The 114,821-nt window shown below is 54.4% G+C and carries 111 protein-coding genes (2 of these 111 only partly in view); 32 read left to right on the forward strand and 79 right to left on the reverse strand.

Annotated features, from left to right (window positions below; all coding sequences use genetic code 11):
- The 3 genes from kdgA to zwf form a co-directional block, all read right to left on the reverse strand.
- Positions 1–355, reverse strand: partial view of a bifunctional 4-hydroxy-2-oxoglutarate aldolase/2-dehydro-3-deoxy-phosphogluconate aldolase gene (gene kdgA, locus E2L00_RS04915; protein WP_167607856.1) — the 5' portion only. The gene continues 287 nt to the left of window position 1, outside the view; 355 of the gene's 642 nt are visible here — the first part of the coding sequence; its start codon is at positions 353–355; its stop codon lies beyond the left edge, outside the window.
- Positions 356–417: 62 nt separating this feature from the next.
- Positions 418–2,229, reverse strand: a complete 1,812-nt coding sequence (gene edd / locus E2L00_RS04920) for a phosphogluconate dehydratase (RefSeq protein ID WP_167607859.1) — start codon at positions 2,227–2,229, stop codon at positions 418–420.
- A 241-nt stretch (positions 2,230–2,470) separates the two neighbouring features.
- Positions 2,471–3,946 (reverse strand): glucose-6-phosphate dehydrogenase, encoded by a 1,476-nt coding sequence (zwf, locus tag E2L00_RS04925; protein WP_167607862.1) that lies wholly within the window; start codon positions 3,944–3,946, stop codon positions 2,471–2,473.
- 354 nt (positions 3,947–4,300) lie between these two features.
- Between zwf and E2L00_RS04930 the strand changes: the two genes are divergently transcribed.
- Both E2L00_RS04930 and pyk read left to right on the forward strand, forming a co-directional pair.
- Complete coding sequence (locus E2L00_RS04930; RefSeq protein WP_167609595.1) at positions 4,301–5,170, forward strand: MurR/RpiR family transcriptional regulator; 870 nt, start codon at positions 4,301–4,303, stop codon at positions 5,168–5,170.
- Between the two features lie 130 nt (positions 5,171–5,300).
- Positions 5,301–6,743 (forward strand): pyruvate kinase, encoded by a 1,443-nt coding sequence (gene pyk / locus E2L00_RS04935; RefSeq protein WP_167607865.1) that lies wholly within the window; start codon positions 5,301–5,303, stop codon positions 6,741–6,743.
- Positions 6,744–6,931: 188 nt separating this feature from the next.
- Here pyk and lpxM read toward each other — a convergent pair whose 3' ends face one another.
- From lpxM to znuA, 3 genes are all read right to left on the reverse strand, one after another.
- The gene (gene lpxM, locus E2L00_RS04940) at positions 6,932–7,906 is read right to left on the reverse strand and encodes a lauroyl-Kdo(2)-lipid IV(A) myristoyltransferase (RefSeq protein ID WP_167607868.1); all 975 of its coding nucleotides are present in this window, start codon (positions 7,904–7,906) and stop codon (positions 6,932–6,934) included.
- 131 nt (positions 7,907–8,037) lie between these two features.
- The gene (gene mepM, locus E2L00_RS04945; RefSeq protein WP_167607871.1) at positions 8,038–9,363 is read right to left on the reverse strand and encodes a murein DD-endopeptidase MepM; all 1,326 of its coding nucleotides are present in this window, start codon (positions 9,361–9,363) and stop codon (positions 8,038–8,040) included.
- Between the two features lie 15 nt (positions 9,364–9,378).
- Positions 9,379–10,323 carry a zinc ABC transporter substrate-binding protein ZnuA gene (gene znuA, locus E2L00_RS04950; RefSeq protein WP_167607874.1) on the reverse strand — a complete coding sequence of 315 codons (945 nt, stop codon included), beginning with the start codon at positions 10,321–10,323 and terminating at the stop codon, positions 9,379–9,381.
- 78 nt (positions 10,324–10,401) lie between these two features.
- Between znuA and znuC the strand changes: the two genes are divergently transcribed.
- Positions 10,402–11,157 (forward strand): zinc ABC transporter ATP-binding protein ZnuC, encoded by a 756-nt coding sequence (gene znuC, locus E2L00_RS04955; protein WP_167607877.1) that lies wholly within the window; start codon positions 10,402–10,404, stop codon positions 11,155–11,157.
- Positions 11,154–11,939, forward strand: a complete 786-nt coding sequence (gene znuB, locus E2L00_RS04960) for a zinc ABC transporter permease subunit ZnuB (RefSeq protein ID WP_167607880.1) — start codon at positions 11,154–11,156, stop codon at positions 11,937–11,939. The genes znuC and znuB overlap by 4 nt, the downstream gene beginning before the upstream one ends.
- A 187-nt stretch (positions 11,940–12,126) precedes the next feature.
- On the opposite strand, the gene ruvB is transcribed toward znuB, so the two are convergent.
- The 6 genes from ruvB to aspS all read right to left on the reverse strand — a co-directional run bounded on the left by ruvB (position 12,127) and on the right by aspS (position 17,422).
- Entirely contained in the window at positions 12,127–13,137 is a 1,011-nt protein-coding gene (ruvB, locus tag E2L00_RS04965) for a Holliday junction branch migration DNA helicase RuvB (protein ID WP_167607882.1), read from the reverse strand.
- Positions 13,138–13,158: 21 nt separating this feature from the next.
- Complete coding sequence (gene ruvA, locus E2L00_RS04970; RefSeq protein WP_167607885.1) at positions 13,159–13,770, reverse strand: Holliday junction branch migration protein RuvA; 612 nt, start codon at positions 13,768–13,770, stop codon at positions 13,159–13,161.
- A gap of 146 nt (positions 13,771–13,916) precedes the next feature.
- Complete coding sequence (gene ruvC / locus E2L00_RS04975; protein WP_167607888.1) at positions 13,917–14,438, reverse strand: crossover junction endodeoxyribonuclease RuvC; 522 nt, start codon at positions 14,436–14,438, stop codon at positions 13,917–13,919.
- Positions 14,438–15,181: a YebC/PmpR family DNA-binding transcriptional regulator gene (locus tag E2L00_RS04980; protein WP_167607891.1), complete on the reverse strand. Its 744-nt coding sequence runs from the start codon at positions 15,179–15,181 to the stop codon at positions 14,438–14,440. Before E2L00_RS04980 ends, ruvC begins: the two co-directional genes overlap by 1 nt.
- 23 nt (positions 15,182–15,204) lie before the next feature.
- Complete coding sequence (gene nudB / locus E2L00_RS04985) at positions 15,205–15,648, reverse strand: dihydroneopterin triphosphate diphosphatase (protein ID WP_167607894.1); 444 nt, start codon at positions 15,646–15,648, stop codon at positions 15,205–15,207.
- A 1-nt stretch (position 15,649) separates the two neighbouring features.
- Complete coding sequence (gene aspS / locus E2L00_RS04990; protein ID WP_167607897.1) at positions 15,650–17,422, reverse strand: aspartate--tRNA ligase; 1,773 nt, start codon at positions 17,420–17,422, stop codon at positions 15,650–15,652.
- A gap of 395 nt (positions 17,423–17,817) precedes the next feature.
- On the opposite strand from aspS, the gene E2L00_RS04995 reads away from it, so the two are divergent.
- From E2L00_RS04995 to cmoB, 5 genes are all read left to right on the forward strand, one after another.
- Complete coding sequence (locus tag E2L00_RS04995) at positions 17,818–18,384, forward strand: hydrolase (protein ID WP_167607900.1); 567 nt, start codon at positions 17,818–17,820, stop codon at positions 18,382–18,384.
- Entirely contained in the window at positions 18,381–19,199 is an 819-nt protein-coding gene (locus tag E2L00_RS05000; RefSeq protein ID WP_167607903.1) for a DUF72 domain-containing protein, read from the forward strand. The genes E2L00_RS04995 and E2L00_RS05000 overlap by 4 nt, the downstream gene beginning before the upstream one ends.
- A gap of 72 nt (positions 19,200–19,271) precedes the next feature.
- Entirely contained in the window at positions 19,272–19,667 is a 396-nt protein-coding gene (locus E2L00_RS05005) for an MAPEG family protein (RefSeq protein WP_167607905.1), read from the forward strand.
- 129 nt (positions 19,668–19,796) lie between these two features.
- Entirely contained in the window at positions 19,797–20,540 is a 744-nt protein-coding gene (gene cmoA / locus E2L00_RS05010) for a carboxy-S-adenosyl-L-methionine synthase CmoA (protein ID WP_167607908.1), read from the forward strand.
- Positions 20,537–21,508, forward strand: a complete 972-nt coding sequence (gene cmoB / locus E2L00_RS05015; protein ID WP_167607911.1) for a tRNA 5-methoxyuridine(34)/uridine 5-oxyacetic acid(34) synthase CmoB — start codon at positions 20,537–20,539, stop codon at positions 21,506–21,508. Before cmoA ends, cmoB begins: the two co-directional genes overlap by 4 nt.
- Before the next feature lie 95 nt (positions 21,509–21,603).
- On the opposite strand, the gene cutC is transcribed toward cmoB, so the two are convergent.
- Positions 21,604–22,353, reverse strand: coding sequence for a copper homeostasis protein CutC (gene cutC, locus E2L00_RS05020; protein WP_167607914.1), 750 nt, complete (start codon positions 22,351–22,353; stop codon positions 21,604–21,606).
- A gap of 90 nt (positions 22,354–22,443) precedes the next feature.
- Here cutC and E2L00_RS05025 point away from each other — a divergent pair, with 90 nt between their 5' ends.
- Positions 22,444–23,583, forward strand: a complete 1,140-nt coding sequence (locus tag E2L00_RS05025) for a MalY/PatB family protein (protein WP_167607917.1) — start codon at positions 22,444–22,446, stop codon at positions 23,581–23,583.
- Positions 23,584–23,767: 184 nt separating this feature from the next.
- Here the strand turns inward: E2L00_RS05025 and E2L00_RS05030 are convergent, their stop codons facing one another.
- A complete protein-coding gene (locus E2L00_RS05030) occupies positions 23,768–24,331 on the reverse strand; it encodes a VOC family protein (protein ID WP_167607920.1) in 564 nt (187 codons plus the stop codon).
- A gap of 247 nt (positions 24,332–24,578) precedes the next feature.
- Between E2L00_RS05030 and argS the strand changes: the two genes are divergently transcribed.
- The 3 genes from argS (at position 24,579) to torA (ending at position 30,220) form a co-directional block, all read left to right on the forward strand.
- Positions 24,579–26,312, forward strand: a complete 1,734-nt coding sequence (gene argS / locus E2L00_RS05035) for an arginine--tRNA ligase (RefSeq protein ID WP_167607923.1) — start codon at positions 24,579–24,581, stop codon at positions 26,310–26,312.
- 258 nt (positions 26,313–26,570) lie between these two features.
- Positions 26,571–27,740 carry a NapC/NirT family cytochrome c gene (locus E2L00_RS05040; RefSeq protein WP_167607925.1) on the forward strand — a complete coding sequence of 390 codons (1,170 nt, stop codon included), beginning with the start codon at positions 26,571–26,573 and terminating at the stop codon, positions 27,738–27,740.
- Positions 27,740–30,220, forward strand: a complete 2,481-nt coding sequence (torA, locus tag E2L00_RS05045) for a trimethylamine-N-oxide reductase TorA (RefSeq protein WP_167607927.1) — start codon at positions 27,740–27,742, stop codon at positions 30,218–30,220. Before E2L00_RS05040 ends, torA begins: the two co-directional genes overlap by 1 nt.
- 161 nt (positions 30,221–30,381) lie before the next feature.
- Here torA and bglB read toward each other — a convergent pair whose 3' ends face one another.
- Both bglB and E2L00_RS05055 read right to left on the reverse strand, forming a co-directional pair.
- Positions 30,382–31,521, reverse strand: coding sequence for a beta-galactosidase BglB (gene bglB, locus E2L00_RS05050; protein ID WP_167607930.1), 1,140 nt, complete (start codon positions 31,519–31,521; stop codon positions 30,382–30,384).
- A complete protein-coding gene (locus E2L00_RS05055) occupies positions 31,521–33,110 on the reverse strand; it encodes an MFS transporter (RefSeq protein WP_167607933.1) in 1,590 nt (529 codons plus the stop codon). The genes bglB and E2L00_RS05055 overlap by 1 nt, the downstream gene beginning before the upstream one ends.
- A gap of 92 nt (positions 33,111–33,202) precedes the next feature.
- Between E2L00_RS05055 and E2L00_RS05060 the strand changes: the two genes are divergently transcribed.
- Positions 33,203–33,394 carry a hypothetical protein gene (locus tag E2L00_RS05060; protein ID WP_167607935.1) on the forward strand — a complete coding sequence of 64 codons (192 nt, stop codon included), beginning with the start codon at positions 33,203–33,205 and terminating at the stop codon, positions 33,392–33,394.
- A 21-nt stretch (positions 33,395–33,415) separates the two neighbouring features.
- On the opposite strand, the gene flhE is transcribed toward E2L00_RS05060, so the two are convergent.
- From flhE to flhD, 15 genes are all read right to left on the reverse strand, one after another.
- Entirely contained in the window at positions 33,416–33,808 is a 393-nt protein-coding gene (flhE, locus tag E2L00_RS05065; RefSeq protein ID WP_167607937.1) for a flagellar protein FlhE, read from the reverse strand.
- Positions 33,808–35,886 (reverse strand): flagellar biosynthesis protein FlhA, encoded by a 2,079-nt coding sequence (gene flhA, locus E2L00_RS05070; RefSeq protein ID WP_167607940.1) that lies wholly within the window; start codon positions 35,884–35,886, stop codon positions 33,808–33,810. Before flhA ends, flhE begins: the two co-directional genes overlap by 1 nt.
- Positions 35,879–37,030, reverse strand: a complete 1,152-nt coding sequence (gene flhB, locus E2L00_RS05075; RefSeq protein WP_167607943.1) for a flagellar biosynthesis protein FlhB — start codon at positions 37,028–37,030, stop codon at positions 35,879–35,881. Before flhB ends, flhA begins: the two co-directional genes overlap by 8 nt.
- A 1,038-nt stretch (positions 37,031–38,068) precedes the next feature.
- Entirely contained in the window at positions 38,069–38,716 is a 648-nt protein-coding gene (gene cheZ, locus E2L00_RS05080; protein WP_420808831.1) for a protein phosphatase CheZ, read from the reverse strand.
- 10 nt (positions 38,717–38,726) lie between these two features.
- Positions 38,727–39,116, reverse strand: a complete 390-nt coding sequence (cheY, locus tag E2L00_RS05085) for a chemotaxis response regulator CheY (protein WP_167607946.1) — start codon at positions 39,114–39,116, stop codon at positions 38,727–38,729.
- An 18-nt stretch (positions 39,117–39,134) separates the two neighbouring features.
- A complete protein-coding gene (cheB, locus tag E2L00_RS05090; RefSeq protein ID WP_167607948.1) occupies positions 39,135–40,184 on the reverse strand; it encodes a protein-glutamate methylesterase/protein glutamine deamidase in 1,050 nt (349 codons plus the stop codon).
- Positions 40,181–41,047, reverse strand: a complete 867-nt coding sequence (gene cheR / locus E2L00_RS05095; protein WP_167607951.1) for a protein-glutamate O-methyltransferase CheR — start codon at positions 41,045–41,047, stop codon at positions 40,181–40,183. Before cheR ends, cheB begins: the two co-directional genes overlap by 4 nt.
- 19 nt (positions 41,048–41,066) lie before the next feature.
- Positions 41,067–42,671 (reverse strand): methyl-accepting chemotaxis protein, encoded by a 1,605-nt coding sequence (locus tag E2L00_RS05100; RefSeq protein WP_167607954.1) that lies wholly within the window; start codon positions 42,669–42,671, stop codon positions 41,067–41,069.
- 57 nt (positions 42,672–42,728) lie between these two features.
- Complete coding sequence (gene tar / locus E2L00_RS05105; RefSeq protein WP_167607956.1) at positions 42,729–44,399, reverse strand: methyl-accepting chemotaxis protein II; 1,671 nt, start codon at positions 44,397–44,399, stop codon at positions 42,729–42,731.
- Between the two features lie 257 nt (positions 44,400–44,656).
- A complete protein-coding gene (gene cheW, locus E2L00_RS05110; RefSeq protein WP_167607959.1) occupies positions 44,657–45,160 on the reverse strand; it encodes a chemotaxis protein CheW in 504 nt (167 codons plus the stop codon).
- A gap of 20 nt (positions 45,161–45,180) precedes the next feature.
- Complete coding sequence (gene cheA, locus E2L00_RS05115; protein WP_167609601.1) at positions 45,181–47,190, reverse strand: chemotaxis protein CheA; 2,010 nt, start codon at positions 47,188–47,190, stop codon at positions 45,181–45,183.
- A 10-nt stretch (positions 47,191–47,200) separates the two neighbouring features.
- Positions 47,201–48,133, reverse strand: coding sequence for a flagellar motor protein MotB (gene motB, locus E2L00_RS05120; protein WP_167607961.1), 933 nt, complete (start codon positions 48,131–48,133; stop codon positions 47,201–47,203).
- Complete coding sequence (motA, locus tag E2L00_RS05125; protein WP_167607963.1) at positions 48,130–49,023, reverse strand: flagellar motor stator protein MotA; 894 nt, start codon at positions 49,021–49,023, stop codon at positions 48,130–48,132. Before motA ends, motB begins: the two co-directional genes overlap by 4 nt.
- 129 nt (positions 49,024–49,152) lie before the next feature.
- Positions 49,153–49,731 carry a flagellar transcriptional regulator FlhC gene (gene flhC / locus E2L00_RS05130; RefSeq protein ID WP_167607965.1) on the reverse strand — a complete coding sequence of 193 codons (579 nt, stop codon included), beginning with the start codon at positions 49,729–49,731 and terminating at the stop codon, positions 49,153–49,155.
- 4 nt (positions 49,732–49,735) lie between these two features.
- Positions 49,736–50,086 (reverse strand): flagellar transcriptional regulator FlhD, encoded by a 351-nt coding sequence (gene flhD / locus E2L00_RS05135; protein ID WP_201279313.1) that lies wholly within the window; start codon positions 50,084–50,086, stop codon positions 49,736–49,738.
- A gap of 811 nt (positions 50,087–50,897) precedes the next feature.
- Here flhD and uspC point away from each other — a divergent pair.
- Complete coding sequence (gene uspC, locus E2L00_RS05140; protein WP_167607966.1) at positions 50,898–51,320, forward strand: universal stress protein UspC; 423 nt, start codon at positions 50,898–50,900, stop codon at positions 51,318–51,320.
- An 84-nt stretch (positions 51,321–51,404) separates the two neighbouring features.
- Here the strand turns inward: uspC and otsA are convergent, their stop codons facing one another.
- The 10 genes from otsA to E2L00_RS05190 all read right to left on the reverse strand — a co-directional run bounded on the left by otsA (position 51,405) and on the right by E2L00_RS05190 (position 63,178).
- Positions 51,405–52,829, reverse strand: coding sequence for an alpha,alpha-trehalose-phosphate synthase (gene otsA / locus E2L00_RS05145; RefSeq protein ID WP_167607968.1), 1,425 nt, complete (start codon positions 52,827–52,829; stop codon positions 51,405–51,407).
- On the reverse strand, positions 52,804–53,610 hold the full coding sequence (gene otsB, locus E2L00_RS05150; protein WP_167607970.1) for a trehalose-phosphatase: 807 nt from the start codon (positions 53,608–53,610) through the stop codon (positions 52,804–52,806). Before otsB ends, otsA begins: the two co-directional genes overlap by 26 nt.
- 176 nt (positions 53,611–53,786) lie before the next feature.
- Positions 53,787–54,791, reverse strand: coding sequence for an L-arabinose ABC transporter permease AraH (araH, locus tag E2L00_RS05155; protein WP_167607972.1), 1,005 nt, complete (start codon positions 54,789–54,791; stop codon positions 53,787–53,789).
- Positions 54,792–54,805: 14 nt separating this feature from the next.
- A complete protein-coding gene (gene araG, locus E2L00_RS05160) occupies positions 54,806–56,320 on the reverse strand; it encodes an L-arabinose ABC transporter ATP-binding protein AraG (RefSeq protein WP_167607975.1) in 1,515 nt (504 codons plus the stop codon).
- A gap of 128 nt (positions 56,321–56,448) precedes the next feature.
- The gene (locus tag E2L00_RS05165) at positions 56,449–57,438 is read right to left on the reverse strand and encodes an arabinose ABC transporter substrate-binding protein (protein ID WP_167607977.1); all 990 of its coding nucleotides are present in this window, start codon (positions 57,436–57,438) and stop codon (positions 56,449–56,451) included.
- Positions 57,439–57,712: 274 nt separating this feature from the next.
- Positions 57,713–58,213 carry a cupin domain-containing protein gene (locus E2L00_RS05170; protein ID WP_167607980.1) on the reverse strand — a complete coding sequence of 167 codons (501 nt, stop codon included), beginning with the start codon at positions 58,211–58,213 and terminating at the stop codon, positions 57,713–57,715.
- A gap of 58 nt (positions 58,214–58,271) precedes the next feature.
- On the reverse strand, positions 58,272–58,829 hold the full coding sequence (locus E2L00_RS05175) for a DJ-1 family glyoxalase III (protein ID WP_167607982.1): 558 nt from the start codon (positions 58,827–58,829) through the stop codon (positions 58,272–58,274).
- A 23-nt stretch (positions 58,830–58,852) separates the two neighbouring features.
- Entirely contained in the window at positions 58,853–60,043 is a 1,191-nt protein-coding gene (locus E2L00_RS05180) for a glycoside hydrolase family 88 protein (RefSeq protein ID WP_167607985.1), read from the reverse strand.
- A 13-nt stretch (positions 60,044–60,056) separates the two neighbouring features.
- Positions 60,057–61,337, reverse strand: a complete 1,281-nt coding sequence (locus E2L00_RS05185) for an oligosaccharide MFS transporter (RefSeq protein WP_167607987.1) — start codon at positions 61,335–61,337, stop codon at positions 60,057–60,059.
- Positions 61,334–63,178, reverse strand: a complete 1,845-nt coding sequence (locus E2L00_RS05190) for a DUF2264 domain-containing protein (RefSeq protein ID WP_167607990.1) — start codon at positions 63,176–63,178, stop codon at positions 61,334–61,336. Before E2L00_RS05190 ends, E2L00_RS05185 begins: the two co-directional genes overlap by 4 nt.
- A 227-nt stretch (positions 63,179–63,405) precedes the next feature.
- Between E2L00_RS05190 and E2L00_RS05195 the strand changes: the two genes are divergently transcribed.
- The gene (locus E2L00_RS05195; RefSeq protein WP_167607993.1) at positions 63,406–64,266 is read left to right on the forward strand and encodes an AraC family transcriptional regulator; all 861 of its coding nucleotides are present in this window, start codon (positions 63,406–63,408) and stop codon (positions 64,264–64,266) included.
- Between the two features lie 331 nt (positions 64,267–64,597).
- Here the strand turns inward: E2L00_RS05195 and E2L00_RS05200 are convergent, their stop codons facing one another.
- The 7 genes from E2L00_RS05200 to hinT form a co-directional block, all read right to left on the reverse strand.
- Positions 64,598–65,902 carry an NAD(P)/FAD-dependent oxidoreductase gene (locus E2L00_RS05200; RefSeq protein WP_167607996.1) on the reverse strand — a complete coding sequence of 435 codons (1,305 nt, stop codon included), beginning with the start codon at positions 65,900–65,902 and terminating at the stop codon, positions 64,598–64,600.
- 225 nt (positions 65,903–66,127) lie between these two features.
- Positions 66,128–66,670, reverse strand: coding sequence for an alpha/beta hydrolase YcfP (gene ycfP / locus E2L00_RS05205; protein ID WP_167607998.1), 543 nt, complete (start codon positions 66,668–66,670; stop codon positions 66,128–66,130).
- A 42-nt stretch (positions 66,671–66,712) separates the two neighbouring features.
- Positions 66,713–67,738, reverse strand: coding sequence for a beta-N-acetylhexosaminidase (gene nagZ / locus E2L00_RS05210; RefSeq protein WP_167608001.1), 1,026 nt, complete (start codon positions 67,736–67,738; stop codon positions 66,713–66,715).
- A 12-nt stretch (positions 67,739–67,750) separates the two neighbouring features.
- Complete coding sequence (gene thiK / locus E2L00_RS05215) at positions 67,751–68,584, reverse strand: thiamine kinase (RefSeq protein ID WP_167608002.1); 834 nt, start codon at positions 68,582–68,584, stop codon at positions 67,751–67,753.
- Positions 68,562–69,161: a penicillin-binding protein activator LpoB gene (gene lpoB / locus E2L00_RS05220; RefSeq protein WP_420808838.1), complete on the reverse strand. Its 600-nt coding sequence runs from the start codon at positions 69,159–69,161 to the stop codon at positions 68,562–68,564. The genes thiK and lpoB overlap by 23 nt, the downstream gene beginning before the upstream one ends.
- A gap of 55 nt (positions 69,162–69,216) precedes the next feature.
- Entirely contained in the window at positions 69,217–69,591 is a 375-nt protein-coding gene (locus E2L00_RS05225; RefSeq protein ID WP_167608007.1) for a YcfL family putative periplasmic lipoprotein, read from the reverse strand.
- A 4-nt stretch (positions 69,592–69,595) separates the two neighbouring features.
- Positions 69,596–69,952 carry a purine nucleoside phosphoramidase gene (hinT, locus tag E2L00_RS05230; RefSeq protein ID WP_167608010.1) on the reverse strand — a complete coding sequence of 119 codons (357 nt, stop codon included), beginning with the start codon at positions 69,950–69,952 and terminating at the stop codon, positions 69,596–69,598.
- A gap of 365 nt (positions 69,953–70,317) precedes the next feature.
- On the opposite strand from hinT, the gene fhuE reads away from it, so the two are divergent.
- A complete protein-coding gene (gene fhuE, locus E2L00_RS05235; RefSeq protein WP_167609607.1) occupies positions 70,318–72,510 on the forward strand; it encodes a ferric-rhodotorulic acid/ferric-coprogen receptor FhuE in 2,193 nt (730 codons plus the stop codon).
- A 223-nt stretch (positions 72,511–72,733) separates the two neighbouring features.
- Here fhuE and ptsG read toward each other — a convergent pair whose 3' ends face one another.
- The 14 genes from ptsG to yceD all read right to left on the reverse strand — a co-directional run bounded on the left by ptsG (position 72,734) and on the right by yceD (position 84,993).
- The gene (ptsG, locus tag E2L00_RS05240; protein WP_167608013.1) at positions 72,734–74,167 is read right to left on the reverse strand and encodes a PTS glucose transporter subunit IIBC; all 1,434 of its coding nucleotides are present in this window, start codon (positions 74,165–74,167) and stop codon (positions 72,734–72,736) included.
- 295 nt (positions 74,168–74,462) lie between these two features.
- Positions 74,463–75,260 (reverse strand): metal-dependent hydrolase, encoded by a 798-nt coding sequence (locus E2L00_RS05245; RefSeq protein WP_167608016.1) that lies wholly within the window; start codon positions 75,258–75,260, stop codon positions 74,463–74,465.
- Between the two features lie 10 nt (positions 75,261–75,270).
- Positions 75,271–76,278 (reverse strand): DNA polymerase III subunit delta', encoded by a 1,008-nt coding sequence (gene holB, locus E2L00_RS05250; RefSeq protein WP_167608018.1) that lies wholly within the window; start codon positions 76,276–76,278, stop codon positions 75,271–75,273.
- Positions 76,278–76,916 (reverse strand): dTMP kinase, encoded by a 639-nt coding sequence (gene tmk / locus E2L00_RS05255; RefSeq protein WP_167608021.1) that lies wholly within the window; start codon positions 76,914–76,916, stop codon positions 76,278–76,280. The genes holB and tmk overlap by 1 nt, the downstream gene beginning before the upstream one ends.
- Positions 76,906–77,928, reverse strand: coding sequence for a cell division protein YceG (gene yceG / locus E2L00_RS05260; RefSeq protein ID WP_167608023.1), 1,023 nt, complete (start codon positions 77,926–77,928; stop codon positions 76,906–76,908). The genes tmk and yceG overlap by 11 nt, the downstream gene beginning before the upstream one ends.
- 10 nt (positions 77,929–77,938) lie before the next feature.
- Positions 77,939–78,739 carry an aminodeoxychorismate lyase gene (pabC, locus tag E2L00_RS05265; RefSeq protein WP_167608026.1) on the reverse strand — a complete coding sequence of 267 codons (801 nt, stop codon included), beginning with the start codon at positions 78,737–78,739 and terminating at the stop codon, positions 77,939–77,941.
- Positions 78,740–78,864: 125 nt separating this feature from the next.
- Entirely contained in the window at positions 78,865–80,106 is a 1,242-nt protein-coding gene (gene fabF / locus E2L00_RS05270; protein ID WP_167608029.1) for a beta-ketoacyl-ACP synthase II, read from the reverse strand.
- Positions 80,107–80,192: 86 nt separating this feature from the next.
- The gene (acpP, locus tag E2L00_RS05275) at positions 80,193–80,429 is read right to left on the reverse strand and encodes an acyl carrier protein (RefSeq protein ID WP_167608032.1); all 237 of its coding nucleotides are present in this window, start codon (positions 80,427–80,429) and stop codon (positions 80,193–80,195) included.
- 154 nt (positions 80,430–80,583) lie between these two features.
- Positions 80,584–81,318: a 3-oxoacyl-ACP reductase FabG gene (gene fabG, locus E2L00_RS05280; protein WP_167608034.1), complete on the reverse strand. Its 735-nt coding sequence runs from the start codon at positions 81,316–81,318 to the stop codon at positions 80,584–80,586.
- 13 nt (positions 81,319–81,331) lie between these two features.
- The gene (gene fabD, locus E2L00_RS05285) at positions 81,332–82,261 is read right to left on the reverse strand and encodes an ACP S-malonyltransferase (protein WP_167608037.1); all 930 of its coding nucleotides are present in this window, start codon (positions 82,259–82,261) and stop codon (positions 81,332–81,334) included.
- A 16-nt stretch (positions 82,262–82,277) separates the two neighbouring features.
- Positions 82,278–83,231, reverse strand: a complete 954-nt coding sequence (locus E2L00_RS05290; RefSeq protein WP_167608039.1) for a beta-ketoacyl-ACP synthase III — start codon at positions 83,229–83,231, stop codon at positions 82,278–82,280.
- Between the two features lie 6 nt (positions 83,232–83,237).
- Positions 83,238–84,272, reverse strand: a complete 1,035-nt coding sequence (plsX, locus tag E2L00_RS05295; protein WP_167608042.1) for a phosphate acyltransferase PlsX — start codon at positions 84,270–84,272, stop codon at positions 83,238–83,240.
- A gap of 12 nt (positions 84,273–84,284) precedes the next feature.
- Positions 84,285–84,455: a 50S ribosomal protein L32 gene (gene rpmF / locus E2L00_RS05300; protein WP_013508656.1), complete on the reverse strand. Its 171-nt coding sequence runs from the start codon at positions 84,453–84,455 to the stop codon at positions 84,285–84,287.
- Positions 84,456–84,471: 16 nt separating this feature from the next.
- Entirely contained in the window at positions 84,472–84,993 is a 522-nt protein-coding gene (yceD, locus tag E2L00_RS05305; RefSeq protein WP_167608044.1) for a 23S rRNA accumulation protein YceD, read from the reverse strand.
- A 267-nt stretch (positions 84,994–85,260) separates the two neighbouring features.
- Between yceD and E2L00_RS05310 the strand changes: the two genes are divergently transcribed.
- Positions 85,261–85,845: a Maf family protein gene (locus E2L00_RS05310; RefSeq protein WP_167608046.1), complete on the forward strand. Its 585-nt coding sequence runs from the start codon at positions 85,261–85,263 to the stop codon at positions 85,843–85,845.
- A 30-nt stretch (positions 85,846–85,875) separates the two neighbouring features.
- Here the strand turns inward: E2L00_RS05310 and rluC are convergent, their stop codons facing one another.
- Positions 85,876–86,829 (reverse strand): 23S rRNA pseudouridine(955/2504/2580) synthase RluC, encoded by a 954-nt coding sequence (gene rluC / locus E2L00_RS05315; protein ID WP_167609610.1) that lies wholly within the window; start codon positions 86,827–86,829, stop codon positions 85,876–85,878.
- A 572-nt stretch (positions 86,830–87,401) separates the two neighbouring features.
- Here rluC and rne point away from each other — a divergent pair.
- The gene (gene rne, locus E2L00_RS05320) at positions 87,402–90,677 is read left to right on the forward strand and encodes a ribonuclease E (RefSeq protein ID WP_167608049.1); all 3,276 of its coding nucleotides are present in this window, start codon (positions 87,402–87,404) and stop codon (positions 90,675–90,677) included.
- A gap of 156 nt (positions 90,678–90,833) precedes the next feature.
- Here the strand turns inward: rne and flgL are convergent, their stop codons facing one another.
- The 11 genes from flgL to flgB form a co-directional block, all read right to left on the reverse strand.
- A complete protein-coding gene (gene flgL, locus E2L00_RS05325; RefSeq protein ID WP_167608051.1) occupies positions 90,834–91,796 on the reverse strand; it encodes a flagellar hook-associated protein FlgL in 963 nt (320 codons plus the stop codon).
- A gap of 17 nt (positions 91,797–91,813) precedes the next feature.
- The gene (gene flgK / locus E2L00_RS05330) at positions 91,814–93,475 is read right to left on the reverse strand and encodes a flagellar hook-associated protein FlgK (protein WP_167608054.1); all 1,662 of its coding nucleotides are present in this window, start codon (positions 93,473–93,475) and stop codon (positions 91,814–91,816) included.
- 74 nt (positions 93,476–93,549) lie between these two features.
- Positions 93,550–94,491, reverse strand: coding sequence for a flagellar assembly peptidoglycan hydrolase FlgJ (gene flgJ, locus E2L00_RS05335; RefSeq protein WP_167608057.1), 942 nt, complete (start codon positions 94,489–94,491; stop codon positions 93,550–93,552).
- Positions 94,491–95,585, reverse strand: a complete 1,095-nt coding sequence (locus E2L00_RS05340) for a flagellar basal body P-ring protein FlgI (protein ID WP_167608060.1) — start codon at positions 95,583–95,585, stop codon at positions 94,491–94,493. The genes flgJ and E2L00_RS05340 overlap by 1 nt, the downstream gene beginning before the upstream one ends.
- Positions 95,586–95,597: 12 nt before the next feature.
- Positions 95,598–96,293, reverse strand: coding sequence for a flagellar basal body L-ring protein FlgH (gene flgH / locus E2L00_RS05345; protein ID WP_167608062.1), 696 nt, complete (start codon positions 96,291–96,293; stop codon positions 95,598–95,600).
- Between the two features lie 55 nt (positions 96,294–96,348).
- Positions 96,349–97,131 carry a flagellar basal-body rod protein FlgG gene (flgG, locus tag E2L00_RS05350; protein ID WP_167608065.1) on the reverse strand — a complete coding sequence of 261 codons (783 nt, stop codon included), beginning with the start codon at positions 97,129–97,131 and terminating at the stop codon, positions 96,349–96,351.
- A 31-nt stretch (positions 97,132–97,162) separates the two neighbouring features.
- Positions 97,163–97,918 carry a flagellar basal body rod protein FlgF gene (locus tag E2L00_RS05355; protein ID WP_167608068.1) on the reverse strand — a complete coding sequence of 252 codons (756 nt, stop codon included), beginning with the start codon at positions 97,916–97,918 and terminating at the stop codon, positions 97,163–97,165.
- 20 nt (positions 97,919–97,938) lie between these two features.
- Positions 97,939–99,207, reverse strand: a complete 1,269-nt coding sequence (gene flgE / locus E2L00_RS05360) for a flagellar hook protein FlgE (RefSeq protein WP_167608070.1) — start codon at positions 99,205–99,207, stop codon at positions 97,939–97,941.
- A gap of 26 nt (positions 99,208–99,233) precedes the next feature.
- The gene (gene flgD, locus E2L00_RS05365) at positions 99,234–99,911 is read right to left on the reverse strand and encodes a flagellar hook assembly protein FlgD (protein WP_167608073.1); all 678 of its coding nucleotides are present in this window, start codon (positions 99,909–99,911) and stop codon (positions 99,234–99,236) included.
- Positions 99,912–99,922: 11 nt separating this feature from the next.
- Positions 99,923–100,327, reverse strand: coding sequence for a flagellar basal body rod protein FlgC (gene flgC / locus E2L00_RS05370; protein WP_167608075.1), 405 nt, complete (start codon positions 100,325–100,327; stop codon positions 99,923–99,925).
- A gap of 2 nt (positions 100,328–100,329) precedes the next feature.
- On the reverse strand, positions 100,330–100,743 hold the full coding sequence (gene flgB, locus E2L00_RS05375; RefSeq protein WP_167608078.1) for a flagellar basal body rod protein FlgB: 414 nt from the start codon (positions 100,741–100,743) through the stop codon (positions 100,330–100,332).
- Between the two features lie 152 nt (positions 100,744–100,895).
- Here flgB and flgA point away from each other — a divergent pair, with 152 nt between their 5' ends.
- The 3 genes from flgA to flgN all read left to right on the forward strand — a co-directional run bounded on the left by flgA (position 100,896) and on the right by flgN (position 102,372).
- Positions 100,896–101,555 (forward strand): flagellar basal body P-ring formation chaperone FlgA, encoded by a 660-nt coding sequence (flgA, locus tag E2L00_RS05380; protein WP_167608080.1) that lies wholly within the window; start codon positions 100,896–100,898, stop codon positions 101,553–101,555.
- A 93-nt stretch (positions 101,556–101,648) separates the two neighbouring features.
- A complete protein-coding gene (flgM, locus tag E2L00_RS05385; RefSeq protein ID WP_167608083.1) occupies positions 101,649–101,942 on the forward strand; it encodes a flagellar biosynthesis anti-sigma factor FlgM in 294 nt (97 codons plus the stop codon).
- A gap of 4 nt (positions 101,943–101,946) precedes the next feature.
- Entirely contained in the window at positions 101,947–102,372 is a 426-nt protein-coding gene (flgN, locus tag E2L00_RS05390; RefSeq protein WP_167608086.1) for a flagella biosynthesis chaperone FlgN, read from the forward strand.
- A gap of 157 nt (positions 102,373–102,529) precedes the next feature.
- On the opposite strand, the gene E2L00_RS05395 is transcribed toward flgN, so the two are convergent.
- From E2L00_RS05395 to rimJ, 5 genes are all read right to left on the reverse strand, one after another.
- Positions 102,530–103,015: a cold-shock protein gene (locus E2L00_RS05395; RefSeq protein WP_167608089.1), complete on the reverse strand. Its 486-nt coding sequence runs from the start codon at positions 103,013–103,015 to the stop codon at positions 102,530–102,532.
- A 105-nt stretch (positions 103,016–103,120) separates the two neighbouring features.
- The gene (gene murJ / locus E2L00_RS05400) at positions 103,121–104,656 is read right to left on the reverse strand and encodes a murein biosynthesis integral membrane protein MurJ (protein ID WP_167608092.1); all 1,536 of its coding nucleotides are present in this window, start codon (positions 104,654–104,656) and stop codon (positions 103,121–103,123) included.
- Between the two features lie 397 nt (positions 104,657–105,053).
- Positions 105,054–105,977, reverse strand: coding sequence for a Gfo/Idh/MocA family protein (locus E2L00_RS05405; RefSeq protein ID WP_167608095.1), 924 nt, complete (start codon positions 105,975–105,977; stop codon positions 105,054–105,056).
- A gap of 3 nt (positions 105,978–105,980) precedes the next feature.
- Positions 105,981–106,628 carry a YceH family protein gene (locus E2L00_RS05410; RefSeq protein ID WP_167608096.1) on the reverse strand — a complete coding sequence of 216 codons (648 nt, stop codon included), beginning with the start codon at positions 106,626–106,628 and terminating at the stop codon, positions 105,981–105,983.
- A gap of 9 nt (positions 106,629–106,637) precedes the next feature.
- The gene (rimJ, locus tag E2L00_RS05415) at positions 106,638–107,222 is read right to left on the reverse strand and encodes a ribosomal protein S5-alanine N-acetyltransferase (RefSeq protein WP_167608099.1); all 585 of its coding nucleotides are present in this window, start codon (positions 107,220–107,222) and stop codon (positions 106,638–106,640) included.
- A 233-nt stretch (positions 107,223–107,455) separates the two neighbouring features.
- Here rimJ and mdtH point away from each other — a divergent pair, with 233 nt between their 5' ends.
- From mdtH to E2L00_RS05465, 10 genes are all read left to right on the forward strand, one after another.
- On the forward strand, positions 107,456–108,664 hold the full coding sequence (gene mdtH / locus E2L00_RS05420) for a multidrug efflux MFS transporter MdtH (protein ID WP_167608102.1): 1,209 nt from the start codon (positions 107,456–107,458) through the stop codon (positions 108,662–108,664).
- A gap of 78 nt (positions 108,665–108,742) precedes the next feature.
- Positions 108,743–109,390 (forward strand): glutaredoxin 2, encoded by a 648-nt coding sequence (grxB, locus tag E2L00_RS05425; protein WP_167608105.1) that lies wholly within the window; start codon positions 108,743–108,745, stop codon positions 109,388–109,390.
- A gap of 114 nt (positions 109,391–109,504) precedes the next feature.
- A complete protein-coding gene (locus tag E2L00_RS05430) occupies positions 109,505–110,065 on the forward strand; it encodes a lipoprotein (protein WP_167608107.1) in 561 nt (186 codons plus the stop codon).
- Positions 110,066–110,224: 159 nt separating this feature from the next.
- Positions 110,225–111,271, forward strand: coding sequence for a dihydroorotase (gene pyrC / locus E2L00_RS05435; protein ID WP_167608110.1), 1,047 nt, complete (start codon positions 110,225–110,227; stop codon positions 111,269–111,271).
- A 74-nt stretch (positions 111,272–111,345) separates the two neighbouring features.
- Positions 111,346–111,591, forward strand: coding sequence for a DNA damage-inducible protein I (gene dinI, locus E2L00_RS05440; protein ID WP_167608113.1), 246 nt, complete (start codon positions 111,346–111,348; stop codon positions 111,589–111,591).
- Positions 111,592–111,894: 303 nt separating this feature from the next.
- Positions 111,895–112,149, forward strand: coding sequence for a biofilm formation regulator BssS (bssS, locus tag E2L00_RS05445; protein ID WP_167608116.1), 255 nt, complete (start codon positions 111,895–111,897; stop codon positions 112,147–112,149).
- Positions 112,150–112,279: 130 nt separating this feature from the next.
- Entirely contained in the window at positions 112,280–113,395 is a 1,116-nt protein-coding gene (solA, locus tag E2L00_RS05450) for an N-methyl-L-tryptophan oxidase (RefSeq protein ID WP_167608119.1), read from the forward strand.
- Positions 113,396–113,442: 47 nt separating this feature from the next.
- Positions 113,443–113,559, forward strand: coding sequence for a DUF2770 family protein (locus E2L00_RS05455; protein WP_167608121.1), 117 nt, complete (start codon positions 113,443–113,445; stop codon positions 113,557–113,559).
- A gap of 299 nt (positions 113,560–113,858) precedes the next feature.
- On the forward strand, positions 113,859–114,413 hold the full coding sequence (locus E2L00_RS05460; protein WP_167608124.1) for a cytochrome b: 555 nt from the start codon (positions 113,859–113,861) through the stop codon (positions 114,411–114,413).
- 17 nt (positions 114,414–114,430) lie between these two features.
- Positions 114,431–114,821, forward strand: partial view of a YceI family protein gene (locus E2L00_RS05465; protein WP_167609613.1) — the 5' portion only. 182 nt of this gene lie beyond the right edge of the window; only the first 391 of its 573 coding nucleotides appear in the window; the start codon lies at positions 114,431–114,433; its stop codon lies off the right edge, out of view.

Below are 114,821 nucleotides of genomic sequence, written 5' to 3' on the forward strand. Positions count from 1 at the left end.
AAACGGTGCTGATACCCGGGATTAAGGGAATGCTGCCTTCGGTTGCGGCTTTCAACAGGGGTTCGGTCAGGCCAGGGCTGATAGCAAACTGCGCGCCGGCTTCGGTCACTTCTGCCAGTTGCTGAGGGTTCAGCACGGTGCCTGCGCCAATAATCGCTTCCGGCACTTCTTTGGCGATAGCGCGGATGGCGTCCATGGCGCACGCGGTACGCAGGGTCACTTCCAGCACTCGCACGCCGCCCGCAACCAGCGCTTTCGCCATCGGCACAGCGTGTTCCAGCTTGTTCACTACGATAACAGGAACGACCGGACCCGTTGTCAGGATCTGTTCCGCGGTTGTTTTCCAGTTTTTCATCTGAGAGCCTCTTAAGCCAGCTTTATAATTTGTTACCGCCGCGGCGTTCACCGCAGTGGCGCTTAAAATTTAATGCAGGTCGCGCCCTGTTCCGCGCCTGATAACTGCTCACGCAACGCGCCAAAAAGTTCACGGCCTGTCCCGACGCGCCCGGCGCTCAGGTCAGGATGGAAGGCGGTGCGTTTCTCAAGCTCGGCTTCATCGACCAGTAACGTAAGTTCACCCGTCTGTCCGTTGACGCGAATCATATCGCCATCCTGAACTTTTGCCAGCAGCCCACCGTCGTAAGCTTCCGGCGTGACGTGGATGGCAGAAGGCACTTTACCGGATGCGCCTGACAGGCGTCCATCGGTGACCAGCGCGATTTTGAAACGGCGGTCCAATAATACCCCAAGTGGCGGCATAAGTTTATGTAATTCTGGCATGCCGTTCGCTTTCGGTCCCTGATGGCGTACGACAACGACGCAATCCCGATCGAGCAGACCGGCTTCGAACGCCGGTAGAACGTCGTGCTGGCTTTCAAAAATCACCGCTGGCGCTTCAATAACCTGGTTCTCAACCGGCACGGCAGACGTTTTCATTACCGCCCGGCCCAGGTTGCCGCTCAGCACTTTGGTCCCGCCGTGTTTTGAGAAAGGTTTGTCGAAGCTGGCAATAACGTCGCTATCCAGCGCCGTTTCGGCGCCTTCACGCCATGCAAGCTGGCCATTATCCAGCCACGGCTCCATGGTGTAATGATGCAAACCGAAACCGGCAACGGTGTCCACGTCTTCGTGCAGCAAACCGCCTTTAAGCAGCTCGCGCATCAGCACGGGAACGCCGCCCGCAGCCTGGAAGTGGTTAATGTCTGCCGGACCGTTTGGATAAAGGCGAGCAAGCAGTGGCACCACAGCAGAAAGGTCGGAGAAGTCATCCCAGTTAATGATAATGCCGGCCGCACGCGCCATCGCCACCAGATGCATGGTGTGGTTGGTGGAACCGCCCGTCGCCAGCAGAGCAACGATGCCGTTCACTACCACTTTCTCATCAACCATCTTGCCCAGCGGCATCCACTCGTTACCGTTGCCGGTCAGACGAGTAACCTGTCGTGCCGCGGCGGCCGTCAATTCATGACGCAGCGGCGCATCCGGTTGAATGAAAGAAGAGCCCGGCAGCTGCATGCCCATAAATTCCACCACCATCTGATTGGTGTTGGCAGTGCCGTAGAAAGTGCAGGTGCCCGGCGCATGGTAAGACGCGGCTTCCGCTTCCAGCAGCGCGTTGCGATCCACTTTGCCTTCTGCGTAAAGCTGGCGGATGCGCACTTTTTCTTTGTTGGCCAGACCGCTGGCCATGGGGCCTGACGGGACAAAGACCGCGGGCAGATGACCAAAAGACAGGGCGGCCATAGCCAGGCCCGGGACAATCTTGTCGCATACGCCGAGGTACAGCGCGCCGTCGAACATATTATGAGAAAGGCCAACTGCGGCAGACATGGCGATAACTTCACGGCTCAGCAGGGAGAGCTCCATCCCGTCCTGGCCCTGGGTCACGCCATCGCACATTGCCGGTACGCCACCTGCGACCTGCCCTACTGCACCCACAGAATGCAGCGCCTTGCGGATTTGATCGGGATAGTTCTCGTACGGCTGATGCGCAGAGAGCATATCGTTATAGGAGGTGATCATCGCGATATTGTTACGCAGCATGCTTTTCAGCGCGGCCTTATCTTCCGGCTGGCAGGCGGCAAAACCGTGAGCCAGGTTTCCGCACGCCAGCCCGGAGCGATGCACGGTGTTGCTCTTCGCTTGAGTGATGCGTGCCAGGTAGGCTGCACGGGTGTTTTTCGAGCGCTCAACGATGCGCTGTGTTACGCGTAACAAATTTTGATTCATAAAGGGACCTCATAAAGTGGCTGCCGTCGCAGTGCACAGGAGAAAGAAATCAGCGGTTTTTTATTGCTGAAACAGCCGTTCTCCATGGCATCAGGGCAAAATCGCTTCGGCTAGTGTAAATAAAAAAACCCCGCTGGTGAATCCAGTCAGGGTTTTTAATTACAAAAACTTCCACCATATCTGGGGGAGATCATGTTACCGGTAAAGTCAGATCACCCGCTGGCCGATTTTCGCGCCTTGTTTACTCAAACTCATTCCATGAGCGGCCATCGCGGGTGATCATCGCAACGGAAGAGACCGGTCCCCAGGTTCCCGCCTGGTATGGTTTTGGCGCATCGTTATCCGCAGCCCAGGCTTCGGTGATTGAGTCAACCCATTTCCAGGCTTCTTCCACTTCATCACGACGCACGAACAGCGCCTGAATCCCACGCATGGTTTCAAGCAGCAGGCGCTCGTAGGCGTCCGCCAGGTGGGATTCATTGAAGGTTTCCGAGTAGCTCAAATCCAGCTTGGTCGTTTGCAGGTTGTGTTTATGATCCAGCCCCGGCACCTTATTCAGCACCTGGATATCCACGCCTTCATCCGGCTGCAGGCGGATGGTCAGTTTGTTCTGCGGCAGGTCCTGCCAGGAATCTTTAAACAGATTCAGCGCCGGGCTCTTAAAGTAAACCACGACTTCCGAACATTTGGTCGGCAAACGTTTACCGGTGCGCAGATAGAAAGGTACGCCCGCCCAACGCCAGTTATCGATATCAACACGGATAGCCACAAAGGTTTCGGTGCTGCTCGACTTGTTCGCGCCCTCTTCTTCCAGGTAGCCCGGCACTTTTTTGCCCTGCGCAAAACCGGCGGTGTACTGGCCACGCACGGTTTTCTCACGCACGTTGCTGCGATCGATACGGCGCAGAGATTGCAGAACTTTTACCTTCTCGTCGCGAATGTGGTCTGCGGTAAGATCGGATGGTGGCGACATGGCAATCATGCAAAGGATTTGCAGCAGGTGGTTCTGAATCATGTCGCGCATCTGGCCGGCCTGGTCGAAGTAACCCCAGCGACCTTCAATGCCCACTTCTTCCGCCACGGTAATTTCCACATGGTCGATGGTTTTGTTATCCCAGTTATTAGCAAACAGGGAGTTAGCAAAACGCAGCGCCAGCAGGTTGAGCACCGTCTCTTTACCTAAATAATGGTCGATGCGATAAACCTGGCACTCTTCAAAATACTCGCCAACCTGATCGTTGATCTCCTGAGACGTCGCCAGCGAGGTGCCCAGAGGCTTTTCCATTACCACGCGCGCAGGCTTGGCGTTCAGTTTCGCTTTACCCAAGCCTTTGCAGATGGCGCCGAAGGTGCTTGGCGGCATCGCAAAATAGTTGATGGTGACGCGCTTTTGCTGATCGAGCTTTTTACCAAGCTGGTTAAACGCTGAAGTGTCGTTCACATCCAGATTGCAGAAATCAAGACGGCTGCTCAGTTTGTCCCACAGGCTTTCGTCAATTTTCTCTTTCATGAAGGTTTCGAGCGCTTCGCGTACCACTTTGGTGTACGCCTCTTTGCTCCAGTCAGCGCGGCCAACGCCCAGAATACGGGTCTCTGGATGGATCTGACCCGCTTTTTCCAGTTGATACAGGGATGGCAGCAGTTTCCGACGCGCAAGGTCGCCTTTTGCGCCGAAAATCACCAGGTCACATGCCTGAGCCGTCTGTGTTACCGCCATGTCGTTCTCCTCGTTTCGGGTATCTTGTACCAGGTCGCTCGTGTAATTTAATTACAAAGCAATGTACTGCCGTTTATGAATTAACGTAAACAACCGGAAGTTGTCCGATCGTGCTCAGGGCGGAAATCGCGCGGCAGGCGGGCTGCTTTCCGTCCCTGAGTGAAATTTAATAACTTTTTACCCTTTACCAGGATCTTATCTAAAGTTAGACGCCGATCAAGTAATGAAAAAAAACAACAAATTCAAGCCTGTTTACCTGCCCTTCAGGAAGGAGGCAGGCGTATATTCTTGCTAAAACCCGTCTCGGTTTCTTCGTTTTCAGAAATCGACAAAATCCATGAGTGCCTGTTAACGATGAATATGCTGGAAAAAATCCAGTCTCAGCTGGAACACCTTAGCAAATCAGAGCGTAAAGTCGCAGAAGTGATTCTCGCTATCCCGCAGGACGCTATTCACTCAAGTATCGCTACCCTTGCCCGCAACGCGGACGTTAGCGAGCCCACGGTAAACCGCTTCTGTCGCCGCCTGGAAACCAAAGGCTTCCCCGATTTTAAATTACATTTAGCGCAAAGTCTGGCGAATGGAACGCCTTATGTAAACCGGAATGTTGACGAGGATGACAGCGTTGAATCCTATACCGGTAAAATCTTTGAGTCTGCCATGGCGAGTCTCGACCAGGTGCGACAATCCCTTGATATGGCTGCGGTAAATCGGGCGGTGGATCTTCTTACCCAGGCGAAAAAAATCGCCTTCTTTGGGCTGGGCTCTTCTGCCGCTGTCGCTCACGACGCCATGAACAAATTTTTCCGCTTTAACGTGCCGGTTTTCTATTCTGACGATGTCGTTATGCAACGTATGAGCTGTATGAACTGCGGCGAAGAGGACGTGGTGGTGCTCATTTCGCATACCGGACGCACTAAAAATCTTGTTGAACTGGCGCAACTGGCGCGTGAAAACGACGCCATCGTGCTGGCAATTACCTCCGAAGGGTCGCCCCTTGCGCACGAAGCGACCCTCTCTTTATTACTTGATGTGCCCGAAGATACCGACATTTATATGCCAATGGTGTCGCGCCTGGCACAGTTAACCGTTATTGACGTGCTGGCAACGGGTTTTACTTTGCGTCGCGGCGCGAAATTCAGGGATAACTTGAAGCGGGTCAAAGAAGCGCTCAAGGAATCGCGTTTTGATAAGGGAAGATTCGCTGCGGGCGATAATCGCTAATTTTTAATAACAAAGCTGTAACTTTTCAGATCGTTCGGTTAAGTTGTCCCCTTGCGCGGTGACGCGCCCCTGACTAACCGAGTTTTTTGTTCACGCAACACCAAAGTTGTTTCAGTCAACGGAGTAATACATGTCCAGACGGCTACGTAGAACCAAAATCGTTACCACCTTAGGCCCGGCTACCGATCGCGACAATAATCTGGAAAAGGTTATCGCAGCTGGCGCCAACGTGGTGCGAATGAACTTCTCCCACGGCACCGCAGAAGATCATCAATTGCGTGCGGATAAAGTTCGTGAAATTGCCGCGAAACTGGGCCGCCATGTCGCTATTCTGGGCGATTTGCAGGGGCCTAAAATTCGTGTTTCCACCTTCAAGGAAGGCAAAGTCTTCCTCAGCATCGGCGATAAATTCCTGCTTGATGCCAACCTGGGTAAAGGCGAAGGCGATAAAGAGAGAGTGGGCATCGACTACAAAGGTCTGCCTGCCGACGTCGTGCCCGGCGATATCCTGCTGCTGGATGATGGCCGCGTGCAGTTAAAAGTGCTGGAAGTCCAGGGCATGAAAGTGTTCACCGAAGTTACCGTCGGTGGCCCGCTGTCCAATAACAAAGGGATCAACAAGCTCGGCGGCGGCCTGTCCGCAGAAGCGCTGACCGATAAAGACAAAGCCGACATTATCACCGCGGCGAAAATCGGCGTCGATTATCTGGCCGTCTCCTTCCCACGCTGTGGCGAAGACCTGAACTACGCCCGCCGTCTGGCCCGTGATGCAGGCTGCGATGCCAAAATCGTTGCAAAAGTAGAACGTGCCGAAGCCGTCTGCGATGAAGCGGCAATGGACGACGTTATCCTCGCCTCCGATGTCGTTATGGTCGCCCGCGGTGACCTTGGCGTTGAAATCGGCGATCCAGAACTGGTTGGCATTCAGAAAACCCTTATCCGCCGCGCGCGTAAGCTGAACCGCGCCGTGATCACCGCGACCCAAATGATGGAGTCGATGATTACCAACCCGATGCCAACCCGTGCCGAAGTCATGGACGTGGCAAACGCCGTGCTGGATGGCACCGATGCCGTCATGCTGTCTGCTGAGACCGCGGCTGGCCAGTATCCTGCTGAAACCGTGGCGGCAATGGCGCGCGTTTGTCTGGGCGCTGAAAAAATCCCCAGCATCAACGTTTCCAAACACCGTCTGGACATACAGTTCGATAACGTGGAAGAAGCGATCGCCATGTCTGCGATGTATGCGGCAAACCACCTGAAAGGGGTTACCGCTATTATCACCATGACGGAATCTGGCCGCACCGCGCTAATGACCTCACGCATCAGCTCCGGTCTGCCAATTTTTGCTATGTCACGCCACGAGCGTACGCTGAACCTGACCTCACTGTATCGTGGCGTCACTCCCGTATATTTTGACAGCGCCAGCGACGGCGTAGCCGCTGCAAGCGACGCCGTGAATCTGCTGCGTGACAAAGGCTACCTGGTATCCGGCGATCTGGTGATCGTGACTCAGGGCGATGTAATGAGCACCATCGGCACCACCAACACTACGCGTATCCTTTGCGTTGAATAAAGTAAAAGCGAGCGCATGAAAAAGGGGCCGCAAGGCCCCTGTTGCTGACAAAGAAGGAAAAAGCGCGGTTTATCCTTCTTTGTGGTTATCTGCCGAAAATCAATGCGTTGATTTTATGATGACATCTTTCTGAACTTCTTAAGTTATGAGGTTTGTCAGCAATCTAAAGGGGCCTGAAGGCCCCTTTCTTACTTATAAGGAAACAGCTCTTTGCGACGATAGGGCTCGGTTTCCCCCTCTTTACGCGTTTTCAGCAGCTTCAGTATCCAGGTATATTGCGGCAGGTTCGGGCGGACAAAAATTTCCACCTCTTCATTCATGCGGCGAGCAATCCTGTTGTCGTCGGCATCGACCAGATCGTCCATCGGTGGACGAATAAAAATATCCAGACGGTGAGTTTTCCTGTTGTAAACCGGGAACATCGGCACGATACGGGCGCGACAGACCTTCATCAGGCGGCCAATCGCCGGAAGCGTGGCCTTATAGGTCGCAAAAAAATCCACGAATTCGCTGTGCTCAGCGCCGTGATCCTGATCCGGCAGATAATAGCCCCAGTAGCCCTGCCGCACGGAACTGATAAACGGCTTGATGCCGTCATTTCGCGCATGCATGCGGCCACCAAAACGGCGGCGCACCGTGTTCCATAGGTAATCGAACAGCGCGTTGCCCTGGTTATGGAACATCGCGGCCATCTTTTGCCCGTCAGCGGCCATCAGCATCGCCGGGATATCCACGGCCCAACCGTGCGGTACAAGGAAGATAACGTTCTCGCCACGCGCCTTAAGCTCGTCAACGATCTCTTTCCCGTGCCAGTCAACACGCTGCATAACCTTCTGCGGATCGCGCAAACCCAGCTCTGCCATTAGCACCATCGCCTGCGGGGCGGTGGCAAACATCTCATCAATAATGGCTTCGCGCTCGGCTTCCGACAGCTCAGGGAAACAGTAGAGCAAATTGATCTGTGCACGACGACGAGCGCTTTTCCCGAATCGTCCGGCGATGCGCCCCACTTTCCCTAATAGCGGATCGCGCAGCGACGGCGGCAACATTGCAAGTCCTGCAAAAGCACCAACGCCTGCCCAGGTTCCCCAGTAACGAGGATGCCAGAAAGCTTTCTGAAACTCGGGAATAAATTCGCTATGACTTTTTTTTGCTTTTTCCATGCAGGTTCTCAGTACAGCATCAAATCATTGATGATATGAATTTAGATGTAGTTTAGCGGGGCAAATGCTGGCAGACAAAAGAAAAAGCCGGCGCTCAGGCACCGGCTTTTCATTTATGCGTGTATAAGCAATTAATCAAAGCGCAGCTGCGGCACCACTTCACTTACCTGAGCCAGGTAAGTACGGCGGTCCGCACCGGTCAACCCTTCTGTACGCGGCAGCTTCGCCGTCAGCGGATTTACGGCCTGCTGATTGATCCATACTTCATAGTGCAGATGCGGGCCGGTAGAGCGCCCTGTGTTGCCGGAAAGCGCAATGCGGTCACCGCGTTTCACTTTCTGGCCCGGCTTCACCAGCAGTTTCTTCAGATGCATATAGCGTGTGGTGTAGGTGCGTCCGTGACGGAGGGCAACAATATAGCCCGCCGCACCGCTACGTTTCGCCATCACCACTTCGCCATCACCCACCGCCAGCACCGGCGTTCCCTGCGGCATAGCAAAGTCGACGCCTTTATGCGGCGCAATGCGTCCGGTTACCGGGTTAAGACGACGCGGATTAAAGTTCGAAGAGATGCGGAACTGTTTTACCGTCGGGAAACGCATAAAACCTTTCGCAAGGCCAGACCCGCTGCGATCGTAGAATTTGCCGTCTTCTCCGCGAATCGCGTAGTAATCTTTGCCGCTGCTGCGCAGACGGACGCCGACCAGCTGGCTTTGCTCACGCTTACCGCCCAGCATTTCGCGGGACATCAGGACCGAGAATTCATCGCCTTTCTTCAGCTTACGGAAGTCCATCTGCCACTGCATGGCTTTGATAACCGAGCTGATTTCGGCGCTGGTTAAACCGGCGTCTTTCGCGCTGCTGATAAAGCTTCCGCCAACGGTGCCTTTGAGTACGCTGTTAATCCAGTCGCCCTGCTGCAGTTCACTGCTAAGCTTAAAAGTGTTGCCGGAACGATCATAGGTACGGGTTTCACGACGGGACATTTCCCAGGTCAGACGTTGTAGTTCGCCGTCTGCGGTCAGCGTCCACGAAATCTGCTGGCCGATTTTCAGGTTACGCAGGTCTTTATCAACCGTGGCCAGCTGGCTGATATCACCCATGTCGATGCCGTACTGATTGAGGATGCTGCTAAGCGTATCACCGGTTGAAACGACGTATTCATGGACGCCCGCTTCGCCTGCGGTTTTATCGTCCAGCTCATCCTGCGGAATAGCATCATCGCCTTCGTCAAGCGTCGGCTGGTCGATTGGTTCACTGGCTTCCGGCAGTAAAGAACGGATTTCGCTTTTTTCAAGCTCGATGGTTTTAATGACGGGACTGGCTTCCGGGTGGTAAACATAGGGCCGCCAGACGGCGACCGCTAAAGTAAGAACCGTAAGTGACCCCAGCATAACGCGATGGGGCCGGGACAGGTTGTCAAAAGCCAGGGCGACAGAGCGGGCTATCTGTTGCACGTATTCACTTCCTCGTTAATCTCCTTTCAGGCAGCTCGCATACTGATTCGCAAGCCCGGTCAAAAACTGCATATAGCTGTCTTTACCGAGCGCGACGTCGATTCCCAGCGGATCTAACGTACCTGAGCGGACGTTAGTGCCACGGGCAACGGCGTTAATTACCGCTGGCCTGAACTGTGGCTCAGCAAAAACGCAGACCGCTTTATGCTCAACCAACTGTGTTCTGATTTCATGTAAACGCTGCGCACCGGGCTGGATCTCAGGGTTGACGGTGAAGTGGCCAAGCGGCGTCAATCCATAGTGTTTTTCAAAGTAGCCGTAGGCGTCGTGAAAAACGAAATACCCTTTACCTTTCAGCGGTGCGAGCACGGTACTAACCTGCCTATCGGTGCTGGCTAATTCTGACTCGAATTTTTGCAGGTTGGCGTCAAATTGGGTTCTATTTTCGGGCATAAGTTCCACTAATTTATCGTGGATTGCAACCGCCGACAGGCGCGCTATCTCAGGCGAGAGCCAGAGGTGCATATTGTATTCACCATGATGGTGATCTTCCTCACTCTTTTCAGCGTGATGGTCGTGCCCGTGGTCATCGCCGTCGTCGTCATCGTCACCTTTCATTAATAACGGTTTCACGCCGGCCAGCGCCGCGAGCGACACCTGTTTTTGCTGCGGCAACTGGCTGACAGACTTCTGCATGAATGCTTCCATCTCAGGGCCAACCCAAACCACTAAGTCCGCGTCCTGTAAGCGTTTTACATCGGACGGGCGCAGGGAATAATCATGCTCGGATGCGCCATCAGGCAGCAGAACTTCGGTAGACGTCACGCCATCGGCAATGGCAGACGCAATGAAGCCCAGCGGCTTAATAGAGGCCACGACCGCAGCCTGTGAGGGCATGACAGCGGCGCCCCAAAGCGCGGCGGAAAAACCAGCGAAAAGAAGTGTGTTTTTATGTAACATAATGCGACTTATCATCGTTGTAAGAGTGAGATGTGTGATATTATAACATTCGATAACTTCTGCAACCCTGAAATTGTTATGACAAATTTGGTCACTCTGGAAAATATCTCCGTCTCTTTCGGGCAGCGCCGCGTGCTGTCTGATATATCGCTCGATTTGCAACCGGGACGCATCCTCACTCTTCTGGGCCCAAACGGCGCGGGAAAATCGACCCTGGTTCGTGTAGTGCTGGGGCTGGTAGCACCTGACAGCGGGGTAATCAAGCGCGACAGCAGTTTGCGCATCGGTTACGTACCGCAAAAACTTCACCTTGACGCCACGCTGCCGCTAACGGTAAATCGTTTTATGCGCCTGCGGCCAGGCGTTAAGAAAAACGATATTTTGCCAGCGCTTAAGCGCGTGCAGGCAGCGCATCTTGTTGACGCCCCCATGCAAAAGCTCTCCGGCGGCGAGAACCAACGGGTTTTACTGGCGCGAGCGCTGCTGAATAGCCCGCAGCTGCTGGTCCTTGATGAGCCGACCCAGGGCGTTGACGTCAATGGTCAACTGGCGCTGTACAACCTGATTGACCAGTTACGCCATGAGCTGGAGTGTGCGGTGCTGATGGTGTCCCACGACCTGCATCTGGTGATGGCGAAAACCGACGACGTGCTGTGCCTTAACCATCACATCTGCTGTTCCGGCACGCCGGAAGTCGTCTCCATGCACCCGGAATTTATCTCCATGTTCGGCCAGCGCGGCGCAGAACAGCTGGGAATTTATCGCCACAACCATAACCATCGTCACGATCTTACCGGACGTATTATTTTGCGCAGAGGGAATGGCCAGTCATGATTGAATTGTTGTTGCCCGGCTGGCTTGCCGGGATATTGCTCGCCTGCGCGGCTGGCCCGCTGGGTTCGTTCGTTGTCTGGCGTCGGATGTCCTATTTCGGCGATACGCTGGCCCACGCTTCACTGCTGGGCGTGGCGTTTGGCCTGCTGCTCAATGTGAATCCGTTTTATGCGGTTATCGTCGTCACTCTGCTGCTGGCTATTGGCCTGGTGTGGCTGGAGAAGCGCCCTCATCTGGCGATCGATACGCTACTCGGCATTATGGCGCACAGCGCGCTGTCGCTGGGGCTGGTTGTCGTCAGCCTGATGTCCAACGTGCGGGTGGATTTGATGGCCTATCTGTTTGGCGATCTGCTTTCGGTGACTATGCCGGATATCCTTTCCATCGGGCTGGGCGTCGCCGTTGTGCTTGGCGTGCTGTTATGGCAGTGGCGTAATTTACTGTCGATGACCATTAGCCCGGACCTGGCGCACGTGGACGGCGTAAACCTGCAGCGGGTAAAAATGCTGCTGATGCTGGTAACCGCCCTGACCATTGGCGTCGCCATGAAGTTTGTCGGCGCGCTGATTATCACTTCCTTGTTAATTATTCCGGCGGCAACCGCGAGGCGTTTTGCCCGTACTCCCGAACAGATGGCTGGTTTTGCGGTAATCGTTGGGATGCTGGCAGTAACGGGCGGGCTGACCTTCTCAGCGTTTTATGATACGCCTGCCGGGCCTTCCGTGGTGCTGTGCGCGGCGGTGCTATTTATTCTCAGCATGACGAAGAAACAGGCAGCATAAAAAAGGCGCCCTGGCGCCTTGAGACTGATGACAAAGCTCATAGCTTACGAAGTTCTGAAAAATGTCACCCTAAAATTAACAGCAAAATCAATGCATTGATTTTCGACAAATAACCACAAAGAAGGAAAAAACACGCTTTTTCCTTCTTTGTCAGCAACCTGAAGGCGCCCTGGCGCCTTTTTTATTTCTACGGCATCGCCGGAGGCACAATGCCAAAGTGAGTCCACGCCCTCGGTGTAGCCATACGCCCGCGCGGCGTACGTTGCAGGAAGCCCTGCTGGATCAGGAAAGGTTCAAGCACGTCTTCGATAGTTTCACGCTCTTCGCCAATGGCCGCCGCCAGGTTATCCAGCCCAACCGGGCCGCCGAGAAACTTATCAATCACCGCCAGCAACAGCTTGCGGTCCATATAGTCGAAACCTTCCGTATCCACGTTGAGCATATCCAGCGCCTGCGAGGCTATTTCCGCACTGATGCTGCCGTTGTGGCGGACTTCGGCAAAGTCACGTACGCGACGCAGCAGGCGGTTAGCGATACGCGGCGTTCCGCGCGCGCGTTTTGCTACCTCAAACGCGCCCTCTTCGCTCATCTCAAGCCCAAGCACGGCGGCACTACGCCCGACAATATGCTGCAAATCTGCCACCTGATAAAACTCCAGGCGCTGCACAATGCCGAAACGGTCACGCAATGGCGATGTTAAAGACCCCGCGCGCGTGGTTGCGCCAATCAGGGTGAACGGCGGTAAATCAATTTTAATTGAGCGAGCCGCCGGGCCTTCGCCAATCATGATATCCAGCTGGTAATCTTCCATTGCCGGATAAAGCACCTCTTCAACCACCGGCGAGAGGCGGTGAATTTCATCGATAAACAGCACGTCGTGCGGTTCGAGGTTGGTCAGCATGGCCGCCAGATCCCCCGCCTTTTCCAGCACCGGGCCGGAAGTGGTGCGCAGGTTCACGCCCATCTCATTGGCGACGATATTCGCCAGCGTGGTTTTACCAAGCCCGGGCGGGCCAAAAATTAACAGATGATCGAGCGCATCCCCGCGCAGCTTTGCCGCCTGGATGAAAATCTCCATCTGCGAGCTGACCTGCGGCTGGCCGACATAATCCGCCAGGAAACGCGGGCGGATAGCGCGGTCAATCAGTTCATCCGGGGTAATAGTGTCTGGCGATACCAGACGGTCTGCTTCAATCATCCTTTAACTACCTCAGGGGCTTCAAAGTGCGGCGCGCAGGGCTTCGCGGATCAGGGTTTCGCAATCGGCGCCGCTGCGGCCTACTTTACTCACCATACGGCTGGCTTCCTGAGGTTTATAGCCCAGAGAAACCAGCGCGGCAACTGCTTCCTGCTCTGCATCATCCGCTGCACCCTTATCCGGCGAAGCCAGCACCAGGTCTGCCGCAGGCGTAAAGAGATCGCCATGCATGCCCTTAAAGCGGTCTTTCATCTCAACGATAAGACGCTCGGCGGTCTTCTTACCTACGCCCGGCAGCTTAACCAGAGAGCCGATTTCTTCGCGCTCGACGGCATTCACAAACTGCTGCGCGGACATGCCGGAAAGGATAGCCAGCGCCAGTTTCGGCCCAACGCCGTTGACCTTGATGAGTTCGCGGAACAGAGTGCGTTCCTGCTTATTATTAAAACCGTACAACAACTGGGCGTCTTCACGCACCACGAACTGGGTAAACACTACCGCTTCTTTATTGATTTCCGGCAGTTCGTAGAAACAGGTCATCGGCATATGGACTTCATACCCTACACCGCCCACTTCCATTAATACCAGCGGCGGCTGTTTTTCCAGGATGGTGCCTCTGAGTCGTCCAATCACGTTGCGCTCCTGCGTTTACTCGTCGTATTTCACATTGCAGAGGTGTTGGCTGCAACCTGAACTACCCGGAGTAATTAAATGAATTTTGCGTATCATATAAAAAAGGCTGGATACATATCCAGCCTTATCTTCCTGAGCAGCCCTGGTTATTTTAAGCGTCCCCGCGCCAGATTAAGTCTTGATTCGCTCATCTGCATCGAGTTTTGCGTCACATGGCAGTGCGTGATGGCAATAGCCAGCGCATCCGCCGCATCCGCCTGCGGGTTAGCAGAGAGTTTCAGCAGCGTGCGCACCATGTGCTGCACCTGGCTTTTCTCCGCGCTACCGATACCGACCACCGTCTGTTTAACCTGGCGGGCGGCGTATTCAAACACCGGCAGATCGTGATTAACCGCGGCGACAATCGCCGCGCCTCGCGCCTGGCCGAGCTTGAGTGCAGAATCGGCATTCTTTGCCATAAACACGGATTCGATGGCGAAATAATCCGGCTGGAACTGGGTAATGATTTCGCTCACCCCCGCGTAGATAAGCTTCAGACGCGAGGGCAAGTCGGTCACCTGAGTACGGATGCAGCCACTACCGAGGTAGTTTAGCTGACGCCCCGTCTGGCGGATGACGCCGTAACCTGTGACGCGCGATCCCGGGTCGATACCGAGAATAATCGCCATTACAGGGTTGCCGCCACCTCGTCGGAGATCTCACCGTTGTGATAAACCTCCTGCACGTCATCGCAGTCTTCCAGCATATCGATAAGGCGCATCAGTTTTGGCGCGGTTTCCGCATCCATATCCGCTTTGGTGGAAGGGATCATAGAGATTTCCGCTTCATCCGCTTTCAGACCGGCGGCTTCCAGCGCATCACGCACGGCGCCCATCTCTTCCCAGGCGGTAAACACGTCGATGGCGCCGTCTTCGTATGCAACAACGTCGTCCGCACCGGCTTCCAGAGCGGCTTCCATCACGGTATCTTCATCCTTGCCCGGCGCATAGGAGATAACGCCTTTTTTGGTAAACAGATAGGCTACGGAGCCGTCAGTTCCCAGGTTACCACCGCATTTATTGAACGCATGACGCACTTCCGCCACGGTGCGGTTACGGTTATCGCTCAGGCATTCAACCATAACGGCTGAACCACCAGGGCCGTAACCTTCATAAATGATGGTTTCCATGTTGGTATCTTCATCGCCACCCACGCCACGCGCAATCGCACGGTTTAAGGTGTCGCGCGTCATGTTGTTGGATAACGCTTTATCAATGGCTGCACGCAGACGCGGGTTGGACCCGGCATCGCCGCCGCCCAGACGGGCAGCCGTGACCAGCTCACGGATAATCTTGGTAAAAATTTTACCGCGTTTGGCATCCTGCGCCGCTTTGCGGTGTTTCGTGTTGGCCCACTTACTATGACCTGCCATAACAATCTCCAAAAGCGCCTTTTTCAGGCGGCATCAATTACAAACTCTTCAATCGCCTGCCGGTTGCTCCATGATTTGGTCATGGCCGCCGCTGCTTTAGCGTCGACCCATTTCCAGGCCAGATGTTCCGTAATGGTAATCTGACGCTCATGCGGCAGCGCAAGGCAGAACCATGATTCTGTATTACGCATAATTCCCGGCGCGTAGCGATGACGCAAATGTGCAAAAATTTCAAACTCAACACAACGCTGACAGTCGACTAAGGTCAGCTGCTCGTAAGCAGCATCAACAGCGACCTCTTCCTTTACTTCGCGAAGTGCAGCCTGTAGCGCGCTTTCACCTTCTTCCACGCTGCCGGTAACCGACTGCCAGAAATCCGGATCGTCGCGCCGCTGTAACATCAGCACCCGCCCGGTATCCTGCGCGAAAATCACTACCAGTACCGAGACGGGACGCTTAAAGGCCATCTTATTCTTTCTCAGCCTTTTTAATCACCGCCACGCCCAGCTCGGCCAGCGCCTGCGGATTAGCGAAGCTTGGCGCCTCGGTCATCAGACAGGCCGCTGCGGTAGTTTTCGGGAAGGCGATAACGTCACGGATGTTGTCGGTTCCGGTCAGCAGCATGGTCAGGCGATCCAGGCCAAACGCCAGGCCCGCGTGCGGCGGCGTACCGTATTTCAGCGCGTCTAACAGGAAGCCGAACTTCTCGCGCTGATCTTCTTCGTTAATGCCCAGAATACCGAACACGGTCTGCTGCATCTGGCCGTTGTGGATACGAACGGAACCGCCGCCCACTTCATAACCGTTAATAACCATGTCATAGGCGTTAGCCACGGCAGCTTCCGGGTCGGCAGCCAGCTGTTCAGGCGTCATATCTTTTGGCGCGGTGAACGGGTGGTGCATCGCGGTCAGGCCGCCTTCGCCGTCGTCTTCGAACATTGGGAAATCGATAACCCACAGCGGCGCCCAGGCGCTTTCGTCGGTGATTTTCAGGTCCTTACCAATTTTCAGACGCAGCGCGCCGAGCGCATCAGCAACGACTTTTTTGTTGTCGGCGCCGAAGAAGATCGTGTCGCCATCCTGCGCATCGGTACGGGCCAGAATTTCTTCCACGATTGCTGCGTTCAGGAATTTAGCTACCGGGCTGGTGATGCCTTCGATACCTTTCGCGCGCTCGTTGACTTTGATATAGGCCAGCCCTTTCGCGCCGTAAATCTCAATGAACTTGCCGTAATCGTCAATCTGTTTACGGCTTAACTGTGCGCCACCTGGCACACGCAGCGCGGCTACGCGGCCTTTGGCATCGTTCGCAGGCCCGGAGAAGACTTTGAACTCAACGTCTTTTACCAGATCGGCAACGTCCACCAGCTCCATCGGGTTACGCAGGTCCGGCTTATCGGAACCGTAGCGGCGCTCGGCTTCGGCAAACGTCATCACCGGGAAAACGCCCAGGTCGACATTTTGCACGTCCAGCCACAGCTTGCGCACCAGCTCTTCCATCACTTCACGCACCTGCGGCGCGGACATAAAGGAGGTTTCTACGTCTATCTGGGTAAATTCAGGCTGGCGGTCAGCGCGCAGGTCTTCGTCACGGAAGCACTTAACAATCTGATAGTAGCGGTCAAAGCCGGACATCATCAGCAGCTGTTTAAACAGCTGAGGGGACTGCGGCAGCGCGTAGAATTTGCCTTTATGCACGCGCGAAGGCACCAGGTAGTCGCGCGCGCCTTCCGGCGTGGCTTTGGTGAGCATCGGGGTTTCGATATCAAGGAAACCGTGGTCATCCATAAAGCGACGCACGAAGCTGGTGATTTTGGCGCGGGTCTTCAGGCGGTTTGCCATTTCCGGGCGACGCAGGTCCAGATAGCGGAACTTCAGCCGCGCTTCTTCGGTGTTGACGTGGTTAGAGTCGAGCGGCAGCGATTCTGAACGGTTGATGATGGTCAAATCGGTGGCGAAGACTTCAACGGCGCCGGTAGCCATATCTTTGTTGATGTTTTTCTCATCACGCGGGCGCACGGTGCCGGTGATTTGAATGCAGAACTCATTACGCAGTTCGGAGGCAAGCTGGAACGCGTCCTGACGGTCCGGGTCAAAAAACACCTGCACGATGCCTTCGCGATCGCGCATATCAATAAAGATAAGGCTACCGAGGTCCCGGCGACGGTTGACCCAACCACACAGCGTTACTTGTTGTCCCACATGGGATTGATTGAGCTGCCCGCAATATACTGTACGCATGAGATATCCCTTAAATTAGCCGCGCATGATTAGCACCTGCCAGGCAGGCTCCACATGTGACTATTACTTTTGTCTGTATACCCTATCGCATTCGAGTTGCAGGTAGGCGGCAAGAGAGTGAATCTCAGGAGCTTACCCGGGTAAGTGACTGAGGTTCATGAGTGCAGCCAACACCCCTGCGGCTTGAAGGATGACGGGTATAGCAACTGGATGAAAAAAGGGGGCTATTATACTGGAAATAATGCCCGGCGATAAGCCCGATACGACTAACCGGCGCGTTTCAAAGCGCCTTGTTTCGTCAAAACTCACAAAAATTAACAAAAATAGTAAACTGCGCAAGCCGGGTTCCATCGTAAGGTATTCGCCGCCAACCAATTTTGAATCGGAGTCACCGTATGTCTGAATTAAATCCGTCCCGTACCGCGCTGGTCGTTATCGATTTGCAGGAAGGTATTTTGCCGTTTGCCGGTGGCCCGCATACCGCTCAGGATGTAGTGACGCGCTCCGCTAAGCTTGCGGAAAAATTTCGCGCCAGCGGCTCACCGGTAGTGATGGTTCGCGTGGGCTGGTCAAAAGACTTTGCCGAAGCGCTTAAACAACCAGTAGACTTGCAGCTCCCCGCCCACGCCCTGCCGGATAACTGGTGGCAATATCCAGCCGAGCTTGGCAAGCGCGATAGCGATATTGAAGTCACCAAACGCCAGTGGGGCGCTTTTTACGGCACCGACCTGGAGCTGCAGCTTCGCCGCCGCGGTATCGATACCATTGTGCTGTGCGGTATCTCAACTAACATTGGTGTGGAGTCCACCGCCCGCAACGCGTGGGAGCTGGGGTTCAATCTGGTGATTGTCGAAGATGCCTGCAGCGCGGCCAGCAGGGAGCAACACCAGGGCAGCATGACGCACATTTTCCCGCGTATTGCCCGCGTGCGCAGCACTGAGGAAATCATCTCTGCACTATGATTTACATCGGCCTTCCACAATGGTCGCATCCTAAATGGGTGCGCCTGGGTATCACTTCTCTTGAGGATTACGCCCGCCACTTTAACTGTGTGGAAGGCAATACCACGCTGTATGCGGTGCCCAGGGCAGAAACGGTGCTTAGCTGGCGCGATCGGACCAGCGATGATTTTCGTTTCTGCTTTAAATTCCCGGCAACGATTTCACACAACGCCGCGCTGCGCCAGTGCGGCGATCTCACCGCTGACTTTCTGGCGCGCATGTCCCCGCTTGCCGACCGCATCGGGCAGTACTGGCTGCAGCTTCCCGCCGCGTTCGGGCCAGAAAATTTGCCTGCGCTGTGGAATTTTCTTGATGCCTTACCAAAGGATTTCACCTACGGCGTCGAAGTGCGGCATCCGTCTTTTTTCGATAAAGGTCCTGATGAACAGGCGCTCAACCGCGGCCTGCACGAACGCGGCGTGAATCGCACTATTCTCGACAGCCGCCCGGTTCATAGCGCGATACCAGACAGCGAAGCCATCCGCGAAGCACAGCGCAAAAAGCCGAAGGTGCCCGTTCACGCGCTGGTGACGGCCAGCGATCCGCTGGTTCGTTTTATCGGCAGCAATGACATGAAGCAAAATCAGGCGTTCTTTGACGTGTGGCTGAAAACGCTGCCGAAGTGGGCAGAAAAAACCACGCCCTGGCTTTTTTTGCACACCCCCGATATTGGCCAGGCGCCCGAACTTGTCCATACATTATGGCCCAGTCTGCGGCAGGCTTTCCCGGATTTGGGCAGCGAACCGGCTATCCCGCAGCAGAACTCTCTTTTTTAGGGGTAGCGACAGCCTGCCGTTCGCACTGCTATCATAGAGGCCGTGCTGTAACTATCCCTATAGGATGCAAGTATGGTAAGCGCGCTCTACGCTGTGCTGGGTGCAATGCTGTTGATCAAGTTTTCTTTCGATGTTGTTCGTATGCGTCTGCAATACCGCGTCTCTTATGGCGACGGTGGTTTTACCGAACTCCAGAGCGCTATCCGTATTCACGGCAACGCGGTGGAATATATTCCCGTCGCCCTGCTGCTGTTATTACTGATGGAAATGAACGGGGCTGAAACCTGGATGGTGCACGTCTGCGGCATTCTGCTGATTGCCGGCCGCCTGATGCATTACTACGGTTTTCATCACCGGTTGATCCGCTGGCGTCGCTCCGGCATGAGCGCCACCTGGTGCTCGCTGTTGCTAATGGTGCTGGCTAATCTGTGGTATATGCCGTGGGAGTTGGTTTTCTCGCTGCATTAACGCAAAATACGCGCCTTGAAACGCTGACAAAAAGGGAAAAAGCGTGGTTTTTCCTTCTTTGTAGCTATCTGTCTAAAATCAATAAATTGATTTTCCTTATTCTTTTCTGGTTTGAACGGATTTAACGTTATGTCTGACCGCGATATGCTGTTTTCCGCCCCCATCGCCCAGCTGGGCGACTGGACCTTTGATGAACGCGTGGCCGAAGTATTCCCCGATATGATTCAGCGCTCGGTACCAGGTTATTCCAACATCATTTCGATGATTGGCATGCTGGCCGAGCGTTTTGTTATGCCGGGTAGCCAGGTTTACGATCTGGGCTGCTCGCTGGGTGCGGCAACGCTTTCGGTACGCCGTAATATCCAACATGACGACTGCAAAATTATCGCTGTCGATAACTCGCCGGCTATGGTTGAGCGCTGCCGTCGCCATATCAATGCGTTTAAGGCGCAGACGCCGGTTGAGGTTATTGAAGGCGATATTCGCGATATCGTTATCGAAAACGCCTCGATGGTGGTGCTGAACTTCACCCTGCAATTTCTTGAGCCGCACGACCGCAAGCAGCTGCTGGAGAAAATCTACAAAGGGCTAAACCCGGGCGGCGCGCTGGTGCTGTCAGAGAAATTCAGCTTTGAAGACGGTGAAGTTGGCGAACTGCTGTTCAACATGCATCACGATTTCAAACGCGCCAACGGCTACAGCGAGCTGGAAATCAGCCAGAAGCGCAGCATGCTGGAAAACGTCATGCTCACCGACTCCGTTGAAACCCATAAAAAACGGCTGAAACAAGCCGGTTTTGATCATGCAGAACTGTGGTTCCAGTGCTTTAACTTTGGCTCGTTAGTCGCACTGAAATCAGGAACGTCGTCATGATCGATTTCGGTGATTTTTATCAGCTTATTGCCAAAAGTCCGCTTGCGCCGTGGCTGGAAACTCTGCCTGCGCAAATTGCCACATGGCAGCGCGAAAATCTGCACGGACAGTTCAGACACTGGTACAACACGGTTGAATATCTTCCGGAACTCACGCCGCATCGTCTTGATCTGCTGCACAGCGTCACCGCCGAATCACTGGCGCCGCTGAGCGAAGGGCAGCGCCTGGGTATCGAAAAACTTCTGCGCAACCTGATGCCGTGGCGCAAAGGTCCATACTCGCTTTACGGCGTGGATATCGATACCGAATGGCGTTCCGATTTGAAATGGGATCGCGTGCTGCCGCATATTTCTCCGCTTGCCGGGCGCACCATTCTGGACGTGGGCTGCGGCAGCGGCTATCACCTGTGGCGCATGATTGGCGCAGGCGCGCATCTGGCGGTGGGCATCGACCCGATGCAGCTTTTCGTCTGCCAGTTTGAAGCCGTACGTAAACTGCTCGGCAACGATCGGCGTGCTCACGTTCTGCCGCTGGGTATCGAACAGCTTCCCGAGCTGAATATCTTTGATACCGTGTTTTCGATGGGCGTGCTTTATCATCGCCGCTCGCCGCTGGACCACCTTTATCAGTTAAAAAATCAGTTAGCGAAAGAAGGTGAGCTGGTGCTGGAAACGCTGGTTGTCGAAGGCGATGAAAATACCGTTCTGGTGCCGGGCGAGCGCTATGCGCAGATGCGCAACGTGTATTACATTCCCTCCGCGCTGGCGCTGAAAAACTGGCTGGAAAAATGTGGTTTTGTGGATGTCCGTATTGTCGACCACTGCTACACCACAAGTGAAGAGCAGCGCCGCACCAGCTGGCTTACCACCGAATCGCTGGCCGATTTCCTCGACCCGAACGACAGCACAAAAACTCTCGAAGGTTACCCTGCCCCGCTGCGTGCGGTGCTGGTAGCACGTAAGCCGTAATCTGCGCCATAAAAAAAGCCCCGGTAAGACACCGGGGCCTGGTACAAGCAAACATCACATTGGGCGACATGATGCGCGGTTAAAACTTTTTGCGCTCAGGCTGCCGTTTCTGCGGCAGCCAGCAAGGCTTTCATTGCTGCCACCACGTCGCCATCCACGCAGTAGCGGTTAAACTCATCCGCCTCGGCATCTGCACTCATCGCCACACCCGCTTTGCGGTAGCGCATTTCAGAGGCAACGTTCTGGCCTGCGGAGCTGTGCACCTCGTCAATCTCTTGTTCGACAAACTTTTGCAGGTTGCTCAGGCGCACCCCTGCACCCGCCATAATGATTGGAGCACGGGAATGTTGTTTTAGTTCCCTGAGGAGCGAAAGTCCTGATTCAGCATTCTGCTGCTGGCCGGAAGTGAGGATACGCGCGATACCCAAATCGGTTAACTGCTCCAGAGCCAGCACGGGGTTATGGCACATATCAAAGGCGCGATGGAAAGTAACAGCCATGCCGCGGCTGGCGTCCATCACCTGCTGCATACGCAAAATATCGATATGCCCGTCCTCATCCAGCATACCGATAACCAGCCCGGGATAGCCCAGCTCGCGCACAAAGGCGATATCCTCAAGCATGGTGGCGAACTCCCGCTCGCTATAGTAAAAGTCGCCGCCGCGCGGGCGAATAATCGGGTGTACGGGAATCGAAATTAACTGCTTCACTTTTCGCAGCACGCCCGCTGAAGGCGTTAGTCCTCCCTCTTTAGGCGCCGAGCATAGCTCAATGCGGTCCGCTCCGGCCTGTTCAGCCGTCAGGGCACAATCGATGCCATAACAACATATTTCCAGCTTAGTCATTGATTATTCCTTAAAAATGCTCTGCCTTACGCTTGTGTCACCGGGTGAGAATGATAATCTGAAACGACATTCACAAGGGGGTAATTTATCATGGCATTCAATTTCGACGTAGGGATCGACCGGCGTCACAGCGACAGCGTGAAATGGAATAAATATGGTAACGACGTGCTACCGATGTGGGTTGCTGATATGGACTTCCGCTCGCCACCTTGCATTCTGGATGCCCTCCATCAGCGCGTTGAGCACGGCGTTTTCGGCTATGGCGACAGGCCCCACGAACTGATCGACGTAGTAGTCGAACGCATGTCCAGCCGCTATCAGTGGCAGATAAAACCTGAGTGGATCGTTACTCTTCCGGGTATCGTGGCAGGATTGAATCTCAGCGTCCGGGCCTTTACCGACGTCACTGAAGCGACTATCGCGCCAACGCCTGTCTACCCGCCCTTTAAAAAATCCTCGGCTTCCGCACGGCGTCCACAGCTTAATGCCCCGCTCCGGCTCGACAAGGGCCGCTGGATAATAGATTTACCGTCGCTTGCACCCGCGCTCACCGGCCATGAGAAATTGCTGATGCTGTGTAATCCGCAAAACCCCGGCGGCACGGTTTATCGTCGCGAAGAGCTTGAGCAACAGCTGGCGTTCGCACAGCAGCATGATTTGCTTGTCTGCTCCGATGAAATTCACTGCGATTTGCTGCTCGAACCGGGCGCTAAACATATTCCTTTCGCAACCCTGAGCACGGATGCGGAGCAACGTTCCATCACGCTGATGTCACCGTCCAAAACGTTCAATATTGCCGGACTTGGCGCGTCAATCGCCATTATTCCCAACCCGGAATTGCGCAAGCGGTTTAACCGAACCCGCGAGGGTATTGTACCGGGCGTGGACGTGCTGGCACTAACCGCAGCAACGGCCGCATGGCGTGACGGCGAGCCGTGGTTACAGGAGCTGCTGCCGTATTTACGGCACAACCGTGACAGGCTCGTTGCCGCCGTCAATGGTATACAAGGTCTGGAGATGGCCGCGCCGGCAGCAACCTATCTGGGATGGGTTAATGCGACCCAGCTTGCCGTTGATAACCCAACGCTGTTCTTCCAGAAAGCCGGGCTGGGCTTCTCGCCGGGCGCAGATTTTGGCGCGGCAAAATTTGTGCGGATAAACTTTGGCTGTACTCTGGCGACGCTTGATGAGGCAATCGAACGAATGAAGGCGGCGGTCAGCGCGTTATAGGGGCACATCCCGCCTGACGGGGTTACTGTCTGATGACAGGCTCTCAACCAGCACAGGTTGAACGTAGACCACCGAATAAAAAATAAGGAAAATCAAGTAGTTGATTTTCGGCTGATAACCACAAAGAAGGAAAAACCACGCTTTTTCCTTCTTTGTCAGCAATCTAAAACCCCGCCGGGCGGGGTTATTTCTGCTCGCTGGCCACTATTTCTTCAATGCTCCACGGATGGAATTTGATCGTGACTTTGCCGTCGGTGACCGCAAGCGTAGGGTTCGGTAAACGTTCGCGTTCACCTTTTGGCGAGCTGGTCTTGACGGAAATCCCCGTCTGCCGCAAACCGGCATCAGACAGCAAATCCAGCGCGCGCGCATTCAGCGTTTGCGGGTCGCCCGGCAGCACGATTTCAACATGCTCCCAGCCTTCATGCGGATAGCGTTTCTCACCCGGCCACGGCAGCTCAACAATAGTAAACTTCCAGTGTTCGACGCATACCGGCTCGTCGAGGCGGAACAGGCAAATTGGCCTGTCGTTGATAATATTTTCCGACAGCAGCGTAGCGCATTTTTCAAGCCCGCGACGCCAGCGCTCCGCCGTCGCATTCTGATGGCAGCGCAGCGAAATGTGATCGGCATCAAGCGTTGCTAACTCAAGGTCCAGGCGCGCGGCAAGCTCCGCTAACGCTTTAGTAAAACGCGGGAGATCCGCCGAAATATCATTCAGTTCTGCAATGGTTTGCCAGTTGGCCATGGCGTCGTCCTCTGAGTCGCGAAGGGGCTTAATCTACCTTTTTCCGGCAGCCTCACCAACTCCCCTTGTGCGGTGAAATGAATGAATGGTTATTCACTATACCGTTGATAATAGTTCAGGGCGCGCAGGACAAGGCTTTTGCTGACGAGGGCGGAAAAATAAAGTTATACTTACGCCCTTATTTTATCCCCCACGATACGGCTGCCGTAACGTCATGGCGGCCCAAAGCAAAATGTAAGGTATCCCGGTGAATATTCAGGCTCTTCTCTCAGATAAAGTCAGTCAGGCCATGGTTGCCGCAGGTGCGCCTGCGGATTGCGAGCCGCAGGTTCGTCAGTCAGCCAAAGTCCAGTTCGGCGACTATCAGGCCAACGGCGTGATGTCCGTTGCCAAATCGCTGGGCAAGCCGCCACGACAAGTCGCAGAGTCCGTTATCGCTAATCTGGATCTGACCGGGATCGCCAGTAAAGTTGAAATTGCCGGCCCTGGTTTTATCAATATCTTCCTCGATCCGCAATTCCTGGCAAAAAACGTTGATGCGGCTGTCGCCTCCGAACGTGCAGGCGTGAATACCGTTGCGCCACAAACCATCGTCGTCGATTACTCCGCGCCAAACGTGGCAAAAGAGATGCACGTCGGCCATATCCGCTCGACGATTATCGGCGATGCGGCGGTGCGTACCCTTGAGTTCCTTGGCCATAACGTTATCCGCGCAAACCACGTGGGCGACTGGGGAACACAGTTCGGCATGCTGATTGCGTATCTCGAAAAACAGCAGCAGGAAAACGCCGGTGCAATGGCGCTGGCCGACCTCGAAGAATTCTATCGCGCGGCGAAGAAACACTACGATGAAGACGAAGCCTTTGCGGAACGTGCACGCGGTTACGTGGTGAAGCTGCAGGGCGGCGATGAGTATTGCCGTGAGATGTGGCGCAAGCTGGTCGATATCACCATGGCGCAGAACCAGAAAACCTATGACCGCCTCAACGTCACGCTGACCCGCGACGACGTGATGGGTGAAAGCCTTTATAACCCAATGCTGCCGGGCATTGTGGCGGACCTGAAAGAAAAAGGCCTGGCGGTAGAAAGCGAAGGCGCAACCGTGGTCTTCCTGGACGAGTTTAAGAATAAAGACGGCGAGCCGATGGGCGTTATCATCCAGAAAAAAGACGGCGGCTATCTGTACACCACCACCGACATCGCCTGCGCGAAATACCGCTATGAAAACCTGCACGCCGACCGCGTGCTGTACTTTATCGACTCCCGCCAGCACCAGCATCTGATGCAGGCGTGGACTATCGTGCGTAAAGCGGGCTACGTGCCCGATGCCGTAACGCTGGAACATCAGATGTTCGGCATGATGTTAGGTAAAGACGGCAAGCCGTTTAAAACTCGTTCAGGCGGCACGGTTAAACTGACCGACCTGCTGGACGAAGCAATGGAGCGCGCGCGTAACCTGGTGACGGCGAAAAATCCAGACATGCCTGCCGATGAGCTGGAGGCTCTGGCAAATGCCGTGGGGATTGGTGCGGTCAAATACGCCGATCTGTCTAAAAGCCGCACCACGGACTATATCTTCGACTGGGATAACATGCTGGCTTTCGAAGGCAACACCGCGCCGTACATGCAGTATGCCTACACCCGCGTGCTTTCCGTATTCCGTAAAGCCGATATCGACGAAGCCGAACTGCTGAAAGCGCCAGTCGTTATCACGGAAGATCGCGAAGCACAGCTCGCCGCGCGCCTGCTGCAGTTTGAAGAGACGCTGAACGTGGTTGCCCGCGACGGCACGCCGCACGTGATGTGTTCTTATCTGTACGACGTAGCTGGCCTGTTCTCCGGTTTCTACGAGCATTGCCCTATTCTCACCGCTGACTCTGAACAGGCGCGCAACAGCCGTCTGAAACTGGCTCTGCTGACGGCGAAAACCCTGAAGCTGGGTCTGGATACGCTGGGTATCGCAACCGTAGAACGTATGTAATGCACTCAGGGGGCATTTGCCCCCTGTTTTTTTTGCGCTTCGCCCGCCTGCCGATTACAGCTCCGCCTCTTTTCCTTCGTTTTGTCCCTGCATCAAATTCGCCTGCGGCGTAACTCAACTTTGTTCAGTATCAATTTAGTATTAATTAATTTACCTCCTTAGCAGTAGTCTCGCCGGAAATCCTTATAATTTCTGGGCCATTAATCTGGCCACTAATAAAAATATTCAATCGCGTTAACTTTTTATAAAGGATTTTTTATGAACAAACCAAACCGTACCGGCTGGCGACGCTATGCCTGGTTATGGCTGCTGTTGGCGGGGGTCGTGTCTGGCGCAGCCCTGCTGACAGGCACCGCCACGGTGATGCACAAAACCAGCGACACCGAATTCTGCGTCTCCTGTCACTCAATGCAGCAGCCGCTGGCCGAGTATCAGGGCAGCATTCACTATCAGAACCCGAAAGGCATCCGCGCCGAATGCGCCGACTGCCACGTGCCCCATCAACCCGTGGACTATCTGACCACCAAAATCATGGCGCTGAAAGACGTCTGGGGCGAGATGACCGGCAAAATCGACACGCCGGAGAAGTATGACGCTCACAAGCTGGCGATGGCGCAAAGCGTCTGGGACACCCTGAAAAAAAACGACTCCGCAACCTGCCGCTCGTGCCACAGCTATGAGGCGATGGACGTGCTGGCCCAGCGCCCGGAGGCGCGTCATGAGCATCCGGTGGCGATCAAAAACGGTGAAACCTGCATTGACTGCCATAAAGGGGTTGCCCATATTCTGCCGGATATGAGCCAGCTCTCCGCCGCCGGCGCCAGCCAGCTTTCCGCCGCAGCGGCGAAATCGTCGGGCAGCGCCAGCCAGCTCTGGTCGATTGCCACGCAGCCTTTCTGGCTGAACGCCGACCGCAAGCAGCCTAACGCCGGTAATCTGATGCCCGGCACCGAAGTCAGCGTCGTCAAACGCGAGAATGACATGATCCTGGCTCAGGTAAACGGCTGGCAACAGGAGGGCGTGAGCGAAGTATTTTACGCAGCCGCAGGCAGGCGCATCCTCAGCGTGCTGCTGGGGGAAGAGGCGCGTGGTCAGGTGAAACGCGTGAACGACTACACCGACCCGGAAACTCACCTCGTCTGGCATCAAACTGCGCTACAGGTCTGGCTGCCTGCCGGCCAGCTTATCGATAATCAGCAGAAAATCTGGGACTACGCCGCATCCATGATGTCCGCGAACTGCACCGGCTGCCACGGTCTGACCTCCCTCGACCGCTTCAACGCCAACCAGTGGATTGGCGTGATCAAAGGAATGGCGTCCCGCACGTCCCTGGACCAGGAACAGCTACGCGTGTTGACCCGCTACGTACAGCAGCACGCCAGCGATATGCCTGCCGAAGTCCAGACCATCAGTAAGGAGACAAACTAATGAAAAATAACCACGAAGCGATGCAAATCAGCCGCCGTAGGTTTCTGACCGGTGCCGCAGCCCTCGGCGGCGTCTCCTTGCTGGGTGGCCTGTGGCCGCGCTCGGTGCTGGCCGAAGCCGTAAGCCAGGCGTTACCGCAGTTTGTGGCATTGCGTCAGGCCCAGAAGGGTATTCTGACCGCTGCCCACTGGGGAGCTTTCGAAGCCATTGTCCGCGACGGCAAAATGGTGGAAACCCGCCCGGTGCAGGACGATCCTTTCCCGAATGAATTTATCACTATGGCTCCCCATCAGGTCCACGCGCCTAACCGTGTGAAATACCCGATGGTGCGTAAAAGCTGGCTGGAAGGCGGGCCGCAGAATTGCCGCCCTGAGCTACGCGGCTGCGACGAGTGGGTGCGGGTGAGCTGGGACAAAGCGCTGACGCTGGTGAGCGACCAGATTAACCGCCTGCAAAAAGAGCACGGCCCGCAGTCCATCTACGCGGGTTCTTACGGCTGGAAGAGCGTCGGTATGCTGCACAACAGCCGCACCCTGCTCCAGCGCCTGATGAATCTGGTGGGCGGTTCGCTGAACTACTCCGGAGATTACTCTACCGGCGCCGCCCAGGTAATTATGTCTCACGTTGTCGGCTCTATGGAGGTATATGAACAGCAGACCGCCTGGCCTAACGTGCTTGCTAACAGCCAGCTCGTGGTGCTCTGGGGTTGTAACCCAATGGTTACCCTGAAGAACAGCTGGAATGTGCCGGATCACATTGGCCTTTCGGGCTTCGAGGCGCTGAAAAAGAAAGGCGTGCGGATTATCAGCATCGATCCGGTGAAAAGTGACAGCACCGATTATCTGAACGCCGAATGGATTGCTCCGCGGCCTTATACCGATAGCGCCATGCTGGTGGGCATCGCCCATACTCTGCTGGCTGAAAAACTGCATGACTCCGATTTCCTGAAAACTTATACCGTTGGCTTCGATAAATTTGCAGCCTACCTCAGCGGCGAACAGGACGGCGTGGCAAAAGACGCCGACTGGGTCGCCGCTATCTGCGGCATCGAGGCGGAAACGATTCGCCAGCTTGCACGGGATATGGCTAAAAACCGCACCATGATCATGGGCGGCTGGGGCATTCAGCGCCAGCATCACGGCGAACAGCCCCACTGGCTGCTGGTGACCGTGGCGGCAATGCTCGGTCAGCCTGGCCTGCCGGGAGGCGGCTTCGGCTTTAGCTATCACTACTCTTCAGGCGGCAGCCCGACCGCACGCGGCGGCATTCTGGCGGGGATCTCTGCGGGCAAGGAGCCGAAGAATAGCCCAACGCCAATTCCGGTTGCGCGCATCGCCGAATGTCTGGCCAACCCTGGTAAAACCATCGACTTTAACGGGGCGAAAGTCACCTACCCCGACGTGAAAATGGTTTACGTCGCCGGGGGCAATACCTTCCATCAGCATCAGGACACCAACGCTCTGGTCAAGGCCTGGCAACATCCGCAAACCATCGTAGTAAATGAGCCTTACTGGACGGCGACCGCGAAGCACGCCGACATCGTCCTGCCGGCCACCACCAGCTACGAGCGTAATGACCTGGAAATGGGCGGCGACTACTCCCAGCTCTACGTCTTTCCGATGCACCGCTGCGTGCCGCCTCAGCACGAGTCGCGCAACGACTTCGACATCTTCGCGGATCTTGCGACTAAGCTGGGCGTGCATGAAGCCTTCACCGAAGGCAAGGATGAAATCCAGTGGCTGAAAGGCATGTACGACGAGATGAAGGCTCAGGCGCGCAATGCCCGCGTGGCGCTGCCGCCGTTCGATATGTTCTGGGCGTCGAATAACTACATCCGCTTCCCGGTGCCGGAGAGCAATAAACGGTGGGTGCGCTTTGCCGACTTCCGGGAAAATCCACTGCTCAACCCGCTGGGCACCCCGTCCGGTAAAATAGAAATCTATTCGGCGACGGTCGCGAAGATGGGCTACGCCGACTGTCCGGGCCTGCCGGGCTGGCTGCCGCCTCACGAGTGGTATCAGAGTCCGGAGGCGAGCAAGTATCCGCTGTCGCTCAACACCGCGCATCCGATCAACCGCCTGCACTCCCAGTTAGACAACACTCCGCTGCGCGAAAAATATGCGGTGGCGGATCGCGAAGCTATCTGGATTCATCCGCAGGATGCCAAAGCGCGCGGCATCGGTGACGGCGAGCTGGTGCGGGCCTTCAACGATCGTGGCCAGATTATGGTTGGCGCCGTGGTCACCGAGCGGGTTCGTCCCGGCGTGGTGCGCATCAGCGAAGGCGCCTGGTTCGACCCGGCGGATCCACAGCAGCCGGGTTCCCTGTGCAAGAACGGCAACGTCAACTGCCTGACCTTCGACCTCGGTTCATCAAGCCTGGCCCAGGGCAACTGCGGGCAGATGGCCCAGCTGGAGATTGAGAAATACCGGGGACCGGTACTCAAAAATACCGCCCATGCGGTGCCCGTCGGTGCCTGATAACGTGCAAAGGGCTATCAAAAGATAGCCCTTTTAGCCTGCTGACAAAGAAGGAAAAAGCGTGTTTTCTTCTTCTTTGTGGTTATCTAACATGCGCGCCCGGCTCCACTGCGCTGTTGCAGGCCACCCGGGCCTGCCTGCAAAGAGAGGCCCTTACGGCGTTACAGATAAGTGCGCAGATACTCGCCGAGGCAAAGAATCGCCATCGCCTGGCCGTAGGGCATGGAGGTCAGCGGGATCTGGCGATAGAATTCCAGATTGCTGCCCATCCCGGTGCCGAAGGAAACCTGCAATAACTCGCCGTCTGCGGAGATGTTTTGCACAATGCCTTTCATCGCTTTTTCAGCCACGTCTTTGTAATCCCGGCTGAGATAACGCTTACGAATGCCTTTCAGAATGCCATAAGCAAAGCCCGCGGTTGCCGAGGCCTCCAGGTAAGAGTGCGGATCGTCGAGCAGGGTATGCCACAGGCCGCTATCGTCCTGGCATTTCGTCAGTGCGGCCACCTGATTTTCCAGCACCTGCACCAGATAGCGGCGCACCGCGTTATTTTCCGGCAGATCCACCAGCTCAAGGAAATCCGGAATAACGATGGTCAGCCAGCTATTGCCGCGCGCCCAGCGGGCGCCGGCAAAGTTATGCTTGCCTTCATAACTCCAGCCGTGAAACCACAGCCCGCTCTGCCGGTCCATCAGGTTTTGCACGTGCAGCAGGAACTGGTAGGTCGCCTCTTCCACATATTCCGGGTGATTCAGCAGCTTGCCGATCTTCGCCAGCGGCAGCACGGTCATCATCAGCGTGTCGTCCCACATCTGCTGATGGTTCTCTTCTGCCAGCGTAATGTGCTGCATGCCGCCGTGTTCGGTGCGCGGCATCTCGTACATCGCCCACTCGGCCCAGCTCTCCAGCCACGGCAGGTAAGACGGATCGCGCGTTTCTTCGTAGCGATAAGCGAGCGTCAGGAACGGCGCCATGGTGTTGACGTTTTTGGTGGTCGCGCCTTCGGCGAAACGGTCAGCAAACCAGCGGTCAATAATGTCACGCATCTGCGCATCGCCCGTCTGACGATAATACTGATAAATACCATACAGCCCGACGCCGTGCGTCCACTCCCAGCCTGCCCAGCCTTTGGTATCAATGACGCGTCCATCGTCCAGGCGCAGCAGGAACTGGCCGGTTTCATCCTTAATATTGATCAGATTATCCGTCACCTTATGGATCAGGGTTTTCAGTTCATCCCGGGCAATGAAGCGCTCCGGCTGACACAGTAGCGGGCTGTGCTTGACGGGGTAAATAATCATTAACTTAACCTCTGCGTAGCGTTCGAATTTATGGCTGCGGCCTGTTTCAGAGTCGGCGCGGCGGGCTTGTTATGGTTGAGGTAACCAATATTATTGTTACCCCAGAGATTTTCATAAGGCATACCCGCCAGCATTTCGACGGTGGCGCGGGCTTGTGGCGTGATAGCTTCCGGCACCGCGCGATTGGCGAGACGCATTTTCACGGTCTCCTCACGCAGCACGCTGTGCGTTTGCAGGTTGAGCTTAAAGCGCAGGGAAATTAGGAAGCCGCACGCCAGCACGCCAACCGTGCCGAAGCTTAAAATCATTAAAATGGTGTGGCTTACCGCGGGAGGCTGGCTTGGCTGGCCGGAGACAAAGCCGGATAGCTGCATTACGATACCCACCAGCATGACCGCACCGGCCTGCGAAGCTTTACGCGTCAGCGTCATAATGCCCGCAAAGATCCCCTCACGACGCTGGCCGGTGATCGCTTCATCCACGTCAGCAATATAGGTATAGGTGTTCCACGGCACATAGTTGATACCGCCGCGTCCCAGACCCGCAATGGCGGAAAGCAGCAGCAACAGCGAGAACGCATCGCTTAATCCCGCGTAATACAGCACCGCATAAGAGATAGAACTCAGACCGAACAGCACGACCACCATGCGATACGACGGCGCCGGGCCAAACTTGATACACAGCGGGATCATGCCGATCACCGCGATAAACTGCAAAATTGCCATGGTGCCCAGCAGATTAGAGGCAACGGACGCGCTCTGCATCAGCACGAATACCACGTAATAAGTGAAGACGGCGTTAAACACGTCCTGCGCGATATAGCCGCCCAGGTACATACCCAGATGCTGACGGAAGATTTTGATACGCAGCGTGGAGGTTAATTCAACGTTCAGGCGCTTCATGCTCTGGGCAAACGTCAGGGTTTTCTTCTCTTCTTCGGCGCGCAGCGCGGCTTCCGTCCACTCGGAGCGCGGCCTCTCCCAGGTAAAGAGCCATACGAAGGTCAGAACGATGGCGCACAAGGTGGCGAATACCAGGCTTGCGTAGAAGAAAGAAACCGCGTTGTCTTTACCAAAATGGTTTAACAGAATACCCGGCAGGAACGCCGCCAGAATAGCCGAAAGCTGCGCCATAGAAATACGCGCGCCGGAGAACTTGGTTTTCTGTTTGAAATCATCGGTCATTTCCGGCACCAGCGTTTCGTAAGGCACCAGAATCATGGTATAGACCACGTCAAAAATCAGGTAGGTCAGCAGGTAATACCAGTAGCTCATCTCCCCTACCCACATAAAGCTGTAGCTGAAAACTAAAGGTATACCGAGCAGAATAAAGAACTTACGGCGGCCAAAGCGCTTGCCCAGCCAGGTAGAACCGAAGTTATCGGTTAAAAAGCCCATTAGCGGGCTGACGACGGCGTCGAGCACCCTTGCCATCGCGAAGATAAAGGTTGCCTCAATAGGCGTGAGTCCGCAGAAGGTAGTATAAAAATAGAGCAGCCAGGCCGCCGTCAGGGCTGTCGTTCCGGCCCCCAGGAAGTCGCCCGCTCCGTAGGCGAGGTAATTCGCCAGGCCAATGTTACGTTTTTTCATTGCCGTCCACCCCGTTGCTTTTGTAATGGGAGATTGCAAGTCACGGCCCCAAAACGGACCTGCGAGAAATCTTTCACGGCTAAAGTAAAAGTATGGAGCGTGAGAAACCTTTTCGTTTTTGCCACCCCTTGATGAATGCTGGCAAAAATACAAAGAGTGCCCGCATCCGCATCCCGATTTATAAAACAAGGGTTTATTTTTATCAAAAGAGAGGATTGAAAATGAGAGGTAAAGACAAAAATGCCGCAGCGAAAGTGCGGCATTTATTCAGGACGGGTAAATAAGCGAAAGGCCGGCTATTCGCTTCAGCGATAATTCACAATCACCTGATTGCTCTGCACGCGCAGCGGCGGGAAAAGCTTTCCGCCGCCCGGCACTTCCCAGACAAACCGCAGCGGTTCTCCGGCGGCCACATTGGTTAAGCCGCGCGTTGTGCCGCTCTGCCCTTCTATCGGTACGCAGCGTGTCACCGAGCAGAGTTTGACGAGCAGCCCGCCCGGCGTTGGGCCATTTAACTCGTAACGCCAGGCGACAAGCGTCATCACGCCGAAAACCTGCTGCGACGGCGACAGCGCCCGGGATGAAGCAGCAACGCCCCGATTGCTAAGCGTCGCCCCCATGCCGCTGGCCTGCCAGCTACCTTCACCGGCGGCCTGAGCGAATAAAGGCAATAGCGCAAGCGCCAACAGCAAACGCATTATTTCGCTCCTATCGTTGCGGTCATACGGATATTGCGGTTGTCCGACAGCTCAAGGCTTGAAAGCACGACCAGCTGCGGCAGGCTGCGGCGCAGGAAGCGAGCCAGCAGCGGACGCAGCGCGTGGTTAACCAGCAGCACCGGCGGCGCGCCCAGCATCTCCTGACGCTGCAACGCCTCCTGGCTTTGCTCCAGCAGACGGTCCGCAAGGCCAGGCTCCAGCCCGCTGCCGCCCTGTAAAGCCTGCAATAACAGGCGCTCCAGCGCGGTATCCAGCCCGATAACCTGTACTTCACCGGTGCCAGGGAACCAGAGTTGGGTAATGGCGCGACCTAAAGCCACGCGCACCACGGCGGTCAATTCATGAGGATCGCTTTGTATCGGCGCGTGTTCAGCCAGCGTCTCCAGAATCGTTCGCATATCACGAATCGGGACCTTCTCAGCGAGCAGGTTCTGCAACACCTTGTGCAGCGTGGTCAGCGTCACAACCGCCGGCACCAGGTCTTCGGTCAGCTTCGGCATCTCCTGGGAGACGCGATCGAGCAGCTGTTGCGCTTCCTGACGGCCGAACAGCTCGGGCGCGAACTGGCCAATCAGATGGTTGAGGTGTGTCGCCACAACCGTACTTGCCTCAACGACGGTAAAGCCCTGGATCTGCGCCTGCTCTTTAAGCGCGCTTTCAATCCAGGTCGCCGCCAGGCCAAAGGCCGGATCGATTGTCGTCTCGCCAGGCAGGCTTCCGGCAGCGGTGCCCGGGTTAATCGCCAGCCAGCGCCCCGGATATGCCTCACCGGCGCCGATTTCCACGCCCTTCATCAGGATGCGGTAACGCGCCGGCGGCAAATCCATATTGTCGCGAATATGCACCACCGGCGGCAGGAAGCCCATCTCCTGCGCGAATTTTTTACGAATGCTGCGGATACGCCCGAGCAGCTCGCCGTCCTGCTGGAAATCCACCATCGGGATCAGGCGATAGCCCACTTCCATCCCCAGCGAATCTTCGAGCTGAACATCATTCCACGTCGCTTCCACGGCCTGTGGATTCTCCGGGGCTTTCACCGGCGGCGGTGCCACAGGCGCGGCTATCTGACGCCCACGCATCCACCACGCCAGACCCAGCAGCGCGGCTGTAAACAGCAGGAATACAAAGTTTGGCATGCCCGGCACCATGCCGAGCAGGCCCAGCACGGCGGCGCTTAGCAGCATCACGCGTGGATTATTGAACAGTTGGGTAACCATCTGCTCGCCGACGTCCTGATCGGTCGCCACGCGGGTCACGATAACGCCCGCCGCGGTGGAGATAACCAGCGCCGGGATCTGCGCAACCAGGCCATCGCCGATAGTCAACAGCGTGTAGCTTTCCGCCGCCGCGCCCACCGCCAGATCGTGTTGCAGCACGCCGACCAGCAGGCCGCCGACCACGTTGATCGCCATGATCATCAGCCCTGCTACGGCATCGCCGCGCACGAACTTACTCGCCCCGTCCATCGAACCGTAAAAATCCGCTTCCTGGGTCACTTCAGAACGGCGTTTTTTAGCTTCGTCTTCGCCAATCAATCCGGCGTTAAGATCCGCGTCAATCGCCATCTGCTTGCCCGGCATCCCGTCGAGCACGAAGCGCGCGCCAACTTCTGCGATACGTCCCGCACCTTTGGTGATAACCATAAAGTTGATGATAACGAGGATGATAAACACCACGATACCGATAGCGAAGTTACCGCCTACCAGGAAGTGGCCGAAGGCTTCAACCACGTGCCCCGCAGCCCCCGCACCGGTATGCCCCTCCATCAGAATGATACGCGTTGAAGCCACGTTCAGCGCCAGGCGCAGCAGCGTGGTAAACAGCAAGATGGTCGGGAACGCGGCGAACTCCAGCGTTTTCTGGGTGAACATCGCCACCAGCAGCACCATGATCGACAGGGCGATATTAAACGTGAACAGCAAATCAAGCACAAACGCGGGCAGCGGCAGCACCATCATCGACAGGATCATCAGGATAAGTATCGGCCCGGCAAGTATTTGCCATTGCCCGGATTTCATGCTGGCAGGCAGACGCAATGTCGCGAGCAGATTAGCCATCGGAGTCCTTCTCATTCGCAAAGTCCAGTGCTTCTGGCACCGGTAGATTTTCAGGTTTTTTCGGGATTAAGCCGCCCGCCACGCGCCAGCGACGCAGTTGCCAGACCCAGGCCAGCACTTCCGCCACGGCGGAATACAACTGCCCCGGAATTTGCTGGCCGATTTCAGCGTGCCGGTAAAGCGCGCGGGCAAGCGGCGGTGCTTCAAGCACCGGAATACGGTTTTCGTTGCCGATCTCACGGATGCGCAGCGCAACAAGGCCGGCACCTTTAGCCAGCACTTTCGGCGCGCTCATCTTTTTCTCATCGTACTGAAGCGCCACCGAATAGTGCGTCGGGTTGGTGACGATAACGTCGGCTTTTGGCACATCGGCCATCATGCGGCGACGAGCTATAGCGCGTTGCTGCTGGCGGATACGCCCTTTGACATGCGGGTCGCCCTCCTGCTGCTTATACTCGTCGCGAATATCCTGACGGCTCATACGTAATTTTTTGAGATTGCTAAAAATCTGGAAAAACACGTCGAATCCCACCATCGGGATCAGGCCCATCACAATCAGCAAACCGCAGGCCGCCACCATATCCAGCGCATGACGCAGCGCGGAAATGGGAGGTTCGCTTATCAGCCGCATCATATCCGGCCAGTTGTGGCATAAATACCAGGCGGTTACCGACCCCACCAGCGTGGCCTTCAGAAAAGCCTTCAGCAGCTCGGAGCCCGCCTGGGCTGAGAACAGGCGCTTAAGGCCTGGCAGCGGGTTAAGCTTGCTGAATTTGAAAGCAATAGACTTACCGCTAAACAGCAGGCCGCCAAGCAACATCGGTGCGGCTATCGCCACGATCACTAACCCGCTCATCAGCGGCAACAGCGCCCATACGGCCTGTTTAATCAGCAAGCTGACCTGATTCACAATCAGACGCGGGTCGTTAATGATGCGGTGATCAAAGTGCAAACCGGCAGACAACATGGCGGCAAGCTGGCGCGCCAGCGGTTCGCCTCCCATCCAGATGATGCTTAAGCCAGTCAGCACCATCAGCAAAGACGTTAATTCGCGGGAACGGGGAATCTGCCCATCCTCACGCGCTTTCTCAAGCCGGTGGGGTGTGGGAGCTTCTGTTTTATCCTCGTCGCTACTTTCAGACACAGCGTTAATCTCGTGGCCGCAATTTCAAGCACAGCATGCCAGAGCGCCGTTGGGCTAATGGGTGAATTACGCATGGATTTGTGCGCTTATTTGTGGCGTTGGCGCGCTGCGTCTTTTTCTGCGCAGATTTATCATGCCAGGGCCTGAAGAGAAAACAGGGACAAGCACGCGTCACAGCAGAAGATAAAGAATGAATAAAACAGAGCTATTAAAAACCATCTGTCAGAGAAGGCGCAGTAGATAAAATATTAAAACAGGCTCTCTGACAGTTAATATCAGGTTAAGTAAAACAATCGAATAACAGCAAAAAGCAATTTAAACTCATATACGCGGCTTTTGAAAATTATTCGTTAGAGTCAAAAGCCAGTAATTATTTTTACCGCACAGGGATTTAATGAAAAATACTACAAAAGTAGCTATCGCAAATATCGCGGCATTATCTGCGACTATTCTGCTTACCAGCGTTTCAACTACTACCTTCTTCAACAGAGGTAAGAATCTGGCTGATATTCTCCTCGTTACCCTCGCTTTCTTCGGGGTCAGATCGCTGCTCTGTTGCACGCTAAAATGTAAACCAGCGCTCTGGAATTAACTATTATTTTTCATGCGCCTGTATGGTTGTCTAACCCCTTCCTCCTTAACTAAACCACGGTTTACGAGATATTTGGGATGATTTTTATTTAAATTACAATAGGTAAACGACAGTCGAATTGAACACTGATGAAATGCGCTTCATTGCAGGCAGTAAAGTTGCTTCCGCGTCAGTTGCTAACGCTGTCGGTACCGCAGCCGTTGTTGGGGCATTTGCTGGCATTCCTGGCGGGCCTGGCGGTGTTATGACAGCCATTGGAGCCACAGCGGCAGGCTGAAACCAGTCGTCTTCTGAATAGCGGTAAAGATTAATATTTAGCGGCTAAATGAATATGGCCCGCAATAAAAAATATAATCTTTAAGAATAATAAAAAGTCACCGGTTTTTCATGCATGCCTTTATCAAATTAAAATGCCCTCATCCCCGCGGATGAAGGCATTTAAAAGCTTAAAAGCCTAAGCTGTCCAGCAAATCGTCAACCTGATCCTGGCTTGCAACCACGCCTGCGGCGGTAGCATCCATTTGCGGACCGTTGAGCAGGCCGTCGTTACCGCGTTTAGCACGCGCGTCCGGCTCGGGCATATTCTCCAGCAGCACCATTAATAGCTGGCGCTCAATCTCCTGGATAACGTCCATCATGCGCTTGATAACCTGACCGGTCAGATCCTGGAAGTCCTGCGCCATCATAATTTCCAGCAGTTGCGCGTTGGTAAAGCTGGTGTGTTCCGGCACGCCCGAAAGGTAACTACGGGTATCGGTTACCAGCTCCTTCGCATCGCTCAGCTCGATAGGATTTTCGAACCATGCATCCCAGCGCCCGGTTAACGCTTTCGCGCCGGACTCCAGTTTGTTCTGGTGCGGCTGAGAAAGCTCAACGCAATTCAGCGCGCGTTCGGCGGCCTGGGCGGTCATCTGTACGACATAATCCAGGCGGTCGCGGGCGTCAGGAATCGCTTCCGCCGCTTCGGCAATCGCCTGATCCAGACCGAGCTCGCGCAGGCTATCGCGCAGCATGCGAGTCAGGCTACCAATGCGCGCAATGATATCGTTGGGCGTTGGATGTAACTCCATCGCCGGGTTTGTCGATGAGTGCATGTGCCCCTCCTTACATGCCAAGCTTTTCGAAGATCTTGTTCAGCTTCTCTTCCAGGGTCGCGGCGGTAAATGGCTTAACAACGTAACCGCTGGCCCCGGCCTGTGCTGCTGCGATGATGTTCTCTTTTTTCGCTTCCGCCGTGACCATCAGTACCGGTATGGTCGCCATAGCGCCATTCGCACGAATGGTTTTCAGCAGTTCAAGACCGTCCATGTTAGGCATGTTCCAGTCAGAGATAACAAAACCAAAACCGCCAGCGTGCAGTTTGTTCAGCGCATCCACGCCATCTTCCGCTTCTTCTACGTTGTTAAAACCCAGCTCTTTAAGCAGGTTACGCACGATGCGACGCATGGTAGAAAAATCGTCTACCACCAAAAACTTAAGCTCTTTGTCTGCCATAAAATCCGGGCTCCTTTGTTAAATACGTATTGCCTGTCCGGCACTAATTTTCGCCAGCATTTGCTGGCTTACCTGGCTTAAATCGACCACTTCGCTGACGCCACCGCTATTGATGGCCTCACGCGGCATGCCGAACACCACACAACTTGCTTCGTTTTGGGCCAGAGTCCATGCTCCGGCCTGATGCATTGCCAGCATGCCTGCGGCACCGTCATTACCCATTCCGGTGAGGATCACCCCCACGGCATTACGTCCGGCAAATTTCGCCACCGAATGGAACAGCACATCCACGGCCGGGCGATGCCGGTTCACGGGCGGGCCGTCATGTAATTTGATTTGATAGTTTGCGCCGCTGCGCGACAGCTCCATGTGCTTATCACCGGGCGCAATGTAGGCGTGTCCGGGCAATACGCGTTCGCCGTCTTCTGCTTCTTTCACCGTAATCTGGCACAGCTTGTTCAGACGCTCGGCAAAAGAGCGGGTAAAACCAGGCGGCATATGCTGGGTAATCAACACCGCCGGGCTTGAAAGCGGCAGCGGTTGCAGCACATGGCGAATAGCTTCCGTTCCCCCGGTGGACGCGCCGATAGCAATCAGCTTTTCGGAACTCAGCAGCGGGCCCGCCTTAAGCTGCGCGGGAGCCGCTGTCGGCGCGCGCGCTGCCAGTTTCGCCTTCGCCGCGGTACGGACTTTTTCAGCAATCATTTCGCTGTACGCAAGCATCCCTTCACGAATGCCCAACTGCGGCTTGGTGACGAAGTCTATCGCCCCCAGCTCGAGCGCGCGCAACGTCACCTCCGAGCCTTTCCCCGTCAGCGACGACACCATTACCACCGGCATCGGGCGCAGACGCATCAGTTTTTCGAGAAAATCGAGGCCGTCCATGCGCGGCATTTCTACATCCAGCGTCAGGACGTCCGGATTAAACTTTTTAATCAGATCGCGGGCAACCAGCGGGTCTGGCGCCGTAGCGACCATTTCCATGTCGCTGTGGCTGTTAATAATTTCGGTCATGATCTGGCGCATCAGGGCGGAATCATCAACGGACAGCACTCTTATTTTTGTCATGATCTTTCCTTACTCAGACCGTAGACCGTCTGACCACGCAGCCAGAATTCACGACTGAGGTTACTGAAATTCTCTGAATGCCCGGCAAACAATAAGCCGCCTGGTTTTAACAGGGGGACAAAGCGGCTTAAAATGTCCTGCTGCGTCGCTTTGTCGAAATAAATCATGACGTTGCGACAAAAAATGGCATCAAAAGGCCCCGGAATCGACGCCTGTTTATCCAGCAGGTTAACCGTCCCGAACTCAACGTGATTAGCCAGATCGCTTCTGACCCGCACCAGCCCTTCGTGTGGGCCGGTTCCACGCATGAAATAGCGCTGCATCTGTTGAGGAGAAAGCGTTTTGAGCTCTTCCTGGCGATAAACGCCGCTTTGCGCCTTTTCCAGTACCTGGGTGTCGATATCGCTGGCAAACACCTTCCAGCGGCCCGGCGCCATGCCCAACGCATCGGCGAGCGTGATAGCGATGGAGTACGGCTCTTCACCTGTGGAAGCGGCGGCGCTCCAGACGCGATATTCACCGTTGCGCTTACGTGCATGGTCGGCAAGCACCGGGAAATGGTGTCCTTCGCGGAAAAACGCCGTCAGGTTAGTGGTCAGCGAATTGACAAACGCCTGCCATTCCGCGCTGTTGGCATTCGACTCCAGCATGCCCAGATAGCGCCCAAAATCATCCAGCCCTAAAATACGCAGGCGGCGAACCAGGCGGTTGTAAACCATATCCCGCTTGTGGTCTGCCAGCACAATCCCTGCGCGTTGGTATATCAATTGACATATCCGACGAAAATGCGTGTCGGACAGCGGTAGACGCTGTGTCATCTGTAACATTAATGACGTTTGTCCATTGGACAGAGGTGATGTCATAGCGCCTTCTCAGTCACAATCAGGGGGTGGCCAGCACCCCGGAGGTTTCGATTTCCCCGGTTTCACGTTGCTCTTCAACGATTGCCAGGTTAAACACGGAGACTACACCGGTTAAATGTTCAGCCTGGTTGGCCAGTGCATCGGTCGCGCTCGCGGCTTCTTCTACTAAAGCGGCGTTTTGCTGCGTAACCTGATCCATCTGGCTTACTGCCTGAGCGACCTGCTCAATTCCCCGACGCTGCTCATCCGACGCCGAAGCAATTTCTCCCATAATATCATTCACCTGCGTTACGGAACGCACGATTTCAGCCATCGTGGTGGCTGAGGTGTCCACCAGCTGCGAGCCCTGCTGCACGCGATTAATCGACTCTTCGATCAGCACTTTGATCTCTTTTGCCGCCTGAGCGCTGCGGCTTGCCAGGTTACGGACTTCGCCTGCCACCACCGCAAATCCGCGGCCTTGTTCACCGGCGCGAGCGGCCTCGACGGCGGCGTTCAGCGCCAGGATATTAGTCTGGAAGGCGATACCGTCGATAACGCTGGTGATGTCGCCAATCTTTTGCGAGCTTCCGGCAATATCATGCATGGTGCGGGCCACGTTTGCGGCCTGCTGCCCGCCCTGCTTCGCCGTCTCTGCGGCGCTACGGGAAAGCTGTGCGGCCTGACGGGCGTTATCGGCGTTCTGGCCAACGGTCGCCGTCAGTTGCTCCATGCTGGCGGCGGTTTCTGCAAGCGAAGCCGCCTGCTGTTCGGTACGCGCGGAAAGATCGTTGTTGCCAGCGGCAATTTCAGCGATGCCGGTATGCATGGCGCTGCTGCCCTGTCGTACTTCAGTCACCGTCTCTTTGAGCGAGTTCTGCATGTTCTTCAGGCTGCGGAAAATCTCAGAAATTTCGTTACGCCCGAAGACCGCAATCGGCTTCGCCAGATCGCCCGCAGCAATGCGGTCAAAGTGTTGACGCACAATCGCCAGCGGCTGCACGATCATCTTGCGCGACCAGGCGAGCGAGCCAAGCAGCATCACGACGGCAATCACCGCCATGGTGATAAAAATCACCGCGGAGGTATGATAATTTTTCGCGCTGTCGCCGCTTGCCGCCGCCACGATATCGTTGATGCTTTGCTGCCAGGCATTGAAGTTGGCGTCAAAAACATCCTGCGATTTCTGAATCGGCGCGCTCAGGAAATCCGATAGCTGATTGCTCTCAAGCCAGGTGGCCTGATGTTGCAGATCGTCACGATAGGCGGCGTAACTTTGCTTGGTTGACGCCAGCATTTCCTCACCCTCTTTGCTTGCCGTCGGGATCTCAAGAAACTGGTTAAACAGCATGTCCGCCTGTTTCAGGCTGCCACGCGCGTTCGCCATCAGACGCTTAATATCCTCCGGCGGATAGCTGAGCGCCGTAAGCGTACCTGCACGGCTTAAGGCAGTGCTGGCCTGTAACAAGGCTGAACGGCTTTGGGTTAACGTATCGCGCTGTTGATTACTCGCCTCGACCTTTTTCAGGTTCTGGAAATCGTCACGAAAAGCCCAGAAGGACAAACCGTTACTACCAATCTGCAGCAGGCCGCAGAGAATCAATATCAGGAACAGGCTGGTCGAAATTCGGATACGGTTTAACATCAAAGCTTTCCTCGGCCGGCACGTCTGTCGGCGTTTATGTGTGGTCAGAAATGGTGATTAGAATGTTTCCCAGTTAGCATCCCCGCCGGCGGCTGCCGGTTTACGCGGAGATAAGGTCGCAGCGCTGGCTGTCGCGACAACAGGCGTTGCGGTAATACGTTGAGGAGTCCCTTCACTTTTCAGACGGAAAGCCGCCACGGACTGGGTAAGCAGGCTGGCCTGCTCTTCCAGTGCCGCAGCCGCGGAGGCAGATTCTTCAACCAGCGAGGCGTTCTGCTGGGTAACCCGATCCATTTCTGAAACCGCAAGCGCCACCTGGTCAATACCGCGGCTTTGCTCGTCGGAAGCAGAAGCAATTTCGCCCATGATGTCGGTCACGCGGGTTACGGCGCTAACGATATCGCTCATGGTTTCCCCCGCGCTTTCCACCAGCACGGAACCGGTATCCACGCGGGAAACGGAATCTTCAATCAGGGATTTGATTTCTTTCGCGGCCTGCGCGCTACGGCTTGCCAGGTTACGTACCTCACCCGCCACTACCGCAAACCCACGTCCCTGCTCTCCGGCACGCGCGGCTTCTACCGCAGCGTTAAGGGCAAGGATATTAGTCTGGAAGGCAATACCGTCGATAACGCTTGTAATATCGGCGATCTTTTTTGAAGACCCGGCAATTTCGTGCATGGTTTTCACCACGCCATCGACAACTTTTCCGCCGCGTGAAGCCGTTTCGGAGGCGCTTAATGCCAGTTGCGAAGCCTGACGGGCATTATCAGCATTCTGTTTTACCGTGGCGGTAAGCTGCTCCATGCTGGCAGCGGTTTCTTCAAGCGAGGCGGCCTGCTGCTCGGTGCGCGATGAGAGATCGTTATTACCGGCGGCAATTTCCGTGGCGCCGCTGTAAATAGCGTCGGAACCCTCGCGTACGCTGCCCACGGTAATACTCAGCTCCTGCTGCATATGCTGTACGCTTGCCGTCAGTTCGCTTATCTCGTTGCGGCCTTTTACAACGATGCTTTCCGTCAGGTTACCGTTAGCAATTTCACGAATATGGCCGATGACGACGGCTAACGGTTGCAGGAGGATATTGCGTATCCCGAACCATACCAGCACGATTACCGCAGCAAGGGCTAAAGCAAGGCCCCCGATCTGCCATTTGGCAAAGTTGTAATCATTGCTGCTGGTCAGGTAAGTTTGTTCATAAATACGTTCGTTGAGCGCCAGGTACTGCTGGAAGGCTTTCTCAAGCGCGTTTTGCATGCCCTGTGTAGGCTGAGCGAAATAGGCATCTAGGTTTCCGTTTTCCAGGAAGCCGATAAGCTCGCTCAGCGCCTGATAATAATTCTGATAATCATCATCGATGCCTTTCACCATCGTTTCCATTTCCGGCGAAATAGACGGCACCTGTTTGAAAGCGGCGTAATGTTTGCCTGATTCAGCAAGCGTCGCTTTGGCGCTGTTGAGTAAATCAGTTTTAGCCGCGCTCTGGCCGTTGCTGGCGTCCAGTAATGAGCGGGCTGAAGAACGGCTGAGGTTAATGCGCGTTTGCAGCATTAAGTCCCACGCGTAATGCAGCTCGGATTGTTGAACGCGTAACTCACGGGTCACGCCGGAATTATCGTTATTATCTTTTAAAGCGCTAAAAAACATACCGCCAGACATGAGCTGCAGCAGTGCAAACGCCACCAGCACCATCATCAGCATGGTGACAACGCGAATACGGTTCAACATATAACATCCTATGAATGACTTGTTATCGATATTATCGGCATCCGCCTGGGGAACTTTACGTGAAATTAGGATGAGTCTTATGCAACGGTGATTTAACTATGCTAACGGGCATCGTCCACTTTCCGGACACGGGTTATGCAGCCGTTAACGTGCCGGATAACGGCGCGGCGCGGCGGCTGAAGAAGAGATTGAGGCTTGATTTTCAGAAGGGATAAGCGGTGGATAAGCAAAGCGTTATCCACCGCCAAAACGACACGTCAGGCTACGCGGCTGGTCGCCACATCTACCAGCGCCATTTCTTCGCTGTTCAGCAGCTTCTCGATGTTCACCAGAATCAGCATGCGTTCGCCAAGTGCGCCAAGACCGGTCAGATATTCGGTAGAGAGCGTGACGGCAAACTCTGGCGCCGGGCGGATCTGCTCGGCGGTCAGCGACAGCACGTCAGAAACGCCGTCCACCACAATGCCTACCACGCGCTGGCCCAGGTTCAGAACGATAACCACGGTATTGTCGTTATACTCCACGTCGCTCTGAGCGAACTTCACGCGCAGATCGAGGATCGGCACAATCACACCGCGCAGGTTGGTTACGCCCTTGATGAACGCTGGCGTATTAGCGATACGGGTGACCTGGTCGTAGCCGCGGATTTCCTGCACCTTCAGGATGTCGATGCCGTACTCTTCATCGCCAAGCGTAAACACCAGGAATTCCTGCCCCGATGGCTCCCCGGTCAATTTTGTCACATTGGTTAATCCATTCATTTGGTTACCTATTTTAATTTTCAGGAAAGGGCGGCAGTGCCGGCCAGACGTTGTTCACGGTTTAAGTTTTGCAGCGCGGAAACATCAACGATCAGCGCAACGCTACCGTCTCCAAGGATGGTGGCCGCAGAAATTCCCGGGACTTTGCGATAGTTGCTTTCGAGGTTTTTTACCACCACCTGATGCTGGCCAATCAACTGATCCACCAGCAGCGCATAGCGACGGCCCGCGCTTTGCAGGATGACGACGATGCCCTGGGTCGCTTCGGTTTTCGCCCCTTCCACATCAAAGAGTTTCCATAGCTCGACCAGCGGCAGGTATTCTCCGCGCACTTCAAGCACGCGCTCGCCGCCCGCCAGCGGATGCAGATCGTCATCCTTCGGCTGCAGCGATTCCATTACCGCATTCAGCGGCAGAATGAAAACTTCATCGGCGACCTTAACGGACATGCCGTCAAGGATGGCAAGCGTCAACGGCAGCATAATACGAATGGTGGTGCCGCTACCGGCTTTAGACTGAATCTCGACGTGGCCGCCCATCTCCTGAATGTTTCGTTTCACCACGTCCATGCCCACGCCGCGGCCCGACACGTCAGTTACCTGCTCGGCGGTAGAGAAGCCCGGCGCAAAAATAAGCATGCCGACTTCATCATCAGACATGTTTTCGTTCACCGCCATGCCCTGGGAAAGCGCTTTGGCCAGGATGCGTTCGCGATTAAGACCGGCGCCGTCATCGATCACTTCGATGCAGATATTGCCGCCCTGGTGCTCTGCGGACAGCGTCAGATTACCCACTTCGGCCTTACCGGCAGCGCGGCGTTTATCCGGCGACTCAATCCCGTGGTCGAGGCTGTTACGCACCAGGTGCGTTAACGGATCGATAATGCGTTCAATCAGGCTCTTATCGAGTTCAGTTGAGCTACCCAGCAGGGTCAGTTCTACCTGCTTATTGAGCTTGCCGGCCAGATCGCGCACCAGGCGCGGGAAGCGGCTGAAGACGTATTCCATCGGCATCATACGAATCGACATCACCGATTCCTGCAGATCACGTGCGTTACGCTGTAGCTGCCCCATGCTGGTAATCAGCTCGCCGTGGTTTACCGGGTCCAGTTCGTTGGAACGCTGGGCCAGCATGGACTGGGTGATCACCAGTTCGCCCACCAGGTTAATCAACTGGTCGACTTTTTCCACCGCCACGCGAATGCTGGTTGATTCCGCTACGCGCGGCGCAGCTTTTTCTGCGCGGACGGCGGGCTTTGCCGCAGGCGTTGCCACTTCCGCCACCGCAGCAGACGTTGCTGCGACCGTCGCCGACACCTTTTCTTTCTCCGCTGCCACCACGGCGACGCTTGCCACCAGCGGCAGGAATTCAATTTGCTCAGGTTCGATGACAAAGCACAGCACGGCGGTAATGTCGTCAGCGCTGACGCTGGTTTCAAGCGTTGCGGTCACCGAGCTTTCACTTTTTTCAATGTCGCTAAGCGTGCCGAGGTTTGCCAGCTCTTCGAGCAGCAGATCGCGTTCGCTCTCTTTCAGCCCGCTGATAGCGACGCGCAGTTTGCCGTCGTTCGCGGCAGCCCCGGTTTTGGACGGCGCTTCCTTTTCAACGACGGTCAGTTTAGCGGGCGCGGCTGCCGGTTCACCTTTGGCCTCGAGTGCCAACTGACGCAGCGCTTTACAGATATAGTCGAAGCTCTGGGCATCAGGTTCCGTTGAGCTTTTATAGGCATCCAGCTGTTCTTGCATAATGTCTTTGGTTTCCAAAAACAGGTTGATAATATCGGTATTAAGTTGCATTTCACCGCGCCGGGCCTCGTCGAGCAGGTTCTCCATTAAATGGGTAGTCTCCTGCAATATGGAGAAGCCAAACGTACCGGCGCCTCCTTTTATCGAGTGGGCCGCGCGGAATATGGCGTTAAGCTGTTCTGAATCTGGCGCCTCAGGAACCAGGTTCAGCAGGTGCTGTTCCATATCGGCCAATAGCTCATCGGCCTCGTCAAAAAATGTCTGGTAAAAATCGCTGATATCCATGCTCACGCTATCACCTCGTACCTGGTTGTGGCGGTAAAGTGGACTGCGCCGCAGCCTCGGCAGCAGGTTCTTTCAGAGTGCTTAACGGAAGGTTTGCGCTCTCTGCGTTTTCATGCACGATGGCTTGTTCGGCTTGTTTGTTTAGCACCAGCAAACTGATGCGACGGTTAACGGCATCTTCCGGGCCACGGTCGGTGACGCGCATCGTGGAGGCCATACCCACCACGCGCAGCACTTTTCCGTCGGTTAACCCACCGTAAATCAGCTCGCGACGTGAAGCGTTCGCGCGGTCGGCGGAAAGCTCCCAGTTGCTGTAGCCGCGTTCGCCCATGGCATACGGCAGGTCATCGGTGTGGCCGGAGAGGCTAATTTTGTTTGGAATATCGTTAAGCAACGGCGCGATGCCGCGCAGGATGTCGCGCATATAAGGCTCGACTTCCGCACTGCCGTTTTTAAACATTGGCCGGTTCTGACTATCGATAATTTGGATACGCAGCCCTTCCTGGACCAGGTCGATTTGCAAATGCGGACGCAGCGCTCGCAGTTTTGGGTCGGCCTCGATCAGCTGATCAAGCTGGTTACGCAGGCGTTTCAGGCGGCTGGTTTCCATATGTTTTCGCAGCTCGTCAATGTTCGGGCTTTTTTTCACTTCTCCCTGCTGCTGGGTCACATCATCGCCGCCGCCGGGGATCGGGCTTTCGCTATCAGCAATGCGCTGCCCGCCGGTTATCGCGACGGAGAGCGGGGTTTTAAAATAATCGGCAATCTGCGCCAGCTCTTTGGAGCTGGAGATGGAAATCAGCCACATCACCAGGAAGAAGGCCATCATGGCGGTCATAAAATCCGCGTAGGCGATCTTCCAGGATCCACCCTGGTGCCCTTTACCGTGGCCTTTGTGCTTGCGTCTTTTTACGACGACAACAGGATGGGCCTGGTTCTTCATACTTCTTCTTCCGTGGCGCGCGACTGGGCGGTTGGTGAGCGGACGGCACGAACGTGTTCTTCAAGTTCGACAAAGGATGGACGCTCGCTGGAGTAGAGCGTTTTACGGCCAAACTCAACGGCGATTGGCGGCGCGTAGCCGTTGAGGCTTGAAAGCAGCGTCACCTTGACGCACTGCATCATCTTAAGGGTTTCAGCGCTTTTCTGACGCAGGACGGATGCCAGCGGCGAAATAAATCCGTAGGCCAGCAGAATACCGAGGAATGTTCCCACCATGGCATGCGCAATCAATCCGCCAAGCTCCGCCGCTGGCCTGTCGGCTGATGCCAGGGCGTGCACCACTCCCATCACCGCAGCAACGATACCGAATGCCGGCAGTGAATCTCCCATTAATGCGAGGCTATTTGCCGGGATTTCCGTTTCGCTTTCGTAGGTTTCAATTTCTTCATCCATCAGGGCTTCAATTTCGAAGGTATTCATATTTCCGCTGATGATCAGACGTAAATAGTCGACGATAAAATCAAGCATTGTGGCGTCGGCTAAAATACGCGGATAGCTGGCAAAAATTTCACTTTCTTTAGGATTTTCAATATCGCGCTCAAGCGAAAACATCCCTTGCTGGCGAGATTTCGCCATCAAACGATAAAGTAACGCCATGAGATCCATATACATACTTTTGGTGTATTTCGAACGGCGAAACAGCAGCGGCAACGCTTTAAGCGTGCTTCTGATAGCCTTGCCATTGTTACCAACGATAAATGCGCCAATGCCCGCGCCACCTATGATGACAAATTCAGCGGGCTGATAGAGCGCCCCCATGTGACCACCAGTCATCATATAGCCGCCGAAAACTGTCCCGAGTACGACCAGGTAACCTATTAATATCAGCACGAGTCAGTCCTTCTGCTGTGGAGTGTGGCAAGGACTTACAGGAGAGTGGCGGCAAAGCCTGTGATGCAGGGCAAAAAAAAGCAGCGGTAATTGCTTACCGCTGCTGGAATTGCGCTTACACAAGGCCTGTTACATGGCCTGTTCTACCTGTTCATCCAGCAGTTGTGGAATAATATCGGCAGTATTTGTGGAAAGTTTACGTCTTTTTACCGCTCGCGATGGCGGCTGGCACAAACTGCAGGCGAAGCTGCCCGGAGGCTGGTGCGCATGGGTGATAAAGTTGCCGTTACAGCAGTTGCAGCGGCTTAACTGAAGCATCCCGCTTTCAACAAATCGCACCAGCGTCCAGGCGCGAGTCAGCGCCAGAAGCGGGCCGTCGGCCTGTGAAGGACACTGCTCCAGATACAGGCGATAAGCTTTAATCACCGCATCAACGCCGCTACATTGTCCGCTACGCAGGAGGAATTGCCATGCGTTACAAAACATCGAGGCGTGAATGTTTTGCTCCCACGTCATAAACCAGTCGGTGGAAAAAGGCAGCATACCTTTCGGCGGCGGGCTGCCCCGCAGTTCTTTATAAAGCTTTATCAAACGGCCGCGGCTGAGCTGCGTTTCGCTTTCGAGCATCTGCAGCCTGGCGCCCAGCGTAATAAGCTCCATCGCTAGTTGTATATCGTGTGCTTCCTGGACAATGCTTTTTTCGCTCATTTTGTTACGCCCTTTTTTTCTTCGGTGCCTCGTCGCCGGCTGACACCTCATTTAATAAGCGGGTGGATAACAAAATACCCGTATGAATTTGTTGTAAATCATCCACACGCGATTCTTGCGTTAAACGATTGATAGTCTGGTTATCATTAAAACGGAACTGACAAATCAGTTGATTAGTTTCCGCTAGTTTCACCATTTGCGGCAGCGTTAATTCTCTTAAGGTATTCGCCATTTCTTCGGCAATCCCTAAACGAAACATCGCCGAAGCTTTATCCTGACTAATAAGTCTTTGAGCAAGCAATAAATACGACAAGTTAATGTCATAAATATGTTTTAGTAACTCGGATGTATGCATTTTCCCCATCCCGAATGACCAACTATTGTATGCGGTTGAACCGCACCCCGTGATGTCCCCGGGCAAACCCGGTAAAAAAAGTGAAGCAATCGTTACGGCCAAAAATGCATTAGTTGATGTCGCATCCCGACGGCGGCCCAGCTTTTATTACAGCGCGGCAGCTTTGTTGTCAGAACGCGTAACGTCTTTCTTAATTTTCTTACAAAAAACTAAGACTTTTCCTAATTCGCGCAAACTCTACTCGTTGCTCATAGCACATACAATGCAGCCAACCGCGATTTTAGAATTTATGTGATTCAGATCACATAAATTTACCTTCTGTCGGCGCTAAAACCATCAGCCAGGCTTTTCAATTGGGTATTTTTTAAGCAAATCAGCGATTTTCGCCGTTCGAAGCGGGGAATAGATTTACTTTTGCACAACAACCCCATGACTTTTCAGGCGTTTCTTTTTTGTCGACTGCCTCAAACCTGTTAACCAGATCACATTTCATGCCTAAAAAAGGCTGTAATGATATATTTATCATTGAGTTAGATTAAATAACTTTTGAATTCTCACGCCTGATGACCATTACATCTGAGCTAATTTCGCTAAGTGATTATCTAATTTTGACGTTAAAAATAATTCTAAGGTTTGATTGTTTTTTCGCCATTTCCTGCTACTAGCAGATGTTACGAATTCATCACTTAAGAATAATTTAAGTATTTTCATGAGCAGGCTCACATTTGTTACGGTTACTGCCGTTGCGCCCGTGTTAAAAACGGAGTATGAGTTTTATTAGCAGACGCCCGTTGCGCTACAGGAGGAAGGCATGAGTTATATGCATGTATTGGTTGCGGTTGCCGTTAAGCCGGAAAGTCATCAATTAATACAGAAGGCCGTTTCCATTGTTAAACCCGTCAACGGGCGCATCACCTTAATAACGCTGGCTTCTGACCCGGAAATCTACAATCAGCTCGCCGCGCCAATGATGGAAAATTTGCGTGAACTTATGCTCGAAGAGACGCAGCTTTTTCTACAAGAATTGATAAGTAAGGCAGGCTACCCCGTTGAGAACGCCGTGATCGCCACGGGCGAACTCAGCGAGCATATTCTCTCGGTGTGCGAGAAGCAAAAGGTGGATTTAGTCGTCTGCGGTAACCACAATCAAAGCTTTTTCAGCAAAGCGATTTGTTCTGCAAAAACGGTGGTTGCGTCGAGTAAAGTAGATGTGCTGTTAGTACCGCTTGTTTAAGAAATGATAGGGAGACGTTCGTTCACCTCCCTCATTACAGCGATATAAGGCGGCAGCAGTCGCTGCTATCCGCCTTTTATAAGATCACGCCAGCTTTGGAAAAGTCGCCACTTTCTGCTGCAAATGAGATGCATCGCTACGCGGCGTTACCTGCTTTAGATCGTCTACGAATCTCTCCTGCCAGCGGTTAATGTCGTTATGGCAAATCACTTCCATCATTTCGCTGTGTCGCGCTATTCGCTCGGCTAAAGGCATGGTTAATGCCCTGTTGAGCGCGCTCGCCACGTCGTCCCGATCGTAAGGATTAACAATCAGCGCCGAGGTCAATTCATTAGCCGCACCGGCGAATTTTGATAATATCAGCACTCCGGGATTGGCCGGATCCTGGGCCGCCACGTATTCTTTCGCCACCAGATTCATCCCGTCACGCAGCGGCGTAACCAGCCCGACTTCGGCGTAACGGAAAACCTTCATCAGCAGCTTGCGGTCAAAATGCTGGTTGAGATAATAGAGCGGCGTCCAGCCCAGTTGCCCATATTTCCCGTTGATTCGCCCCGCTTCCGTCTCCAGCTGATGGCGAATATCCTGATAGGCCTGCACGTCCCCTCTGGAGGTTGGGGCAATCTGGGTGTAACGGATTTTGCCGTGGTGCTGCGGATAATTTTCCAGCAGCGCCTCAAAGGCGAGGAATCGTTCCGGCAGCCCTTTAGAATAATCGAGGCGCTCGACGGAAAAGATGTTCTTAATGCTGCCCAGCTCAGACTTGAGTTGCTCAAGCTTCGGCGGCAGCGGCCCTTTGGCATTCTGCGCAATCTCTTCCGGCTCAATACCAATCGGATAGACTTCGGTGCGAAACGTTTTGCCAAACGCCCGGTGCTGGTGCTTATCTTTACTTTCAAGGCGCGTCATGCTCGCGATGCAATCAAGGAACGCCAGGCGATCGTTTTCGGTCTGGAAGCCCAGCAGATCGTAATCGCACAGCGCTTCAATCAATTCTTCGTGCGGCGGCAGCGCGTTAAACACTTCCGGCGTTGGGAAAGGAATATGTAAGAAAAAGCCGATACGATTATGCAGCCCCTGCTTGCGGCATTCGGAAGCAAAAGGCAGCAGGTGATAATCATGGATCCACAGAACGTCGTCTTTTTCCACCAGCGGCTTGAGCTTGCTTGCCAGAAGCTGATTCACGCGTAAGTATCCCTCCCAGGATTCACGCTGGAAATCAACCAAATCAAGGCGATAGTGAAAAGCAGGCCACAGGACGGCGTTAGAAAATTGCAGGTAATATTGCTCGTAATCTTCTTCACACAGGTTAAATGAGGCCCATGTGATGTTGTCATGGGTAACCTTTTTTAGCGGCGCATCGGGATCGCCTATCTCCCCGCTCCAGCCAAACCACAGCCCGCCCGCTGCCTTAAGGGCGCCTAAAATACCAACCGCAAGGCCGCCTGCGCCCGCTTTCTTGTCATCCGGTGGTGCGATGCGATTAGAGACTACTACTAAGCGACTCATAATCTTCTCCCCGTAAAGTTTCTGTCTTTTGTTGTTTTTCTATGTGATGCGTAAGTTTGCCCAGCCAGTGATAAACCATCCTGACATTGGCGAGGCGATATGTTGCAAGGGTGTCACCCGCGCCGACTTTAATAGTCAGTCCTCCCAGGGCGTTGACCTGCTTAAACCCGGCTTCATCGGTAAGGTCATCACCAATAAAGACCGGCGTGCGGCCTGCGAACGGCGCTTCCTGCATAAAGGCGCGAATAGCCGCGCCTTTGTTGATGCCCAGCGGCTTAAGCTCCACGACGCATTTCCCGGGCTGCAACGCCAGTTCCGGGAAACGTTTGGTCAGCTTTTGCGCCAGCCACATGATGGCCTCTTCCGCTTCCGGTGCCTGTCGGTAGTGAAGCGCGAACGCCATGCCTTTAGCTTCAAGTTCAGTGCCCGGCATCAGCGCCAGGGCGTCAGAGAGTTCCCGCTGCAGAGTTTTAACCAACGGCGCCGGCAGCGTTACAACATGGGTTTTATCATTGATATCGCGGCGCTCCGCCCCGTGAACCCCCGCAAGCGGGAAATGGAACGGCGTGGCGAGTTTATCGAGCTCGGCCATGGAACGCCCTGAGATCAACGCCAGTGCCCCATCACTCATAACGGACATTTTCTGCAGCAATGTGCGCACTGCGGCTGGGATATAGACCTGATCCGGGTGCGGTTTGATTTCAGCCAGAGTGCCATCGAGGTCAAAGAAAAAAGCAAGATTGCCGGAAAGTAAAGGCGGTACAGATACGACTTCAGCCACCTGTGGCTCCTCCTTAATGGATAAAAATTGTCACCGAACCGGTAACTTAAAATTAATATTAGCCATGTAAGTATAGACAGGGTGCCCAGTGTCGCAATTTTATAAGAGAAATCGCCAGCCCTTGTGGAGGCTGGCGTTGCGATTGGGAATAGTCTGAAGCGAACGGTAAAGCAAGGTTAAACCGTGCGTTTGGCCTTCTGTTTGTAGCGGTCGAAAATCACCGCTGCCAGCAGGATCATACCGCGCACCACGTACTGCGAGAACGGAGAAATATTCAGCAGGTTCATGGCGTTTTCCACCGTTCCCAGAATCAGAATACCCGCCACCACGTATGAAATTTTGCCGATCCCGCCTTTGAGCGAGACGCCGCCCAGCACGCAGGCGGAAATCACAATCAGCTCATAGCCAATCGAGGTCATCGGCTGGCCGCTGGTCATGCGTGAGGCAAGAATAATGCCCGCCGCGGCGGATACCAGGCCCGACAGCACGAAGATAATGATTTTGGTCCGCACCACGGGCACGCCCGCAAGCCGCGCGGCTTCTTCATTGCCGCCGATAGCCAGCGTGTTGCGCCCAAAAGTCGTTTTATTGAGCAGTAAACCAAAGATAATCAGGCAGCCTACCGTCAGCCAGATTGGCGCTGGCAGACCGAACCAGTTGGCATAGCCGAGCGTAAAGAAGCGTTCGTCTTCGATGCCCACCGCTTTACCGTCGGAAATGATGTAAGCCAGGCCGCGCACAATTTGCATGGTGGCAAGGGTGGTGATCAACGCATTAATTTTCAGTCGGGCGATAACAAAGCCGTTTATCAGGCCGCTTAACACGCCGAGCAGCAGACCTGCCGCTACGCCAATCCATAAGCTTTCGGTCATGTTAATGACCACGGCGGTCGTTACGCCCGCGCAGGCGATAACTGACGCCACGGATAAATCAAAATCTCCGGAAGCCAGGCAGAACAGCATGCCGCAGGCCACCATGCCGGACATGGAAATCGCAAGCCCCAGGCCCTTCATGTTAATGAAAGAAGAAAAATTCGGTACGAAAATGGCGCAGCCGATAAACAGCACCGCGAACACCACCAGCATGCCGTAGTTATCCCAGATGCGCCCGAGGCTTAACGACGATTTGCCCGCCCCGTCGGATGCCGTTCCCGTCCCGCCGGATTTAGTTAATGAAGACATTTTGTTCCCCTTACTCATGCTGCACTCGCACTGGTTTTAGGCATCGCCAGGCTCAGCGCCTGCTGCTCGCTGGCCTCGCCATGCAACAACTCGCCGGCAATTTCCCCTTCGCGCATCACAATAATGCGGTCCGCAAGGCCCAACACTTCAGGCAAATCGCTCGACGCAAATAGCACCGCCACCCCCTGGGCTGCCAGGGCATAAATGACGTTATAGATTTCATGCTTCGCACCCACGTCGATGCCGCGCGTCGGTTCATCAAGCAGGCAAACCTTCATCTCTTCGGATAGCCAGCGGCCCAGAATGGCCTTTTGCTGATTGCCGCCGGAAAGGTTCATGATCAGCTGATCCGCAGACGGCGTTTTAATGTTCAGCGAGCGGATGTGTGAAGCAGCGTTTTCGCTTTCCCACCGGTTATTGATAAGGCAGCCCGCGCTGATGTGTTTACGACGCGCGCTGATATTGATGTTGTCCCGCACCGAGTGGACGGGAATGATGCCGTCCGCCTTGCGGTCTTCCGGGCAGAGCATCATCCCGGCGCGAATGGCGTCGCCGGGTTTATTAATGGCGATAGCTTTGCCGTCAATCCATACCTGCCCGCCCGTAATACGCGTGCCGCCGAATAATCCTTTCATGAGCTCGCTCCGCCCGGCGCCCACCAGGCCAAACAGCCCGACAATTTCGCCGCTGCGCACATGAAGGGAAATCGGCGTGCGCACGCCTGGCGCTTTCACCTCCTCCAGCCGCAGCCGCTCCGGGCCATGCTCGCGAGGCTGCCAGCCGTAGATATCACCCAGATTGCGCCCTACCATGGCCTGCACCAGAGAATCGTGATTCACCTGCTGCATATCATCGAACGTGCACACGTAGCGCCCGTCTTTGAACACGGTAATCGCATCGCTCAGCGCAAAGATCTCTTCCATGCGGTGCGAAACATAAATAATCACCCGGCCTTCTGCGCGCAGTTCACGGATGACGCGGAAAAGATTGTCTATTTCACGGCGCGAAAGAGAGCTGGTTGGCTCATCAAAAGCGATAACCTTCGCGTTGCGCGCCAGCGCCTTGGCGATCTCCACCATCTGCCATTGCCCGATGGAGAGATATTTAAGCGGCGTCTGGGGATCGATATCCAGCCCAAGGTGTTCAAGCTGAAGCCGCGCCTCGTAATTGAGCAATGAGCGGTTCACAAACCCGGCTTTATGCGGGATTTGCCCCAGATAAATGTTCTCGGCCACCGTCATTTCCGGCACCAGATGCAGCTCCTGGTAGATTATCGCCACGCCGGCGTTGAGCGCCGCCGTGGTATCGCTAAAAACGACTTCTTCACCGCGCAAAGCAATGCTGCCCTGGCTCGGGGCGTAGTTTCCGCTGAGGATCTTCAGCAGTGTGGATTTACCCGCGCCATTTTCCCCCATCAGCGCGTGCACCTGCCCGGCATAACAGTCGAAGCTGATATCCTGGAGCGCTTTTACGCCGGGGAAGGTTTTGCCGATACCGCGAAAAGAGAGATACGGTGTCTGTTGTTGCATGATTTACCCTTTACCTGTTGTCGGGTGGCGCTGCGCTTACCCAACCTACATAATGCGGATATTTTGTAGGGTGGATGCGACAGCGCCACCCATCTGTCGCCATCCACCGCCACCCAGATCATTTGTACTTACTTGCCGCCTAAGCCTTTCTTCGCTAGCTCTTCTTTAAAGTTATCGCGGGTGATCAGCACCACATCGGTCACTTCGGTGAATTTCGGCGGTTCGGCATCTTTGGTCACCCAGTTGTAGAGCATTTCGCTGCTCTTATAACCGTGTACGTCCGGGCTTGGCAGCAGGGAGCCGTAGAAGCCGGTGGCCTGCGCTTTCGACAGTTCGCTCACCGCATCTACGCCGTTGATGCCCACGCCAATAACGTCCGGCGCCTTAAAGCCCTGGCCTTCGGTGGCACGCACGCCGCCCAGCACGGTGTTGTCGTTCATGCCGACGATCAGCCAGTGTTTCACTTCAGGGTGCTGCACCAGCATGGAGTTGGCGGCGTCAAACGCGCCCGGAATATCGTTAGATTTGGTTGGGACTTTATAGATTTGTTTTTCCGGGAAGCCCGCGGCTTTCAGCGCGTCCATCGAGCCGGAAGTACGGCGACGGGCGGTATCGAGCTCATCGGCGGTGATCGCCATCACGGCCGCGTCTTTTACGTCCCAGCCGCGTTTCTGCATCTCTTTATACAGTTCCTGGCCCTGACGTTCGCCGATTTTGGTTGCCGCCATCATCACCAGCGGAACGGTTTCCATCGGCTTGCCCTTCGCAGTAACGAACTGGTCATCTACCGCAATCACTTTCATGTCGTAGCTTTTTGCTTTCGCGATAATTGCCGAACCCAGTTTTGGGTCCGGGGTGCAAATCACAAAACCTTTGGCGCCGCTTGCGGCCAGGCTATCGATGGCGTTGAGCGTTTTTTCACCGTCCGGCACGGCAATTTTAATCACTTCAAAGCCAAGATCTTTCCCGGCTTTATCGGCAAATTTCCACTCTGTCTGGAACCACGGCTCTTCGGGTTGTTTCACCAGAAAACCTAATTTCATGGTCTCAGCGATAGCGGATTGTGACATAACCGCTGCAAAGCCAATGGCCGCCAGCGTTTTAGTAAATTTGTGCATGCGTACTCCAGATCGATTTTTTTATTCGTAAGGTAAGGTCGATTTAAAACAAGCTTTTAGCATCAGCGGTTTTTACAACCTGAGCTGGAGATAGTTTTAGCGGGAAATTAATAATCCATAGGAGAGCGAAATCACACGGCAGAATTACAGTAAAGTCGTGCATGGATTCAGCAAATTAAGCCATAAAGCGAGACGTATATGTATGATGAATGCAGCACTGATTAGCTGAATTGTCCATAAGGTCAGCCAGCGCGTCCCTGCGGCCTGGCCGTGGCTACCACAAGGTGTTTATGCCTTCTCGGGTTCCCGTTACCGGGTCCTTGTCAGGCTGAGGAACTTTGGTGATATTTTCCTTCACTTGCGCAAGCTGTCCCGGCTGGTCAAGGTATTTATCCGGCGAGAAACCGTCGGGATAGGCCCCCACGCACATAAAATCCTCTGAAGCCTCAATTTGCTTATGCCCGACGCCCGCCGGTATCAGCACGGCGTCTCCGCGTGAGATATCAACCACCGGGCCGCTTTCGCCGCCAAACTGAATTTTCGCCCTGCCCGCGAACACGCCCAGCGCTTCGTGCGTATTGGAGTGAAAGTGGGTGTAGGTAAAGACGGGATAGCGCCAGCGCGGAGGCCAGCCGTTGCGGGCAAAAAGGTTTTCGAAAGCCTCGGCGAGGTTTTCTTCGTGAAAGACACGATGGTAAAGCAGGAGCGGCAACGCGCTGTTTGGCACGCCGCCGCTCGCCTGGTTCAGAGCCAGAGTTTCCAGTTCAGCCGCCATTTCTTTCTCCTCGGTAAAAGAGTAAGTATAGAAACGACTGCCCTGGTCGGGTTATTCATCACCAGGGATAATAAATATGCTCCGCGTGATCCCGGGCGGGAGCCTCATCGCCTTCAAGGCGCGCGGCAACGGTGAAGGCAAAATCAAAGGCTTTTCCTAACCCTTTTCCGCTAATCAGGTTACCGTCTTCAACGACATCGGCATCGATATACTCGCCGTCCGTGACCTGCTGCCATAAATCGCCGGAACAGACGTAGCGACGCCCTTTCAGCAGGCCGTTACCGCCCAGTACACGGGCGGCGGCGGAACAAATCGGACAGATAAGCTTGCCCAGTTCATCGTGGCGGCGTACGAACTCGATAACGCTGGCGCTTTGTGCGAGGAATACGCTACCTTCCGGCCCGCCTGGCAAAACGACGGCGTCAAAGGTGGTATCAAAGCTTTCGCTCAGGATGGCGTCTGCCCTCACAGAAATAGCGTGATAGCTCACCACCTCACGCGTATCCACGCAGGAGACTGTCTGAACGTTAATCTTCAGCCTGCGCAAAATATCAATGGTGATAATGGCTTCCCCTTCTTCAAAACCGGGGGCCAGCAGTACGGCAACGCTTTTCATACAGCTCTCCTTTGCTCAAAAAATTACCACCAGGGATACCAGACCTGGCGTAAGCGCGCCAGCGCTTCAAGGTAGAAATAGTCGCCCCAGCTACAGCACTGATCGACCCCTTTTCCGCTCGCCATGTGATAAACCGAATGTTTGAGTAATCCTTCGGTTGGTTCGTCGTCGCCTGCCAGGTAGTTTTCGCTGAGCGACAACATAATACGCAGCGCCATCTCTTCGTAATGCGCACGGTGCTCATCCAGCGTCGGCAGGATTTTCACCAGCTCCAGCAGGCCGCAGGCCGCAATAGCTGCCGCCGAGCTGTCACGAACCGCATCGGTGCCCAGCAGCGCCAGATCCCAGTGGCAAACGTCATCTTCCGGCAGGCGGTTAATAAAGTAGTGCGCAAGGCTGCGCGACAGTTCCACCATATTTTTGTCGCCGGTATGCAAGTAGCTGAGCAGGAAACCGTAAATCCCCCACGCCTGCCCGCGCGACCAGCAGGACGTGTCGCTGTAGCCCTGATGCGTATTGCCGAAGCGCGGTTCGCCGGTTTTCACATCCATATAAAAGGTGTGATAAGTCGATGAATCCTCGCGAACGATGTGCTTCACCGCCTGTTCCGCATGCGCGGTAGCCGCTTGCGCATAACGCTGGTCACCGGTTTGCTCGCTGGCCCAGTACAGCAGCGGCAGGTTCATATTGCAGTCGATGATCATCCTGCCCTGCTGTTCCGGGTCATTCAAATCGCCCCAAGCCTGAATAATTTTCGCCACCGGGTTAAAGCGTTCCATCAGCGTTTCTGCCGCCAGTAGCGCAGATTGTCGCGCGGCTTCATTACCGGTTAATCGCCATGCGCTCACGCAGGAGAGCGAATATAAGAAACCAAGGTCGTGCGTCGCGGTATCAATGCGCTTTTCGATGCGCTCCGCAAACGAGGGCAGGTAGCGTTCGGCTGCGGCGCGGTATTTCTCATCGCCCGTCATTTCCCACGCCAGCCATAGCTGGCCTGGCCAGAAGCTGGTGGTCCACTCCACGTTTTCGGTGCGCGGCCAGATACCGTTTTCACAGGCTTCGCCGGGAAATTTATCGCCAAAGGCGACGATGTTTTTATCGAGCTTGCGCGTGACGCGAGCCAGCGCCTCATCGAGCCTGTGGCGCAGCTGTAGCCTGTCGACCTGATACAGCTCAATGGGACGCAGGGCTTCGGTAGCGACAATCTTGGTCATAACAACTCCTGAATTAGTGTTTGGCTGGTTCAACCGGAACGGCGTCCAGGGCCGGGGAAAAGGATCGCGACTCGTCGCGTTTCGACTGGCAGCGCGAAAGCGTGAAGGCGGAAATAAGGGTAAAAACCAGCGCACAACAGCCCATTATCAGATAGGTGTGCTCGAAACCGATTTTGTCGTACAGGTAGCCTGCCGGAGGGGCCACCACAATGGAGCCGACATAAATCATTGCCTGATAGCCAAGCAGATACATGGTGGCGTTGATTTTCTTGTGGAAATGTTCGGCGATGTATTTGAAGACCGAAATCAGCAGCAGCGCTATTTCGATGCCGTATAGCGGCTTAATGAGGGAGATGATCACCGGATCGGTCGTCAGCCCTGACGCAATCAGACGTGCGCCCACCACGCATCCGCACAGCAGCAGCCCGCGTTTTGCGCCGTAGTGGTTAACCAGCAGCGGGATAAACATCATCATCACGAACTCGGTGCCGGACTGCACGGTGCTCAGGTAGCCGTACCAGGCGTTGCCCTGCTCTTTGGTAGCAAAAAACGAAACGAAGTAACGCGGGAACTGCTGCTCGGCGACGAACATCATCCACGCCACGCCCGCGACATACAGGCTGAACATCCAGAACTTGCGGTTTTTCAGCAGTGTCAGCACGTCGGCAAAGACGATTTTGTTCGCTGAAATAACGTTGTTATTGCGCAGCTGCTCCTCGCCAATTTTCAGGCTGATAAGTACCAGCAGCATCAGCACGGAAGTTGTGCTGCTGACGAGGAAGTTAGCCAGCGGCGTGAAATTAAACAGCAAACCGGAAACCGAAGCGGCCATCGCCCAGCCAAGCGATCCCCACATGCGAATGCGGCCAAACTCCAGCCCGTACAGGCGGCTGAAACGGTCGGCGTAGGATTCGGACGCGGCAACGCCTGCGTACCAGCCAAGGCTGAGATAAAGCGCCCCGATGATTATTCCTGCCGTGGTGTGGCTTAGCAGCAGCGGTTGATAGACGGTGACGAAAAAGGGGGCCATCAGCGCCGATACGATGCAGACAAAATAGAGCAGCCACTTGCTCATGCCTGTCTTGTCCATGATGTAGCCATAAACCGGTTTTAAGATAACGGCGAACACGCCGTTGATGGCAAAAACGCTGCCGATAGTAATGCTGTCCAGGCCCACCTTCTGGCTAAGCCACAGGGCGTAAAGCCCAAAGCTTGATGACCAGGTAAAGAAGTAGAGGAAAATGAAACTGCTCATTTTTATCTGCGCGCTGCGCACGGGCGTTGAGGTCGTCATACGGATATCTCCGGCAAGTCTGTCAGGGTCAGACATTTTTGATGGTGAGCCGTCACGAGGCGTACAACGTCATCGCGGATGATGGCCTGCGGGCAAAGCCGTGCGTTGAAATCTGCCGGGTTCCCCGCCCAGACCGCGCTTATCAGCAAACTTTTCCCTGCCGTCAGCTCTCCGCACAGCAGCGGAACGGCTGCACGTTCGGCAAACAAAAGGTTGCTGTTTGGCGGCGTTAAGATCCGTTCGCCGTGACGGGGAACGGGGCTAAGGCAGAAAATGGCGCTGATATCCGTTGAAGTGGTGAGCTGGCAGCAGGCCTGCCCGGCTGCAGCCAACGGCTGCGGACGGTTCGGTACGCTAAAGCCGCCCTCCGCCGTATCAAGATTTCGCGCTGAACTGATGTGATGCACACGCACCTGCCAGTCGCCAAGCGGCAGCAGCCAGGTAGCGATAGTCACGTCATGCCAGGGCTGCCAGCGGCTGTAAATCATGCCGTCCGCCGTGCTGACGGAGGTGCAGTCACGCCGCCCGCGCCAGTAGTTATCCTTTTCGGACAGCAGCAGCATTGAATCCGCCGCGGCATGCGCCAGCCCGTAACGGCCACGCTCGACGGTAAATCCGTAGCGGGATGAATAGGCAAACTTGCAGTATTTGGCTTCGGTGTTAACGAAGTTATTCAGCTCAAGCTGGCCGGAGGTGAGCATCCATAAATGATCGTTTTGATGGACCAGAATCTGATCGGCCTGCGGAATACTGTGCTGGGCAGCAAGCTCCGGCAGCGGTAACTCCTGCGCCTGCCAGAAGGCGTCGTCCTCGCCCAGGGCCAGCACCAGCATGGTTTTCAATCCCCAGTAAGGAGAACCCGGCGCGTTGTAATCCTCGGCCATAATCAGGTTCGGATAGCTGTACCCCACGCTTAATACGCCATCCCTGTCGAACGGCTGCTGCTGCATCCACCAGCGTAAATGCCGCAGCACAATGCCCTTGATAACGCCCGGCGAATAAATTTCTAAGCCTGCAAAAGCCGCGGCGCTCCAGAATGCGGCCTGGGCAAAGCGGTAGGTCAGGCTACGGCCAAACGGAATGGCAGCACCGTTCCGGGCGAAGAAGTGGATAAAGTCGGCGGCGAACAGCGTTGCACGGCGCCGTAACTCAGCGCTGCGCTGCGGATCAATTTCCGCCATCAGCTTCGCGTAAATCAATCCGTAGAAGTGAAAGCCCATGGAGATGTAGTAATCACGCGGGCGACCCGGCCCGTCGGAATACCAGCCTGCGCCAAGATAATAATGTTCCATGGCGGCAAAATGCTTTTCCAGCGCCTGCGGATTAGTCTCCATTCCTGCCAGTCCGAAGCCAACCTGCACCAGAATCGGGAAGAAGTGCCAGTTGTTGTCCGGGATAGCCTGGTCTTCGCTCTGTTTTAGCCAGCGCCAGAGATTGGTTTTTTCCTGCTCGTTGAAATGCGCCAGCACCGTCTCGTGAGCCAGCGCCAGCAGCAGGCCATAGGCGGTCATTTCCACAATGCGCTGATCGTACGGGGCAACTTCTCCCCAGTAATCCGCATGCTGCGGATTGGTGCCGTTTTTTATGGCCTGGAGATAGAAGGAAAACTGTTCCGGTTCACTTCCCCCGGCGAGTAAAGGCGTGACGCCCCACAGCAGCCGCGAAAACGTTTCCATATTCGCCACCCGCTGTCCGTAATGCGCCGTAAAATTAGCGAGGTCCACACGGCTGGTATCTTTTTTAAAAAATGGCGTTACGGCATTGAGTAATTCATTAACCAGCTGTCGGATATCATTTCGGGATTGCAGAGGGCTGGTCAGCGTGATGTTTTCAGGTTGCAAGGTGTCCTCCCGTCAATAACGAGAATCAGTTAAGTTATTGTTATTTGGCTCTTCTACAGAGATGTTGTTGACGTCGGGAGAAAGAGTAGTCGCTTTTAAATTCTGCGCCGAGTGAGCAGGGTCACAAAATTAAACCGCCATTTCATTTTTGCTGGAGTTTTTGTTGCGCGACGGTAATAAATTGCAAACCGTGGCGTAAAAATTTAAATCTATTGCCCTGAGGAAAAATGAGCGAATCCCAATTGCTTGAGCGAATCACCCTCGACAGCCGGGTTATTTCCTTCCACCGCCTGTGGTCATCGAGCGCGGCTTACTATCACTGGCACCAGTGTGTTGAGCTGCTTTATATCTCAAAAGGATACGGCATCGTGGTGGTGGATAATCAGCATTACACCGCCCGTCCCGGCCGCCTGTTCATCTTTCCGCCGTTTCGCCTGCACAAAGTGCACGCTGAAGACAGCGAGAAAAATCATTACCACCGCACCACTATGCATATCGAACAATCCGTAGTGGAAGGCGCGCTGAAGGACTTTCCGCGCCAGCAGGCTCAGTTTGCCGCGCTGGCGGCGAGCAACGTTCCCGCGCAGATTTATGATTTAAGCGAGCGGGCGGAATTTATGGAGACGATTCTCGCCCAGTTCGATACGCTTGCCGTTGGCAGCCGGTCGTCCGCCTGCGAAGTCGCGTTTCTGGTAATGCAGATTATGGCTTTTCTGCCCGCTCAACCGCAGCCTCTTATGCCAAAACCACAGACGGCCGCCTCGCGCATTATGGGTTGGGTCGAAGCAAACTACTTCAGGAAGTTTTCGTTAAACGAGCTGGCCGCTGCGATGGGGCTTTCGCGCAGCTATACCTCGAGAGTGTTCCAGCAGCAGACCGGCGGCAGCATTCACGAATATTTGCTTACGAGGAGGATAAAACGCAGTTGCGATCTGTTGCGCACTACGGCAAAAAGCATCGATGAAATTGCCCTGGCGGTAGGATTCAGCGAAGTAACGTATTTTATTACCTGTTTTAAAAAGATGATGAGCCAGACGCCGTTGCAATACAGGAAGGCGAGCCGCCAGCGTTTTCCTTTTCATATCTAAGCGGGCCGGTTAATTATTAGCAGCGTTAAATGAGGATTTACGAAGAGAGGATTTTATCCGGCTCACGCCCTGCCTGATGCGGCTGCTGCCCTGATAAAGGGAGCATCCCGGACTTTAACCAGTACCGGTCGATACTTCCGGGAATCGCTCAGGTTAAAAACAAAATATTTGCGACGGTCGTGCTATTCCTCTCCTGAGCCCTATCGTTCCCTCAGCCGAACAGCAAAAAGCCACGCATCATCGCGCTTTTCTTGACGCGCTTGCCCGCGCTGTAAATCCGAAGTGACGGACGCAGGAACCCGGCATGCCGGGTTCCGCAGACGCGGGTAAATCAGTGCAGCTTCAGGCGCGGTCGTATTACGCGGTTGATACTGCCGACCAGCATCATCAGGCCGGTTTTGAAATAGCCGTGCAGCGCGACCTGGTGCATGCGGTACAAAGAGATATAGACAAAGCGAGCCATACGCCCTTCTACCATCATTGAGCCGCGCATCAGGTTACCCATCAGGCTGCCGACGGTAGAGAATCTGGACAGGGAAACCAGCGAGCCGTGATCCTTATAAACGTACGGCTTCAGCGGCTTGTCTTTTATCTGCGCAAGGATGTTTGCCAGCGCGAGCGAGGCCATCTGATGCGCAGCCTGCGCGCGCGGAGGCACGAAGCCGCCTTCCGGGCGAGCGCAGGAAGCGCAGTCCCCAATCGCGTAAATATCTGGATCGCGAGTGGTTTGCAGGGTTGGTTCCGTTACCAGCTGGTTGATACGGTTGGTTTCAAGCCCGCCGATATCCTTCATAAAGTCTGGCGCTTTGATACCCGCAGCCCAGACCATCAGATCTGCCGCGATATACTCGCCATCTTTGGTGTTCAGACCACCCGCGTCAGCGGAGGTGACCATTGTCTGGGTTAATACGCGTACGCCGAGTTTGGTCAGTTCGTTATGAGCCGCGGCGGAAATACGCGGCGGCAGCGCGGGCAGGATGCGCTCACCCGCTTCTACCAGCGTGACGTTTAACGCTTCGTTGGTCAGTCCCTTGTAGCCATAGCTGTGCAGCTGTTTCACCGCGTTATGCAGCTCCGCGGACAGCTCAACGCCGGTTGCACCGCCGCCAACAATGGCAATATTAACTTTTCCGCCAACGCCCATATCCGAAGAATACTTCAGGAACAGATTCAGCATTTCAGAATGGAAACGACGCGCCTGATGCGGGTTGTCGAGGAAAATACAGTTTTCTTTTACGCCCGGCGTGTTGAAGTCATTAGAGGTGCTGCCCAGCGCCATTACCAGAGTGTCGTACGGGATTTTACGTTCCGGTACCAGCAGCTCGCCTTTCTCATCACGCAGTGCTGCCAGCGTCAGGGTTTTGGCTTCACGGTTGATATCCATCACCGAACCAAGCTGGAACTGGAAATGGTGATTACGCGCATGCGCCAGGTAGCTCAGCGCGTCCACGCCTTCATCCAGGGAACCGGTTGCTACTTCGTGCAGCAGAGGTTTCCAGAGATGGCTATGGTTGCGATCGACCAGGGTAATTTTAGCTTTCTTACCGCGGCCGAGTTTTTTGCCTAACTGCGTAGCCAGTTCAAGTCCACCGGCACCCCCACCTACAACGACGATCTTTCTTAATGGCGTAGACAAAGTGTCCCCCTTAAAATATTAACCAATTGTTAACTAATGGTTATAAAAATAGCCTTTAATTAACAACAGGTTGCGCACGATATCGCATCAATACGATTAAAGAATAGCATGAAGGGTGCATTGGTCATACCAAAATTGATATACATCAATTTTTAACGCTGGAAAGATAAACAAAACGGGCCAGCAAGCGCTGACCCGTAAATTTTTAAGCCGATTACCAGGATGTTATCCCAGCGTTTTAAAGGCCTTAATACGTTGAAGATGCGGGGAAATATTTTTAAATTTGTGGGTCTGCTCATCGTCCCAGATGGTTTCATAGTAATGGTGCAGCGCCTCAGCCGAACGTTGGCTGTTCAGCGCCTCGTCGTGACGCGACAGGATGACCAGGCAGCGATCGCGGTTTTTCTCACGGAAATTCTGCACGCATTTGGTGGAGATATCCGAATACTCTTCCGGACGGTCGATTTTCCCTTCCATATTTTCCTGCGGGAACAGGTTTGGATTAAAGGCGACCTGACGGATATCACACAAAAAACCGATACGTTCAGCCCAGTATCCGCCCAGGCCCACGCCGCAAATCAACGGACGCTCGTCATCGCTTAGCTGCAGCATTTTGTCCACCTCTTTGAGCAGGTGTTGCATGTCATGCTTCGGATGCCGCGTGCTGTAGCTGATAAGCCGCACGTCCGGGTCGATAAACTGAAGCTGCAGCACTTTTTCATGGTTACCGGGACTGTTGGAGTCAAAACCGTGTAAATAGATAATCATTGCATCCTCACCGCAAAAACAGGCCTTCTTCAGGCCTGAGGATTAAAGACCCGCCTTGTGGGCCTGCCACTGCTCATGCAGCGCTTCAAGCTGCTGGTTAGCCTGCTTCCAGCGCGCAGAAGAGATCAGTTCCTGACGGGTAAATGAACCTTTATGATACAAACCTGTTATACGGTCTGCTTTGACCGGCGACAGATTATCCAGCACGCTCACGGCACCTTTACGATTATTGCAGACCAGGATCATATCGCAACCCGCATCCAGCGACGCCTGGCCTCGCTCGGCATAACTGCCCATAATTGCCGCGCCTTCCATAGATAAATCGTCAGAGAAGATCACGCCTTCAAAGCCCAGCTCACCGCGCAACACGGTCTTTAGCCAGTGCGCGGAACCGCTCGCCGGGCGAGAGTCAACGTCAGTGTAGATCACATGTGCCGGCATGATGGCGTCAAGTTTGTTATCGGAAATCAGCGTACGGAAAATTTGCATATCGTGCTGGCGAATAACGGCTTCTGCACGATCGTCACGCGGAGTTTCTTTATGGGAGTCCGCCGTGACCGCACCGTGTCCCGGGAAATGTTTACCGGTCGTTTTCATTCCTGCGGCGTGCATGCCGTCGATAAAGCGGGTCGCCATTGCCAGCGCTTTGGTGGGATCTTCATGATAAGAACGTTCGCCAATCGCCGCGCTGATATGGCCGATATCCAGCACCGGCGCAAAGCTGATATCGATATCCATGGCGATCGTTTCGCTGGCCATCAACCAGCCTGCGTCCTGCGCCAGCTCGCCGCCTTTCTCGAGGCCATAAATAGTGGCAAAGGACTGCGCTGCCGGGAGGCGGGTAAATCCTTCACGGAAGCGTTGCACACGTCCGCCTTCCTGATCTACGGCGACCACGAGACGGTTGCGCGATGCTGCACGGATCTGGCGAACCAGCTCGCGTAGCTGTTCGGGATCGTGATAGTTGCGGGTAAAGAGTATCAGTCCGCCCACCAGCGGGTGCTGTAGAATTTCACGCTCTTCGGCATCCAGCTCAAAGCCTGCCACATCCAACATTACCGGGCCCACATCTACCTCTCTTTATTGGTTCGTCGCCCGCAGCAGGCTCCAGGCCTCGTCTGCCAGCGTTAAAAATGTTCTGTCCTGCGTTTGCCGCCAGCGGCATTCGTACCACGAAGCCATCAGCATCATAACCCATGGCCGCCAGCGGGCGACCTGACGATGCAGCGTTTCCGGGTCAATATTGCTTAAACTTGCGTAGGCGCGCAGCAGCGCTTCGCCATTAATATTATTTGCAGCAATGGCCGCCGCCAGCTCCAGCGCGATGTCTCCGTCCCCGGCATATTCCCAGTCGATAAGTCTGATTGTATTTTGCTGGTAAACAAGATTACCGGCGTGAACATCCATATGCACAGGCGCAAGCCGCAGGGGCTTTGGTTCGCCGCTGTGCTTCATACTTTTTAACCGCCGTAGCCAGTAAGGCGTTCGTCGCGCCGGTGACGCATTTTGCCAGTAATATTCAAGCAGCGGTAACAAACAGATGCGCCAGCCAAAGCAATGCTGACGATGTAACTGATATAACAGAGAACTGAGCGCGCGCGCAGGAGCCGGTTCTGATTTCACCTCTCCCGCAAGCCACTCAACGATCAGCCAGCCATCCGCAAGGCAAACCGGCTTTGGGCCAATACCTGCGGGCAGGCGCTTCAGGGCGCGATACTGGCGTTTTAACGAGACGCCAGGCATGGGCGATAGCACCGGGTGCCGGGCAATATATTGCCGTTCGCCGATGTTGCAATGCACACTGCCGCCGCTCAATCCTTCAAGGGCAGAAAAGCAACCGGCGGCCTGAGCCGCCGGAAGATAGTGCGTAATCACTTTCTGTAGTGAAGCGTTATGGCGTTTGCTGTACGGCACCGCTACCCGACCAGATAATCTCGCCGGTTTGCACCAGCATCAGCTGCATTTTAACGGTTGGCGAATGGACATTGCCGCTGGCGTTGCTGTAAAGCACATACTGCGCGCCTACGTTACGCGCGATACCGATAGCTTTACTGCGCGAACCCAGGCTGTCCTGCGGAGACAAGCCCAGCTGCTGTTTAGCCATTGAAAGCTGCTGGGCGGATACCAGCGTAAATTTGCTATTGTTAGCAAGCGCGCCACGCAGGGCTTCCGTTGCCTTACTGGTATCAAGCGTTCCGTTAGTGCGGTTGTTGACGCTATCTACCAGCAGTACGCCACCCGGCGTTACGCCATCTGCCTGCAGCATTTTGCCGACCATAGGCTGCATCGCGCTGCTCCAGTCATAGGTGCGCACTTTTGGCGTTGCAGGAATGGTTGGCTCCGGCTGGGTAATTGGACCGGGCTGTGTCGGTACGGTTGGTACTGACGGCACCGTTGGCTCAGGCTGTGCTGGCTGAGCGGTGCCCGGTTTGACTTCTTCGACCGGAGCCGGTTGTTCACCGCCACGGTTAATACAGCCGGACAAAATCATCGCCGCTACGGCGACCGCCAGATATCGATGGATTCCCCTAATCAAAATTCACCCCTTATAAAGAGAGATAAAGACGCACCTTACGTGCATCTGGATAACTGGCCGTTGACGATACCGTTAATGTGGATTTGGCCGGTATCGTAACCGAGCGTGGTCTTTCGAGCGGATGGATTTCCAGCCCTTTTGCATCGTACCAGTAGAAACGACAGTTAATAGTGACCGGCACGCTTCGCTCATTATACAACTTCGCTTCGGAAACGGTGGCGCCATCAACCGATGAAATATCAGGTTTTTCAGCGCTGATCCCTGCGGCCAGCACCGATGACTCCATCACCAGCGCCTGTTGTTCATTCACCGGAATGGCAGGACGGGAACCACAGCCAGCCAATAGCGCAACCGCCAGCAGCAATAAGAGAGGGTTCCGTTTCATCACATTAACCTTTGTGGGCCAGCATCGGCCCGAGCGCGCGACCGCCCAGCAGATGCATATGGATATGGTAAACTTCCTGCCCGCCGTGGCGGTTACAGTTCATGATTAAACGATAGCCGTCTTCTGCAATTCCTTCCTGCTCGGCAATCTTCGCAGAGGCTGTCAGCATGCGTCCTAACGTCTGCTCATGTTCAGCGGTGACGTGGTTTACCGTTGGGATCAGCACGTTGGGAATAATAAGGATGTGGGTAGGTGCCTGGGGAGCAATATCACGAAAGGCGGTAACCAGTTCGTCCTGGTAAACGATATCGGCCGGAATTTCGCGGCGAATGATTTTACTGAAAATAGTTTCTTCGGCCATGACGTTTACCTTTTTTCATTAGTTTGTGGCGTAAGTTGCAGGCGTTGCACACAGACGAACGATTCCCTGATGCGCGGCTGGCATAGAGAGTATGAGCGAGTTACTCCCGCACTTTCAACCTCAACCCTTTATTTCTTTACGCTAAAACCCCTTGGCTGCTGCTCTACTAACCGTTCCGTTCAGCACGACCGCTAAAATCTTGTTTCATTCCCTGATATACATATATTTACACAGTCAATCATAATGCGTATATTTCTCATTTGCATTTTCATGCGCAATTAGCACACAGAAAATAACAAGAACGACCCGGCACCGGATTGTTTGACGTCGGGATATAACTTTCAATACTTAATTAAGGGCTTATGATGTTTTTATCCATTCATGCCATGGATGATAAGCGGTCAATCGCCACCGCGCCTTCTTTACTGGCTGCCTGTATCGCTTTTGCTCTGACACCAGCCGCAAGTTTCGCAGCAACGAACGATGGCGAAGACACGCTTATTGTCGAAGGCGCCGCCAGCGCTGACGTAAATCCTGCTCAAGAGCAGGATTACAGCGTTAAAGCCACCGCGGCCGGTACAAAAATGACGCTGGTTCCGCGCGATATTCCACAGTCCGTCAGCATCATCAGCGAACAGCGGATGAAAGATCAGAAGCTGGATACGCTGGGCGACGTGCTGAGAAACACCGTGGGCATCAGCGAAAGCTTTGCCGATTCTGACCGGGCCACCTACTACGCACGCGGCTTTGCTATCGATAACTATATGGTCGATGGCATCCCGACGCTGTTTGAATCCCGCTGGAACCTGGGCGACGCGCTTTCAGATACCGCTCTGTACGAGCGCATTGAAGTGGTACGCGGCGCAAACGGCTTAACCACAGGTTCCGGCAATCCTTCCGCCGCGATCAACATGGTGCGAAAGCATGCGGACAGCAAAGAGTTCACCACCAACGTTTCCGCAGAATACGGCAGCTGGAATAAGCAGCGTTACGTCGCCGATCTGTCAACGCCGCTCATTGACTCCGGCAAAATCCGCGGTCGTATGGTGGCGGGCTATCAGGACAACGATAGCTGGCTTGACCGCTACAACCAGAAGAAAAAATTCTTCTACGGCGTGGTGGACGTTGACCTGACGGACGCCACCGCTTTCTCCGTGGGCTACGACTATCAGCAAACCAACATTAACAGCCCAACCTGGGGCGGTATTCCACGCTGGTATACGGACGGCAGCAAAACCAGCCCTGACCGCAGCTATAGCACCGCGCCGGGCTGGGCGTATAACGACAAAGAGTCCCAACGTACCTTTGTGACGCTTAAACAGCAGCTTGGAAACGACTGGCAGCTAACGGTGAACGGCACGCATACCGAGATGACTCTCGACAGCAAGCAGCTTTACCTGGATGGCCAGGTTGATAAATCCAGCGGCCTGCTTGTCAGCCCGTACGGCCCTTCTTATCCCTTCGTTGGCGGTACGGGTTACAACACCGGCAAGCGCAAAGTTGATGCCCTGGATACCTATGCCAGCGGTTCTTATGACCTCCTTGGCCGCCAGCACGAGCTAATGGTCGGCACCAGCTACAGCCGTCAGAACAATACTTACTACAGCTCCTGGGCGAACATTGGCGACACGGAACTGGGTAATTACAACAACTATGACGGTAATTTCCCTGAAACTGACTGGTCGCCGCTCAGCCTTGCGCAGAAAGATACCATTCATCAGAAGTCGGCCTATATGGCGACGCGTATCTCGCTTGCCGATCCGCTGCACGTTATCCTCGGTGCGCGCTATACGAAGTACAATCTGGATACGCTGAACCAGCAACTGGAGAAAAATAACACTTCGCCATATGCGGGGATTATTTTTGATATCAACGATACCTGGTCAACCTACGCCAGCTATACCTCCGTTTTCAAACCGCAAACCGAGCGCGATACGGAAAAGAAATATCTCTCGCCTATTACCGGCAATAACTATGAGGCAGGTCTGAAAGGAGACTGGATGAACGGTCGTCTGACCGCTTCCATGGCCATCTTCCGAATTGAGCAGGACAACCTGGCGCAGGCAACAGGCGAAGTAATACCCGGCACCAGCGGCGAAGCAGCTTACAGAGAGGCTGATGGCACGGTAAGCAAAGGCGTTGAGTTTGAAGTCAACGGCGCGCTAACCGATAACTGGCAGATGACCGTAGGCGCGACTCGCTACGTCGCTGAAGACAGCGAGGGTGCAGCCGTTAATCCCTATCTGCCGCGCACCAGCGTGAAGATGTTTACCAGCTATCGCCTGCCGATGCTGCCGGATCTCACCGTTGGCGGCGGCGTGAACTGGCAAAACAAAGTCTGGTCGGATGTTGCTGTACCGTCAGGCACCTGGCGTTCTGAGCAGGGCAGCTTCGCGCTGGTTGATCTTTTCGCCCGCTATCACGTGACGAAAGAGTTCTCCGTGCAGGCTAACGTGGATAATCTGTTCGACAAATCTTACGACACCAACGTGGACAGCCGCGGCATCGTTTACGGCGCGCCTCGTAACTTCTCGGTGACCGCGAATTATTCATTCTGATTACCGTAATCTGATTTAGCCTAAATTATTCATGTTGCAGCCGGGCGGCAAAGAAGTGACAAATCTGCGTTAGCAGCTTTGAACGCTGCCTGGCAGCGGCCCCGCAGGAGTGAGGTCCATGGACGGGCCGAATAAGAGTGCAGCCAACGTCCCTGCAACCTGAAGCATAACGGCGATAAAAAAGGGAGGCCATTGGCCTCCCTTAGTCTCCCCAAATCACAACTTAGCTGTTACGGATCCATTCATCCATTTCAGTTTTCAGGTTATCGGATTTAGTCCCGAAGATTGCCTGAACGCCTGAACCAGCTACTACAACACCTGCCGCACCCAATTTCTTCAGGCCCGCCTGGTCGACTTTAGAAACGTCGGCCACGCTAACACGCAGACGGGTAATACATGCGTCCAGGTTAGTGATGTTTTCTTTACCGCCGAAAGCGCCAACCAGAGCCGGTGCCATTTCGCTTGTGGAAGTCGTGGTGGACTCAGCGGTTGCGTCTTCACGACCCGGAGTTTTCAGATCCAGCGCTTTGATCAGCACGCGGAACAGGGTGTAGTAAATCGCCGCGTAGCACAGACCGATAACCGGGAACAGCCACAGTTTGCTGCTGTTACCGCTCAGCACGATGAAGTCGATCAGACCGTGAGAGAAGGAAGTACCGTCACGCATACCCAGCAGGATACAGATCGGGAACGCCAGGCCTGCCAGCACCGCGTGGATGATGTACAGGATTGGGGCCACGAACATGAAGGAGAATTCGATTGGCTCGGTGATACCGGTCAGGAACGACGTCAGCGCAGCGGAGATCATGATGCCGCCAACTTTTGCACGGTTCTCAGGTTTCGCCGAGTGCCAGATTGCGATAGCAGCAGCAGGCAGGCCGTACATTTTGAACAGGAAGCCGCCGGAGAGTTTGCCCGCGGTTGGGTCGCCTGCCATGTAACGAGGGATATCGCCGTGGAACACCTGACCTGCAGCGTTGGTGTATTCACCGATCTGCATCTGGAATGGAACGTTCCAGATATGGTGCAGACCAAACGGCACCAGGCAGCGTTCTACGAAGCCGTAGATACCGAATGCCACAACCGGGTTCTGGTAAGCAGCCCACTGGGAGAAGGTCTGAATAGCCGTACCGATTGGCGGCCAGATGAAGGACAGCACAACGCCCATGAAGATCGCAGCCAGACCAGAGATGATCGGCACGAAACGTTTACCCGCGAAGAAGCCCAGATACTCAGGCAACTTAATACGGTAGAAACGGTTAAACATGTAGGCTGCAATAGCACCGGAGATGATACCGCCCAGCACACCCGTATCGGCAAGGTGCTTGGCTGCGATCTCTTCTGCAGGCAGATGCAGAACCAGCGGTGCAACCACAGCCATGGTTTTCACCATAATGCCGTAAGCAACCACAGCGGCCAGCGCGGAAACGCCATCGTTATTGGTGAAGCCCAGCGCAACACCGATGGCGAAGATCAGCGGCATGTTGGCGAAGACTGAACCGCCCGCTTCCGCCATAACATGAGAAACCACCGTTGGCAGCCAGCTGAAGTTTGCAGAACCGACGCCCAGCAGAATACCTGCGATAGGCAGTACGGATACTGGCAGCATCAGCGATTTACCCACCTTTTGCAGGTTAGCAAATGCGTTCTTAAACATAATAGAAAGTGCTCCTGAGTATTTGTGCTTTTTTACGCGTTATGCGCATCGGACCGCGGGGAGAAGCGATCCATAATCAGGCATCTAAGTGCCCTGTATTTATTACGCAGAGTAAAATAAATAGGAGGAAGTTTGTTTGACGGCTATCACGTTTCAAGGACAGATGGCCTGAAAACTTTCAAAAATTTACATAACTCATGTCTGATTGTTGCAAAAAAGGCGTGCTCCGCCCTTTTTATGGCGGAGCACTTTACTAGCTTCCTTTATTAATTACGAGCAATAAAATAACGGCTTATCAGACGATAGATTGCAGGCGTGAAGGCGGGATATGGAACAAATCAGCAAAGTTTTTCGTGGTCGCTACGGCTAATTCTTCTACCGAAACCCCTTTCAATACCGCCATGTATTCTGCTACATCGCGCGTCATTGCCGGTTGATTTTCCTTGCCCCGATGCGGAACGGGCGCCAGATAAGGTGAGTCTGTTTCAACCAGCATCCTGTCCAGAGGGACGTAGCGCGCGGCATCACGCAGCTGCTCCGCATTGCGGAACGTTACGATCCCGGAAAAGGAGATATAAAAGCCCATATCCAGCAGCTTTTCGGCCGTTTGCCGATCTTCTGTAAAACAGTGCAGTACCCCGCCACATTCCGTCACTTTCTCATCACGCAGAATCGCCAGCGTATCCTCACGTGCATCGCGCGTATGTACGATCACCGGTTTGTTGAGTTCACGCCCAATGCGGATATGGTTGCGGAAAGACGCCTGCTGGCGCGGTTTCGTTTCCGGCGTGTAAAAATAGTCCAGCCCGGTTTCGCCCATTGCGACGACTCCAGGCTCAGCGGCCAGACGGCGGAGCGCCTCGACGTCGTATTCCTCTTCCTGATGAAGCGGATGCACGCCGCAGGAGAAGGCGACATTTTCACGCTCGCCAACCAGTTCACGCATCCCGCGATAGCCGTCAAGCGTGGTGGCAACGGCGAGGAAAAACTTCACGTCTCTCGCGGCCGCTTTTGCCAGCACGTCGTCGACATTTTCGTGCAGGGACTGATAATCCAGGCCATCAAGATGGCAATGTGAGTCAACCAGAAACATACAGACACTCTTAAAGATGTGGAGAAGGAAGGATAGCACCCGGTTGCATAAGCCGCTCCCAGGTCAGCAATTGTTCAGTAATCAGTAATTCCCGGTTCACCCCCACCACCGTCAACAAAGACTCGCGGCAGGTGAACCAGCTTTGCAAAATCGCCTGCAAAATGGCAGGCCCGGCGCTGGCGGCAAGATTTGCCACCAGCGGCTGCATATCGTCATTCGCGAGCCACTGTCCCGCGCCCTGCTGCCATTTCAGCGCATCAAGCAGCAACGAGCTAAGCCAGTGGATACGCTGCACGGCATTTTCATGGTTAAGCACCGGCAACAAGGCGAGCAGATCTTTTGTAGCACCGGCCTGGGCCAGCTTTTCGCATAACATCTGACGATGTTTCCAGTTTTCTGGCTGGAGAAGTTCCGCAGCCGCAGCCGGTGCACCAGAACTCAGACGTAGCGCCGCACGCAGTTGCGCGCTATCCAGCGAACTTTCGCGAGCAAGCCAGGCCTGCGCGAAGCTTTCATCCGGAGGAGATAGATACCAGTAGAGGCAGCGGCTACGTAGCGTAGCGGGCAGACGAGCGGGTTCACGGCAGCCGAGAAAAAACCAGGTGTTCGCAGGCGGCTCTTCAAGCGTTTTGAGCAGCGCGTTGGCAGCCGCTTCGGTCAGCAACCCCGCCTCGGTAAGCCAGACTACCTTCGCGCCGCCCTGCCGGGCGTGGCCGTATAACTTTTCGGTAATTTCACGGATGCTGTCGATGCCTAAGCTGGTTTTGCCTTTTTCCGGGGCGATAACATAGCTGTCAGGATGGTTCCCGGCCTGCATGAGCTGGCAGCCGCGGCACTGTCCGCAGCTTTTACTGCCCTGCGGCTGCTGACACATCAGCCAGCGGCTCAGGGCATAAATCAGGGCGTCGTCACCCATGCCGGGCAGCGCATGAAGCAGTAAAGCATGGTGTCCGCGACCTGACTGATACTGGCTGAGAATTTGCTCAAACGGCCCGCGCAGCCATGGATACCATTTCATCAGATAAGACCCTTCGCCCATTCGATAACCGCGTTGCGCACGGCTGCCGAGACTTCATCCAGCGAACGAGTTGCATCGATGGTTTTGATTCGGCTGTCCGCTGCCGCCAGCTCCAGGTAGCGCGCACGGGTGCGGTTGAAGAAATCGATAGATTCCTGTTCGATGCGGTCCAGCTCGCCGCGAGCGCGGGCGCGGGTCAGACCTACTTCCGGCGTGACATCCAGATAAATCGTCAAATCGGGATAGAACTCCCCCAGCACGGTGTTTCTCAGCGCCATCAGCAGGTCCCGATCGATACCGCGCCCGCCGCCCTGATAAGCCTGGGTTGAAAGATCATGACGGTCGCCAATCACCCAGGCCCCGCGGGCGAGGGCTGGCTTGATAACCGTTTCAACAAGCTGAACACGTGCAGCATAAAACATCAGCACCTCGGCTTTATCGGTCACTATTTCATCACCGATGCCTTTGTTATTGAGCGTGAGTTCGCGCAGCCTTTCCGCCAGCGGCGTGCCGCCCGGCTCGCGCGTGAAAACCAGATCGGTGATGCCCAGTTCCCGCAAAGTGGCAACCACCACGTTATGCGCGTTGGTTTTCCCTGCCCCTTCGAGCCCCTCAATGACGATAAATTTACTGACCATTCTTGTCCTTCAGTGCTTTGATATACACCTGCACCGCCTGATTATGGCTGGCGAGGTTGGTATTAAAGGTATGCCCGCCTTTACCGTCGGCAACAAAATAGAGATACGGTGTTTTCGCCGGATGCGCCGCAGCCTGCAACGATGCCGCGCTCGGTATGGCAATTGGGCCTGGCGGCAGACCGCTTATCACATACGTATTGTAAGGCGTCGGCGTCTCAAGATCCTTGCGCGACAGCTTACCATTATAGCTATCACCCATGCCGTAAATCACCGTTGGATCCGTTTGTAAACGCATCCCGATACGCAGACGGTTGATAAACACCGACGACACCCGGTCGCGCTCATTCGCCACGGCGGTTTCTTTCTCAACCACAGAAGCCATGGTGACCAGATCGTTTTGCGTTTTATACGGCAGCCCTTCGGCTTTTCCGTCCCATGTTTCCTGTACGACTTTTTTCATGCGCTCATGGGCGCGTTTAAGCAGCGCGATATCGCTGGTATTCGCCGTGTAAAGCCAGGTATCGGGAAAGAACCAACCCTCCACCCAGTCCGGATGCTCAAGCTTAAGCGCTTCCGCCACGGTAGCGTAACCGTCATCTTTAAGGGTGTGTTTGATGTATGGCGCTTCACGCAGCTGAGTTAACCAGTCGCTCAGACGCATTCCTTCAACAAACCGGATCGGGAACTGCGCCTCTTTACCGCTGGCCAGCAGCTTTAACATATCGCGTACCGTCATCTGCGGATTAAAGCGATAGGTACCCGCTTTAAAATTAGCAAGCTCAGGCTCGACTTTAAGCAGCCACTGGAACACGCGAGGGCGGTTAATCAGCTTCTCTTCATAGAGCTGGCTGCCCAGCGCAAGCCGGCCAGTTCCCGCTTTAAGAGTGAAAATAGTTTCCTGCTTAATTGCCAGGTGGCTGTTTGCCAGCTGGCGGACTTTCCACATGCCGACACCCGCAGCGATCCCCAGGACCACCAGCAACAGCACAAAGAAACGTAGCATTTTTTTCATCGGTAATCGTTTACTCACAAAGTGGCGCTAAAAAATGATAAAGCTCGCGCGAACGGTAATGCCAGGACTCCGCCTGCCTGACCGGCACCACCGGCATCAGCGCGTTACAGATAATCAGCTCATCGGCATCCGCGAGGGTTGTTACCCTCTCCCGCACTTCCTGAATCTGCCAGCCAGCATCGTTCAGGCAGGCCATAATGCGCTGGCGCATCGTACCGTTGACGCCCGCACGGTCGACTGAAGGGGTATAAACCGCGTTCCCCTTACGCCAGAATAAATTAGCCGCACAGCATTCCGTAAGCCACCCGTCACTGTCAAGGACAAGGGCCTCCTGCGCGGGCGTCTGTTCAAGATGCGTACGGATTAATACCTGTTCGAGGCGATTGAGATGTTTGATGCCAGCAAGATGCGGATTAACACCAAGGCAAATCGGGCTGAGCGCAAGGCTTATGCCCTGAGCTCGCCAGTCGTCATAAAATATGGGGAATGGTGAGACGTTGAGAATGCGGGTGGGTTGATTGCAATTTGCTGCGCTGTAGCCCCTTCCGCCTGCGCCCCGACTGATAATGATCTTCAGTACGGCTAGCTGTTCATTTGCGGCGAGCTGTTGCATCTCGCCGGCAAGCGTTGACCATTCGGTGAACGGAAGCAGGAGCTTCTCACAGGCAAGCCGTAAGCGGTGCAGATGCTGCTCGCTAAACGTTACCTTTCCCTTTCTGACCGCCGCTGTCGTAAAGCAGCCGTCACCGAACTGCACCGCACGATCGTTTGCCGGGAGCGTCGTCTGCCACTGTCCATTGATTAAGTACATAACGGTTCCTCAGAGGATGATGGCAACAGCGTGCCAGCGCAGAGAGAAAGCAGCAAGGGAGGAAATCTGAAGTGCGGGATTGAAAAGCATAAAGGGCCCGCAAACGAGCCCTTTATGCAAACGGTCTAGATCTTCTTGAAGATCAGAGAACCGTTAGTACCACCAAAACCGAAGGAGTTACACAGCGTGTATTCCATCCCGGATACCTGACGTGCAACATGTGGAACAAAGTCCAAATCGCAGCCTTCATCCGGGTTGTCGAGGTTGATGGTTGGCGGAACGACCTGATCGCGCAGCGCCAGGATGGAGTAGATGGATTCTACCGCACCCGCAGCGCCTAACAGGTGACCGGTCATAGATTTAGTGGAGCTTACCAGAACGCGGCTGGCGTCCGCACCAAAGATGGATTTTACCGCCTGCGTTTCGGCTTTGTCACCCGCAGGCGTGGACGTGCCGTGCGCGTTAACATAACCAATCTGGCCTGGCGTAACGCCGGCATCACGCAGCGCATTTTCCATCGCCAGCGCCGCGCCTGCACCGCTATCCGGTGGAGAAGTCATATGGTAAGCATCGCTGCTCATACCAAAGCCAACGATTTCAGCGTAGATTTTAGCGCCACGTTTTTTCGCGTGTTCATACTCTTCGAGCATGATCACACCAGCACCGTCGCCCAGCACAAAGCCGTCACGGTCTTTATCCCAGGGGCGGCTTGCCGCCTGCGGGTTATCGTTGCGGGTGGAGAGCGCACGCGCTGCACCAAAACCACCAACACCAAGCGGAGTACTGGCTTTTTCTGCGCCACCTGCCAGCATCGCGTCTGCATCGCCGTAAGCGATGATGCGCGCCGCATGGCCGATGTTATGCACGCCAGAAGTACAGGCGGTGGCAATGGAAATGCTGGGACCACGCAGACCGAACATAATGGTCAGATGACCCGCTACCATATTCACAATCGTAGACGGTACGAAGAACGGGCTTATCTTACGTGGTCCACCGTTAACCAACGACGTGTGGTTCTCTTCGATAAGACCCAGCCCACCGATACCAGAGCCAATAGCGGCGCCAATACGGGATGCGTTCTCTTCCGTTACTTCAAGCCCAGAATCCAGCATGGCTTGATGGCCAGCGACAATTCCATATTGAATGAAGGCATCCATCTTGCGCTGTTCTTTACGCGAGATGATGTCATCACAGTTAAAATCCTTTACTAAGCCAGCAAATTTTGTTGCATAGGCGGTAGTATCGAAATGGTCGATCAGGCTGATGCCACTCTGACCGGCAAGGAGAGCTTTCCAGGTAGACTCTACGGTATTGCCGACAGGAGACAACATGCCCAGTCCGGTCACAACTACACGACGCTTAGACACGTTTGTCCTCCAGGGAGGGAAAAATAGGACTTGTGGGACAATCAGATAAAACTCAGGCGGTCGAGTGACCGCCTGGAGATGTTCACTTACGCCTGGTTACCGTTGATGTAATCAATGGCAGCCTGAACGGTGGTGATTTTCTCTGCTTCTTCGTCCGGAATCTCAGTATCAAACTCTTCTTCCAGAGCCATTACCAGCTCAACGGTGTCAAGAGAATCAGCGCCCAGGTCCTCAACGAAGGAAGCGGTGTTAACGACTTCTTCCTGCTTAACGCCCAGTTGTTCGCCAATGATTTTCTTAACGCGTTCTTCGATAGTGCTCATACTCTTAAATTTCCTATCAAAACTCGCTTTCGCGATGGTTTTCGTAGTGTATAAAATGTTGAAAAAGATGCAACTAAATCCCGGCAGGTCGTACCACGATTTTACGCTATTTTGCGGGCATTCGCCCAAATAACGCAAATAATTTTAATCCTGGTTAAACCATATACATTCCGCCGTTGACGTGCAGGGTCTCACCAGAGATGTACCCGGCCTCGTCAGAGGCTAAAAATGCTACTGCGCTGGCGATTTCTTTTGCGTCACCTAAGCGACCCGCTGGAACCTGCGCCAGGATACCCGCACGCTGATCGTCAGAGAGCGCACGCGTCATGTCCGTTTCAATAAAACCCGGAGCAACAACGTTTACAGTAATACCGCGGGACGCAACTTCACGCGCCAGCGACTTACTGAAACCAATCAGGCCTGCTTTCGCCGCAGCGTAGTTAGCCTGACCAGCATTTCCCATGGTGCCAACCACGGAACCAATAGTGATAATTCGGCCATGACGCTTTTTCATCATAGCTCGCATTACCGCTTTTGACAGACGGAATACGGATGACAGATTGGTTTCGATGATATCGTTCCACTCGTCATCTTTCATGCGCATTAACAGGTTATCACGAGTGATACCGGCATTATTTACCAGAATATCCACTTCGCCAAATTCTGCGCGAATATTTCCTAACACCGACTCAATAGATGCCGAGTCGGTCACATTCAGCATAAAACCTTTACCGTTAGCGCCTAAATAGTCACTGATGGCCTGCGCACCGCTTTCGCTGGTGGCAGTGCCGATAACTTTTGCACCGCGAGCCACCAGGGTCTCAGCGATGGCGCGGCCGATACCACGGCTGGCGCCGGTTACCAGCGCAACTTTTCCTTCAAAACTCATGGGCTTCCTCTTTTTATTGCTCAAGCGCCGCTGACAGAGAAGCAGGCTCGTTAATGGCCGCTGCGGTCAGGGTGTCAACAATACGTTTAGTCAGGCCGGTCAAAACCTTACCTGGGCCAACTTCCAGCAACTGGGTCACGCCCTGCGCCGCCATAAATTCTACTGATTTCGTCCACTGCACCGGGCTGTAAAGCTGGCGTACCAGCGCGCTACGGATAGCCTCAGGCGACGTTTCGCATTTCACATCAACGTTATTCACCACCGGTACGGCCGGCGCGTTGAAGGTGATATTTTCCAGCGCTACGGCTAATTTATCTGCCGCAGGCTTCATCAGCGCACAGTGGGACGGCACGCTTACCGGCAACGGCAGCGCGCGTTTAGCGCCTGCGGCTTTACAAGCCGCACCGGCTCGCTCTACGGCTTCTTTGTTGCCTGCAATTACTACCTGACCCGGTGAGTTGAAGTTCACAGGGGAGACAACCTGTCCCTGAGCTGCTTCTTCACAGGCTTTCGCGATAGAAGCGTCGTCCAGACCGATGATAGCAGACATGGCGCCTGTGCCTTCCGGCACCGCTTCCTGCATCAATTTGCCGCGTAGCTCTACCAGACGAACAGCATCAGCAAAGTTAATTACGCCCGCGCAAACCAGCGCCGAGTATTCACCCAGGCTGTGGCCTGCCATCATCGCAGGCATTTTACCGCCCTGCTGCTGCCAGACGCGATAAATCGCTACTGAAGCTGCCAGCAGTGCAGGCTGGGTCTGCCAGGTTTTATTCAGTTCTTCCGCCGGGCCCTGCTGTGTCAGCGCCCAGAGATCGTAGCCCAGCGCATCTGACGCTTCACGGAAGGTTTCTTCGACAATCGGCCAGGCGGCGGCTAAATCAGCCAGCATACCGACAGCCTGTGAACCCTGTCCCGGGAAAACAAAAGCGAATTGAGTCATTCTCTTATCCCTATAATCAAAAACGAACCAGTGCCGAACCCCAGGTAAAGCCGCCGCCAAATGCTTCAAGCAGTACCAGCTGGCCGCGTTTGATGCGCCCGTCACGAACCGCTTCATCCAGCGCCGCAGGCACGGAGGCCGCAGAGGTGTTACCGTGTCTGTCGAGCGTGACCACTACATTGTCCATCGACATGCTCAGCTTTTTCGCCGTCGCGCTGATAATGCGCAGGTTTGCCTGATGCGGCACTAACCAGTCGAGATCCGCGCGGTCCAGATTGTTTGCCGCCAGCGTTTCATCAACAATGTGTGCAAGTTCAGTGACCGCCACTTTGAAGACCTCGTTACCGGCCATCGTCAGATACGATGATTTAGCAGGATCGAGGCGATCCTGGTTTGGCAGCGTCAGCAGTTCGCCGTAGCTACCATCAGCATGCAAATGCGTGGAAATAATGCCCGGCTCTTCGCTCTTACCCAGAACGACAGCGCCCGCACCATCACCAAACAGAATAATTGTTCCGCGATCCTCAGGATCGAGCGTTCTCGCCAGCGCGTCAGAACCGATAACCAACGCGTAGTCTACCACGCCGTTTTTCACGTACAGATCGGCGATACTCAGCGCATAGGTAAAGCCTGCGCAAGCGGCTGCAACGTCAAACGCCGGGCAACCTTTAATGCCCAGCATGGCCTGTATCTGGCAGGCCGCGCTTGGAAATGCGTGGGTCGACGACGTGGTCGCAACGACAATCAGGCCAACCTGGGACTTATCGACGCCGGCCATTTCCAGGGCGCGCGTTGCCGCAGCATAGCCCATGGTCGCCACGGTTTCTTCGGGCGCTGCGATTCGGCGTTCACGAATACCTGTACGGGTGACAATCCACTCGTCAGAAGTATCCACCATTTTTTCCAGGTCGGCGTTAGTCCGCACGTGTTCGGGCAGAAAGCTGCCCGTACCAATAATCTTCGTATACATGTACGCTCAGTCACTCTTCGGTAATACAGATTCCAGGCGGGCAGAAATTCGGGTGGGAACCTGCCGCGCCACCGCCTGCACTGCCTGTTCAATCGCGACGGCAAACGCTCGCTGATTGGCCGCACCGTGGCTCTTAATCACAGTACCGCGCAATCCTAACAGACAGGCGCCATTATACTGGTCGGGGTTGAGGTGACTGAATCGCCTGGTCAGACGTTTTTGTAACCAACGCTGCAATAAAATCAGCCACCACGCCTTTTTTTTCCCCTCGCCCTGTGATTTCAGAAGCGAAAGGAACATCCTGACAACCCCTTCCATTGTCTTGAGTGTGACATTACCAACAAAGCCATCACACACCAGTACATCCGTTTTTCCGGTCAACAGTTCGTTGGCTTCAAGATAACCAATATAGTTGATAGAAGGCATTGTTTTTAATAATGCAGAGGCATCGCGAATACTGTCGAGGCCTTTGGTCTCTTCTTCACCGATGTTCAGCAACGCCACGCGAGGGTTAACCAGGCCCAGCACCTCTTCCGCCATCACGGAGCCCATGATGGCAAACTGCACCAGCATATTACTGTCGCAGTCTACATTGGCGCCGAGATCCAGCACCACTGTTTTGCCTTTTTGCTGGTGGGGTAAAACCGTCATCAGCGCCGGGCGTTCAATCCCTTCAAGGGGCTTAAGCAATAATTTCGCCAGCCCCATCAGGGCACCGGTGTTACCGGCGCTCACGCAGGCTTCCGCCCGCCCTTCTTTTACCAACTCAAGCGCCAGACGCATGGATGAACCGCGGCTGTTGCGGATCGCATGTGACGGCCTGGCATCACTGGCAATAACCGATTCCGCAGGAATAATCTGCAGACGTGAACGTTTTTCGAAATCAGCTTTGGCAAGTAATGGCGTGATGGCGTCGGGGCATCCGACTAAAAGAAGGCTTAGCTGGGGATTAGAGTCCAGTGCCTGCAATGCTGCAGGCACTGTCACGGAAGGACCGAAGTCCCCACCCATGGCATCTAACGCAAGGGTTAGACGTCTCAAAGTATCGCCAGATTACTTAGCGATAACCTTGCGGCCGCGGTAGTAACCGTCGGCGGTGATGTGGTGACGCAGATGAGTTTCGCCAGAAACTTTGTCCACGGACAGGGTGGTGGTGGTCAGCGCGTCATGGGAACGACGCATGCCACGTTTGGAACGGGTTGGTTTATTCTGTTGTACGGCCATGGACCTTACTCCTCAATTACTTACGCTTTAAACTGGCTAATACGGCAAATGGGTTTGGTTTCTCCGCCTCTGCAGGCAGTTTGCCAAAGACCATGTCCGCCTCGGACACTTCACAGTGTTCAGAATCATGCACCGGAACCACTGGCAAGGAGAGGATGATTTCATCTTCCACCAACGCCAGCAGATCGATTTCGCCAAATTCGTTAACCTGAACCGGCTCATACGCTTCCGGGAGTGCTTCAGCCTGCTCGTCTTTGACGATCGGACTAAAACAATACTGTGTGTAGACCTGATGAGCAAACGGCTTCCCGCAACGCTGACATGAGAGCGTCACCGATACCTTTGCATCGCCGGTTAAAACCGCGAGGCGCTGGTTATCGATAGCAAACGTCATATCGCATTCTACATCACTGTCCACACTGACCACAGATTCGGCGACGCGCTCAACCTGTTCAGGCGTATAAACACCCTGGTAATCAAGGCGTTTTTGAGCCGTACGAACCGGATCGAGAGTCAGGGGTAATTTTACCTTTTGCATAGGGCGCGCATATTAACTTTGTAACGTCGTAGAGTCAAAGAAAAAGGCCTCGAAACAGCGCCTTTTGCCATTTCTACCCTAAATAGTTTAAGTTGCAGGCAGGCGCCCAGCTCAGGCATCCCCAGGCGCTTACTAAAGTAAGTGACCGGGATGAGTGAGTGCAGGTAACACACCTGCGGCTTAAAATATGACGGGTATATTCGCACACATTGCGTGTGGCACAGTTTAAAATGCCTTTATCCAATTCGCTATCTTTAATGAAAAAACATGCAACCTATCGTGCTGGCTTCCACCTCACCCTTTCGCCGCGCCCTGCTTGAAAAACTTGGCGTACCGTTTATTACCGCCTCGCCTCTTACAGATGAAACGCCGCACGTCGGCGAGAGCGCGCGTGAACTGGTTACCCGCCTTGCTCAGACCAAAGCGCAGGCGTTAAGAAATAATTTTCCCGCGCATTTAATTATCGGTTCGGATCAGGTTTGTGTCCTGAATAATCAGATTGCTGGTAAACCGCATACTGAAGAAAATGCGGTGCAGCAGCTGCTTCTCGCTCGCGGCGGCATCGTGACTTTTTATACCGGACTTGCGCTTTATAATTCGCAAAACGGCCATCTACAGACGATGTGCGAACCTTTTGATGTGCATTTTCGCCACTTGAGTGAAGAAGAGATCCGCAATTACGTTCGCAAAGAACAGCCGTTGCAGTGTGCGGGCAGCTTTAAAAGCGAAGGGCTGGGCATTACGCTGTTTGAACGGCTGGAGGGGCGCGATCCCAACACGCTCATTGGGCTGCCATTAATTGCTTTGTGCGAGATGTTAATAAACGAGGGATGTAATCCGCTGCTGGCATAAAGAAACGCTCCCGGACAGGAGCGTCATTCATCAGCTGGCGTTGCGCAACGCCGTCAGGCACCGTTTGAGCTGCTCATCCAGCGGGGCTTCAACGCGCATAATTTCACCGGTGTTCGGATGCGTAAAGCGTAGCGCGGCAGCATGCAAGAACAGGCGATTTAAACCTGTGCCTGCCAGCTGCTTATCAAATTCACGATCGCCGTAGCGGTCATCGAAGGCGATAGGATGCCCGGCATGGAGCGTATGCACGCGAATCTGGTGCGTGCGGCCAGTCACCGGACTACAGCGCACCAGCGTCGCGAACTTGTAGCGCTCTTCGACCTTAAAACGCGTCTCTGAAGCTTTACCTTCGCTGTTAACGCGCACGATGCGTTCGCCGCTTTGCAGAATGTTTTTCAGCAGCGGAGCCTGCACCACTTTCATGTGCGACTGCCATTGACCGCGAACCAGCGCCAGATAATCCTTCTGCATGCCTTTTTCGCGCAGTTGTTCATGTAACGAACGTAGCGCGGAACGCTTTTTCGCCACCAGCAGGATGCCGGACGTATCACGGTCCAGGCGATGAACGAGTTCCAGGAAGCGCGCTTCCGGGCGCAGCGCACGCAGGCCTTCGATTACGCCAAAGCTTAATCCGCTTCCGCCATGCACCGCCGTGCCTGAAGGCTTGTTCAGCACAAGGATATGCTCATCTTCATAGAGAATAGCGTCAGCCAGCGCCGCCACTTTCTGCAGGTGCGGTGAGACCGGCGCATCTTCACGCTCGGCCACTCTGACGGGCGGAATTCTGACTTCATCGCCGTCCTCGAGCTTGTACTCCGGCTTGATGCGTTTTTTATTCACGCGCACTTCGCCTTTGCGCAAAATGCGATAGATCATACTTTTCGGCACGCCCTTTAAACGGGAGAGCAAAAAATTGTCGATACGTTGCCCGGCCTCATCGGCGGAAATAGCAACGATTTTTACGGAAGGTGTCTGGGTTTTCATGGTCGGCGATTCTAAATAGCGTACGCGCATAGCGCCACTCATTTTTATGTGCTTAACTGACAATCTGCCCGGTTCAAGACGATATAACCTGTCTTTTTGCACTTTCTGCCCAAGGCAGAAAAAAAGCGGGTTAAAAATCTGTAAGAAACGAGGCACCAAAGGCAAAAGTCATCTTGCTATAATAAGGTTAGCAATGGAATAATGTTGCGGTTTTCCGTGTTGATACTTGTTAGCGCAAGGAATTTTGCGGAATTACCATTTTTGTCTGAAAGAACATCCACGCAGCAATGGCGTAAGACGTAATGTACTTTCAGGCAGTTAGCGGGCTGCGGGTTGCAGCCTGGCCGGTAAATGGAATCAACGCTTGCGAAACTATTTCCAGGACTTGTTCCCACGATAATTGCGCTGTATTTCCGTATGAAATACAGGCTACCGACACTTTGCGCCTCTCAGCAAGCGACAACCGTGAGGTTGGCGACTGTGCGTTTAGTCACGAGGCCATCGGTTCATTCCCGGTCAGCGTTACCATGCCCGTAGCTCATCACCAATGTAAGAATAATGAGTAAGTTACGATGAAAAGAATGCTAATAAACGCAACTCAGCAAGAAGAGTTGCGTGTCGCCCTTGTAGATGGGCAGCGTCTGTACGATCTGGATATTGAAAGCCCAGGTCACGAACAGAAAAAGGCCAACATCTATAAAGGAAAAATCACCCGCGTTGAACCAAGTCTGGAAGCGGCGTTTGTAGATTACGGCGCGGAACGTCATGGTTTCCTCCCCCTGAAAGAAATTGCCCGCGAATATTTCCCGTCTAATTATTCATCACACGGTCGCCCGAACATTAAAGACGTTCTGCGCGAAGGCCAGGAAGTGATTGTCCAGATTGATAAAGAAGAACGTGGCAATAAAGGCGCAGCCTTAACCACCTTTATCAGCCTGGCCGGTAGTTATCTGGTGCTGATGCCGAACAACCCACGTGCCGGCGGTATTTCACGCCGCATTGAGGGTGACGACCGTACCGAACTGAAAGAAGCGCTTTCTTCTCTGGAACTGCCGGACGGCATGGGCCTGATTGTACGTACTGCCGGCGTGGGTAAATCCGCTGAAGCGCTGCAATGGGACTTAAGCTTCCGCCTGAAACACTGGGAAGCTATTCTTAAAGCCGCTGAGAGCCGCCCTGCTCCGTTCCTTATTCACCAGGAAAGCAACGTTATCGTGCGTGCCTTCCGCGACTATCTGCGTCAGGACATCGGTGAGATCCTTATCGATAACCCGAAAGTACTTGAGCTGGCTCGTCAGCACATCGGCGCGCTGGGTCGTCCGGATTTCAGCAGCAAAATTAAGCTCTACACCGGTGAAATTCCGCTGTTCAGCCATTATCAGATTGAGTCGCAGATTGAGTCCGCTTTCCAGCGTGAAGTCCGTCTGCCGTCCGGTGGTTCAATTGTTATCGACACCACCGAAGCCCTGACCGCTATCGATATTAACTCCGCTCGCGCAACCCGCGGTGGTGATATCGAAGAGACGGCCTTTAACACTAACCTTGAAGCAGCCGACGAAATCGCCCGTCAGCTCCGCCTGCGTGACCTTGGCGGCCTGATTGTTATCGACTTTATTGATATGACTCCGGTTCGCCACCAGCGTGCGGTTGAAAACCGTCTGCGCGAGGCTGTGCGTCAGGACCGTGCCCGTATCCAGATCAGCCATATTTCTCGCTTCGGCCTGCTGGAAATGTCCCGTCAGCGCCTCTCCCCGTCACTGGGTGAGTCAAGCCACCATGTGTGTCCGCGCTGTAGCGGTACCGGCACAATTCGTGACAACGAATCCCTGTCGCTCTCCATTCTGCGCCTGATTGAAGAGGAAGCGCTGAAAGAGAATACCCAGGAAGTCCACGCTATCGTTCCGGTGCAGGTTGCCTCTTACCTGCTGAACGAAAAACGTGATGCGGTAAGCGCCATTGAAACCCGTCAGGGTGGCGTAAAAGCCATTATCGTGCCAAACGATCGAATGGAAACGCCGCACTACTCCGTTTTACGCGTGCGTAAAGGCGAAGAAACCAAAACGCTAAGCTACATGCTGCCGAAGCTGCATGAAGAAGAGATGGCAATGCCTTCTGATGAAGAGCACGCCGAGCGTAAACGCCCGGAACAGCCAGCGCTTGCCACTTTCGTGATGCCAGACGTGCCGGCAGCTCCGCCGGAAGCAGCGCCTGCGGCGAAACCTGTAGCCGCGGCTAAAACCGCAGCGCCTGCACAACCTAAAGCGCCAGCGCAGCCTGGGCTTGTTAGCCGCATCGTCAGCGCGCTGAAAAACCTATTTGCCGGTGAAGCTACCGTTGAGAGCAAAGAAGTTAAAGAAGAGAAGCCTGCTGAGACGGCAACGCAACGCCAGGGTCAGGAGCGTCGTAACAACCGCCGCCAGAACAACCGTCGCGATCGTGGCGATCGCACCAACCGCGACCGTGATAACCGTAACGAAAATCGCGAGGTTCGTGAAAATCGCGAGGTTCGTGAAAGCCGCGAGCCGCGTGAAAATCGTGAAGAAAACCGTCGCAATCGTCGCCAGGGCCAGGGTCAGCAGCAAACCGCAGAAGTTCGTGAAACTCGCCAGAACGTAGCGGAAGAAGTTGAAAAACCGAAAGCACGCGACGAGCAGCAGCCGCGTCGCGATCGTAACCGCCGTCGCAACGATGACAAACGTCAGGCGCAGCAGGAAGTTAAAACGCTGCAACGCGACGAAGTCGTTGAAGTCGAAGCCGAGCAGGAAGAACGCGTTCAGGTTATGCCGCGCCGTAAACAGCGCCAGCTGAACCAGAAAATTCGTTTCGAATCCGTTGAAGATATTGCTGCAGCTCAGGCGGCAGCGGCGGCTCAGGAAGCAGCAGCTCCGGCGCAGCAGGCTACAGCGGCGGCTCAGGAAGAAGCAGCCCCGGCGCAGGCGGTCGATACGTCTCACACCGAGCTGGCTACTATTCCTTTGCCAGCCGTGGTTGAAGCACCCGCAAGCGAGCAGGACGAGAACGGCGATTCACGTAATGACGCTAATGGTATGCCGCGTCGTTCACGTCGTTCCCCACGCCACCTGCGTGTCAGCGGCCAGCGTCGTCGTCGCTATCGTGATGAGCGTTACCCAACCCAGTCTCCAATGCCGTTAACCATTGCCTGCGCATCGCCTGAGCTGGCATCCGGTAAAGCCTGGATCAGCTATCCAATTGCCCGTCAGGACGTTGCGGCGCAGGAAGAAGTGCAGAACGACGCTGTTGTGGAAGAAGCACAGGTTACAGCAGCCGTTCAGCAGCCAGAAGAGGTTGCGATTTCTGAGCCCGTAGTTCAGGAGACGCCAGTGGCTGAGCCAGTCGTTGAAACTACGCATCCGGAAGTGATTGCGACGCCGGTTAGCGAACAGCCTCAGCTTATCGCCGCGCAGGACGAAGTGGTCGCTGAACAGGTGATTGAAGAAGTGGCTCCAGCTGAAGTTGAAGCGTCGCCAGAAGCTGCTCAGACGGCAGAAATGGCAGAAGTTGCCCCTGTGGTAGTGGAACAAACTGCCCCGGAAGCACCGGTTGCAACCGCTGAAGAGAGCAAACCAGCGCAATCAGAACCTGAAGCGGTTGTTAAAACGATGCCTGCTGTAGAGCCAGCGGCAGCGCCTGTACCAGTTCCACACGCTGTTAAGCACGCCACAGCGCCAATGACGCGCGCTCCTGCACCTGATTACACGCCAGAGCCAGCGCGTACAAGCGACTGGGTCCGCCCGGACTTTGAGTTTACCGGCCGTGGGTCTGCGGGTGGCCATAGCGCAACGCATCAGGCGACAGCGCCGGCGACTCGCCCACAAAGCGCCGAGTAATATCAGCCGCTTAGCAAAAGCCGGTCAGGCAACTGACCGGCTTTTTTTATGCCTGTGCTCCTCCTGAATTGCGGATAAAAAAAAGCCCACTCCGCGGTGCGGAAGTGGGCACATGATGCGTGTCCAGTTTCATGACACGCCCAAAGACAAAAACTATTACGAATTCAGCTGGAACAAAGACATGCCCTGCATATCCGTAAACGCTTTATACGCCGCCTGAAGCGCGGCCTGCTGCATGGTGTAAGAGGAAATTGTTGAATTCCAGTCAACGTCAACCAGGCTGCTCATCTGCGTCTGCTGGTCTACCGCGCGGTCATCGCCTAATGAGTCCAGAGCGCTTAACTCGTTTAGCTGGGTACCCAGTTCTGAACGTACGGTCAAAACGTTGTTAAGCGAGTTCTTAAGGCCGCGGTTAGTTTTATCAATCACTGCGGTTAAATCGGCCTTCTGATCGTCATCAAGATCTGCAGTCGGAGTGTTTAGGGCAGCGATAGCCGTATCAAGCATTTTGAACAGATCGGTTTCAGGATCGGTATTATCCGGTTCCGCTATCGCATTGCTGGTGATGGTATTGAAAACCTGAGCGCCCGTGTGGCCGATTGTCATCGTACGGGAGGCGTCCACGGATTGTGTAATAGCCGTTTTACCGCCATCGTAGCTAACCCCTTCTGCTCCATCACTAAAAGGAGCCGTTTCGGTTTTGTAACCTGCGAAAATATAGCGGCCGTTACCGTCGGTGCTGTTTGCCAGGTTCAGGATCTGATCGCGAATCCCGCTAATCTCCGTTGCCAGAGAAGCACGGTCATCATCACTTAACGTTCCGTTACCTGCATTAACAATCTTTTCCTGCGCGGTTTGAATCGCGGTCGTCACCTGTGACAGCACGTTTTCTTCCAGCGAAACTTTTTGTGTCGCAAAAGTTCGGGCCAGCGCGTACTGGCTGGTTTGAGACTGGGCCTGTGACAACACTACCGCCTGGGAAGCCGCAACCGGATCGTCAGAAGGTCTGTTGACCCGCAGGCCGGTCGACATTTGTTCACCATAGCCCAGCCATGTGCTCTGGGCGTTAGTCACGCCGCGCATAGTCTGGTCGTACATCATCTGAGTACTGATACGCATTCGCTATGATTCCTCAGTTATTGAATTGATGAGAGCAGCGCATCGAATATACTTGATGCGGTTTGTAGAACCTGTGCGTTAGCCAGATAGTACTGCTGATAACGTTGCAGGTTGCCATACTCTTCATCCAGGTTAACCCCGGAGATGGATTGCTGCTGATTGCTAAGCTGAGTCACCACATTGCTTTGCGTGGTGCTGGTAACTTCAAGGCTGGCCGTTTTATTCCCGATATCGCTGATAAGGCCCGCATAGGCGTCGTTAAACGATTTAGAGCCTCCGACTTGTTTAGCCGTTTGCAGAGCGAGTAAAGCCTGCGCGTTGCGGTTATCGCTGTCGCCCGCATCGGATTCAGAAGCGAGCGCAAGTTTACTTTCATCAGTAATCTCCACGCTCATGTTCACTATGGCGTTAGCCACCGGTTTCACGGTAAAGCTGTCGTTTGCCTTAGCCGTGCCGCTGAGGTCAATTTTCAGCCCATCAAATTCCAGGCCGGTAACATCACCATCAGCATTCTTTTCCTGCGTTGCGCTAATGTTAGCGTTATCAGACAAGCGAGTAACCTGCCAGCCTGAATCGCTGAATTCGACTTTATAGTCGCTTGCCTGAACTTCTGAACTATTTTCAACGGTTGCCGTCAGCTCAGCTGTGCCTTTATTTTTCGCGTTACTGAGCACTGACGGGCTGCCAATGTCAAACAGGGCTCCACCCTTAACACCATTGGCATCATAACCCTCGGCATGTTGCTGGTTAATAGAATCAGCAAATGACAACGCCAGTTGCCCAAGGCTATTACGTGCCTTGTCGAGATCCTGACTACGGAACGTTAATATTCCACCCAACGAACCGGTGGTTAACTGGCTTTCAGGAATTTCAACCGTGCCGGAAACTTTGTCTACGTAAGCTACGGTGAGCCGTGAAGAATCGGCGCTGGACGGCACGGCCGCAAGCTGCTTCGCGGTGCTTCCCTGTACCAGGGAAGTCCCGTTAGCGATTGAAACGTTATAACTGCCGCTGTCCTGCACGCTGACTTCTACGCCAACAATCTGGTTCAGATCGCTGACCAGTTGGTCACGCTGATCGAGCAGGTCGTTTGGCGCAGCGCCCCCGCTGATACCTTTCAGACGAGAAATCTGATCGTTCAGGTTCGCGATTTGTGAAGCATAGTTATTGATTTGTTCGACGCTGCTCTGGATTGTGCCGTTAATCTGCTTATCCTGATCGCGCAGATACTGATCCATCACTTTAAACTGGTTCACCAGCCCTTCAGACTGGCCAAGCAGCGCCTGACGAGCCGCCGAATCTTCGGCGTTACTGCTCAGCGTTTGCAGGCCGGTAAAGAAACTTTGCATGGTCGTTGCCAGCGTATTAGTCGTGCCGGAGAACAGGTCATCAATTTTTGACATTTCCTGATATTGCGTACTCAGGCCGCTGTTTTGAGTTTGCGCTGCACGAAGCTGGTTAGTAATAAACGCATCGTATTCACGTTGCACGCCGCTTACGTACACCCCGTTTCCTGTATAGCCACCGGCTCCCAGGGTGCTGTTGGTCTGAGACAGTAATGTCGTCTGGCGGGTATAGCCCGCTACGTTATAGTTCGAAATGTTATTACTGACGGTGTTCAGCGCCGCCTGAGCAGCACTCAGGCCACTCATGGCACTGTTAATCAGGCTACTGGACATGAAGGTTCCTTAAGCACGTATTGTCACGGGTCTGTCGAGTAGTATCGGCAGCCCACCGCAGGACTTGAGTTTAATCAGAACAAATTTGACAGATCGTTGTTATAGGCTTTAGCGACTTTATCGCTCATGGCTTTCATCTGCTGAATCATGCCCGTAAGCTTGCGCGCGTAGTTCGGATCGGTGGCATAACCGGCTTTCTGCAATGCCTGAGCGCCCTGCTCTGGCGTGCTGGCGTTGGTCACAGCGGCGTAGCGCGGGTTGCGGGTCAGCATCCCTACATAGTCGGAGAGCGCCTCAAGATACGAGCCGTATACGCGGAATTTGGCTTTAACTTTTTTTGACTCGCCGTTTTCGTATTCAGTCGTGGTGATTTCCGTCACCGGCCCCTTCCATCCGGCGGAGGCCTTCACGCCAAACAGGTTGAAACTCGGCTCGCCATTAGCGGTGAGGATTTGTCGTTGCCCCCAGCCGGACTCCAGCGCAGCCTGCGCCAGAATCAGGTGATGAGGAATGCCGCTTTGCTCGCTCGCCAGACGCGCCGGGAGCGAAAGCTGCGCGAGAAAGTCTTTGCTGTCACCGCTAAGCGGCTCTTCGTTGGAAGGCGCTTTGGGGATGGCCTGACGCACCATCTGCGTGAGCGTTTGATTCTGGAAGCTGGTCACCGTCGACAAATCAAACTTCATAGGTACTTTGCCCGCCTCTTCCGACGGGTCGGCGTTTTCACCCATCTGCTTGACCATCATATCCGCAAGCCCCAGCCCTTTGGCGCTGAGCTGCTGCGCGATCTGCTGGTCATACATGCTGGTATACATGCGTGACTGATCGCTGCTGAAAATGCCGTCTTTCGGCAGCGCCTCACGCATGCTTTTCAGCATCATCTGCACGAACATCCCCTCCACCTGGCGGGCAACTGACTTCAGATTGCCCTTTGGATCTTGTCCGGCCTTCGCTTTCAGCTCGTTAAGAGACGTTGCATCCCACGCGGCATTAGCCAGTGACTGGGTATCGTTGAGCATCAGATGATTTCCACTTTTGCACGCAGGCAGCCCGCGCTTTGCATGGATTGCAGAATCGACATCAGTTCCATTGGCGTCGCGCCAAGCGTATTGAGCGCACGCACCACGTTGTTCAGGTTGGCGCTGGAGCGCACGCTTTGCAGGGCGCCGCCGCTCTGGCGTAAATCGATTTGCGTTTGCGGCGTGACAACGGTCTGCCCGCCGCCGAATGGCGTATCCGGCTGGTTAACCTGATTTTGCCGGTTAACGGTGACGGAGAGATTCCCCTGCGCGATGGCGCAGCTATCCAGCGTGACTTCACGGTTCATCACTACCGAGCCGGTACGGGAGTTAATAATGACTTTCGCATCCTGAACCGCCACGTTAACTTCAAGATTCTGAATATCCGCCAGGAAACGCACCTGTGAACTGTTGCCGCTCGGGACACGTATCTGAATCGTGCGGGCGTCCAGCGCGGAAGCGCTGCCGTAGCCGCGGGAACGGTTAATGGTATCGGTGATTTGCTGAGCGAGGGTGAAATCGTCGTCGTTGAGCTGCAAATTAATAACGTTGCCCTGGCCGAAGGTGCCCGGTAGCTCACGCTCGATGACCGCGCCATTGGTGATGCGTCCGCCGTTAAGCTGGTTCACCTGCACGCTGCTTCCCCCGGCGGCCGCACCCGCGCCGCCGACTAGAATGTTACCCTGCGCCAGCGCATAAACCTGGTTATCCACCCCTTTCATCGGCGTCATCAGCAGCGTCCCGCCGCGCAGGCTTTTGGCATTGCCCATCGAAGAAACCACAACGTCGATATTCTGCCCGGATCGCGCAAAAGCAGGATACTTTGCCGTCACCATAACGGCGGCAACGTTCTTAAGCTGCATGTTGGTGCCGGCCGGCACGGTGATCCCCATCTGCGAAAGCATGTTATTCAGGCTTTGCGTGGTGAAAGGCGTTTGCGTTGTCTGATCGCCGGTGCCGTCAAGGCCTACCACCAGACCATAGCCAATCAGGGAGTTTTCCCGTACGCCCTGCACGCTGGTCAGGTCGCGAATACGATCGGCCTGGACAAGTGATGACATCAGCATCAGCACTGCGAATAAATATTTGACCATGATACCCCTCGCTTACATCGGCGATAAATTAAGGAAGAAGCGCTGCAGCCAACCCATGTTCTGCGCTTCATTGATATAGCCGTTACCGACATATTCGATACGGGCATCTGCCACCTGAGTGGATGCCACGGTATTGCTGCCGCTAATCGTGCGCGGGTTCACCACGCCTGAGAAGCGAATGAATTCGGTGCCCTGATTGATGGCGATTTGTTTTTCACCCACCACATGCAGGTTGCCGTTAGCCAGCACCTGATCGACCGTTACGGTCAGCGTGCCGCTGAAAGTATTGCTGGCGTTCGCGCCACCTTTACCGCTAAAGGTGTTGCCGCCCGAGCCGTCAATGGATGCGCGATTGTTGCCAAACAGGCCTTCGAGATAACGCGGCGTGGCGTCCAGGCCGAAGTTGGTTTTACCGTCGCGGCTGGCATTAGCTGAAGAGCTCTTGCTGGCACTGACATTTTCCTGAAGCTGGATGGTCAACGTATCACCTACGTTACGCGGACGACGATCTTCAAACAGCGGTTGATAACCGTAGTTCACGGGCTGCGCGGTCTGGAAAATAGATCCGTTAATCACGGGCGCAGGGCCGGGTACCGGCTGGGCAGTCGTGGCCCCTTCAACCAGAGGTTTGGTGGGTATCAGGGCGCAGCCGCTTGTTGCCAACACCAGACACATCACGACAGGACGAAGTACCATAGGTTTTTGCATTGCTTTCATCTTCAGGTTTCAGCCGCCGACGCGCGCCAGCGCGCCGGCAAACTTCTTACAGTTGCGTCAGTTTTTGCAGCATCTGGTCCGTGGTAGAGACCGCTTTGCTGTTGATTTCATAGGCGCGCTGAACCTGGATCATATTCACCAGCTCTTCAGCGACGTTCACGTTCGAGGTTTCGACGTATCCCTGATACAACAGCCCTGCTCCGTTTAGCCCCGGCGTACTTTCGTTCGGCGTACCGGAAGACTGGGTTTCGGCATAAAGGTTTTCACCCAGGCTTTCCAGCCCGGTGTCGTTCATAAAAGTAGTCAGGTTAAGCTGACCTACCTGAACAGGCTGTGCCTGGCCCTGTTGGCTCACGCTCACGACGCCGTCACGCCCGATGGTTATCGTCAGGGCATTGGCCGGAATAGTGATCGCCGGCTGAATCTGGAAACCGCCCGAGGTAACCAGCTGGCCGTTCTGGTCTACCTGAAATGAGCCATCACGGGTGTAAGCGCTTGAGCCATCCGGCAGCTGGACCTGGAAGAAGCCCTGGCCTTTGATGGCCACGTCTTTGCTGTTGCTGGTCTCAGACAGGTTACCCTGGCTGTGCAGACGCTCGGTCGCCACCGGGCGAACACCGGTACCGATTTGCAGACCGGACGGCAGCGTGGTTTGCTCAGAAGATTGCGCCCCCGGCTGACGAACGGTCTGGTAGAGGAGATCTTCAAATACCGCGCGCTGACGCTTAAAACCGTTAGTGGAGACGTTTGCCAGGTTGTTGGCAATCACATCCATGTTGGTTTGTTGGGCGTCGAGGCCCGTTTTGGCGATCCATAAAGAACTGATCATGTTGAATTCCTGTTATTTCCGCGACGGCTACTTAGCTCATCGACAGCAGTTGGTTAGCACGCTGCTCGTTTTCATCGACGCCTGAGATAATCTTCATCTGCATCTCAAAACGACGGGCGTTGGCAATCATGTCAGTCATTGCTTCCACGGGCTTTACGTTGCTGCCTTCCAGCACGCCGGGCATCACCGAGATGGTCGGGTCAGCCTGCAAAGTCGCGCCACGCGCGGCCTGCGCTGTCGGATTCAGACGGAAGAAACCATCGTCGCCACGCATCACTTCCTGACCGGTCGCTTTGACTAACTTCAGGCGGCCAATGGGCGCCACGGTATTAGGCGCATCGCCCGCGTTCAGAGACGAGATTGTCCCGTCAGCGGCAATGGTAATCTCAGCGCCTTCGGGGACAGCAATCGGCCCGCCGTCACCCATAACCGGTTGCCCGTTGATGGTCAACTGGCCGCCCGGGCTCACCTGCATATTACCGTTGCGGGTATAGGCCTCGGAGCCATCCGCAGTTTGTACCGCCAGCCAGCCGTCTTGCTGCAGGGCGACATCCAGCGGACGCTGGGTGTAATCAAGCTGTCCCTGGCTCATATCCGCCCCGGGAGTCGAGGCGGCGACGAGCGTACGGGTTGGCAACGATTGACCTTCTACCGGCACCGCGCGCAGGGCATTGAGCTGCGCGCGAAAACCAGGTGTGGAGGCGTTTGCCAGGTTGCTGGCCGTCACCGCCTGTTGATTCAGCGTCTGACTTGCCGCGCCCATGGCGGTATAAATTGCGTGATCCATTAAGCCATCCCGTCAGATGATTAGCGCAGGTTAACCAGCGTGTTGAGGATCTGATCCTGGGTTTTGATGGTCTGCGCATTCGACTGATAGTTACGCTGCGCGACGATCATGTTCACCAGTTCTTTGCTCAGATCGACGTTTGAGGACTCCAGCGCGCCGCTGGTGAGGGAACCGAAGTTGCCTGTACCCGCGGTGCCCAGCAGCGCAACGCCTGAAGAGTTGGTCGCGGCCCAAACGTTGTCGCCCTGGGACGCCAGCCCTTCCGGGTTTGCGAAGTTAGACAGCACGATCTGGCCCAGCAACTGAGTCTGTTCGTTGGAGTAGTTGCCTACTACCGTACCGTCGTCGTTGATCTGATAGCTCACCAGGTCGCCTGGCTTGTAACCATTCTGGCTGGTCGCCACGATGTTGTTCGAGCCGGTGTTCTGCTGCATGGAGTTCAGGAAGCTGAGAGAGAACGTTGCGGGATTGGCGCCGTTTACCGTACCGGTGGTGATATCGATCTGCGGCTGTGTGTTGGCAGCACCTTCAACAAGTTTTGTTGGATCAGCCGAATCCTTAACGTAATTATTTACTGATTTCAGATTGCCGTTGTCATCGAAGTTCATTACCGCAGTTTGCGTTGCCTTAGAATTCGCAACGCTTGAATCTTGGGTCCAGACATCCCATTTATTGTCTGCTGTCTTAACGTAATAGATGTTTTCATCATGGGCGTTGCCCTGGCTGTCATAAACGGTGACGCTGCCTTTTTTGTTGTACGTATCTGAATCAGTGGCATCAAACGGGGTTTTCGTCGGAACGCTATCAGTAGAGTTCAGGTTGATTTGCATAGCAGCGCTGGTGGTCGTTTTAGCGGCCATCAGCGTGTTCGGCACGGACAGCCCAACCGGGTTTGCGCCCTGCTGGATGGTTGGCGGAGTGCCGGTTGCCGGATAGCCGGTCAGCTGCATGCCCTGCATGTTAACCAGATTGCGGTTTTCATCCAGCTGGAACTGGCCGTTACGGCTGTAATACACGGAACCGTTGTCATCGACCAGACGGAAGAAACCGCTCTGGCTAATGGCAACGTCCAGGCCGCGCCCGGTGCTGGTGGTGGTGCCGTCGTTAAAGTCCTGGGTAATGCCCGCAACTTTTACGCCCAGACCCACTTTAGAACCGGCAAACATATCCGCAAAAGAAGCGGTACCGGCTTTAAAGCCGTAGGTGGCGGAGTTGGCAATATTGTTGCCAATCACGTCCAGGTTAGTGGCCGCAGCATTCAGGCCGCTGACCGCTTGAGAAAAGGCCATATCTTACTCCTGCAAAGGTTAAAGGCTTAAATAATCTGCCTGATTTCGTCGAGGGTGGTGGTCCCATAGGTACCGAGATCCAGCGAGGTTGAACCATCGGTATTGTTGGTCACGCCGTTGACCAAAGCGAAGTTAAGCGGCTGCGCCACCAGTTGAGTACTGCCGTTACTAGCAGCAATTGATACGTTATAGGCACCGTCTGGCGCGGTAGTGCCATCGGTCATGCTGCCGTCCCAGGTAAAGGTATGAACACCTGCGGTCAGGCTGCCGATATCAATGGTGCGTACAACTTTACCGCTGCTGTCTGTAATAGTGGCGGTGACTTTATCGGCGGCCTGCTCCAGCTCAACGCCAAACGGCGTGGTTGCATCGCTGCCAGCCAAAATTTTTGTGCCTGGGATCATGACGCCATGACCAATCAGGGTCGTTGCCTGTACCTGCTGATTACTGGTCAACTGGCCTGAAACCGATCCAAGCGTGGTATTGAGTTTTTCGATGCCGCTAAGCGTACTGATTTGCGCAAGCTGCGAGGTCAGTTCGTTATTTTCCAGCGGGTTCGTTGGATCCTGATTTTTTAACTGGGCCACTAACAGCGTCAGAAAACTGCTCTGCAGATCCGAAGCGCTGCTTGTCGAGGTGGTTGAGATACTCGAGGTACTGCTGGCGGCACTGGTAGTGTCATTCACATTAACGGCGATAGACATGTGTTACTCCTTTATTGACCGAGAGTCAGGGTTTTCAACATCATGCTTTTCACGGTGTTGAGCACTTCCACGTTGGCCTGATAGCTGCGCGAGGCGGACATGCTGTTTACCATCTCCTCCACCACATCCACGTTCGGCATCCGCACATAACCCTTTGCATCCGCCAGCGGGTTGCCTGGCTGATAAACCAATTTGTCAGGATCCTGGCTTTCCACCACGTCACTAACTTTTACGCCGCCCGTTTCCGCTCCCGGGGCTGCATCGAGCTGAAAAACAACCTGCTTTGCGCGATATGGCTGGCCGTCTGGCCCGGTTGCACTGTCGGCGTTTGCCAGATTGCTGGCCGCGACGTTCAAACGCTTGGACTGCGCCGTCATTGCCGAACCGGCGATATCAAAAATATTCAGTAACGCCATGATTAATTACCCTGTAGCACGGACATCATGCTTTTAATTTGTCCACCCAGCACCTGCAGATCGGACTGATATTTCAGGCTGTTATCCGCAAATTGCGTACGTTCCCTGTCCATATCGACGGTATTGCCGTCCATTGATGGCTGGTCAGGAACACGGTAGAGAAGATCCATCTGCGGAACTGACTGGGTTTGCGCCGGGATATGGCGGGAAGAGGTCAGCGCCAGCGTTACGCCGCTGCCTTCTGCGCGCCCTCGATCCATCACTTTTTTCATTTCGCTGGCAAAATCGATGTCGCGCGCCTGAAAACCGGGCGTATCCGCATTGGCGATATTTGCTGCCAGAATTTCCTGACGCTGGGCACGCAAATTAAGCGCTTCCTGCTGAAATTGCAGCGCAGCGTCCAGTTTGTCGAGCATATTCCCTCCGCATAATTAGGATTTGTCCGACAGCTTACGGCCCCTTACGCGTGCGTTATCGACGGAATAAGCACAAAATGCATCGCTATTTGTCGCCTTGATCAATTCCGCCAGCGGTTAAAATCACTGCAACCTGAACAAGGAGAAACGTCATGAAGAGTCTGAAAATCTGGGGCGGCATCACGGTATTGCTGGCCGCACAGCTGGCAAACGCAAGCCGGCTTGATACGCCGTTAACCCAGTTTTTCCAACAGCGTCTGGCGGGAATAAGTGACGAAGTATCGGTGACGGTTAAAACGCCCGATGCTCAGCTACCTGCCTGCCCGCTCCCCGACTTCGTGATGCCGAACAATGGCCGGATGTGGGGCAACATTAGCGTTCAGGCTCGCTGCGGGAACGATAAGCGCTATATTCAGGTTGCTGTTATCGCCCAGGGAGATTATGTTGTCGCAGCCCAGGCTTTAGCGCGAGGCACCGTGCTTAACGAAAGTAATGTGCAAATGAAGCGCGGGCGTCTGGATCAGCTTCCTCCGCGCGCCATGCTAAACATTAACCAGGCAAACAATGCGGTGACGCTAAGAGACTTCGCGCCGGGCCAGCCGATTATGCTGTCGATGGTGCGCCAGTCCTGGCGGATTAAAGCCGGTCAGCGCGTGCAGGTAGTGGCGGCAGGCGAAGGCTTTAGCGTGAATGGTGAAGGCCAGGCATTAAACAATGCGGCTGTGGCGCAAAATGCTCGCGTGCGCATGTCCTCAGGGCAGATAGTGAGCGGTACGGTGGATGCTGATGGGAATATTCTGATTAACCTGTAATCTTTTTAAAGATTCTGCGGCGGCTGCCGATAAATAGTTAACAATGATTTTGACAGGCTCCCCGCCGTGAGCCCCCTCGATGAGGATAAAAAAATGAGCATTGATCGCACGTCGCCCTTAAAACCGGTAAGCACCGTTCAGCCGCGCGAAACTACCGATACCCAGGCGCAAAAAAATCGTCTGGAAAAAAGCCCGACGGCCAATAGCACCAGCGTCACGTTAAGCGATGCACAAGCTAAGCTGATGCAGCCTGGCACCAGCGACATTAATATGGAACGTGTGGAAGCGCTGAAGACAGCCATCCGTAACGGTGAGCTGAAAATGGATACCGGCAAAATCGCCGATGCGCTGATTCAGGAAGCCCAGGGCTATTTACAGAGTAAATAATTGCATGAGTCGTCTGTTAGAAGTGCTGGATCAAATGACTGCGGTGCTCAATTCACTCAAAGAAGTGATGGACGCTGAGCAGCAACAATTGTCTGCAGGCCATGTAAACGGCAGCGCATTGCAACGCGTTACTGAAGATAAAAGCTCGCTGCTGGCGACGCTTGACTATCTTGAACAGCAGCGGCGCGAACTGCAAAACCAGGAGGCAGCTTCCGGCACGGATGTCAGCCAGCGCTGGCAGACGATTACGCAAAAAACGCAGCACTTGCGCGATATTAACCAACATAACGGCTGGCTGTTAGAAGATCAGCTAGCGCGTAATGAGCAGGCACTTGCCGTACTTAAGCCGCACCAGGAACCCAATCTTTATGGGGCTGATGGACAGACCACGACGGTGAATCGTGGCAGTAATAAAAAAATAAAAATTTAACCCATCCCGCCAAAGAACAACGCCATTAACCTGAGCGTTGCGATTTTTCAGACGGCGGGTTTAGCACTACAAAATGCCCTCCCCCCTTCCGGGTGAGGGCATTTTTTATGGGTAACGCGGCCGGACGCCCCGTAAGACCCCGGCCTGCAGGCTCCTCTTATCGAGGCAGCGCTTTGAGGATCTTCATGGTCGCATCCACGTCAATTTCATCTTCTGAGAAAATGTGCGTGGTGCCCTGGAAGGTGGTAACCGCAAGCTTCTTAAGCGCGCGCATCTCACCGGCTTTTTTCTCTTGTTTCGGACGAATGCTGTTCATCAGCAAACCGACCGACAGAACCGCGTTCTCTTTATCAACCTTCGCGTCCGCAGGCACTTCTTCGCTATACGCGAGGAAGGATTTGATGGAGGTGATTTTAATCCGCTCGCCGGCAATAAAGATGTATTTGCTTTCCGGCTCCACCTTCACCGCATACGCCGACAGGCCTTTATTGTTGGTGCCAGGCTCAAAGGTCACCGCCGCATCTTTTTTGATTAGCTCAGGATTGGCGACTTTAATCACGTGAAAATAACGGTTATCGCCGTTTTCATCTTTGATAAAACCAAAACCTTTTTCTTCAAACCAGGTTGTGATTGTCCCGTTCATCGCTTTACCGCCTAATTAATCGTTCATATGCCAAATTTTGCAGCGCGCAGTTTAATGCAGAACGCGCGCGCCGACCATGCCTTTGATGCACGGCCAACATCACAATTATAGGGTGCGACGGGCGAAATCTTTGACTTTAAAGCCCAGCAGCATCAGCGTGGCAAAATACGCCGCTATGCCGGCAACGACCACCGCCATCAAACGCGCCAGACGATATGCCATATTACCGATGTCCCATGCGGGCATGATGTGCATCATACCCAGCAGCACCGCCGTCATGACGATGACCGCAACAAGCAGACGCCAGAGGAACGCGGCCCAGCCCGGCTGAGGCTGGAAAATATCCTGCTTGCGCAACTGCCAGTACAGCAGGCTGGCGTTAATGCAGGCAGCGAGGCCAATCGACAGCGACAGCCCGGCATGTTTCAACGGCCCGATAAACGCCAGGTTCATCAACTGCGTGAGGATTAGCGTGACAATCGCAATTTTAACCGGCGTTTTAATATCCTGCCGCGAGTAGAAACCGGGCGCTAAAACCTTCACCACAATCAGCCCCATCAGCCCGATGGAATAGGCTACCAGCGCACGCTGCGTCATGGCGGCGTCAAACTCGGTAAATTTGCCGTACTGAAACAATGAAACGGTGAGGGGTTTTGCCAGCACCCCTAAAGCCACCGCGCTCGGCAGCGCCAGCAGGAAGCACAGGCGTAAGCCCCAGTCCATCAAACGCGAATATTCATCATGGTTGCCGCTGGCGAAGCTTTTAGCGAGCGACGGCAGCAGTATGGTGCCAAGCGCCACGCCAAGCACCCCGGATGGGAACTCCATCAGACGATCGGCGTAATACATCCAGGACACCGAGCCGGAGACGAGGAACGACGCGAAAATGGTATTGATGATAAGCGAGATTTGGCTAACGGATACGCCCAGGATTGCCGGTCCCATCTGCCTGATAACACGCATCGCGCCCGCGTCTTTCAGATTGATGCGCGGCAGCACCAGCATGCCAATTTTCTTCAGATGCGGCAGCTGATAAGCCAGTTGCAGCACGCCGCCCACGGTGACCGCCCAGGCCAGCGCGAGGATCGGCGGGTTAAAGTGCGGCGCGGCAAACAGCGCAAAACCGATCATGCTGAGGTTGAGGAACGTAGGCGCAAAAGCCGGAACGGAGAAACGGTTCCAGGTATTGAGAATGGCCCCCACCAGCGACGCCAGCGAGATAAGCAGAATATACGGGAAGGTGATGCGCAGCAGGCTGGAAGTCAGCGCAAATTTATCCGCGGTGTCGGCAAAGCCGGGTGCCGTCACCAGAATGACCCACGGCGCGGCAATCATGCCGATTACCGTGACGATGGCCAGTGCCAGAGTAAGCAATCCTGAAACATAAGAGACAAACACGCGCGTCGCGTCTTCGCCCTGCTTACTTTTGTACTCCGCCAGAATCGGCACAAACGCCTGCGAGAAGGCGCCTTCGGCAAAAATACGCCGCAATAAATTCGGTAATTTAAATGCCACAAAGAAGGCATCCGTCGCCATTCCTGCGCCAAACACCCTTGCCACAATGGCGTCGCGTGCAAATCCCAGCACGCGTGAAAACATGGTCATCGAGCTGACGGCAGCCAGTGATTTTAAGAGATTCATTTATTATGCGCTTCCACAAACATCAACGCCTGCAACGGCAGGCGTTCAAACTGGTGACAAATCATACCGTTACGATATGAACATGCGACACCAGACAAATAATCAGGAAAATCAATTTGTTGATTTTCAGCAGCTCCGCCACAAAGAAGGAAAAACCCCGTTTTTCCTTCTTTATCAGTAATATCAACGCCTGCAACGGCAGGCGTTCAAACTGGTGACATATCTCATGCCGTTACGATATGAACATGTGGCACCAGACAAATCATCAGGAAAATCAATCTGTTGATTTTCGGCAGCCTTTATCAGTAACCTGAACGCCTGCGGCGCAGGCGTATCAAAATTCTGGAGCGTAGTCTACCGATACGTCGCTGAATTGCTACCCTCAGTTGCGTCAGGATTATTCGCTCATCGTCTCGCGCCAGAGCTTTTCAACCACGCTTTGCGCCAGCAGCGCCTGTTCGCCGGAAGTTTCAGGAACCGTCTGATTTGCCACGCATTCAAGAAAATGACGCGCGCAACCCGCGAACCCGCGCTGTTCAAGCGTGCTCTGCCAGCCCGGCACCGGGCGATGCACAACGCCCGCCCCGCACTCTTCACGCCAGTCGCGCATGTCCGTCACATCAAAAAGCCCGCCGTCGGTCACGGCCTGCACCCACTCACGTTGGCTACCGGCACGACGGTGCATGCTGGTGGTGATTTGCAGATGTCCTTTCGCGAAATGATGCTCGGCAAACAGCATTTGTCCTTGCTCGTTGGTCGTGAGCGTTCCGCTTTGCAATTGCGCCTCGCCGCCCGCCAGCCACAGCGCGGTATCCACTACGTGCAGATAGTCATCAAGCAGCGTAAAACGCAAATCGTTTGGCCCGACGCTGTCGGCGCGGTGTTTATCCATGCGCAGCGACGCGCCGGTTGCCAGCTTCGCCTTTAGCTCCTGATAGAGCGGTGAAAAGCGGCGGTTGAAGCCCACCATTAGCGTGCGTTTTTTGCGTTCGGCAAGCGCCACCAGCCGCTCGGCATCCGCCAGGTTTTCCGCCAGCGGTTTATCCACGCAGACGTTAACGCCTGCCTGTAACAGTTCACTGACCACCGCGAAATGGGTGCTGGTTGCGCTATGGACAAACACAGCGTCACACTGAGCGGCGAGATCGGCCATGGAAGAAATATAAGGGATTCGATACGTATCACAGATCTTCTGCGCTTTTGCTTTGGTCGGAGAAAACGCTCCCTGCAACGTCCAGTCGCCCGCGGCGCTTAACACCGGAAGCCAGGCCTTTTGCGCGATCCCACCAAGGCCAACTACGCCTACTTTCAGCTTGCTCATCTTTTAATCTCCCAGGTGCGCGAGCAGTGAATCGAGGCGCTGTTTTAGCTCCGCCACTTCGGTTTCAAGTTGTTCTACACGTGCCGTCAGGTCTCCGGCGGGCTCCGCTCTGGCGCTGGAGCCAACGGCCTGCGCCGGCGCCTCACCGCTGAACAGGTGCATATAACGGCTTTCGCGTTTTCCCGGTTCGCGAGGCAGACGCACAACAAACGGGCCATCTTCACGGCTTGCCAGCGTCTCCAGCGTATTTTCTACCTGCGGCATATCGCTAAATTCATACATCCTGCCGGCGCGACTGCGCAGTTCCCCCGGCGTTTGCGCGCCGCGCAGCAGCAAAGTCGTGATAACGGCCACTTCTGCTGGCGTGAGTTTCAAATCGCCAAATTCAGAGTTACAGAAGCGCTGCTCGTATTTAGTAACGCGATTCCCAAAGCCGCTCACGGTGCGCAGATAGTGGCGTCTGACCAGGTTATCCAGCGTCTCCTGCACCTCATGCTCTTTAAGTTCCATGACCGGTTCGCGATTGCTTTTCTGGTTGCAGGCTGTCACCACGCCGTTGACGGACATCGGATACTGTTCCGGTGTGGTGACCTGTTTTTCCAGCAAACTGCCTATCACGCGCGCTTCTGGCGCGGTTAACTGATATTTCATCTCATATCCTCAACGGCCCGGGGTCCAGGCTTTTGTCGTCAGCGCCGTCAGGACGTGATCTCGCCAGACGCCGTCAATCAGCAAATAATCTTTGGCATAGCCTTCTTTTTCAAATCCCAGACGCGCCAGCAGGTCGCCGCTGCGCTGGTTATGCGGCATATAGTTCGCCATGATGCGGTGAATATGCTGGCTGCGTTGCATATAGCGGATGGCGGCGGTCAGGGCTTCAAACATCAGCCCCTGCCCCTGCCATTTTTCACCCAACGAATAGCCAAGGTAGCAGGCATGGAACGAGCCGCGCACGACGTTTGAGAAATTCGCCACGCCGCGGATCTCTTTTTCATCTTCATCAAGCAGGGCGAAATAACAGGCGCTGCCGGATTTATGCATCTCGCCTATCATGCCCAGGCGGGCTTGCCAGCCAGAGGGATAGCAGTGGCTGTCATCGCGGACGGGTTCCCAGGGTTTTAAAAACTCGCGGTTTTCAGCGTAATAGTCAGCCAGCCGCCAGGCATCTCTGTCATAGACCAGACGTACCACCAGCCTGTCGGTTGTCAAACGCACTTTCGGCACGTTGCTGCGGTAACCAAACATGTTCTCCAGCTCCTCACATCCCACGATTTTATAAGCCCATGTTAATTACTATACCTGCCCCTGTGGGAGGAAGGAAAACAACAACATGCGGCGCGTGATAGTTTTTTCGATGAAAGGGTTCAATCGAACCCGAAGAACGATAAAAAAATATTGTCATCCGACATGCTGTCAAAAAACGTAAAGGCGATGGAGAATAGATTTCTGTCACGTTTCAGGGATTCCCGGGAGGGGAAATGTCACGGGTGGCGCAGGCACGGAGCCTGGGTAAATATTTCCTGTTGCTCGATAATATGCTGGTGGTTTTAGGCTTTTTCGTCGTTTTCCCTTTAATTTCTATCCGTTTCGTTGACCAGATGGGCTGGGCAGCGTTGCTGGTGGGTATCGCCCTTGGCCTGCGGCAGCTTACCCAGCAAGGCCTGGGTATTTTTGGCGGCGCCATTGCCGATCTTCTGGGCGCCAAACCGATGATCGTCACCGGCATGCTGCTGCGCGCGGCAGGTTTTGTGCTGATGGGGATCGCCCATGAACCCTGGGTACTGTGGCTCTCCTGCTTTATCTCGGCCATTGGCGGCACGCTCTTTGATCCTCCACGCGCGGCGCTGGTGGTTAAGCTCGTGCGCCCGCATCAGCGAGGCCGCTTTTTCTCGCTGCTGTTGATGCAGGACAGCGCGGGGGCGGTAATTGGCGCGCTGCTCGGCAGCTGGCTGTTGCAGTACGATTTCCGCCTCGTCTGCGCTGCCGGTGCCGTGATGTTTATCATTTGTGCTGCGGTGAACGCCTGGCTGCTGCCCGCCTATAAACTTTCGACCGTTCGCACGCCGATGCTTGAAGGCATGGGCCGCGTATTGCGCGATAAACGCTTTGTCGCCTACGTGCTGACGCTGGCCGGCTACTACATGCTGGCGGTACAGGTGATGTTGATGCTGCCCATTATGGTCAACGAAATTGCCGGAACGCCTGCGGCGGTAAAATGGATGTACGCCATTGAAGCCACGCTTTCGTTAACGCTGCTCTACCCGATTGCCCGCTGGAGCGAAAAGCGCTTCCGCCTGGAACAGCGTTTAATGGCCGGTCTGCTGCTGATGACGCTCGCCATGCTGCCTATCGGCCTGACCAGCACTTTGCAGCAGCTTTTCACCTTAATCTGTGTGTTTTATATCGGCTCTATTATTGCTGAACCGGCCCGTGAAACGCTTGGCGCATCGCTTGCTGATGCCAGGGCGCGCGGAAGCTATATGGGGTTCAGCCGTCTGGGGCTTGCCATCGGCGGCGCGTTTGGTTATGCGGGCGGCGGCTGGCTTTTTGACGCCGGGAAGCGCATGAATCAGCCTGAGTTGCCGTGGGTTATGCTGGGTATTATTGGTTTCATTACGCTGCTCGCGTTGTGGTGGCAGTTCAGCCTGAAGCCGGTCGCACCTTCCATGCTGGAACCGGACGCGTAGTTTGCGGGCTTAAGCGTTCTCTTCCATACTGGATTGTTAATGGATTTTGTCCACCACCAGCAGTAAATGGAGGAGAGCGTGAAATTATATATTTATGACCACTGCCCGTTCTGCGTGAAAGCGCGCATGATTTTTGGCCTGAAGAATATTCCCGTTGAGCTCAACGTCCTGTTAAACGACGATGAAGCTACCCCAACGAAGATGATTGGCCAGAAAATGGCGCCGATACTGCAAAAAGACGATAGCCGTTACCTGCCCGAAAGCATGGATATCGTGCATTACGTCGACAAACTTGACGGCAAACCGCTGCTGACGGGCCCGACTAATGCGGCCATTGGTGAATGGCTGCGTCAGGTGAATAACTACGTGCAGCATCTGCTGTTGCCGCGCATCGCTAAAGCCCCTTTCGATGAGTTTGCCACTCCTGAAGCACGCGCTTATTTCATCAAAAAGAAAGAAGGCATGATTGGCTCGTTCACCGAGCATCTTGCGCACTCGCCGGGGCTTATTAAGAAAATCAGCGATGATTTACGCAAGCTTGATAAACTTATCGTGCAGCCTAATGCCGTCAACGGCGAACTGTCCGAAGATGATATCCAGCTCTTTCCGCTACTGCGCAACCTGACGCTGGTTGCCGGCATTGAATACCCAAGCCGGGTCCGGGACTATCGCGACAATATGGCAAAACAAACGCAGGTCAATCTGCTCTCCTCTATCGCCATCTAATCCGCAGCCGGCCTCGCGCCGGCATTTCATCTTTTTCCTGTAGTACGGCTTGCGCTGGCGCGCCATGCTGCTTTGTGTCAGGATCTGACGCCTAAGCAGGAAGTTGAGGAACCCATGAAGAAGATTATTTTTGCCGCCGCGCTGATACTTAGCGGTTTAGTCGTGGGCTGCAATCAGCTCACCCAATATACGATCAGCGAACAGGAAATTAACCAGGCGCTGGTTAAACGAAACAACTTTTCTAAGGATATTGGTCTGCCGGGCGTCGCCGATGCACATATTGTGCTGACTCATCTCGCCTCAGCCATCGGCCGTGAAGAACCGAACAAGGTCACGCTGACGGGGGATGCGAAGCTGGACATGACCTCGCTGTTCGGCAATCAGAAAGCGAATATTAAGCTCAAGCTAAAGGCCCTGCCCGCTTTTAATAAAGAACAAGGCGCCATCTATTTGCAGGAGATGGAAGTGGTGGATGCCAGCGTCGAACCAGAAAAAATGCAGGCCATTTTACAGACCATCATCCCTTATCTGAATCAGTCGTTGCGCAGCTATTTCAATCAGCAGCCCGCTTACGTGTTAAGCGAAGATAAAAGCTCTGGTGAAGCGTTGGCGAAAAAATATGCCAAAGGCATCGAAGTGAAGCCTGGCGAAATCATCATTCCTTTCATCAAGTAATCCGTGCCGCTCAGGGCAGGCTTCCCGCTGCTCTGAACAACCTTCTTAGCAAAAGGCGCAACAAAGGCGTGCAAACGAAAACGTTTACGCCTATCCTTAGTGCCCGGCATAAAACCAGCCCAAAGTTGACTGATTTTCCCATCCAGCCGGAGCACTTTCATGACCGTATTACCTCAGGTATTAAAAATTCGCCGCCCAGACGACTGGCACGTTCATCTTCGCGATGGAGAAATGCTGAAAACTGTGGTGCCTTTGACGTCTGAAACCTACGGTCGCGCGATTGTTATGCCTAATCTGGTGCCGCCGATTACTACCGTGGATGCCGCCATCGGTTATCGTCAGCGTATTCTGGATGCCGTGCCGCAGGGCCACAAATTCGAACCGCTGATGACCTGCTACTTAACGGATTCACTGGATCCGAACGAAGTGGAGCGCGGCTTCAACGAAGGCGTGTTTACCGCCGCCAAACTCTATCCGGCCAACGCCACCACCAACTCCAGCCATGGGGTGACCAGCACCGCGGCGATTATGCCTGTGCTGGAGCGGATGCAGAAAATCGGCATGCCTTTGCTTATCCACGGCGAAGTGACCCAGGCCGAAGTTGATATTTTCGACCGTGAAGCGCGCTTTATTGAGACGGTGCTTGAGCCGCTGCGCCTGCAGTTGCCGGGCCTGAAAGTAGTGTTCGAACACATCACCACTAAAGACGCGGCGCAGTATGTGCAGGAGGGTAACTCTCTGCTGGGTGCGACCATTACGCCACAGCATCTGATGTTCAACCGTAACCACATGCTGGTTGGCGGCATACGTCCGCATCTGTACTGCCTGCCGATCCTGAAACGTAGCATTCACCAGGAAGCCTTACGTGCGCTTGTGGCGAGCGGCTGCGATCGCGTGTTCCTGGGAACGGATTCCGCGCCCCACACTCGCCATCGTAAAGAAGCAAGCTGCGGATGTGCGGGCTGCTTCAACGCGCCTTCTGCGCTCGGCGCGTATGCGAGCGTCTTTGAAGCGCTGAACGCCTTCGAACACTTCGAAGCTTTCACTTCACTTAATGGCCCACGTTTCTACGGCCTGCCGGTGAACGAAGAGTCTATCGAGCTGGTGCGCGAGCCGGTATTAATCCCTGAAACTATTGCCGCAGGCGATGACTCTGTTGTGCCGTTCCTTGCCGGCGAACAGGTGGCCTGGTCTGTAAAAACATAAATTTTTTACGCCCCCTGTTGCAGGATGCACGTTAAGACTGTATAAATAAACAGTATATTGTACAGGGGGTTGTTATGCGTATCGAAGTGACCATTGCTAAAACCACGCAGTTACCGCCAGGGGCCGTTGACGCTCTGGCTCACGAACTAACTCGCCGTATCACCCAGCACTTCCCGGAAACCAGCAACCATATCCAGGTGCGTTATGCCGCAGGTAACAACCTTTCGGTGCTGGGTGGTGCAAAAGAAGATAAAGACCGCATCAGTGAAATTCTCCAGGAAACCTGGGAGAGCGCCGATGACTGGTTTTGCGCAGATTAAATAAAAATTATCCCTCATAGTTCTATTTTTGCCGGGTGTCGCCATCCGGTTTTTTTCATTCCCGTCTCTCCAGCCGATTATTTTTCAGGCACTATTCTGATTGCCATCGCTAATTGGCAGAAATATTCGAATTATTTGCCGCTTTATTGTTCAGTCAGCCTCAATCATGTGATAAAAGTGTTGCAGGGTATTTATTTCTACCGCGAAATAGCTTAATCATTGATATACTTAACTGGCTTCACATTTAACAAGCATTAAACCTCGCCAGCCGTTGTCTTAAACACACGCACATAAGGGGTTATGATGGAAAAAAATAGTGATGTAATTCAGACTCATCCCCTTGTCGGATGGGACATCAGTACCGTAGACAGCTACGATGCGCTGATGCTGCGCCTGCACTACCTGACATCTAATAAGCACAAGCAAGATGAAACTGAGATTGGCCAGACGTTATGGCTTACCACGGACGTTGCCCGGCAGTTTATTTCTATTTTAGAGGCCGGCATCGCAAAAATTGAATCCAGTGAATACCAGGTAAACGATCATCGTAAGCATTGATTGTCGATGCTACTGTTAAAAGCCCAGGGCACCTTCGCGGTGCCTTTTTTATTTTTTACGCGCCTTTAATTGCCTGCTATTTGAGAATTAATTACCCTGCTAGTGATATTACCCGAGAGAGAAAAGCGACATGCATTATGATCTTATCATCGTGGGCAGCGGTTCAGTCGGGGCTGCGGCAGGCTGCTATGCCACCCACTCCGGGCTGAAGGTTTTGATGATCGACAGCGCCCACCCGCCTCACCAACAGGGCAGCCACCATGGCGACACCCGGCTGATGCGTCATGCCTATGGCGAGGGCGAGAAATACGTCCCGCTGGTGCTACGCGCGCAGAAGCTATGGGATGCGCTGGAGCAGATTAGCGGCGAAAAGCTTTTTCATCGCACCGGGGTTATTAATCTTGGCCCTGAAAACTCAACTTTTATCTCTACCGTACAAAGCAGCGCGGAAAAATTCTCCTTACAGCTTGAAAAGCTGGATGCCCGCGCCGTGACGGAACGCTGGCCGAACATCACCGTGCCTGAGGGTTACGTAGGTTTATTCGAGCCGAACTCCGGCGTCCTGCGCAGTGAACTCGCCGTGGCTACCTATATTCGCCTGGCAAATCAGGGCGGCTGCGCCCAGCTTTTTAACTGCCCGGTGACGGACATACGCCATACTAATGAAGGCGTCGTCGTAGAAACAGCAGAAGGTGAATATACCGCCAGCAAGCTTCTGGTAAGTGCGGGAACCTGGGTCACTAAACTGCTGCCGGATTTGCCGGTCACCCCGGTACGCAAAATCTTCGCATGGCATCAGGCGGATGGCCGTTACAGCGAGGAAAACCGCTTCCCTGCGTTTACCGGAGAAATGCCGGACGGCAGCCAGTATTACGGTTTCCCGGCCCGGGATAACGAACTCAAAATCGGCAGGCACAACGGCGGCCAGGTGATTAGCGAGCCGGAACAGCGCAAGCCCTTTGGCGCGGTTGCCAGCGACGGTAGCGAAGTCTTTGGCTTTCTGCGTAAGTTTCTGCCGGGCGTAGGCGTTTGCCTGCACGGCGCGGCCTGTACTTACGATAACTCTCCCGATGAAGATTTTATTATCGATACCTTACCCGGCCATGACAATACGCTGGTCATCACCGGCCTTAGCGGGCACGGCTTTAAATTCGCCTCCGTGCTGGGCGAAATTACCTGCCAGTTTGCCCAGGGTAAAACGCCTGACTTCGATCTTTTACCCTTCTCGCTGTCCCGCTTTAATTAACGCCTGAGCAGGGCTTACCCGAAGGTGGCCCTGCCGTTAACCGGACTATGTATGCATCTATTTATTCACTTTTTATCAATAACGTTCGGGAACACTTAATTCTGTATCTTATTTTATGGCCTTTGCTGGCCTTCATAGATGCCGCTTATCTTTATTTTAACTAAGCATAGCCGCCGCCGTAATATTGACAATAACTGACGATAAACTGAGACAACTATACTTTTCATGCAAATAATTAGATAATAATTATTCACCCATCGGCCCATAGTATCGCTCTCTCACTGCCGTTAAATGACGAAACATCCTGTCCGTCATTCTCTCCCGATGAATGCCAGTAGCGATTATCATTCAAATTTTTAGATGTTAATTTTTATTATCCTGCCCGGCGTCTGTTTCTGTTGCAATAACGATAATTAACGGTTTATGTTCTGGTTTATTAGCTCTTATATTCAGGCGCATAATTATGCAATGGCGAAACTCATCCGAACGTTACGGACATCTGTCGGTGCTTATTCACTGGCTGGTCGCACTTACCGTGTACGGCATGTTTGGCCTCGGCCTGTGGATGGTTACCCTCGGTTATTACGATGGCTGGTATCACAAAGCGCCGGAGCTGCACAAAAGCATCGGTATGCTCGTCCTGCTGGTGATGGTTATCCGCGTCCTCTGGCGTTTTATCTCCCCGCCGCCTCCTTCTCTTACAAGCTACACGCGCCTGACGCGAATCAGCGCGGTTGCCGCACATCTGCTGCTTTACGTGCTGCTTTTCGCCATTTTGTTCAGCGGCTATCTGATTTCCACGGCGGATGGGAAACCCGTCAGCGTGTTTGGCCTGTTCGACATTCCCGCAACGATCGCCGATGCGGGTGCTCAGGCCGATCTCGCCGGCATGCTGCATCTCTGGCTGGCCTGGGGCGTGGTTATCCTCTCCGTTCTTCATGGTCTGGCCGCGCTGAAACACCACTTTATTGATCAAGACGTTACCCTCAAGCGGATGCTGGGGAAATCGTCTCGTTAACTATGGAGCGAATGATGATGAAAAAAATCCTGCCGGGAATGATTTTGGGCGCCCTGATGTTCACCACCGGCTCTGCGGTTGCCGCCGATTACAAAATTGATACACAGGGCCAGCACGCCTTCGTTAATTTCCGTATTCAGCATCTTGGCTACAGTTGGCTGTACGGGACTTTTCGTGACTTCGACGGCACTTTTTCCTTTGATGAGAAAAATCCTGCTGCGGATAAAGTCAACGTCACCATCAATACCACCAGCGTGGACACCAACCACGCCGAGCGTGATAAACACTTACGTAGCGCAGAATTCCTCAACGTAACCAAATTCCCGCAGGCGACATTTGTTTCCACCGCGGTGAAGAAAGACGGCGATGAACTGGATATCGCGGGTAACCTGACGCTTAAAGGTGTGA

The organism is Cedecea colo (assembly GCF_011808225.1).
Classification (GTDB): Bacteria; Pseudomonadota; Gammaproteobacteria; order Enterobacterales; family Enterobacteriaceae; genus Dryocola; species Dryocola colo.

Bases quoted from the DNA above. Each gene is read 5' to 3' on its own strand.
- rpmF (WP_013508656.1), bottom strand. From the start codon at position 84,455: ATGGCCGTACAACAGAATAAACCAACCCGTTCCAAACGTGGCATGCGT.
- znuC (WP_167607877.1), top strand. From the start codon at position 10,402: ATGACAAATTTGGTCACTCTGGAAAATATCTCCGTCTCTTTCGGGCAG.
- E2L00_RS05180 (WP_167607985.1), bottom strand. From the start codon at position 60,043: ATGACCAAGATTGTCGCTACCGAAGCCCTGCGTCCCATTGAGCTGTAT.
- E2L00_RS05000 (WP_167607903.1), top strand. From the start codon at position 18,381: ATGATTTACATCGGCCTTCCACAATGGTCGCATCCTAAATGGGTGCGC.
- aspS (WP_167607897.1), bottom strand. From the start codon at position 17,422: ATGCGTACAGTATATTGCGGGCAGCTCAATCAATCCCATGTGGGACAA.
- flhE (WP_167607937.1), bottom strand. From the start codon at position 33,808: ATGCGTTTGCTGTTGGCGCTTGCGCTATTGCCTTTATTCGCTCAGGCC.
- nudB (WP_167607894.1), bottom strand. From the start codon at position 15,648: ATGGCCTTTAAGCGTCCCGTCTCGGTACTGGTAGTGATTTTCGCGCAG.
- E2L00_RS05025 (WP_167607917.1), top strand. From the start codon at position 22,444: ATGGCATTCAATTTCGACGTAGGGATCGACCGGCGTCACAGCGACAGC.
- cheR (WP_167607951.1), bottom strand. From the start codon at position 41,047: ATGACATCACCTCTGTCCAATGGACAAACGTCATTAATGTTACAGATG.
- araH (WP_167607972.1), bottom strand. From the start codon at position 54,791: ATGTCTTCATTAACTAAATCCGGCGGGACGGGAACGGCATCCGACGGG.
- E2L00_RS04995 (WP_167607900.1), top strand. From the start codon at position 17,818: ATGTCTGAATTAAATCCGTCCCGTACCGCGCTGGTCGTTATCGATTTG.
- E2L00_RS05040 (WP_167607925.1), top strand. From the start codon at position 26,571: ATGAACAAACCAAACCGTACCGGCTGGCGACGCTATGCCTGGTTATGG.
- flgL (WP_167608051.1), bottom strand. From the start codon at position 91,796: ATGCGTATCAGTACTCAGATGATGTACGACCAGACTATGCGCGGCGTG.
- solA (WP_167608119.1), top strand. From the start codon at position 112,280: ATGCATTATGATCTTATCATCGTGGGCAGCGGTTCAGTCGGGGCTGCG.
- E2L00_RS05430 (WP_167608107.1), top strand. From the start codon at position 109,505: ATGAAGAAGATTATTTTTGCCGCCGCGCTGATACTTAGCGGTTTAGTC.
- hinT (WP_167608010.1), bottom strand. From the start codon at position 69,952: ATGGCCGAAGAAACTATTTTCAGTAAAATCATTCGCCGCGAAATTCCG.
- cheB (WP_167607948.1), bottom strand. From the start codon at position 40,184: ATGACAAAAATAAGAGTGCTGTCCGTTGATGATTCCGCCCTGATGCGC.
- E2L00_RS05030 (WP_167607920.1), bottom strand. From the start codon at position 24,331: ATGGCCAACTGGCAAACCATTGCAGAACTGAATGATATTTCGGCGGAT.
- cutC (WP_167607914.1), bottom strand. From the start codon at position 22,353: ATGACTAAGCTGGAAATATGTTGTTATGGCATCGATTGTGCCCTGACG.
- torA (WP_167607927.1), top strand. From the start codon at position 27,740: ATGAAAAATAACCACGAAGCGATGCAAATCAGCCGCCGTAGGTTTCTG.
- flgG (WP_167608065.1), bottom strand. From the start codon at position 97,131: ATGATCAGTTCTTTATGGATCGCCAAAACGGGCCTCGACGCCCAACAA.
- holB (WP_167608018.1), bottom strand. From the start codon at position 76,278: ATGAAATGGTATCCATGGCTGCGCGGGCCGTTTGAGCAAATTCTCAGC.
- E2L00_RS05055 (WP_167607933.1), bottom strand. From the start codon at position 33,110: ATGAAAAAACGTAACATTGGCCTGGCGAATTACCTCGCCTACGGAGCG.
- E2L00_RS05310 (WP_167608046.1), top strand. From the start codon at position 85,261: ATGCAACCTATCGTGCTGGCTTCCACCTCACCCTTTCGCCGCGCCCTG.
- E2L00_RS05225 (WP_167608007.1), bottom strand. From the start codon at position 69,591: ATGAAACGGAACCCTCTCTTATTGCTGCTGGCGGTTGCGCTATTGGCT.
- E2L00_RS05060 (WP_167607935.1), top strand. From the start codon at position 33,203: ATGGAGCGTGAGAAACCTTTTCGTTTTTGCCACCCCTTGATGAATGCT.
- rimJ (WP_167608099.1), bottom strand. From the start codon at position 107,222: ATGTTTGGTTACCGCAGCAACGTGCCGAAAGTGCGTTTGACAACCGAC.
- dinI (WP_167608113.1), top strand. From the start codon at position 111,346: ATGCGTATCGAAGTGACCATTGCTAAAACCACGCAGTTACCGCCAGGG.
- flgH (WP_167608062.1), bottom strand. From the start codon at position 96,293: ATGCAAAAACCTATGGTACTTCGTCCTGTCGTGATGTGTCTGGTGTTG.
- acpP (WP_167608032.1), bottom strand. From the start codon at position 80,429: ATGAGCACTATCGAAGAACGCGTTAAGAAAATCATTGGCGAACAACTG.
- flgC (WP_167608075.1), bottom strand. From the start codon at position 100,327: ATGGCGTTACTGAATATTTTTGATATCGCCGGTTCGGCAATGACGGCG.
- uspC (WP_167607966.1), top strand. From the start codon at position 50,898: ATGAGTTATATGCATGTATTGGTTGCGGTTGCCGTTAAGCCGGAAAGT.
- edd (WP_167607859.1), bottom strand. From the start codon at position 2,229: ATGAATCAAAATTTGTTACGCGTAACACAGCGCATCGTTGAGCGCTCG.
- flhD (WP_201279313.1), bottom strand. From the start codon at position 50,086: ATGCATACATCCGAGTTACTAAAACATATTTATGACATTAACTTGTCG.
- cheW (WP_167607959.1), bottom strand. From the start codon at position 45,160: ATGAATGGATTAACCAATGTGACAAAATTGACCGGGGAGCCATCGGGG.
- ycfP (WP_167607998.1), bottom strand. From the start codon at position 66,670: ATGATTATCTATTTACACGGTTTTGACTCCAACAGTCCCGGTAACCAT.
- tmk (WP_167608021.1), bottom strand. From the start codon at position 76,916: ATGGTCAGTAAATTTATCGTCATTGAGGGGCTCGAAGGGGCAGGGAAA.
- yceD (WP_167608044.1), bottom strand. From the start codon at position 84,993: ATGCAAAAGGTAAAATTACCCCTGACTCTCGATCCGGTTCGTACGGCT.
- lpxM (WP_167607868.1), bottom strand. From the start codon at position 7,906: ATGGAAAAAGCAAAAAAAAGTCATAGCGAATTTATTCCCGAGTTTCAG.
- ruvB (WP_167607882.1), bottom strand. From the start codon at position 13,137: ATGATTGAAGCAGACCGTCTGGTATCGCCAGACACTATTACCCCGGAT.
- lpoB (WP_420808838.1), bottom strand. From the start codon at position 69,161: ATGATTTTGTCCGGCTGTATTAACCGTGGCGGTGAACAACCGGCTCCG.
- pabC (WP_167608026.1), bottom strand. From the start codon at position 78,739: ATGTACTTAATCAATGGACAGTGGCAGACGACGCTCCCGGCAAACGAT.
- flgE (WP_167608070.1), bottom strand. From the start codon at position 99,207: ATGGCCTTTTCTCAAGCGGTCAGCGGCCTGAATGCTGCGGCCACTAAC.
- E2L00_RS05170 (WP_167607980.1), bottom strand. From the start codon at position 58,213: ATGGCGGCTGAACTGGAAACTCTGGCTCTGAACCAGGCGAGCGGCGGC.
- E2L00_RS05455 (WP_167608121.1), top strand. From the start codon at position 113,443: ATGTATGCATCTATTTATTCACTTTTTATCAATAACGTTCGGGAACAC.
- E2L00_RS05245 (WP_167608016.1), bottom strand. From the start codon at position 75,260: ATGTTTCTGGTTGACTCACATTGCCATCTTGATGGCCTGGATTATCAG.
- E2L00_RS05355 (WP_167608068.1), bottom strand. From the start codon at position 97,918: ATGGATCACGCAATTTATACCGCCATGGGCGCGGCAAGTCAGACGCTG.
- E2L00_RS05100 (WP_167607954.1), bottom strand. From the start codon at position 42,671: ATGTTAAACCGTATCCGAATTTCGACCAGCCTGTTCCTGATATTGATT.
- E2L00_RS04980 (WP_167607891.1), bottom strand. From the start codon at position 15,181: ATGGCAGGTCATAGTAAGTGGGCCAACACGAAACACCGCAAAGCGGCG.
- flgK (WP_167608054.1), bottom strand. From the start codon at position 93,475: ATGTCCAGTAGCCTGATTAACAGTGCCATGAGTGGCCTGAGTGCTGCT.
- zwf (WP_167607862.1), bottom strand. From the start codon at position 3,946: ATGGCGGTAACACAGACGGCTCAGGCATGTGACCTGGTGATTTTCGGC.
- pyk (WP_167607865.1), top strand. From the start codon at position 5,301: ATGTCCAGACGGCTACGTAGAACCAAAATCGTTACCACCTTAGGCCCG.
- cmoA (WP_167607908.1), top strand. From the start codon at position 19,797: ATGTCTGACCGCGATATGCTGTTTTCCGCCCCCATCGCCCAGCTGGGC.
- fhuE (WP_167609607.1), top strand. From the start codon at position 70,318: ATGTTTTTATCCATTCATGCCATGGATGATAAGCGGTCAATCGCCACC.
- araG (WP_167607975.1), bottom strand. From the start codon at position 56,320: ATGCAACAACAGACACCGTATCTCTCTTTTCGCGGTATCGGCAAAACC.
- rluC (WP_167609610.1), bottom strand. From the start codon at position 86,829: ATGAAAACCCAGACACCTTCCGTAAAAATCGTTGCTATTTCCGCCGAT.
- motB (WP_167607961.1), bottom strand. From the start codon at position 48,133: ATGAAGAACCAGGCCCATCCTGTTGTCGTCGTAAAAAGACGCAAGCAC.
- cheA (WP_167609601.1), bottom strand. From the start codon at position 47,190: ATGGATATCAGCGATTTTTACCAGACATTTTTTGACGAGGCCGATGAG.
- flhA (WP_167607940.1), bottom strand. From the start codon at position 35,886: ATGGCTAATCTGCTCGCGACATTGCGTCTGCCTGCCAGCATGAAATCC.
- ruvC (WP_167607888.1), bottom strand. From the start codon at position 14,438: ATGGCGATTATTCTCGGTATCGACCCGGGATCGCGCGTCACAGGTTAC.
- tar (WP_167607956.1), bottom strand. From the start codon at position 44,399: ATGTTGAACCGTATTCGCGTTGTCACCATGCTGATGATGGTGCTGGTG.
- flgN (WP_167608086.1), top strand. From the start codon at position 101,947: ATGAGTCGTCTGTTAGAAGTGCTGGATCAAATGACTGCGGTGCTCAAT.
- otsA (WP_167607968.1), bottom strand. From the start codon at position 52,829: ATGAGTCGCTTAGTAGTAGTCTCTAATCGCATCGCACCACCGGATGAC.
- cmoB (WP_167607911.1), top strand. From the start codon at position 20,537: ATGATCGATTTCGGTGATTTTTATCAGCTTATTGCCAAAAGTCCGCTT.
- murJ (WP_167608092.1), bottom strand. From the start codon at position 104,656: ATGAATCTCTTAAAATCACTGGCTGCCGTCAGCTCGATGACCATGTTT.
- bssS (WP_167608116.1), top strand. From the start codon at position 111,895: ATGGAAAAAAATAGTGATGTAATTCAGACTCATCCCCTTGTCGGATGG.
- E2L00_RS05175 (WP_167607982.1), bottom strand. From the start codon at position 58,829: ATGAAAAGCGTTGCCGTACTGCTGGCCCCCGGTTTTGAAGAAGGGGAA.
- E2L00_RS05165 (WP_167607977.1), bottom strand. From the start codon at position 57,438: ATGCACAAATTTACTAAAACGCTGGCGGCCATTGGCTTTGCAGCGGTT.
- mdtH (WP_167608102.1), top strand. From the start codon at position 107,456: ATGTCACGGGTGGCGCAGGCACGGAGCCTGGGTAAATATTTCCTGTTG.
- znuB (WP_167607880.1), top strand. From the start codon at position 11,154: ATGATTGAATTGTTGTTGCCCGGCTGGCTTGCCGGGATATTGCTCGCC.
- rne (WP_167608049.1), top strand. From the start codon at position 87,402: ATGAAAAGAATGCTAATAAACGCAACTCAGCAAGAAGAGTTGCGTGTC.
- E2L00_RS05195 (WP_167607993.1), top strand. From the start codon at position 63,406: ATGAGCGAATCCCAATTGCTTGAGCGAATCACCCTCGACAGCCGGGTT.
- E2L00_RS05460 (WP_167608124.1), top strand. From the start codon at position 113,859: ATGCAATGGCGAAACTCATCCGAACGTTACGGACATCTGTCGGTGCTT.
- cheY (WP_167607946.1), bottom strand. From the start codon at position 39,116: ATGGCAGACAAAGAGCTTAAGTTTTTGGTGGTAGACGATTTTTCTACC.
- cheZ (WP_420808831.1), bottom strand. From the start codon at position 38,716: ATGCACTCATCGACAAACCCGGCGATGGAGTTACATCCAACGCCCAAC.
- flhC (WP_167607965.1), bottom strand. From the start codon at position 49,731: ATGAGCGAAAAAAGCATTGTCCAGGAAGCACACGATATACAACTAGCG.
- flgA (WP_167608080.1), top strand. From the start codon at position 100,896: ATGAAGAGTCTGAAAATCTGGGGCGGCATCACGGTATTGCTGGCCGCA.
- E2L00_RS05340 (WP_167608060.1), bottom strand. From the start codon at position 95,585: ATGGTCAAATATTTATTCGCAGTGCTGATGCTGATGTCATCACTTGTC.
- E2L00_RS05395 (WP_167608089.1), bottom strand. From the start codon at position 103,015: ATGAACGGGACAATCACAACCTGGTTTGAAGAAAAAGGTTTTGGTTTT.
- E2L00_RS05005 (WP_167607905.1), top strand. From the start codon at position 19,272: ATGGTAAGCGCGCTCTACGCTGTGCTGGGTGCAATGCTGTTGATCAAG.
- flgJ (WP_167608057.1), bottom strand. From the start codon at position 94,491: ATGCTCAACGATACCCAGTCACTGGCTAATGCCGCGTGGGATGCAACG.
- znuA (WP_167607874.1), bottom strand. From the start codon at position 10,323: ATGTTACATAAAAACACACTTCTTTTCGCTGGTTTTTCCGCCGCGCTT.
- ptsG (WP_167608013.1), bottom strand. From the start codon at position 74,167: ATGTTTAAGAACGCATTTGCTAACCTGCAAAAGGTGGGTAAATCGCTG.
- yceG (WP_167608023.1), bottom strand. From the start codon at position 77,928: ATGAAAAAAATGCTACGTTTCTTTGTGCTGTTGCTGGTGGTCCTGGGG.
- fabD (WP_167608037.1), bottom strand. From the start codon at position 82,261: ATGACTCAATTCGCTTTTGTTTTCCCGGGACAGGGTTCACAGGCTGTC.
- E2L00_RS05410 (WP_167608096.1), bottom strand. From the start codon at position 106,628: ATGAAATATCAGTTAACCGCGCCAGAAGCGCGCGTGATAGGCAGTTTG.
- pyrC (WP_167608110.1), top strand. From the start codon at position 110,225: ATGACCGTATTACCTCAGGTATTAAAAATTCGCCGCCCAGACGACTGG.
- flgB (WP_167608078.1), bottom strand. From the start codon at position 100,743: ATGCTCGACAAACTGGACGCTGCGCTGCAATTTCAGCAGGAAGCGCTT.
- flgM (WP_167608083.1), top strand. From the start codon at position 101,649: ATGAGCATTGATCGCACGTCGCCCTTAAAACCGGTAAGCACCGTTCAG.
- flgD (WP_167608073.1), bottom strand. From the start codon at position 99,911: ATGTCTATCGCCGTTAATGTGAATGACACTACCAGTGCCGCCAGCAGT.
- E2L00_RS05290 (WP_167608039.1), bottom strand. From the start codon at position 83,231: ATGTATACGAAGATTATTGGTACGGGCAGCTTTCTGCCCGAACACGTG.
- fabG (WP_167608034.1), bottom strand. From the start codon at position 81,318: ATGAGTTTTGAAGGAAAAGTTGCGCTGGTAACCGGCGCCAGCCGTGGT.
- E2L00_RS05185 (WP_167607987.1), bottom strand. From the start codon at position 61,337: ATGACGACCTCAACGCCCGTGCGCAGCGCGCAGATAAAAATGAGCAGT.
- E2L00_RS04930 (WP_167609595.1), top strand. From the start codon at position 4,301: ATGAATATGCTGGAAAAAATCCAGTCTCAGCTGGAACACCTTAGCAAA.
- bglB (WP_167607930.1), bottom strand. From the start codon at position 31,521: ATGATTATTTACCCCGTCAAGCACAGCCCGCTACTGTGTCAGCCGGAG.
- E2L00_RS05405 (WP_167608095.1), bottom strand. From the start codon at position 105,977: ATGAGCAAGCTGAAAGTAGGCGTAGTTGGCCTTGGTGGGATCGCGCAA.